At 67.6% G+C, this 112,344-nt stretch carries 107 protein-coding genes and 3 pseudogenes (1 of these 110 only partly in view); 58 read left to right on the top strand and 52 right to left on the bottom strand.

Going from position 1 to position 112,344, the window contains the following annotated elements; all coding sequences use genetic code 11:
• A protein-coding gene (dapA, locus tag OM960_RS02780) for a 4-hydroxy-tetrahydrodipicolinate synthase (RefSeq protein ID WP_264771018.1) crosses the window boundary here: on the top strand, positions 1–446 show its 3' portion. 430 nt of this gene lie to the left of the window's left edge; only the last 446 of its 876 coding nucleotides appear in the window; its start codon lies off the left edge, out of view; its stop codon occupies positions 444–446.
• A gap of 63 nt (positions 447–509) precedes the next feature.
• Here the strand turns inward: dapA and OM960_RS02775 are convergent, their stop codons facing one another.
• Positions 510–1,223, bottom strand: a complete 714-nt coding sequence (locus OM960_RS02775) for a hypothetical protein (RefSeq protein ID WP_264771017.1) — start codon at positions 1,221–1,223, stop codon at positions 510–512.
• A gap of 174 nt (positions 1,224–1,397) precedes the next feature.
• Between OM960_RS02775 and OM960_RS02770 the strand changes: the two genes are divergently transcribed.
• The 3 genes from OM960_RS02770 (at position 1,398) to OM960_RS02760 (ending at position 5,187) form a co-directional block, all read left to right on the top strand.
• A complete protein-coding gene (locus OM960_RS02770) occupies positions 1,398–1,814 on the top strand; it encodes a RidA family protein (RefSeq protein ID WP_264771016.1) in 417 nt (138 codons plus the stop codon).
• Positions 1,815–1,883: 69 nt separating this feature from the next.
• Positions 1,884–3,437 carry an AMP-binding protein gene (locus OM960_RS02765; protein WP_264771015.1) on the top strand — a complete coding sequence of 518 codons (1,554 nt, stop codon included), beginning with the start codon at positions 1,884–1,886 and terminating at the stop codon, positions 3,435–3,437.
• Between the two features lie 91 nt (positions 3,438–3,528).
• The gene (locus OM960_RS02760) at positions 3,529–5,187 is read left to right on the top strand and encodes an amidohydrolase (RefSeq protein WP_264771014.1); all 1,659 of its coding nucleotides are present in this window, start codon (positions 3,529–3,531) and stop codon (positions 5,185–5,187) included.
• A 6-nt stretch (positions 5,188–5,193) separates the two neighbouring features.
• Here the strand turns inward: OM960_RS02760 and OM960_RS02755 are convergent, their stop codons facing one another.
• From OM960_RS02755 to rbfA, 4 genes are all read right to left on the bottom strand, one after another.
• Positions 5,194–5,637, bottom strand: coding sequence for an ion channel (locus tag OM960_RS02755; RefSeq protein WP_263335931.1), 444 nt, complete (start codon positions 5,635–5,637; stop codon positions 5,194–5,196).
• Positions 5,638–5,859: 222 nt separating this feature from the next.
• Entirely contained in the window at positions 5,860–6,762 is a 903-nt protein-coding gene (gene truB / locus OM960_RS02750) for a tRNA pseudouridine(55) synthase TruB (protein ID WP_263335933.1), read from the bottom strand.
• A gap of 52 nt (positions 6,763–6,814) precedes the next feature.
• On the bottom strand, positions 6,815–7,573 hold the full coding sequence (locus tag OM960_RS02745; protein ID WP_264771013.1) for a phosphodiester glycosidase family protein: 759 nt from the start codon (positions 7,571–7,573) through the stop codon (positions 6,815–6,817).
• Positions 7,539–7,970 carry a 30S ribosome-binding factor RbfA gene (rbfA, locus tag OM960_RS02740; protein WP_263335938.1) on the bottom strand — a complete coding sequence of 144 codons (432 nt, stop codon included), beginning with the start codon at positions 7,968–7,970 and terminating at the stop codon, positions 7,539–7,541. The genes OM960_RS02745 and rbfA overlap by 35 nt, the downstream gene beginning before the upstream one ends.
• Before the next feature lie 96 nt (positions 7,971–8,066).
• On the opposite strand from rbfA, the gene dapB reads away from it, so the two are divergent.
• Complete coding sequence (gene dapB, locus OM960_RS02735; RefSeq protein WP_263335941.1) at positions 8,067–8,885, top strand: 4-hydroxy-tetrahydrodipicolinate reductase; 819 nt, start codon at positions 8,067–8,069, stop codon at positions 8,883–8,885.
• Between the two features lie 102 nt (positions 8,886–8,987).
• Here dapB and OM960_RS02730 read toward each other — a convergent pair whose 3' ends face one another.
• Complete coding sequence (locus tag OM960_RS02730; protein WP_264771012.1) at positions 8,988–9,167, bottom strand: DUF1674 domain-containing protein; 180 nt, start codon at positions 9,165–9,167, stop codon at positions 8,988–8,990.
• A 68-nt stretch (positions 9,168–9,235) separates the two neighbouring features.
• Here OM960_RS02730 and OM960_RS02725 point away from each other — a divergent pair, with 68 nt between their 5' ends.
• From OM960_RS02725 to OM960_RS02685, 9 genes are all read left to right on the top strand, one after another.
• Positions 9,236–10,516 carry an RsmB/NOP family class I SAM-dependent RNA methyltransferase gene (locus tag OM960_RS02725; RefSeq protein WP_264771011.1) on the top strand — a complete coding sequence of 427 codons (1,281 nt, stop codon included), beginning with the start codon at positions 9,236–9,238 and terminating at the stop codon, positions 10,514–10,516.
• 111 nt (positions 10,517–10,627) lie between these two features.
• Positions 10,628–12,373: a heparinase II/III family protein gene (locus OM960_RS02720; protein ID WP_264771010.1), complete on the top strand. Its 1,746-nt coding sequence runs from the start codon at positions 10,628–10,630 to the stop codon at positions 12,371–12,373.
• A gap of 15 nt (positions 12,374–12,388) precedes the next feature.
• Positions 12,389–13,990, top strand: a complete 1,602-nt coding sequence (purH, locus tag OM960_RS02715) for a bifunctional phosphoribosylaminoimidazolecarboxamide formyltransferase/IMP cyclohydrolase (RefSeq protein WP_264771009.1) — start codon at positions 12,389–12,391, stop codon at positions 13,988–13,990.
• Between the two features lie 6 nt (positions 13,991–13,996).
• Positions 13,997–14,467 (top strand): signal peptidase II, encoded by a 471-nt coding sequence (gene lspA, locus OM960_RS02710; RefSeq protein WP_263335952.1) that lies wholly within the window; start codon positions 13,997–13,999, stop codon positions 14,465–14,467.
• Positions 14,468–14,519: 52 nt separating this feature from the next.
• The gene (locus tag OM960_RS02705) at positions 14,520–15,116 is read left to right on the top strand and encodes a DUF3035 domain-containing protein (RefSeq protein WP_263335954.1); all 597 of its coding nucleotides are present in this window, start codon (positions 14,520–14,522) and stop codon (positions 15,114–15,116) included.
• Positions 15,117–15,165: 49 nt separating this feature from the next.
• Positions 15,166–16,506 (top strand): M16 family metallopeptidase, encoded by a 1,341-nt coding sequence (locus OM960_RS02700; RefSeq protein WP_263335956.1) that lies wholly within the window; start codon positions 15,166–15,168, stop codon positions 16,504–16,506.
• Positions 16,503–17,813: a M16 family metallopeptidase gene (locus tag OM960_RS02695; protein WP_264771008.1), complete on the top strand. Its 1,311-nt coding sequence runs from the start codon at positions 16,503–16,505 to the stop codon at positions 17,811–17,813. The genes OM960_RS02700 and OM960_RS02695 overlap by 4 nt, the downstream gene beginning before the upstream one ends.
• A 67-nt stretch (positions 17,814–17,880) precedes the next feature.
• Complete coding sequence (mutL, locus tag OM960_RS02690; protein ID WP_264771007.1) at positions 17,881–19,722, top strand: DNA mismatch repair endonuclease MutL; 1,842 nt, start codon at positions 17,881–17,883, stop codon at positions 19,720–19,722.
• Entirely contained in the window at positions 19,719–20,897 is a 1,179-nt protein-coding gene (locus OM960_RS02685; RefSeq protein ID WP_264771006.1) for a DNA recombination protein RmuC, read from the top strand. Before mutL ends, OM960_RS02685 begins: the two co-directional genes overlap by 4 nt.
• A gap of 15 nt (positions 20,898–20,912) precedes the next feature.
• On the opposite strand, the gene OM960_RS02680 is transcribed toward OM960_RS02685, so the two are convergent.
• A complete protein-coding gene (locus OM960_RS02680) occupies positions 20,913–21,512 on the bottom strand; it encodes a hypothetical protein (RefSeq protein ID WP_264771005.1) in 600 nt (199 codons plus the stop codon).
• Between the two features lie 183 nt (positions 21,513–21,695).
• On the opposite strand from OM960_RS02680, the gene OM960_RS02675 reads away from it, so the two are divergent.
• Entirely contained in the window at positions 21,696–22,088 is a 393-nt protein-coding gene (locus OM960_RS02675) for a DUF3775 domain-containing protein (RefSeq protein ID WP_263335964.1), read from the top strand.
• Between the two features lie 3 nt (positions 22,089–22,091).
• Here OM960_RS02675 and OM960_RS02670 read toward each other — a convergent pair whose 3' ends face one another.
• From OM960_RS02670 to OM960_RS02645, 6 genes are read right to left on the bottom strand one after another with little or no spacing between them, the layout of a single operon-like run.
• Positions 22,092–23,366 carry an aspartate aminotransferase family protein gene (locus OM960_RS02670; protein ID WP_264771004.1) on the bottom strand — a complete coding sequence of 425 codons (1,275 nt, stop codon included), beginning with the start codon at positions 23,364–23,366 and terminating at the stop codon, positions 22,092–22,094.
• A gap of 10 nt (positions 23,367–23,376) precedes the next feature.
• Positions 23,377–24,480 carry a mandelate racemase/muconate lactonizing enzyme family protein gene (locus OM960_RS02665; RefSeq protein WP_264771003.1) on the bottom strand — a complete coding sequence of 368 codons (1,104 nt, stop codon included), beginning with the start codon at positions 24,478–24,480 and terminating at the stop codon, positions 23,377–23,379.
• 3 nt (positions 24,481–24,483) lie between these two features.
• Positions 24,484–25,593: a mandelate racemase/muconate lactonizing enzyme family protein gene (locus OM960_RS02660; RefSeq protein ID WP_263335970.1), complete on the bottom strand. Its 1,110-nt coding sequence runs from the start codon at positions 25,591–25,593 to the stop codon at positions 24,484–24,486.
• Entirely contained in the window at positions 25,590–26,696 is a 1,107-nt protein-coding gene (locus OM960_RS02655) for a mandelate racemase/muconate lactonizing enzyme family protein (protein ID WP_264771002.1), read from the bottom strand. The genes OM960_RS02660 and OM960_RS02655 overlap by 4 nt, the downstream gene beginning before the upstream one ends.
• Positions 26,693–27,757 carry an alcohol dehydrogenase family protein gene (locus OM960_RS02650; protein WP_263336151.1) on the bottom strand — a complete coding sequence of 355 codons (1,065 nt, stop codon included), beginning with the start codon at positions 27,755–27,757 and terminating at the stop codon, positions 26,693–26,695. Before OM960_RS02650 ends, OM960_RS02655 begins: the two co-directional genes overlap by 4 nt.
• Before the next feature lie 5 nt (positions 27,758–27,762).
• The gene (locus OM960_RS02645; RefSeq protein ID WP_264771001.1) at positions 27,763–30,222 is read right to left on the bottom strand and encodes an FAD-dependent oxidoreductase; all 2,460 of its coding nucleotides are present in this window, start codon (positions 30,220–30,222) and stop codon (positions 27,763–27,765) included.
• A 69-nt stretch (positions 30,223–30,291) separates the two neighbouring features.
• Here OM960_RS02645 and OM960_RS02640 point away from each other — a divergent pair, with 69 nt between their 5' ends.
• From OM960_RS02640 to OM960_RS02620, 5 genes are read left to right on the top strand one after another with little or no spacing between them, the layout of a single operon-like run.
• Positions 30,292–31,179, top strand: a complete 888-nt coding sequence (locus tag OM960_RS02640) for a MurR/RpiR family transcriptional regulator (RefSeq protein ID WP_263335976.1) — start codon at positions 30,292–30,294, stop codon at positions 31,177–31,179.
• Entirely contained in the window at positions 31,176–32,264 is a 1,089-nt protein-coding gene (locus tag OM960_RS02635) for an aromatic ring-hydroxylating oxygenase subunit alpha (protein ID WP_264771000.1), read from the top strand. Before OM960_RS02640 ends, OM960_RS02635 begins: the two co-directional genes overlap by 4 nt.
• Positions 32,257–33,705 (top strand): aldehyde dehydrogenase family protein, encoded by a 1,449-nt coding sequence (locus OM960_RS02630; protein WP_264770999.1) that lies wholly within the window; start codon positions 32,257–32,259, stop codon positions 33,703–33,705. The genes OM960_RS02635 and OM960_RS02630 overlap by 8 nt, the downstream gene beginning before the upstream one ends.
• A 15-nt stretch (positions 33,706–33,720) precedes the next feature.
• The gene (gene gst / locus OM960_RS02625) at positions 33,721–34,437 is read left to right on the top strand and encodes a glutathione transferase, Atu5508 family (protein ID WP_264770998.1); all 717 of its coding nucleotides are present in this window, start codon (positions 33,721–33,723) and stop codon (positions 34,435–34,437) included.
• Positions 34,438–34,444: 7 nt separating this feature from the next.
• Positions 34,445–34,834 carry a carboxymuconolactone decarboxylase family protein gene (locus OM960_RS02620; RefSeq protein WP_263335986.1) on the top strand — a complete coding sequence of 130 codons (390 nt, stop codon included), beginning with the start codon at positions 34,445–34,447 and terminating at the stop codon, positions 34,832–34,834.
• Positions 34,835–34,856: 22 nt separating this feature from the next.
• Here OM960_RS02620 and cuyA read toward each other — a convergent pair whose 3' ends face one another.
• Entirely contained in the window at positions 34,857–35,876 is a 1,020-nt protein-coding gene (gene cuyA / locus OM960_RS02615; protein ID WP_264770997.1) for a D-cysteate sulfo-lyase, read from the bottom strand.
• 125 nt (positions 35,877–36,001) lie between these two features.
• Between cuyA and OM960_RS02610 the strand changes: the two genes are divergently transcribed.
• From OM960_RS02610 to uvrC, 5 genes are all read left to right on the top strand, one after another.
• A complete protein-coding gene (locus OM960_RS02610; RefSeq protein WP_264770996.1) occupies positions 36,002–36,886 on the top strand; it encodes a LysR family transcriptional regulator in 885 nt (294 codons plus the stop codon).
• Positions 36,887–37,012: 126 nt separating this feature from the next.
• Complete coding sequence (locus OM960_RS02605) at positions 37,013–37,816, top strand: S49 family peptidase (RefSeq protein ID WP_264770995.1); 804 nt, start codon at positions 37,013–37,015, stop codon at positions 37,814–37,816.
• Between the two features lies 1 nt (position 37,817).
• Complete coding sequence (locus OM960_RS02600; protein WP_263335994.1) at positions 37,818–37,982, top strand: hypothetical protein; 165 nt, start codon at positions 37,818–37,820, stop codon at positions 37,980–37,982.
• Positions 37,979–38,758 (top strand): SDR family oxidoreductase, encoded by a 780-nt coding sequence (locus OM960_RS02595; RefSeq protein ID WP_264770994.1) that lies wholly within the window; start codon positions 37,979–37,981, stop codon positions 38,756–38,758. The genes OM960_RS02600 and OM960_RS02595 overlap by 4 nt, the downstream gene beginning before the upstream one ends.
• Positions 38,759–39,081: 323 nt before the next feature.
• Positions 39,082–40,947 (top strand): excinuclease ABC subunit UvrC, encoded by a 1,866-nt coding sequence (gene uvrC, locus OM960_RS02590; protein WP_263335998.1) that lies wholly within the window; start codon positions 39,082–39,084, stop codon positions 40,945–40,947.
• Positions 40,948–40,991: 44 nt separating this feature from the next.
• Here the strand turns inward: uvrC and OM960_RS02585 are convergent, their stop codons facing one another.
• Positions 40,992–41,576 carry a hypothetical protein gene (locus tag OM960_RS02585; protein WP_263336002.1) on the bottom strand — a complete coding sequence of 195 codons (585 nt, stop codon included), beginning with the start codon at positions 41,574–41,576 and terminating at the stop codon, positions 40,992–40,994.
• Positions 41,577–41,926: 350 nt separating this feature from the next.
• Here OM960_RS02585 and pgsA point away from each other — a divergent pair, with 350 nt between their 5' ends.
• Genes pgsA through OM960_RS02570 form a run of 3 tightly spaced genes read left to right on the top strand, consistent with a single transcriptional unit; the run spans position 41,927 to position 43,280 of the window.
• Positions 41,927–42,592, top strand: a complete 666-nt coding sequence (gene pgsA, locus OM960_RS02580) for a CDP-diacylglycerol--glycerol-3-phosphate 3-phosphatidyltransferase (RefSeq protein ID WP_263336003.1) — start codon at positions 41,927–41,929, stop codon at positions 42,590–42,592.
• Positions 42,589–42,837, top strand: a complete 249-nt coding sequence (gene moaD / locus OM960_RS02575) for a molybdopterin converting factor subunit 1 (protein WP_263336005.1) — start codon at positions 42,589–42,591, stop codon at positions 42,835–42,837. Before pgsA ends, moaD begins: the two co-directional genes overlap by 4 nt.
• A gap of 2 nt (positions 42,838–42,839) precedes the next feature.
• Complete coding sequence (locus OM960_RS02570) at positions 42,840–43,280, top strand: molybdenum cofactor biosynthesis protein MoaE (protein WP_264770993.1); 441 nt, start codon at positions 42,840–42,842, stop codon at positions 43,278–43,280.
• Positions 43,281–43,305: 25 nt separating this feature from the next.
• On the opposite strand, the gene OM960_RS02565 is transcribed toward OM960_RS02570, so the two are convergent.
• The 3 genes from OM960_RS02565 to ubiA all read right to left on the bottom strand — a co-directional run bounded on the left by OM960_RS02565 (position 43,306) and on the right by ubiA (position 46,670).
• Positions 43,306–43,632: a hypothetical protein gene (locus OM960_RS02565; RefSeq protein WP_264770992.1), complete on the bottom strand. Its 327-nt coding sequence runs from the start codon at positions 43,630–43,632 to the stop codon at positions 43,306–43,308.
• Positions 43,633–43,680: 48 nt separating this feature from the next.
• On the bottom strand, positions 43,681–45,624 hold the full coding sequence (locus OM960_RS02560; RefSeq protein ID WP_264770991.1) for an OmpA family protein: 1,944 nt from the start codon (positions 45,622–45,624) through the stop codon (positions 43,681–43,683).
• An 80-nt stretch (positions 45,625–45,704) separates the two neighbouring features.
• Complete coding sequence (gene ubiA / locus OM960_RS02555; protein ID WP_264770990.1) at positions 45,705–46,670, bottom strand: 4-hydroxybenzoate octaprenyltransferase; 966 nt, start codon at positions 46,668–46,670, stop codon at positions 45,705–45,707.
• A gap of 12 nt (positions 46,671–46,682) precedes the next feature.
• Here ubiA and OM960_RS02550 point away from each other — a divergent pair, with 12 nt between their 5' ends.
• The 5 genes from OM960_RS02550 (at position 46,683) to OM960_RS02530 (ending at position 50,936) form a co-directional block, all read left to right on the top strand.
• Positions 46,683–47,408 carry a 16S rRNA (uracil(1498)-N(3))-methyltransferase gene (locus tag OM960_RS02550; protein ID WP_264770989.1) on the top strand — a complete coding sequence of 242 codons (726 nt, stop codon included), beginning with the start codon at positions 46,683–46,685 and terminating at the stop codon, positions 47,406–47,408.
• Positions 47,405–48,112 carry a hypothetical protein gene (locus OM960_RS02545; RefSeq protein WP_263336018.1) on the top strand — a complete coding sequence of 236 codons (708 nt, stop codon included), beginning with the start codon at positions 47,405–47,407 and terminating at the stop codon, positions 48,110–48,112. The genes OM960_RS02550 and OM960_RS02545 overlap by 4 nt, the downstream gene beginning before the upstream one ends.
• Positions 48,109–48,945 (top strand): GNAT family N-acetyltransferase, encoded by an 837-nt coding sequence (locus tag OM960_RS02540; protein WP_264770988.1) that lies wholly within the window; start codon positions 48,109–48,111, stop codon positions 48,943–48,945. Before OM960_RS02545 ends, OM960_RS02540 begins: the two co-directional genes overlap by 4 nt.
• Positions 48,942–49,451 carry a hypothetical protein gene (locus tag OM960_RS02535; protein WP_264770987.1) on the top strand — a complete coding sequence of 170 codons (510 nt, stop codon included), beginning with the start codon at positions 48,942–48,944 and terminating at the stop codon, positions 49,449–49,451. Before OM960_RS02540 ends, OM960_RS02535 begins: the two co-directional genes overlap by 4 nt.
• 114 nt (positions 49,452–49,565) lie before the next feature.
• Complete coding sequence (locus OM960_RS02530; protein ID WP_264770986.1) at positions 49,566–50,936, top strand: glutamate--cysteine ligase; 1,371 nt, start codon at positions 49,566–49,568, stop codon at positions 50,934–50,936.
• On the opposite strand, the gene OM960_RS02525 is transcribed toward OM960_RS02530, so the two are convergent.
• Together OM960_RS02525 and OM960_RS02515 are read right to left on the bottom strand one after the other, a co-directional pair.
• Positions 50,930–51,355 carry a DUF805 domain-containing protein gene (locus OM960_RS02525; RefSeq protein ID WP_263336030.1) on the bottom strand — a complete coding sequence of 142 codons (426 nt, stop codon included), beginning with the start codon at positions 51,353–51,355 and terminating at the stop codon, positions 50,930–50,932. The genes OM960_RS02530 and OM960_RS02525 overlap by 7 nt on opposite strands.
• 523 nt (positions 51,356–51,878) lie before the next feature.
• Entirely contained in the window at positions 51,879–52,742 is an 864-nt protein-coding gene (locus OM960_RS02515) for a DUF302 domain-containing protein (RefSeq protein WP_264770985.1), read from the bottom strand.
• A 193-nt stretch (positions 52,743–52,935) separates the two neighbouring features.
• Between OM960_RS02515 and OM960_RS02510 the strand changes: the two genes are divergently transcribed.
• Positions 52,936–53,790, top strand: coding sequence for a glycosyltransferase family 2 protein (locus OM960_RS02510; RefSeq protein ID WP_263336034.1), 855 nt, complete (start codon positions 52,936–52,938; stop codon positions 53,788–53,790).
• 2 nt (positions 53,791–53,792) lie between these two features.
• Here OM960_RS02510 and map read toward each other — a convergent pair whose 3' ends face one another.
• Entirely contained in the window at positions 53,793–54,623 is an 831-nt protein-coding gene (gene map / locus OM960_RS02505) for a type I methionyl aminopeptidase (protein WP_264770984.1), read from the bottom strand.
• A 97-nt stretch (positions 54,624–54,720) separates the two neighbouring features.
• Here map and OM960_RS02500 point away from each other — a divergent pair, with 97 nt between their 5' ends.
• Genes OM960_RS02500 through OM960_RS02485 form a run of 4 tightly spaced genes read left to right on the top strand, consistent with a single transcriptional unit; the run spans position 54,721 to position 57,666 of the window.
• Complete coding sequence (locus OM960_RS02500) at positions 54,721–55,452, top strand: competence/damage-inducible protein A (RefSeq protein ID WP_263336040.1); 732 nt, start codon at positions 54,721–54,723, stop codon at positions 55,450–55,452.
• A complete protein-coding gene (locus OM960_RS02495; RefSeq protein WP_264770983.1) occupies positions 55,449–56,156 on the top strand; it encodes a GNAT family N-acetyltransferase in 708 nt (235 codons plus the stop codon). Before OM960_RS02500 ends, OM960_RS02495 begins: the two co-directional genes overlap by 4 nt.
• 17 nt (positions 56,157–56,173) lie before the next feature.
• Positions 56,174–56,749: a peroxidase-related enzyme gene (locus tag OM960_RS02490; RefSeq protein ID WP_264770982.1), complete on the top strand. Its 576-nt coding sequence runs from the start codon at positions 56,174–56,176 to the stop codon at positions 56,747–56,749.
• Positions 56,746–57,666, top strand: coding sequence for an OmpA family protein (locus tag OM960_RS02485; protein WP_263336046.1), 921 nt, complete (start codon positions 56,746–56,748; stop codon positions 57,664–57,666). Before OM960_RS02490 ends, OM960_RS02485 begins: the two co-directional genes overlap by 4 nt.
• Before the next feature lie 37 nt (positions 57,667–57,703).
• On the opposite strand, the gene OM960_RS02480 is transcribed toward OM960_RS02485, so the two are convergent.
• The 3 genes from OM960_RS02480 to OM960_RS02470 all read right to left on the bottom strand — a co-directional run bounded on the left by OM960_RS02480 (position 57,704) and on the right by OM960_RS02470 (position 61,860).
• Positions 57,704–58,609: a LysR family transcriptional regulator gene (locus OM960_RS02480; protein WP_263336049.1), complete on the bottom strand. Its 906-nt coding sequence runs from the start codon at positions 58,607–58,609 to the stop codon at positions 57,704–57,706.
• A 150-nt stretch (positions 58,610–58,759) separates the two neighbouring features.
• A complete protein-coding gene (locus OM960_RS02475) occupies positions 58,760–60,778 on the bottom strand; it encodes an NADPH-dependent 2,4-dienoyl-CoA reductase (protein WP_264770981.1) in 2,019 nt (672 codons plus the stop codon).
• Between the two features lie 80 nt (positions 60,779–60,858).
• Positions 60,859–61,860 carry a polyprenyl synthetase family protein gene (locus OM960_RS02470; RefSeq protein ID WP_264771127.1) on the bottom strand — a complete coding sequence of 334 codons (1,002 nt, stop codon included), beginning with the start codon at positions 61,858–61,860 and terminating at the stop codon, positions 60,859–60,861.
• Between the two features lie 54 nt (positions 61,861–61,914).
• Between OM960_RS02470 and OM960_RS02465 the strand changes: the two genes are divergently transcribed.
• From OM960_RS02465 to OM960_RS02455, 3 genes are all read left to right on the top strand, one after another.
• Positions 61,915–62,124 (top strand): putative signal transducing protein, encoded by a 210-nt coding sequence (locus OM960_RS02465; protein WP_263336051.1) that lies wholly within the window; start codon positions 61,915–61,917, stop codon positions 62,122–62,124.
• Position 62,125: 1 nt separating this feature from the next.
• The gene (locus OM960_RS02460; RefSeq protein WP_264770980.1) at positions 62,126–62,881 is read left to right on the top strand and encodes a tRNA1(Val) (adenine(37)-N6)-methyltransferase; all 756 of its coding nucleotides are present in this window, start codon (positions 62,126–62,128) and stop codon (positions 62,879–62,881) included.
• A gap of 126 nt (positions 62,882–63,007) precedes the next feature.
• On the top strand, positions 63,008–63,175 hold the full coding sequence (locus OM960_RS02455) for a YdcH family protein (RefSeq protein ID WP_263336055.1): 168 nt from the start codon (positions 63,008–63,010) through the stop codon (positions 63,173–63,175).
• Between the two features lie 60 nt (positions 63,176–63,235).
• Here the strand turns inward: OM960_RS02455 and gcvA are convergent, their stop codons facing one another.
• The 4 genes from gcvA to OM960_RS02435 form a co-directional block, all read right to left on the bottom strand.
• Positions 63,236–64,168 (bottom strand): transcriptional regulator GcvA, encoded by a 933-nt coding sequence (gcvA, locus tag OM960_RS02450; RefSeq protein WP_263336056.1) that lies wholly within the window; start codon positions 64,166–64,168, stop codon positions 63,236–63,238.
• A gap of 302 nt (positions 64,169–64,470) precedes the next feature.
• Complete coding sequence (gene phbB, locus OM960_RS02445) at positions 64,471–65,193, bottom strand: acetoacetyl-CoA reductase (protein WP_264770979.1); 723 nt, start codon at positions 65,191–65,193, stop codon at positions 64,471–64,473.
• A 107-nt stretch (positions 65,194–65,300) separates the two neighbouring features.
• The gene (locus OM960_RS02440; protein ID WP_264771126.1) at positions 65,301–66,476 is read right to left on the bottom strand and encodes an acetyl-CoA C-acetyltransferase; all 1,176 of its coding nucleotides are present in this window, start codon (positions 66,474–66,476) and stop codon (positions 65,301–65,303) included.
• A 154-nt stretch (positions 66,477–66,630) separates the two neighbouring features.
• The gene (locus tag OM960_RS02435) at positions 66,631–67,470 is read right to left on the bottom strand and encodes an EAL domain-containing protein (protein WP_263336059.1); all 840 of its coding nucleotides are present in this window, start codon (positions 67,468–67,470) and stop codon (positions 66,631–66,633) included.
• Between the two features lie 101 nt (positions 67,471–67,571).
• Here OM960_RS02435 and OM960_RS02430 point away from each other — a divergent pair, with 101 nt between their 5' ends.
• A complete protein-coding gene (locus OM960_RS02430; protein WP_263336061.1) occupies positions 67,572–68,141 on the top strand; it encodes a DNA-3-methyladenine glycosylase I in 570 nt (189 codons plus the stop codon).
• A gap of 71 nt (positions 68,142–68,212) precedes the next feature.
• Here OM960_RS02430 and OM960_RS02425 read toward each other — a convergent pair whose 3' ends face one another.
• Positions 68,213–68,770 carry a TlpA family protein disulfide reductase gene (locus tag OM960_RS02425; RefSeq protein ID WP_264770978.1) on the bottom strand — a complete coding sequence of 186 codons (558 nt, stop codon included), beginning with the start codon at positions 68,768–68,770 and terminating at the stop codon, positions 68,213–68,215.
• Between the two features lie 21 nt (positions 68,771–68,791).
• Here OM960_RS02425 and argH point away from each other — a divergent pair, with 21 nt between their 5' ends.
• Together argH and OM960_RS02415 are read left to right on the top strand one after the other, a co-directional pair.
• Positions 68,792–70,183 carry an argininosuccinate lyase gene (gene argH, locus OM960_RS02420; RefSeq protein ID WP_264770977.1) on the top strand — a complete coding sequence of 464 codons (1,392 nt, stop codon included), beginning with the start codon at positions 68,792–68,794 and terminating at the stop codon, positions 70,181–70,183.
• Positions 70,180–70,323: an argininosuccinate lyase gene (locus OM960_RS02415; protein ID WP_263336068.1), complete on the top strand. Its 144-nt coding sequence runs from the start codon at positions 70,180–70,182 to the stop codon at positions 70,321–70,323. The genes argH and OM960_RS02415 overlap by 4 nt, the downstream gene beginning before the upstream one ends.
• A 2-nt stretch (positions 70,324–70,325) precedes the next feature.
• Here the strand turns inward: OM960_RS02415 and OM960_RS02410 are convergent, their stop codons facing one another.
• Entirely contained in the window at positions 70,326–70,880 is a 555-nt protein-coding gene (locus OM960_RS02410; protein WP_263336071.1) for a YqgE/AlgH family protein, read from the bottom strand.
• A 126-nt stretch (positions 70,881–71,006) separates the two neighbouring features.
• On the opposite strand from OM960_RS02410, the gene OM960_RS02405 reads away from it, so the two are divergent.
• Positions 71,007–71,822 (top strand): protein-disulfide reductase DsbD domain-containing protein, encoded by an 816-nt coding sequence (locus OM960_RS02405; protein ID WP_264770976.1) that lies wholly within the window; start codon positions 71,007–71,009, stop codon positions 71,820–71,822.
• Here OM960_RS02405 and OM960_RS02400 read toward each other — a convergent pair.
• The 5 genes from OM960_RS02400 to OM960_RS02380 form a co-directional block, all read right to left on the bottom strand.
• Entirely contained in the window at positions 71,819–75,166 is a 3,348-nt protein-coding gene (locus OM960_RS02400; RefSeq protein WP_264770975.1) for an efflux RND transporter permease subunit, read from the bottom strand. The genes OM960_RS02405 and OM960_RS02400 overlap by 4 nt on opposite strands.
• 4 nt (positions 75,167–75,170) lie before the next feature.
• Positions 75,171–76,628, bottom strand: a complete 1,458-nt coding sequence (locus OM960_RS02395) for an efflux RND transporter periplasmic adaptor subunit (RefSeq protein ID WP_264770974.1) — start codon at positions 76,626–76,628, stop codon at positions 75,171–75,173.
• Between the two features lie 88 nt (positions 76,629–76,716).
• The gene (gene moaB / locus OM960_RS02390; protein WP_264770973.1) at positions 76,717–77,259 is read right to left on the bottom strand and encodes a molybdenum cofactor biosynthesis protein B; all 543 of its coding nucleotides are present in this window, start codon (positions 77,257–77,259) and stop codon (positions 76,717–76,719) included.
• Between the two features lie 19 nt (positions 77,260–77,278).
• Positions 77,279–77,863 carry a hypothetical protein gene (locus OM960_RS02385; protein ID WP_263336083.1) on the bottom strand — a complete coding sequence of 195 codons (585 nt, stop codon included), beginning with the start codon at positions 77,861–77,863 and terminating at the stop codon, positions 77,279–77,281.
• Positions 77,860–78,651: a uracil-DNA glycosylase gene (locus tag OM960_RS02380; RefSeq protein ID WP_264770972.1), complete on the bottom strand. Its 792-nt coding sequence runs from the start codon at positions 78,649–78,651 to the stop codon at positions 77,860–77,862. The genes OM960_RS02385 and OM960_RS02380 overlap by 4 nt, the downstream gene beginning before the upstream one ends.
• A gap of 109 nt (positions 78,652–78,760) precedes the next feature.
• On the opposite strand from OM960_RS02380, the gene OM960_RS02375 reads away from it, so the two are divergent.
• The 6 genes from OM960_RS02375 to OM960_RS02350 are packed head-to-tail and all read left to right on the top strand — an operon-like array spanning position 78,761 to position 82,567.
• Positions 78,761–79,723, top strand: coding sequence for an aspartate carbamoyltransferase catalytic subunit (locus OM960_RS02375; RefSeq protein WP_264770971.1), 963 nt, complete (start codon positions 78,761–78,763; stop codon positions 79,721–79,723).
• Positions 79,720–80,292: a hypothetical protein gene (locus OM960_RS02370; protein WP_264770970.1), complete on the top strand. Its 573-nt coding sequence runs from the start codon at positions 79,720–79,722 to the stop codon at positions 80,290–80,292. The genes OM960_RS02375 and OM960_RS02370 overlap by 4 nt, the downstream gene beginning before the upstream one ends.
• Positions 80,289–81,590, top strand: coding sequence for a dihydroorotase (pyrC, locus tag OM960_RS02365; protein ID WP_263336095.1), 1,302 nt, complete (start codon positions 80,289–80,291; stop codon positions 81,588–81,590). Before OM960_RS02370 ends, pyrC begins: the two co-directional genes overlap by 4 nt.
• Positions 81,583–82,191 (top strand): glycerol-3-phosphate 1-O-acyltransferase PlsY, encoded by a 609-nt coding sequence (gene plsY, locus OM960_RS02360; RefSeq protein ID WP_264770969.1) that lies wholly within the window; start codon positions 81,583–81,585, stop codon positions 82,189–82,191. The genes pyrC and plsY overlap by 8 nt, the downstream gene beginning before the upstream one ends.
• Positions 82,188–82,439 (top strand): hypothetical protein, encoded by a 252-nt coding sequence (locus OM960_RS02355; protein WP_264770968.1) that lies wholly within the window; start codon positions 82,188–82,190, stop codon positions 82,437–82,439. Before plsY ends, OM960_RS02355 begins: the two co-directional genes overlap by 4 nt.
• Positions 82,436–82,567 carry a hypothetical protein gene (locus OM960_RS02350; protein WP_264770967.1) on the top strand — a complete coding sequence of 44 codons (132 nt, stop codon included), beginning with the start codon at positions 82,436–82,438 and terminating at the stop codon, positions 82,565–82,567. The genes OM960_RS02355 and OM960_RS02350 overlap by 4 nt, the downstream gene beginning before the upstream one ends.
• Before the next feature lie 396 nt (positions 82,568–82,963).
• Here OM960_RS02350 and OM960_RS02345 read toward each other — a convergent pair whose 3' ends face one another.
• Positions 82,964–86,116, bottom strand: a complete 3,153-nt coding sequence (locus OM960_RS02345) for an efflux RND transporter permease subunit (protein WP_264770966.1) — start codon at positions 86,114–86,116, stop codon at positions 82,964–82,966.
• Entirely contained in the window at positions 86,113–87,405 is a 1,293-nt protein-coding gene (locus OM960_RS02340) for an efflux RND transporter periplasmic adaptor subunit (RefSeq protein ID WP_264770965.1), read from the bottom strand. The genes OM960_RS02345 and OM960_RS02340 overlap by 4 nt, the downstream gene beginning before the upstream one ends.
• A 755-nt stretch (positions 87,406–88,160) precedes the next feature.
• On the opposite strand from OM960_RS02340, the gene OM960_RS02335 reads away from it, so the two are divergent.
• From OM960_RS02335 to OM960_RS02325, 4 genes and pseudogenes are all read left to right on the top strand, one after another.
• Positions 88,161–88,604 (top strand): YqaA family protein, encoded by a 444-nt coding sequence (locus tag OM960_RS02335; protein ID WP_263336109.1) that lies wholly within the window; start codon positions 88,161–88,163, stop codon positions 88,602–88,604.
• 188 nt (positions 88,605–88,792) lie between these two features.
• Positions 88,793–89,266 (top strand): annotated as a pseudogene (locus OM960_RS25515) (sensor histidine kinase); the annotation flags it as partial.
• Between the two features lie 335 nt (positions 89,267–89,601).
• Positions 89,602–89,709: pseudogene (locus OM960_RS25510) on the top strand (hypothetical protein); the annotation flags it as partial.
• 163 nt (positions 89,710–89,872) lie between these two features.
• Positions 89,873–90,025: a hypothetical protein gene (locus tag OM960_RS02325; RefSeq protein WP_264770964.1), complete on the top strand. Its 153-nt coding sequence runs from the start codon at positions 89,873–89,875 to the stop codon at positions 90,023–90,025.
• Positions 90,026–90,112: 87 nt separating this feature from the next.
• Here OM960_RS02325 and OM960_RS02320 read toward each other — a convergent pair whose 3' ends face one another.
• From OM960_RS02320 to OM960_RS02250, 14 genes are all read right to left on the bottom strand, one after another.
• Positions 90,113–91,606 (bottom strand): response regulator, encoded by a 1,494-nt coding sequence (locus OM960_RS02320; protein ID WP_264770963.1) that lies wholly within the window; start codon positions 91,604–91,606, stop codon positions 90,113–90,115.
• Positions 91,607–92,144: 538 nt separating this feature from the next.
• Entirely contained in the window at positions 92,145–93,080 is a 936-nt protein-coding gene (locus OM960_RS02315) for a DUF6635 family protein (RefSeq protein WP_263336115.1), read from the bottom strand.
• Entirely contained in the window at positions 93,077–93,376 is a 300-nt protein-coding gene (locus tag OM960_RS02310; protein WP_263336118.1) for a hypothetical protein, read from the bottom strand. Before OM960_RS02310 ends, OM960_RS02315 begins: the two co-directional genes overlap by 4 nt.
• 88 nt (positions 93,377–93,464) lie before the next feature.
• Positions 93,465–94,442 (bottom strand): calcium/sodium antiporter, encoded by a 978-nt coding sequence (locus OM960_RS02305; RefSeq protein ID WP_263336162.1) that lies wholly within the window; start codon positions 94,440–94,442, stop codon positions 93,465–93,467.
• 142 nt (positions 94,443–94,584) lie between these two features.
• Entirely contained in the window at positions 94,585–96,369 is a 1,785-nt protein-coding gene (locus tag OM960_RS02300) for an SLC13 family permease (protein WP_264770962.1), read from the bottom strand.
• A 69-nt stretch (positions 96,370–96,438) separates the two neighbouring features.
• Complete coding sequence (locus tag OM960_RS02295) at positions 96,439–97,149, bottom strand: hypothetical protein (protein ID WP_264770961.1); 711 nt, start codon at positions 97,147–97,149, stop codon at positions 96,439–96,441.
• 1,667 nt (positions 97,150–98,816) lie between these two features.
• Positions 98,817–99,548 (bottom strand): GNAT family N-acetyltransferase, encoded by a 732-nt coding sequence (locus OM960_RS02285; RefSeq protein WP_264770960.1) that lies wholly within the window; start codon positions 99,546–99,548, stop codon positions 98,817–98,819.
• Entirely contained in the window at positions 99,548–100,684 is a 1,137-nt protein-coding gene (gene menC / locus OM960_RS02280) for an o-succinylbenzoate synthase (RefSeq protein WP_264770959.1), read from the bottom strand. Before menC ends, OM960_RS02285 begins: the two co-directional genes overlap by 1 nt.
• 58 nt (positions 100,685–100,742) lie before the next feature.
• Positions 100,743–101,501 (bottom strand): ABC transporter ATP-binding protein, encoded by a 759-nt coding sequence (locus OM960_RS02275; RefSeq protein ID WP_263336128.1) that lies wholly within the window; start codon positions 101,499–101,501, stop codon positions 100,743–100,745.
• A complete protein-coding gene (locus OM960_RS02270; RefSeq protein ID WP_264770958.1) occupies positions 101,498–102,232 on the bottom strand; it encodes an ABC transporter permease in 735 nt (244 codons plus the stop codon). Before OM960_RS02270 ends, OM960_RS02275 begins: the two co-directional genes overlap by 4 nt.
• The gene (locus OM960_RS02265; RefSeq protein WP_263336133.1) at positions 102,232–102,942 is read right to left on the bottom strand and encodes an ABC transporter permease; all 711 of its coding nucleotides are present in this window, start codon (positions 102,940–102,942) and stop codon (positions 102,232–102,234) included. The genes OM960_RS02270 and OM960_RS02265 overlap by 1 nt, the downstream gene beginning before the upstream one ends.
• A 33-nt stretch (positions 102,943–102,975) precedes the next feature.
• Positions 102,976–103,761, bottom strand: a complete 786-nt coding sequence (locus tag OM960_RS02260) for an ABC transporter substrate-binding protein (protein ID WP_263336135.1) — start codon at positions 103,759–103,761, stop codon at positions 102,976–102,978.
• 31 nt (positions 103,762–103,792) lie between these two features.
• Positions 103,793–104,671 (bottom strand): MurR/RpiR family transcriptional regulator, encoded by an 879-nt coding sequence (locus OM960_RS02255; protein ID WP_264770957.1) that lies wholly within the window; start codon positions 104,669–104,671, stop codon positions 103,793–103,795.
• Positions 104,672–105,281: 610 nt separating this feature from the next.
• Complete coding sequence (locus OM960_RS02250) at positions 105,282–106,052, bottom strand: FadR/GntR family transcriptional regulator (RefSeq protein ID WP_263336139.1); 771 nt, start codon at positions 106,050–106,052, stop codon at positions 105,282–105,284.
• Positions 106,053–106,383: 331 nt separating this feature from the next.
• Here OM960_RS02250 and OM960_RS02245 point away from each other — a divergent pair, with 331 nt between their 5' ends.
• The 3 genes from OM960_RS02245 to dld all read left to right on the top strand — a co-directional run bounded on the left by OM960_RS02245 (position 106,384) and on the right by dld (position 111,321).
• Positions 106,384–107,436 (top strand): TRAP transporter substrate-binding protein, encoded by a 1,053-nt coding sequence (locus tag OM960_RS02245; RefSeq protein ID WP_263336141.1) that lies wholly within the window; start codon positions 106,384–106,386, stop codon positions 107,434–107,436.
• A 107-nt stretch (positions 107,437–107,543) separates the two neighbouring features.
• Entirely contained in the window at positions 107,544–109,619 is a 2,076-nt protein-coding gene (locus OM960_RS02235) for a TRAP transporter large permease subunit (RefSeq protein ID WP_354003538.1), read from the top strand.
• A 10-nt stretch (positions 109,620–109,629) separates the two neighbouring features.
• On the top strand, positions 109,630–111,321 hold the full coding sequence (dld, locus tag OM960_RS02230; protein ID WP_264770956.1) for a D-lactate dehydrogenase: 1,692 nt from the start codon (positions 109,630–109,632) through the stop codon (positions 111,319–111,321).
• A gap of 240 nt (positions 111,322–111,561) precedes the next feature.
• On the opposite strand, the pseudogene OM960_RS02225 reads toward dld, so the two are convergent.
• Positions 111,562–112,206 (bottom strand): annotated as a pseudogene (locus OM960_RS02225) (transposase family protein).
• Positions 112,207–112,344: the final 138 nt, after the last annotated feature.

Genomic DNA, 112,344 nt, shown 5'->3' with positions numbered 1-112,344 from the left:
CCGAGACGATGGGCGAGCTTGCCAGGCTGCCGCGCATCGTCGGCGTCAAGGACGCGACCGGCAAGATCGAGCGGGTGAGCCAGCAGCGCGCCTCCTGCGGGCGCGACTTCATCCAGCTCTCGGGCGAGGATGCGACCGCGCTCGGTTTCAACGCGCACGGCGGCGTCGGTTGCATCTCGGTGACCGCGAACGTGGCACCGCGGCTCTGCGCCGAGTTCCAGGAGGCGACGCTTGCGGGCGACTACGCCCGCGCGCTCGAATACCAGGACCGGCTGATGCCGCTGCATGAGGCGATCTTCATCGAGCCCGGCCTCGCGGGCGCGAAATACGGCCTCTCGCAGCTCGGCCTCTGCGCCGAGGAGGTGCGGATGCCGCTGACGACGCTCCTGCCCGAGACCAAGGCCCGGATCGATTCGGCGATGCGTCACGCCGGGCTGATCAACTGACCCCCTGAGGGTCCGCATGACCCGCCGCCCTCCGGGAAGCGGGTCATGCATAGCGCCTCAGCGTCAGCGTTGCAGTTCCACCACGATCTCGGGCGAGTCGAGGCGGCGTGACAGCTCCTCGTCGGCGCGGATCAAACCGATCCCGGGCGCGTAGTACTTGAATTCGCGCAGGCCGGGCTCGGCGGTGCTGCTTTCGTAGACCTTCAGCACGCTCGAGAACGTGCCCGCCGGTCCCTCGATCGACAGGTCGCGCGCCGCGATCTCGAACCAGTCCATCGCGCCTTCGGCGGGGGCATGTTCCTGGAACAGCGACAGGCCGGGCGAGGTCGCCGCCGGCATCGTGATCCCCGGCTTGGCGCCGTTCACGCCCGCCCGCCAGGCCGAGTGATTGTCCTTTCCGACCAGCATGCCGGTCTTGTCATAGCGGAAGTTCACGACATCCTCGCCGAAATACCAAACGTTGCCCTCGGCATCCGCGGCGAAATAATCCAGCGTCCGCTCCACCAGCCATTTCCCGACATAGGCCTCGTCGAGCTGGGTCGTCGTGGCCACGCCGAGGATCGTCGGCCCCGGCCCGACGATGCGCAGGACGAAGCTCTCCCGCTGGCCGGTCCTGCGATTGACACCCTCGAACCGCCGCTCGGGGCCGGGCTTGAGCGGCAGGTAGGGATTGGCCTTCGGCGTCGAAAAATCCGCGGCGTCGAACTTTGGCAGGCTCGGCTTGGCCTCGGCCGGGAGGGGATGCCACAGGGTAATGGCGAGTGCCAGGGACGCCATGACAACGGGTGTTCGGATCATTTCCTTGCTCCAGATCCAGCGGGATAACTGCGCCGAGCCTGCTCCTTCACCGGCTGTTGGCATATCCGACCGATGACGGATCGAGCCCGGATTCGTGTACTATTGCACCGACGAGTGGCGAAACCTTGCCGAGGGGCGCGACCGGGGGACAGCATGGCTGGATATGACCGCGAACTGATTTCGAACGGCAACCCGATGGAGGCGGTGGTGGGCTTTTCCCGCGCTGTCCGGGTCGGGCCCTACATCTCGGTCGGCGGCACCGCGCCGGTCGGGCCGGACGGCAAGACCGTCGGCATCGGCGATGTCGGCGCGCAGACGCGGCGCTGCATCGAGATCATCGAGGACGCGCTGGTCCGCGCCGGGTCGGGGCTTCACGACGTGGTCCGCACCCGCGTGATCCTCACCGATATCGACCGCTGGCGCGAGGCGATCGACGTGCGCAAGGAGTATTTCCGCGACGTCCGCCCGGTCGACACGATTATGGCGGTGACCCGGTTCGTGAACCCCGAATGGCTCGTCGAACTCGAAGTCGACGCGGTGATCGCGGACTGGCCGAAGAACCTCGGCTGACCGGCAGAAATCCCTTACCGATCAACGGCCCCGCCGTGGTATCCTCCTTTGCGGAAAGGGGGGCGCAGCATGACGGTATATCCAAGCCCGTTCGGCGGGATCGAACCCAGCGACATGACCATCACCCAGCGCGTGCTTTCCGGGATCGGCGCGCCCGAGCGCGTCGCGCTGGTCGACGGCGCCTCGGGGCGCAAGATGACGGTGGCGGAGCTGCGGACGGGGATCGAGGCGCTGGCCGGCGGTCTCGCCTTGCGCGGCATCGGGCCGGGTCATACCGTTGCGATCATGCTGCCGAACCAGCCGGAATTCGTGATCGCCTTCCACGGCACCGCATGGGCGGGCGCGACGATCACCACGATCAACCCGGCCCACACGGCGCCCGAAGTGACCCATCAGCTGACCGATTCCGGAGCCGAGCTCCTGATCACCGTCGCGGTCCTCGCCGACGTCGCGGCGGAGGCCGCAAAAGGCACCCGCCTGCGCGAGATCGTGACCCTCGACGGCGCGCCGGGCACGACGCCCCTCGCCGAACTGATGGGGCCGCCCCTCGCCGGGCAGGTGCCCGTCGACGTGGCAAGCGACGTGCTCGTCATGCCCTATTCCTCGGGCACGACCGGCCTGCCGAAAGGCGTGATGCTGACCCACCGAAACCTCGTCGCCAATATCGACCAGATCATGGCCTCGCGCCCGGTCGAACCGGGGGAATGGACAGTGGGCTTCCTGCCCTTCTTCCACATCTACGGCATGACCGTGCTCGCCAACCTTTATCTTGGCGCGGGGGGCGGCGTGATCACGATGCCGCGCTTCGATCTGGAACTGTTCCTCAGGCTCATCCAGGACCACCGCACCAGACAGGCCTTCTGCGTCCCGCCGGTCGTTCTCGCTCTCGCCAAGCATCCGCTGGTCGACCAGTTCGATCTTTCGGCGCTGAAAAGCGTCTTTTCCGGTGCGGCCCCCCTTGGCGCGCCGCTGTCGGACGCCGTCAGCCATCGGCTCGGCGTCCTGTGCGAACAGGGCTACGGGATGACGGAGATGAGCCCGGTCAGCCATATCTCCGGCTTCGGCAGGGGCCGCGCCGGGTCCGCCGGCCAGACCGCACCTGGCACAGAATGCCGAATTGTCGACTCGGTATCGGGCGAGGACGCCGCGCCGGGCGAGCAGGGCGAGCTGTGGGTCAGGGGGCCGCAGGTGATGAAGGGCTACCTCAACAACCCGACGGCCACGGCCGAAACGCTTCTGCCGGACGGCTGGCTCCGCACCGGCGACATCGCCTCCTACGACGCGGACGGCTACCTCTACATCCACGACCGGCTGAAGGAACTCATCAAGGTCAAGGGCTTCCAGGTCGCGCCCGCCGAGGTCGAGGCGGAACTGCTCGCCTGTCCCGATGTCCTCGATGCCGCGGTGGTCGGGCAGCCGGACGCCGAGGCCGGCGAAGTTCCCGTCGCCTTCATCGTCCGCAAGGCCGGGTCCACGGCCGGCAAGGAAGACATCATCGCCTTCCTCGAAGGCCGGCTCGCCCATTACAAACAGGTGCGCGACGTGACCTTCGTCGAGACCATCCCGAAATCCGCCTCGGGCAAGATTCTGCGGCGCGTCCTCAAGGCCGGACTGACGGCCTGAGACGCGCCACCGTCCACCTCAGGCGGGCGGTATCTGTCGAACCCTGCCCCGGTGGGACAGCAAACCGATCACGAGCCCGAGGAGCTCCGCCATGACCCCCGAGACGATCCTCACCAGTGCCCGCGTCCTGACCATGAACCCCACCCATCCGCGCGGCGAGGCGGTGGCGCTCGGGCAGGGCCGCGTGCTCGCCGTCGGCCGGCGGCGGGAGATCGAGGCGCTCGCCGTGTCCGAGACCGAGGTGATCGACTGTGACGGCGCGACCCTCCTGCCCGGCTTCGTCGAGAGCCACATGCACCTTCTCCTCGGCGGCGCCGAGCTCGGTCACCTGCATGTCGGCGGCATCGAGGGGCGCGAGGCGCTCGCCCGCGCCTTTCGCGGCTTCGCCGCGGCGCATCCCGACCGGCCCCTGCTGATGGCGCAGGGCGGCGACTACGCGATGCTCGGAGCGCCGATGACCCGCCACGACCTCGACGCGATCCTGCCGGACCGGCCGATCGCGATCACCGCGCACGACCTTCACACGGTCTGGGCCAACACCGCCGCGCTCACCGCTGCCGGGCTCCTGAAGGGCGCGGCAATGCCGCATGGCCACGAGGTGGTGGTGGGCGCCGACGGGCTCGCCACCGGCGAGCTGAGGGAGTTCGAGGCCTTCGCCGCGGTCATCGCGCTTTCGGGCGAGGCGCGGCTCAACCTCGGCATCGCCACCGGCGAGGAGCCCGATCCCTGGCCGGACGACGCCGCCCAGGCCTTCGACCGCGCCAAGGCCGCGGCCGGGCTCGCCCATGCCGCGCGGCATGGCGTCACATCGATCGTAAACATGGACGGCAATCGCTACACGCTCGACCTTCTCGCCGCGCTCCGGGCAGCGGGCGGGCTCACCGCACGGGTCAAGGTGCCGTTCCATTTCAAGCCCCACATGGACCTCGATGCGCTCGACCGCGCCGAGGCGATGGCGCGCGATTTCGCCGACGACTGGCTGTCGTCGGGCTTCGTCAAGCTCTTCATGGACGGTGTGATCGACAGCCGCACCGCGTTCCGGACCGACGCCTATCCCGACCGTCCCGGTCACCGCGGCACGCCGCTCTTCGCCGGTCCGCGCTTCAACGAAATCGCGAGCGAGATCGACCGGCGCGGCTTGCAGATCGCCGTCCATGCGGTGGGCTGCGGCGCGGTGCGTTCCGTGATCGACGGCTACGCGGCGGCGCGGGCGGCCAATGGCGTCCGCGACAGCCGTCACCGGATCGAGCATATCGAGCTGATCGATCCTGCCGACATCGCGCGGCTGGGGCCGCTCGGCATCACCGCCTCGCTGCAGCCGCCGCATGTGCCGGGCGCGATGGATTTCGGCCTCGAGCCGACCCTCGGCATGATCGGCAGGGCGCGGCTAAGGGATGCGTTCCTCTGCCGGAGCCTTGCGACGGCCGGGGCGCCGCTGGCCTTCGCCTCGGACTGGCCGGTCGCCGACATCTCGGTCCTGCGCGGCATCGGCGCGGCGCTGACCCGCACGGCCTTCGACGCACCCGGCGCCCGCGACGAGCGGGTCGGGCTGACGGACGTCCTGCGCGCCTATACCGCCGGCGGCGCCTGGGCCGCGCACCGCGAGCGGGTGACGGGGATGCTCCGCCCCGGCCTCGCCGCCGATCTCGTCCTCCTGTCGGGCGACATCGAGGCGACCCCGCCCGAGGCGATCGCAGGGATGTCGATCGCGCTCACGATCTGTGGTGGCAAGGTCACCCACCGCGCCTGATGCGCTTCAGTGCTTCCGCCGCCGGTCCTCGATCTGGCTGAGCCGGACATGGCGCAGCACCTCGATCAGCATCGCGGTCAGAAGACCCATGCTCAGAAGCCCGTTCGCCGCGGCCATGCCACCGAGCAGCCGCCACTCCAGCGGCAGGAGGATGTCGCCGAACCCGAGCGTCGTGAAGGCGACGAGCGAGAAATAGACCGAGGCTTCCATCGTCGCGAAGATCCCGAGCGCACGGAGCGTGAAGGCCCAGATCCAGACCCCCGCCGTCACCACTATGAGTACCCAGACCACCGAGACCGACAGCATCAGCGCGAGCTTCGGCCGGTGCGGCTCGCGCAGGAGCCAGGGGCGCAGCCGTGCGAGCAGCACCTCCATCGCCCAGAAGGCGAGCCCCGCGACAAGGATCGACAAGAAGATGAGCGCGGTTCCGAGGACGATCTGGATCAGCAATGTACGGCTCCTCCCTGCCCCTAAACCTGGAGCGTGACCGGTTCAGACGGGACCTTGCGAGGCCGGGTGGTTCCCTCCCCCTTCGTGGGGGAGGGAGAGGGGCTGCCCCCATCCCCTTCCCACGAGGAGGGAGGGGAGGCGCCTGACCCCGGCGCGTCTCCTTCTGAACCGATCCCGTTCTAGCCCGTCCCGCCACGATGTACAGCCGCGCGGCACGGGGAATCAGAGGTTGAACACCCGGCTCGGATGCAGCTCGCCCGACTTGTAGGTGCCGACCGCGACCGGGCGCCCCTCATAGCTCGCCCAGGCCTCCTCGCCCCAGTCGACGTCAGAGGCGAGAACCATGCCCGGATTGCCGTTCCTCAGGCGCGCCGCGCCCTCCGCCGTCGCCTTGAGTTCCGGCAGTTCGGCCAGCCCGACCTCGAGCGGCAGGAGGAGCGCGTCAAGCTCCGGCGACTTCGCGAGCGCGTCGATCCTTTCGATCGTCACCCCGTCCGCGGCTTCGAACGGCCCCGACCATTCGCGCCGCAGCCAGGCGACATGGCCGAAGCAGCCGAGCGCGCGGCCGAGGTCGCGGGCGATCGAGCGCACATAGCCGCCCTTGCCGCAGACCATTTCCAGCTCGACCGTGTCGGCGTCGGGGCGGGCGACGATCTCCAGGCTCTCGACCCACAAGGGGCGCGCCGCCAGCTCCATCTCCTCGCCGGCCCGGGCGAGGTCATAGGCGCGTTCGCCCTCGACCTTGACGGCGGAGAACTGCGGCGGCACCTGCATGATCTCGCCCCGGAACTGCGCCAGAGCAGCGCCGATCTCGTCGTCCGTCGGGCGCCTGTCCGAGGACTCGATCACCGCGCCCTCGGCGTCGTCGGTCGTGGTCGCGGCACCGAGCCGCACGGCGAAGCGGTAGCATTTCAGCGCGTCGGTCACGAAAGGCACCGTCTTGGTCGCCTCGCCGAGCGCCACCGCCAGCACCCCGGTCGCGTCGGGATCGAGCGTGCCGGCATGGCCCGCCTTCCTGGCGTCGAGCGCCCAGCGCACCTTGTTGACGACCGATGTCGAGGTCATCCCCGCCGGCTTGTCCACCACGAGCCAGCCCGAGATGTCGCGACCCTTCTTGCGTGCCATGCATCGCCCCCAAAGACAGAAGGCCGCCTGCTATCGAATGCGGGCGCGCCCGTCAACGCCCGGGCGCCGCGAGCCCCACGATCGGCCCCATCGGAAAGCCGATGTCGTCGCGCCCGATCTCGGGCGCATAAAGCCGCGAGACCTTGCCGTCGAAGTAAAGCGCGTTCGGCACCTTCAGCGCGTCGCGGAAGAGCCGGGCGAATTCGTCGAAATTGACCGGCTCGTCGGAGATCGCGAACCAGGCGGTCTTGCCGTCCGCACTCACCCCCACCCCGTTGCGGATGTAGCGCGAATCCGACTCTTTCAGGAATCTTGGATGCAGCGCGCCGTCGATCACCAGCATCGGCCCCGACTGGGTCGCATCGCGGCAGGCGGGCGGCGCCGCGGCGAAGGCCAGCGTCTCGACAACGGCGAAACCGTCCGTCTCGATGCAGAAGACGCCGTTCGGCTGCAGCCCGAAATTCCCCGGCCCGGCGGCGGTCACCAGCGACGCGACCTCCTGCCCGGCCTCGACGTAAAGCCCGACCGGGCGGCGGTCGGGATGGTACATGCCGCCATTCATGGCGAAGACGAGCCGGTGCCCCTCGGCCTCGACGCTGGTCTGCAACCGGTCGAAGGTCGCCATCGGCTTGCCGTCCGCGCCGGTGAGGAATAGCCGCAGATCGGCACCGGCCGAGACCTCGCATACCGCGTAGGAAAGCCCCTCGTGCTCGGTGTTACGGCACGTCGCGCCCCAGCCGACCGCGGGCCAGACGAGCGTGACCGCGAGGCAGGCCCTAGCCCAGATCGTCGTCGCCATTCTCGTCGTCATCCCGCCGCGCGATGTCGCGCTGCACCCGCTCGTCGGCCAGAAGCCGCCGCGTCGCATCCATCCGGTCGAAGGTCTCGTCGAGCCGGAACCGGAGCTCGGGCGCGAACTTCAGCGTCAACGCCTGCGCCACATGATGGCGCAGCTCGCCCTGCGACCGCGCGAGCGCCTTCAGCGCCACCTCGGCATCCTTGCCGCCCAGGGGCAGCACATAGCAGGTCGCGACGCGCAGATCGGCCGAGACCCGCACCTCGCCCACCGTGATCGACATGCCGCGCAGCGCGTCGTTGTGTACCTCGCCGCGCGAGAGCACCTCCGACAGCGTGCGGCGGATCAGCTCGCCGACGCGAAGCTGGCGGTTCGAGGGGCCCGAGGCCTTGGAAAAGCGGTTCTGTGCCATGCCTCCGCTTTAGGCCAAGCGCACGCGCCCCGCAACGGGGCTTTGCCAAGGCCGCCGCCGCGGGCTAAAGGAAACGGCAGGACAAGGGAGGCCCCGATGAGCGACACGAACGACACCCCCGGCATCGTCGTCACCGGCACCTCCGGCCGCATGGGCCAGATGCTGGTGCGGCTGATCCTCGCCTCCGACCGCGCCCGGCTCGTCGGCGCAGTCGAACGGCCGGGCCATGCCTGGATCGGCCGCGACCTCGGCGAGGCGATGGGCGGCGCGCCGGTCGGCGTCACCGTGACCGACGACGCACTCGCGGCCTTCGCCAGGGCGCAGGCGGTGATCGACTTCACCGCGCCTGCGGCAACGGTGGAGTTCGCCGCCCTCGCCGCCCAGGCCCGCGCGGTGCATGTGATTGGCACGACCGGGCTCGAGGCCGAGCATCTGGCAAAGATCAAGGCCGCTTCCCGCCATGCCGTGATCGTGCGCGCCGGCAACATGAGCCTCGGCGTGAACCTCCTGACCCGGATCACCCGCCAGGTCGCCCAAGCGCTCGACGCCGACTGGGACATCGAGATCGTCGAGGCCCATCACCGCATGAAGGTCGACGCGCCCTCGGGCACCGCGCTGATGCTCGGCGAAGCCGCCGCGGAGGGCCGCGGCATCGCGCTGGCCGACCACCGCGACAGTGGCCGCGACGGTATCACCGGCGCCCGCGAGCGCGGCGACATCGGGTTTTCGGCGATCCGCGGCGGCGACGTTGTGGGCGAACATGACGTGATCTTCGCTGCCGACGGCGAACGCATCGTGCTGCGCCACATCGCCACCGACCGCGCGATCTTCGCCCGCGGCGCGCTCCGCGCCGCGCTCTGGGGCCAGGACCAGAAGCCCGGCGAATACGACATGATCGACGTGCTCGGGCTCTGACCCACCTGCCCGTTCATCTTGCCCCAAGCATCCCGGAGGTCGTCCATTGGGGCGCCATTGGTTCGAGAACCAATGGACGACGAGCAGCGCCCCCGGCCGCTCTCAGAAATCGACCGCGATTCCCTTCTTTTCCCAGTCGCCGTAGCGCACCGGCTCCGGCCCGTCACGGCCGCCAAGCTCCGGCGGCAGATCGGATGCCAGCTCCTTGCGCCGGCGCTCCTCGGCCTCGGCCAGCGCGCGTTTCGCGGCCTCAGGCAGGTCGTCTCGGACATTCTCGCTCATGGCGGTTCCTTGTCTCGCTCCGGTCCATGATATACGGCGCCCCCAGCAGGACGGCAACCGGAGGCGAGATGGCGGAGGAGACGGCACGGGGCGGCGCGGCGCGGCTCGTCCTCGGCGTGACCGAAGATCGGCAGTCGCTCGGCGACCAGATCCAGTCCGGCGCGCTGTCGCGCCTCGCGCCTCCGGACCGGGCGCGGGCGCAGCGCCTTGCGCTCGCGACCTTGCGCAACCTCAACCGCGCCGACGCGGTGCTGAAGCCCTTCCTGCGCAAGGCGCCGCCGCCCGCGATCCGGGCCACCTTGCGCGTCGCGGTGACCGAGATCTTCGCCGAGGGCGCGGCCGCCCACGGCGTGGTGAGCGAGGCGGTCGACCTCGCCCGCCGCTCCGGCCGCAAGACCGAAGCCTTCGCGCCGATGGTCAACGCGGTCCTGCGCCGCGCCGCCGAGACCCCGGCCGAGGCCTGGGCCAAGCAGCCGCCCGCGCCGCTGCCGGGCTGGCTCCGCGGCCGCCTGATGTCGGCCTACGGCAAGGCCGCGACGCTGGCGATGGAGGCCGCCCATGCCCGGGGCGCCCCCCTCGACCTCACGCCGAAGGACGGCGACGCCGCGGCGCTCGCCGCCCGCCTTGGGGGCGAAAAGCTGCCCACGGGGTCGGTGCGGCTGACCGGCCCGGCGCAGGTCTCCGACCTGCCCGGTTACGCCGAGGGCGACTGGTGGGTGCAGGACGCCGCGGCGGCGCTGGCCGCGAAGGCGCTCGCGCCCCGGCCCGGCGAACGGGTGCTCGACCTCTGCGCCGCGCCCGGCGGCAAGACCCTGCAACTCGCCGCCGCCGGTGCCTGCGTCACCGCACTCGACCTCTCCGCCCCCCGCATGGCGCGGCTCGAGGAGAACCTCGCCCGCTGCCGGCTCGCCGCCGAAACCGTGGTCGCCGACGCGCTGACCTGGGAGGGCGCGGCGGATTTTGACGCGGTGCTCCTCGACGCGCCCTGTTCGGCCACCGGCACGATTCGCCGCCATCCCGACCTGCCGCACCTCCGCGACGCCTCGGGCCTGAAGGAGATTGCCGCGCTGCAGGCCGCGCTTCTCGACCGCGCGCTGACGCTCGTCCGCCCCGGTGGACGGGTGGTCTTCGCGACCTGCTCGCTGCTGCCCGAGGAGGGCGAGCGGCAGGTTTCCGCCGCGATCGAGCGCCATTCCGGGCTCGTGGCCGACCGCGACGCGCTCGCGCTGCCGGGGGTCGAACCGGGCTGGATCGGCGCCGGGGGCGGGCTGCGGCTCCGGCCGGACCACTGGTCCGACCGCGGCGGCATGGACGGCTTCTTCATCGCCTGCCTGCGCCGCCGGGACTGACCCGGCTTTAGCCGGGTGACACGGGCGGAGGCTGCCGGTAATCTCGGCCGGCGCAGATTCCCGGGACCCAACCCGGGGCAAGGCGCGGCAAGATCGTAAGGACGTCGAGGCGTGGCAGGAACGAAGAACGCAGGCAAGGCCGGGGTCGGGGCGGCGAACCGGCTCCATGCGCGGCTCGCGGCGCTCGCGCGGCCGGCGGGCGGATTCGTCAGCCAGCCGGAACCGAAAACGATCGGCTCCTTCGCCCGCGGCCGCCAGCTTACCGGCGGCAACTTCCTGTTCGCCGGTTTCCTGATCGAATCGAAGGCCGCCTCGATCTGGGACCTGCCGGTGCCCGACCCGCGCTTCGAGGAGGAGATCCACGGCTGCGCCTGGCTCGACGACCTCGCCGCGGTCGCGGACCTTCCGGCGCGCGAGCGGGCGCAGAAATGGGTGGTCGACTGGATCCGCCGCTACGGCCGCGGCGGCGGGCCGGGCTGGACCCCGGACCGCACCGGGCGGCGGCTGATCCGCTGGATCAACCACGCGATCCTGCTCCTCAACAACCAGGACCGCGCCGCCTCGGACGCCTATTTCCGCAGCCTTGGCCGCCAGACGATCTTCCTCTCCCGCCGCTGGCGCGCCGCCCGGCCCGGCCTGCCGCGGTTCGAGGCACTGACCGGTCTCATCTACGCCGGCCTCTCGCTGTCGGGCATGGAGCGTCACGTCGCCCGCGCCGCCGTCGCGCTTGGCCGCGAATGCGAGCGCGAGATCGACACCGAGGGCGGGATCCCGACCCGCAACCCCGAGGAACTGCTTGAGGTATTCACGCTCCTCACCTGGGCCGGGGCCGCGCTGAACGATGCCGGCCGTACCCCGCCGGCCGCCCATCTCGCGGCGATCGAGCGGATCGCGCCGACGCTCAGGGCGCTCCGCCATGCCGACGGCGGGCTCGCGCGGTTCCACGGTGGCGGCCGCGGGGCCGAAGGCCGGCTCGACCAGGCGCTTGCGACGGCGGGGGGGCGCGCGACGACCGCGCATGGCCTCGCGATGGGCTACGCGCGGATGAGCGCGGGCCGCACCACGATCATCGTCGATGCCGCGCCGCCGCCGACGGGCCGCGCCTCGGCCAATGCCCATGCCTCAACGCTCGCGATGGAGCTGACCTCCGGCCGCCGCCCGGTGATCGTCAATTGCGGCTCCGGCGCGAGCTTCGGCCCGGAATGGCGCCGCGCCGGCCGCGCCACGCCCTCGCATTCCACGCTCTGCGTGAAGGGCTATTCCTCGTCACGCTTCACGGCCAAGGGGCTCCTGACCGAGTCCGGCACCGGCCAGTTCACCGACGTGCCCGACATGGTCTGGGCCCAGCCCGAGGACGACAGCGACGGCCACCGGCTGATCGCCGGGCACAACGGCTACGTGCCGACCCACGGGCTCAGCCACATCCGCCAGCTCATGCTCTCGCGCGATGGCCGCTCGCTCACCGGCGAGGACACGCTCGGCGCGATGACGGTGGCCGACCGGCGCCGCTTCGACACGGTGATGGAACGGGCGAAGTTTCACGGCGTTCCCTTCGAGTTGCGGTTCCACCTGCACCCGGGTGTGGACGCCGCGCTCGACCTTGGCGGCACCGCGGTGTCGATGGCGCTGAAGTCGGGCGAGATCTGGATCTTCCGCCATGACGGCGTGGGCGAACTGACGCTCGAACCCTCGGTCTACCTCGAATCCGGGCGGCTGAAGCCGCGTGCGACCAAGCAGATCGTGCTTTCCGCGCATGTGATGGATTATGCCTGCCAGTTGGGCTGGACCTTGGCGAAGGCACAGGATACCCCAACGGCGATCCGCGACACGATGCGCGACGAAGACGTCACCGCCTAACAGAGGATGCCCCGCTTGACCGCCCAGACCGCCGACCTGGCCCCGCTTGCCCGCGCCCTGATCTCCGTCTCCGACAAGACCGGGCTTCTCGACTTCGCGAAGGGACTGGCCGAACGGGGGGTGGAGCTCCTGTCCACCGGCGGCACCGCGTCGATGCTGCGCGAGGCGGGGCTCAAGGTCCGTGACGTGGCCGAGGTGACGGGCTTCCCCGAGATGATGGATGGCCGCGTCAAGACGCTACATCCGAAGGTGCACGGCGGGCTCCTGGCGCTCAGGGACAATGCCGACCATGTCGCGGCGATGGAGACCCACGGGATCGAGCCGATCGACCTCCTCGTCGTCAACCTCTACCCGTTCGAAGCGACCGTGGCGAAGGGCGCCGACTACGACACCTGCATCGAGAACATCGACATCGGCGGCCCGGCGATGATCCGCGCGGCTGCTAAGAACCACGCCCATGTCGCGGTCGTCGTCGATCCCGAGGACTATGCCAAGGTTCTTGGCGACATGGACCAGCACGAAGGCCGGACCTGCCCGAGGTTCCGCCGCAAGCTCGCCCAACGCGCCTATGCCCGCACGGCGGCCTATGACGCCGCGGTCTCGACCTGGCTCGCCGCGGCCATCGGCGATGCCGCGCCGCGCCGCCGCGCCTTCGCAGGGACGCTGGCCCAGACTCTGCGCTACGGCGAAAACCCGCACCAGTCGGCGGCCTTCTACACCGACGGCTCGACCCGCGAGGGCGTCGCCACCGCCGCCCAGCACCAGGGCAAGTCCTTGTCCTACAACAACATCAACGACACCGACGCGGCGTTCGAGCTGGTCGCCGAGTTCGATCCCGCCGAAGCCCCGGCCTGCGCGATCATCAAGCACGCCAATCCCTGCGGCGTGGCGCGGGGTGCTACGCTCCTGGAGGCCTACAAGGCCGCCTATGACTGCGACCGCACCTCGGCCTTCGGCGGCATCGTCGCGCTGAACCGGCCGCTTGATGCGGCGACGGCCGAGGAGATCTGCCAGATCTTCACCGAGGTCGTGATCGCGCCGGGCGCCGACGACGCGGCCAAGGCGGTCTTCGCCGCCAAGAAGAACCTGCGGCTTCTGACCACCGCGGGCCTGCCCGATCCGAGATCGCCCGGCCTCGCCTTCCGCCAGGTCGCCGGCGGCTTCCTCGTCCAGGATCGCGACAACGGCGTGATCACCGCGGCCGACCTCAAGGTCGTGACCAGGCGCGCGCCGACCGAGGCGGAACTGAAGGACCTGCTCTTCGCCTGGAAGGTCGCCAAGCACGTCAAGTCGAACGCGATCGTCTACGTCAAGGCGGGCGCGACGGTCGGCGTCGGCGCGGGCCAGATGAGCCGGGTCGATTCGACCCGCATCGCCGCGCGCAAATCCGCCGACATGGCCGAGGCCCTCGGCCTCGCGGAGCCGACCGTGAAGGGCTCGGTCGTCGCCTCGGACGCGTTCTTCCCCTTCCCCGACGGGCTTCTGACCGCGGCCGAGGCCGGCGCCACGGCGGTGATCCAGCCCGGCGGCTCAATGCGCGACGACGAGGTGATCGCGGCCGCCGACGCGGCGGGGCTCGCGATGGTCTTCACCGGCCAGCGGCATTTCCGGCACTGAGGCATCATGCGGCAGGTCATCCAGGCGGCGGCAGCGACCTTCGCGCTCGATCAGGCGTCGAAGGTGCTCGTGGTCCATGTCCTCGATCTCTACGCGCGGCAGGAGATCGCGGTCCTCGCGCCCTGGCTCAACTTCCGCATGGCGTGGAACCGGGGCATCAACTTCGGCCTCTTCTCCAGCTCCGAGGACCTCGGCCGCTGGGTGCTGATCGGGCTCGCGCTGGCGATCGCCGCCTGGGTCTGGCTCTGGGTCCGGCGCGAGCGCCACAGCCGAATCGTTCAGCTTTCGGCGGGCCTGCTGATCGGCGGTGCGATGGGCAACGTGATCGACCGGCTGATCTACGGCGCGGTCGCGGATTTCCTCAACATGTCGGTGCCGGGGATCGACAATCCCTATTCGTTCAACGTCGCCGACATCGCGATCTTTGCCGGCGCCTTCGGGCTCGTCCTGTTCACCGGGCGGGAGAAGACCACGTGACGGGCGAAAAGACATGCGTTAAACCGGGCCCGGAACGGTGAAGGAGAGACCGATGGCGGCGAGACGTGGCATCTGCGGGATCGCATTGGCGAGCGTGGTCCTCGCGCTGTCGGCCTGCGGCGGCAGTGAAGATCCGAAGCTCCTGAACATCCGTTCGCAAAGCCGCAGCCCCGACGAGTTCACCGTCCTGCCGTCGAAGCCGCTGCAGATGCCCGAGGACCTCGCGAGCCTGCCCGAGCCGACGCCCGGCGGCAGCAATATCACCGATCCGACGCCGGAGGCCGACGCGGTCGCGGCCCTTGGCGGCAATCCGGCGGCGCTGGCGCCCGGCGGCTCCGTGCCGGCCTCGAATGGGGCGCTGGTTTCCTACGCCGGGCGCTACGGCACGGCGTCCGACATCCGCCGGGTGCTGGCGGCCGAGGATCTCGACTACCGCCGGCGTCACGACGGACGGCTTCTCGAGCGTGCCTTCAACGTCAACGTCTATTTCAAGGCCTACAGGCCGATGTCGCTCGACCAGCACGCCGAGCTCGCGCGCTGGCGCGCCGCCGGCGCCCGCACCGAGACCGCGCCGCCGACGGCGTCGCCCTCGGGGAGCACCACGACCTACCAGTACCAGGACTCCCAGCCGCTCGGCCGGCACCCTTGACGCTGCCCCCCATGCGCTTACCTGTCAGAGGGTAACGAGGGAGACCAAGATGTTCCGCACCCTGCGCTGGACGATCCTTGCCGCGACATTCGCCGCGCCGGCCCTGGCCGACGAGGTCACGACCTTCACGCTGCCGAACGGGCTCGAAGCCGTCGTGATCGAGGATCACCGCGCCCCGGTCGTGGTGCAGATGGTCTGGTATCGCGCCGGCGCCGCCGATGAAGAGCCCGGCGTCTCGGGCATCGCGCATTATCTCGAACACCTGATGTTCAAGGGCACCGACACGCTCGCGCCCGGCGAGTTCTCCAAGATCGTCGAGGCCAATGGCGGTGCCGACAACGCCTTCACCTCCTGGGATTTCACCGGCTACTACCAGCGCGTCGCCGCCGACCGGCTCGAACTGATGATGCAGATGGAGGCGGATCGGATGCGCCACCTCAAGCTCACCGAGGACGACTGGCAGACCGAGCGCGAGGTGGTGATCGAGGAGCGTAACCAGCGCATCGACAGCGACCCCGGCGCGATCTTCGGTGAACAGCGCCGCGCCGCGCTCTACCTCAACCATCCCTACGGCCGGCCGGTGATCGGCTGGCGCCACGAGATGGAGAAGCTCACCCGCCAGGACGCGCTCGACTGGTACGGGCGTTATTACGCGCCCAACAATGCGGTTCTCGTCGTTGCCGGCGATGTCGACCCGGAGGCCGTGCGCGCGTTGGCCGAGACATATTACGGCCCGCTCGACCCGAGCCCCGACATCGCCCCGCGCGTCCGGCCGCAGGAGCCGCCGCAGCTCGCCGAGCGACGGCTCAGCTTCTCAGACCCGCGGGTCTCGCGGCCTTACGTGACGCGCAGCTACCTCGCGCCGGAACGTGATCCGGGCGCGCAGGAAAAGGCGGCCGCGCTCACCGTGCTGGCCGCGATGCTCGGCGGCGACGGCCAGACCTCGATCCTCGCCCGCAAGCTTCAGTTCGAGAGCCGCCAGGCGATCTACACCTCGGCCCGCTACGACGGCAGTTCCTACGACGACACGAGCTTTGACCTTGCCGTGATCCCCGCCGACGGCGTGACCCTCGCGGAGGCCGAGGCGGCGCTCGACGCGGTTCTGGCCGATGTGCAGGAGAACGGCGTCGACCCGGCCCAGTTCGAGCGCGTAAAGGCGCGGCTGCGGGCCGGCCTGATCTACGCCAAGGACGACGTGGGCGGCCTCGCCCGCCGCTACGGCGAGGCGCTCACGACCGGTCTCACCGTCGCCGATGTCGAGGCCTGGCCCGATATCGTTGATGCGGTCAGCGAGGCGGATGTGAAGGCCGCCGCCGCGGAGGTCTTCGACCGCCGCCGTTCGGTCACCGGCTGGATGATGAAGACCGGCGAAGAAGAGGTGATGCAATGATCAGGCTTCTCGCGGCGGCATTCGTCGCCCTTCTCGCCGCCCTGCCCGCCAGCGCGGTCGAGATCAAGGAAATCACCTCGCCTGGAGGCATCAGGGCCTGGCTGGTGGAGGAGCATTCGATCCCCTTCACCGCGCTCGAGATCCGCTTCCGTGGCGGGTCGAGCCTGGATCTGCCGGAAAAGCGCGGCGCGACGCTACTGATGATGGCGACGCTCGAGGAGGGGGCGGGCGATCTCGATTCCCAGGGCTTCGCCGAGGCGCGCGAGGCGCTGGCGGCCGGGTTCGAGTTCGACGCGAACGACGACAGCGTCTCGGTGTCGGTGCGGATGCTGAGCGAGAACCGCGACGCGGCGGTGGCGCTCCTGAAGACGGCGCTGACCGCGCCGCGCTTCGATCAGGACGCGATCGACCGGGTGCGGGCGCAGGTCGTCTCGATCATCCAGTCCGACGAGAAGGATCCGAACACCATCGCCTGGCGGGAATTCGACCAGCAGGCGTTCGGCGCGCATCCCTATGCGTCCTCGCGCAACGGCACGCTTCTGTCGGTGGCCGCGCTCACCCGCGACGACCTCATCGCCGCCAAGGCCAACGTCATGGCCCGCGACCGGCTCTACGTCTCGGCGGTGGGCGACATCACCGAAGCCGAGCTGGGCGCGCTTCTCGACGACCTCCTCGGGGATCTGCCGGAGACCGGGGCGCCCCTGCCACCGAAGGCGGAGCTCGGGCTCAAGGGCGGGGTCACGGTGATCGACTTTGCCTCGCCGCAGTCGGTCGTGGCCTTCGGTCACGAGGGGATCGAGCGTCACGATCCCGATTTCTTTGCAGCCTACGTGCTGAACCAGGTCATCGGCGGCCACGGCTTCGGCGCACGGCTGATGGAGGAGGTGCGCGAGAAGCGCGGGCTGACCTACGGGATCTCGACCGATCTCGTGCCGATGGATCTCGGCTGGACCTGGAAGGGCGGCTTCGCCTCGGCCAACGAGAAGGTCTCAGAGGCGATCGGCGTGGTGCGCGACGAATGGGCGCGGATCGCCGCCGAGGGCGTGAGCGACGAGGAGCTGGAGGCGGCCAAGACCTATCTCACAGGCGCCTATCCCCTGCGCTTCGACGGCAACGGACGGATCGCCGGCATCCTCGTCGGGATGCAGATGGACGACCTGCCGACGACCTATCTGCGCGACCGCAACTCCTATATCGAGGCGGTGACCTCCGACGACATCAAGCGGGTCGCCAGGCGCCTGATGAAGCCCGACGCGCTGCGCTTCGTCGTGGTCGGCCAGCCGGCCGGTCTGGAGCCGTCGAACTAGCGTCCCGCAGGCATTCGCCCATCAGCCAACTGGTCGAATCGGCGCAAGCCATGCTAGTTCTGGTAGCATGACCGTCCCGAACCCCAAAATCCTGCCCGGACGCCCGGTAATCCGCCAGCTTGACGAGGCGGCAATCAACCGCATCGCGGCCGGCGAGGTGGTCGAGCGCCCGGCCTCGGCGGTCAAGGAACTGGTCGAGAACGCGCTCGACGCCGGGGCGCGGCGGATCGACATCGCCTATGGCGACGGCGGCAAGACCCTGATCCGCGTCGCCGACGACGGCTGCGGCATGACCGCCGATGAATTGCCGCTGGCGCTTTCCCGCCATGCCACCTCGAAGATCGACGGCTCGGACCTTCTGAACATCCGCAGCTTCGGTTTCCGTGGCGAGGCGCTGCCCTCGCTCGGCGCCGTCGGGCGGCTCAAGATCACCTCGCGCGCCGAGGGCGCCGAGGCGGCGGGCATCGCCGTCGCGGGCGGCCGCATCGCCCCGGTCCGGCCCGCCGCGCTGACCCGCGGCACGGTCGTGGAACTGCGCGACCTCTTCTACGCCACCCCGGCGCGGCTGAAGTTCCTGCGCTCCGACCGAGCCGAGGCGCAGGCGATCAGGGATGTCGTCCAGCGCCTCGCGATGGCCGAGCCGCATGTCGGCTTCACCCTGCGCGACGTGACCGGCGGCGGCGAGGGCAAGCTGATCCTGCGCGCCGATGCCGAGCAGGGCGAGCTTTTCGACGCGCTCGGCCAGCGGCTCCGCACCCTCATCGGCGCCGAGTTCGCCGACAACGCGCTTGCCATCGACGCCGAGCGCGAGGGCATCCGGCTCACGGGCTTCGCCGCGCTACCAACCTATTCGCGCGGCGCCGCGGTCGAGCAGTTCCTCTTCGTCAACGGCCGTCCGGTGCGCGACAAGCTCCTGATCGGTGCGCTCAGGGCCGCCTACATGGACGTGCTCTCGCGCGACCGCCATCCGGCGGCGGTTCTGAACCTCACCTGCGATCCCGAGCGGGTCGACGTCAACGTGCACCCCGCCAAGGCCGAGGTCCGCTTCCGCGAGCCGGGCGTGGCGCGCGGGCTCATCGTCTCGGGCCTGCGCCATGCGCTGGCCGAAGCCGGGCACCGTGCCTCCTCGACCGTCGCCGGTCTCACGCTCGGCGCGATGCGCGCCGAACCGTCCGCCACGCCCCGCATCTACCAGATGGACCGCCCCTCGCAGACCGCGCTGCGCATGGCCCACGCGGCGCAGGCGCCGCTCGCCCCGGAGTTCGCCGAGGCCACCGCCCGGTTCGAACGCCCCGCCGCCCCGCTGCCGGTGGAAGAGCCCGCCGAGCACCACCCGCTCGGCGCCGCCCGCGCGCAGCTGCACGAGAACTACATCATCGCCCAGACCGCCACCGGCCTCGTCATCGTCGATCAGCACGCCGCGCACGAACGGCTGGTCTACGAGCGCCTGAAACGCCAGCGCTCGGAGAACGGCGTCGCCGCGCAGGCGCTCCTCATCCCCGAGATCGTCGAGCTGTCGCCGGGCGATGCCCAGCTGCTCCTCGACCATGCCGCGACGCTCGCCGGGCTCGGCCTCACGATCGAGCCCTTCGGCGGCGGCGCGGTCGCGGTGCGCGAGACCCCGGCCCTTCTCGGCGAGGTCAATGCCACGGCGCTCCTGAAGGACATCCTCGACGAGCTTCACGACGCAGGCGACAGCCAGCGCCTGCAGGGCCGGATCGACGCGGTTCTGAGCCGCATGGCCTGCCACGGCTCGATCCGCTCGGGCCGGCGGATGCAGGCCGACGAGATGAACGCGCTCCTGCGGGAAATGGAGCGGACGCCGCTTTCCGGCCAGTGCAACCACGGCCGGCCGACCTATGTCGAGCTGAAGCTGACTGATATCGAAAGGCTTTTCGGGCGCACATGATCACGCTGAACGGACAGGACTACATGCTTGACGATCCGATGGTGCTCGCCGTCCTCGGCGGCGCGGCGCTGGTCCTCGCGCTGTTCGTGCTCCTCATCGTCACGCTCCGCGCTGCCTCGCGCTCGGCCCGGATGGCGGAGCCGATGTTCTACTCGCTCGACCGGCTCGGCAACCGCGTCGAGGCGCTGTCGGCCGGGCAGGAGCGGCTCTCGGGCGGGCTCACCCATGTGTCCGAGGCGCAGGCGGCCTCGCAGACCCGTGTGCTGCAGCTGATGGAGCGGCGGCTCGCCGAGGTCTCGCGCGGCATGACCGAGACGTTGCAGGGCAGCGCCACCCGCACCGCGCGCTCTCTCGGAGAATTGCAGCAGCGGCTCGAGACCATCGACAAGGCGCAGTCCAATATCGAGAAGCTCTCGGGCGACGTGCTCTCGCTGCAGGACATTCTCTCGAACAAGCAGACCCGCGGCGCCTTCGGCGAGATCCAGCTCAACGACATCGTGCGCAAGGCCCTGCCCGCGGATTCCTTCTCGATGCAGGCGACGCTCTCGAACGGCAAGCGCGCCGACTGCCTGATCCACCTGCCGAATCCTCCCGGCCCGATCGTCATCGACTCGAAGTTCCCGCTCGAGGCCTACGAGGCGCTGCGCCGGGCCGAGAACCAGTCGCAGCTGATCGAGGCACAGCGGATGCTGCGCATCGCGGTCCGCTCCCACATCAAGGCGATCGGCGAGAAATACATCCTCGACGGCGAGACCGCCGACGGCGCGCTGATGTTCCTGCCCTCCGAGGCAGTCTATGCCGAACTGCACGCGAATTTCCCCGAACTGGTGCGCGAGGGCTTCACGGCCAAGGTCTGGATCGTCTCGCCGACGACCTGCATGGCGACGCTGAACACGATGCGCGCGGTCCTGAAGGACGCGCGGATGCGTGAACAGGCGGGCGCGATCCGCACCACGCTGCGCCAGCTTCACCGCGACGTCGAACTGGTGGTGGAGCGGGTCGACAAGCTCTCGGTGCATTTCAACCAGGCGCGCAACGACCTCGACGGCATCTCGACGGCGGCCGAGCGCGCCGGCAAACGCGCCGCCCGGCTCGACAATTTCGACTTCGAGGAACTGGCGCCCGAGGCCGAGACGCCGCGGGTCGTGCCGCTCGCGAAGACCTCGGCCGACTGAGCGCCGCGGCGGCGGTCAGTGCACCGCGGGGACCGAGGCGGTGAAGCCGCAGTCTGGTTCGCTCAGGAAATGCACGTCCTTCGCGTGCCGCACCTGCCCGAAGCCGCCGATGGGCAGGCGCTCCAGCAGGTAGGTGGTGCGGACCCGGTCAACCCAGAATGACCCGTCGAACACCGCGCAGACGGCAAGGAACTGGACGCCGTTAAAGTCGCGGTGGCTGCTGTCGTCCAGAAGCAGTCCGACCAACGAGCTCCGCGCCGGGATCGTCATGGCCTTGGGCGCGAAATGGTGGTCGGCCAGATCGGCCTGATCCTCGGTTCCGTCACCGTTCTCGTCGAAGATGACCATCGCGCCGGACCGGTCGTAGAGCCGGAACGAGATGTCGGCATTCTCCATGACATGATCGGACTCGTTCAGCAGCGTGACCTCGAGCCCGTCGCCGTTCTCGAGCGAGGTCGGCATGACCGAGGGCGAGAACACCGCGTCGCGGCGCGCGAGGTCGACCGAGACGAAGGTGAATACGCCGGCGAGGGTGGCAGCGGCGGCGACCAGGCCGCGCAGGTAGCGCTGCCAGCGAAGACCGGACCGGCCCCCCAGCCCGAATGTGATCTGCATGATTGTTCTCGAAGAAACCGGATCGGGCACACAAGGCGCGCGCGGCGCGGCGGTGGCAAGAGCGGATCGCGCGAATGCGTCCTTCGGCCGCGCCGGTGTGCCGTACCCGCCACGGAGTGCCACTTTGCCCGATTGCCCCGAGACCCCGGTTTGGCGCACAATCGACGGCATCAAGGAGGAGCCATGCTTCAGATCGCCCCCGAGAAGGTCGCCCATGTCATCATCCGCGCGCGCGAGCTTGACGCAAAGGTCAGCCCCTGGGATTCCTCCGGCGACGTCCGCGATGCCGACACGATCCTCGAAGCCCGCGCCGGTGACGCCACAGAGGGCGAGCTGCGCGCCTTCATCTCCGCGCTCAACGAGGACGAGCAGACGAGCCTCGTCGCGCTGATGTGGGTCGGGCGCGAGACCTTCGGGCCGGACGAGCTTGAAGAGGCGATCGACACCGCCCGGCTCGAGGCGACCTCGCCGACCGCGACCTATCTTCTCGGCGAGCCCCTGCTCGCCGATTATCTCGAAGATGGGCTCGACGCGCTCGGCATCTCGGTCGAGGATGCCGAAGCGGGCATCCTCTGAGCCTCAGGCGATCGCGGCGGCGGCCTTTTCGATTGCGGCCTCGGTCAGCTCGAAATCGGCCTCGGTCAGCGCCAAGCTGGGATAGACCTTGCCGGGCGACTTGAAGACCCCGTTCGCGCGCAGGACCGCGTTGAAGGCGGCGTTCTTCTTCGCATCCGCCGCCAGCACGTCGCGGTAGGTCCGCACCTCCCGGTCGGTGAAGACCACGTCAAAGAGCGTCGGATGGCCGACGATCCGGTGCGCGATCCCGGCCGCGTCGAGATGGCGGGCGAGCATCGCCTGCAACCGCTCGCCATGAGCGCGGAGCGTGTCAAAGGCGCCGTCGCGGCGCAGGATCTCCATCGTCTTCAAGCCCGCCACGGCGGCGACCGGGTTGCCCGAGAGCGTGCCGAGCATCATCAGCCACTTGTCGGCGCCGACGATGGCCTTGTCGAAATGATCCATGATGTCCTTGCGGCCCGCCACCGCCGCCAGGGGGAAGCCGCCGCCGATGATCTTGCCGAGCGTGCAGAGGTCGGGCGTGACACCGTAAGCCTCCTGCGCGCCGCCATAGGCGAAGCGGAACCCGGTCACGACCTCGTCGAAGATGAGGACGATGCCGTAGCGGTCGCAAAGCTCGCGCACCGCCTGCAGGAACCCCGGCGCGGGCGGGATGATCCGCTGCAGCGGCTCGACGATGATGCCCGCCACGTCGCCCCCATGCTCCTTCAGCAGGCTTTCGAGATACTCGGGATCGTTGAACGGCGCGATCAGCATCTCGGCCCGGACCGCCTCGGGGATCCCGGCGCTGTCGGGCACGGCTTGCGGGAAGTTCACCAGCCGCGTCGGCGCGAGGCTCATCTGCGCCTCGGCGGACATGCCGTGATAGCCGCCCTCGAACTTCAGGATCTTGTCGCGCCCCGTATGGGCGCGGGCGAGCCGCATCGCGTACATGTCCGCCTCGCCGCCCGAGGACAGAAACCGCACCTGCTCGGCGCAGGGCACCGCGCGGCAGATCTCCTCGGCCAGTTCGACGCCGGGGGCGTTGTTGGCGAAGAAGGTCATGCCCTTCGGCAGCTGCTCCGCCACCACCTCCAGCACCTCGGGATGGCCGTGACCGAGAAGCATCGGGCCGGAACCGATCAGGTAGTCGACATATTCGCGCCCGTCCTCGTCCCAGACGCGGGAACCCTTGCCCTCGCGGATGAAGACCGAGGGGTCGAAATTGCCGAAACCGCCGGCCGGCAACACCGCGCGGGCACGGTCGGCGAGAGCCTGCATGGGGGTCTTGTCGAGCATCGGGACTCTCCTAGTCGATGACGGCCATGGGCTGGCCGAGAATGTCACTGTCCGGCGCGACGCCGAGCCCCGGCCCTTCCGGCGGCGCGATACGCCCTGCCTTGCGCACCGGCGCCTCGCGGTCGAGGCGCGGGCCGACATAGCCCGAGAGATCGCAGGTGTTCAGAAGCATCCGCTCGGGCGTCGCGGCGGCAAGATGGAGGAGTGCCGAGGTGGTGACGTCCGAACCCCAGGTATCCTCGACGCACATCTTCGCGCCGAGATGCAGGCAGAGGTCGCGCGCCCGCCGCATCGGGCTGAGCCCGCCGAATTTCGAGAGCTTCAGCGCGACGGCGTCCATGCAGCCGAGTTCATACGCCTTCAGGAGCGAGGCGGTGTCATGCCCGTTCTCGTCGATCTTCATCGGCAGACCCGTCGCGGCGCGCACGGCGGCGCATTCCTCCAGCGTCGCGCAGGGCTGCTCGAGCATCACGTCCATGCCGGCGACCGAGCGGCCCACCCGTGTCGCGTCGAGCCGTGTGGCGCCGCAGTTCCAGTCACCGTAAACGAGCGGCCCCTCGCCCACCGCCTCGCGCACCATCCTCAGCCGCGCCACATCGGCTTGCCAGTCGCCATCGGCGCCGAGCTTGACCTGGAACTGGGTGATCCCCTCCCGCTGCGCTTCCCTGGCGATCCGTGCCATCTCCTCCGGCGCGATGCAGGTGATCGAGTGATAAAGCGGCATGTCGGCCATCTGCCGCCCGCCGAGAAGCGCGTGAAGCGGCAGCCCGGCCACCTTGCCGGTGATGTCCCAGAGCGCGAGGTCGAGTGCGGACTTGGCATAGGGATGGCCCTGCAGCCAGGCATCGGCCCGGCTCATGACGGCCTCCGGTCCGACCGGATCGGCGCCGATCAGCACCGGCGCGAGGTATTCCAGCGCCGGGCGCACGCCCTCGGCATAGGCGGGCAGGTAGTGCGGGATCGGGCAGACCTCGCCCCAGCCCTCGACGCCGGCGTCGGTGTCGACGCGCAGCACGACCGAGGTGACGGTGTCGCAGGTCTTGCCGCCCGCCATGTGATAGGCGACGTGGCTCGTCAGCGGCACGTCCCAGAGTGTCAACCGGGTGATCTTCATGGTTCAGACCTCGTAAACCGCGACCGGGTCGCCCAGCCGCTCGACTTCGGGGGTGACGCCGAGCCCCGGCGCCGAAGGGGGTGTCGCGAAGCCGCCGTCGTTGCGCGCACCCTGCCCCGGCACCGGATCGACGGAGAGGTGATAGTGGCAAAGCCAGCTCGCGAGCCGGTTGGCCTCGGGCGTCGAGGCCGCCAGATGGATCGCGGCGGTGTCGGCCAAGGCCGAGCCGCCGAGGTCCTCGATATGCATCTGCCAGCCGACCGAGACCCCGAAATCGCGGATCTGCAGCGCCTTCGTCAGCCCGCCCACCCGGTTCGGCTTGACCTTCACGCCCTCGCAGGCGCCGCGCTTCCATGCCTCCAGATGGTCCTGGAACGTGTGCAGGCATTCGTCGAGCATGATCGGGTTGGCGACGCGGCCCGCCACATGGGCGCATTGGTCGAGCGTCTCGCAGGGCTGCTCCACCCAGTCGCGCGCGGTGACCGAGTTCAGCACCTGCACCGCGACGGCGGGCGTCCAGGCGCGGTTGATGTCGTAGGTGACCTTCTCAGCCCTCGGCAGGGCGGCGGAGATCGCCTCGATCCGGGCAATGTCGGCGCCGATGTCGTGGCCGCCAAGTTTGGCGGAATGGACCCGGTAGCCCTTCTGGCTGGCGCTGCGGATGAGCGCGATCATCTCTTCCGGTGTCCCTGTCGAGATCGATGAATTGACCGCGACCGGCTCGGCGCGATCGCCGCCGAAGAGCTGCCAGAGCGGCATTCCGGCGGTCTGTCCGAGAATGTCCCAGGCCGCCATGTCGATCGCCGACTTGACGTAGAGATGGCCGGGAAGCCGGGTGTCCATCGCCTCGTTGAGCGTGCGCAAGCTGCGCGGATCGCGGCCGAGGATCGCGGGGGCGAGCGTCGCGATGCCGGCGCGGATGCCGGGCCCATGCGCAGGCAGGTAGGTCGTGCCCCAGGGGCAGCCCTCGCCCCAGCCCGAAACGCCCTCGTCGGTGTCGAGTCGGACGAAGGTGGAATCGAGACGCTCGAACTTCAGCCGCCCGCCCGAGAGCCAGTAGGGCTGGACAAGCGGCAGGTCGAGCGACCAGACCATGATGCGCGTGATCTTCATCCCGCATACTCCGCGACCGGTGCGCCGAGGCTGGCGAAATCCGGCGTTACACCAAGCCCCGGCGCGTCCGGGGCGATAAGTCGGCCATCCCGCGTGGTCGGCCCGCCCCGCCCAGTCGAGCGGGTGTTGTAGTTCATCAGGTCGGTGGTGTTCTGGAGGTACTCCTCCGGCGTGGAGGCGGCAAAATGGGCGACCACGGCGCTCGTGATCTCGCCGCCCCAGGTGTCCTCGCTCACCACCGGAATACGGTTGTCGATGAGGAAATCGCGCACCCGCTTCGCCTTCGACAGACCGCCGAGGTTGGAGACCTTGAGACAGCAGATCTCCGCCCCCCGGTCGGCGACAATGCGCTGCGCCGCCGCCATCCCGGTCACGCATTCGTCGAGCTTCATCGGCTGTTCGGCCACGCGGCGAACCTGCTGGCATTCCTCGTAGGTCCGGCAGGGCTGTTCGAGGATGAAGTCGAGATCGCGGGTCGCGCGCGCCACCCGGATCGCATTGTCGACGCGCCAGCCCTGGTTGGCATCGGCCATCGCCTTCTCGCCCGGTTTCAGAAGCGGCACGGTCGCGCGGATGCGGTCGATGTCGGTGACCCAGTCGGCGCCCACCTTGATCTGGAACTGCCGATACCCTTGGGCGCGGTAGACCTCCATCTCGGCGACGGTCTCGTCCACCGCCTTCTGGGGCGCCACCCGGTACATCGGCGCGGCTTCAGTCAGCTTGCCGCCCATCAGCATCCAGACCGGCTGGCCGGTGGCCTGGCCGAGGATATCCCAGCACGCCGCGTCGAAGGGCGCCTTGGCATAGCCGTGGTCCTGGATCACATGGTCCATGATCCGCTCGATCCGCGCGACCTGCCTCGGGTCCTCGCCAAGGAGCGCCGGGGCCATCAGCCGCGCCGCCGCCTCGACGCCCTCGGAATGGGCGACCATGTAGTTCTCGCCGCAGGGCGTGAACTCGCCTGAGCCCTGAAGCCCCGCATCGGTGTCGATCACCACGACCGAGGCCCTGGCCACGGTGATCGCGTTGCCCGCACCCCAGGCATAGGTTCCGCCGACGTAAGGCAGATCGGTCTTGTAGACGCGGATGCGGGTGATCTTCACGGGGTGACCACGATGTTGCCGGTGTGCTTCTTGTCGATGAAGGCCTGCTGCGCCTCGCGGAGGTTCTTCAAGGGATAGGTCGCGGCGAGGACCGGCCTGATCTCGCCGCGCTCGATGTAGCCCACGACGTCGCGGAAGACATGCGGCGGGGTCACGGTCGAGCCGGTGAAGGTCAGGTCGCGCAGGTAGAAGGTGCGGAGGTCCAACGTCACCATCGGCCCGGCGATCGCGCCCGAACAGGTGTAGCGCCCGCCGCGTTCGAGGATGTCGATGAGCGTCGGCCAGTACGGCCCGCCGACGATATCGGCGACGACGGTAACCTTCTCGTCGCCCAAGGCCGCGCGCAGGTCCTCCGGTGCGCGGGGCAGGATCAGGTCGGGGCCGAGCTTCGCGACCTCTGCGTGCTTGGACTCCGAGGCCATCGCGATGACCCGCGCGCCGCGTCTCTTGGCGAGCTGGACCAGCGCGCCGCCGACCCCGCCCGAGGCGCCGGGGACGAGCACGGTATCACCTGCCGTCACATTGGCGCGCGCGAGCATCCCCTCGGCGGTGGTGTAGGAGCACGAGAAGGTCGCGAGTTCCGCATCGCTGAGGCCGCTATCGACGACAGCAACGTTGCGCATGTCCGTCACGGCGTACTCGGCGAAGCCGCCGTCGCGTTCCGAACCGAAATACCCGGCCTTGTCCATGTTCATCGGCTCGGACCAGTCGCGGAGCCAGCCGTCGGTCATGACCCTCTTGCCCACCAGCGCCGGGTCCGCGCCCTCTCCCACGGCGACGACTTCGCCCACCGCGTCGGCGCCCTGGATGCGCGGGAAGGTGATCGGCGAACCGCCCCAGGTCGGGTCCGCCTCGCCGACCGCCGCATAGGCGCCGCCGGTCGTCGCCTCGCTCACCGCCTTGGAATACCAGCCCGAGCGGGTGTTGACGTCGGTATTGTTGAGGCCGCAGGCGCCGACCCTGATCAGCACCTCCATCGGCCCCGGCTCCGGCCGCGGCCAGTCCTCGTGCCATTCGTACTTGTCGAGCCCGCCATGGCCCGTCAGCACCATCGCCTTCATCTTCGTCATGCTTCCGCCACCTCCCGGGCTTCGGTTCGGGGTTTCAGGTTTTCGGGATCGTAGACCGGCGCGCCGAGGACTTTCGCCGCGCGCGGCTCGCCCATGATCACGACCTCGAGCTCGGTGCCCGGCTTGGCATGGTCCGCCTTCACATAGGCGAAGGCGAGGAGCTTGCCGGTGCCGTGGCCGAAGGCGATGGAGCTGACGGTGCCGACCTGGCGGCCCTCCGAGAGCACCGCCTCGCCGCCATTGCCGTCCGAGCGGCCGTCATCGGCGAGTTCCAGATAGGCGCAGACCCAGCGGAGCGGCTTCGCCGCCGCGGCCTCGGTCGCCGCCTTGCCGCGGAACTCCTTGTCGAGCCGCACGAAGCGCATCACGTCGGCCTCGGGCAGCGTCACCTCGTTCGTGAGTTCCCCAGCCCCCTTGAAGCCCTTCTCCATCCGCATCGCGTTCATCGCGAAGGAGCCGTAGTTGACCATCCCATGCGCCTTGCCCGCCGCCTTCAGCGCCCGGAACGCGCCGAGGATCGCAGCGCGCTCCCCATGGAACTCCCAGCCGAGCTCGCCCGCATAGGACATGCGGAAAGCCCAGAGCCTGTGGCCGCCGACCGCGATCTCCTGCGCCGTCATCCACTTGAAGCCGGCATTGGCGAGGTCCGCCCCGGTGCAAGCCCCCAGGATATCGCGCGCTCTAGGGCCGTTCAGCGCCAGCGCGCCCCAGTCGGTCGAGCGGTTGGTGATGGTGACGTTCTCTCCGGCCGTCGCGAAGGTCAGGTAATCGACCAGCCGCTGTTCGAAGAAAGCCGCACAGACGAGGTAAAGCCGGTCTTCGGCCAGCCGCACGACGGTCGTCTCCAGCTCGATCCGGCCGTTGTCGTTCAGAAGATGGGTGAGGCCGATCCGCCCCACGGCGGGCAGCTTGTTCGGCACCAGCCGGTCGAGGAAGGCCGCCGCGTCCGGGCCCGAGACCTCGACCTTCGAGAAGGCCGAGATGTCCATGATCCCCGCCTTCTCCCGCACCGCGCGGACCTCGGCGCCGACGATGTCATGGAGCTTCGTACGGCGGAAGCCGTAGATGTCCTTCGCCTCGGTGCCTTCCGGCGCGAACCAGCGCGGGCGTTCGTGGCCGTAGACTTCTTCGAAGACCGCGCCTTCGGCCTTCAGGTCGTCATAGAGTGCGGAAGGCTTCACCGGCCGCGCGTCGAGACGGTTGAAGAACGGGAACGGGATCTCGTGGCGCAGGAGATAGTCCTCCTTGGCCTTTGTGATCTGGTAGCCCTGGTCGGCATAGGGACCGAACCGGCGCGGGTCGAACTCGCGCATGTTGATGTCGGCGGCACCATGGACCATCCAGCGCGCCAGTTCCCGCGTCAGCCCCGGGCCCCAGCCGATGCCGATCTGGGTGCCGCAGCAGCACCAGTAGTTCTTCAGGCCCGGCGCCGGACCGATCATCGGGTTGCCGTCGGGCGGATGCGAGATCGCGCCGTGAACTTCGCGGGTGATGCCAAGATCGGCGAGGATCGGCATCCGGTCCATCGCGTTCTCGAGCCACGGCATGATCCGGTCATAGTCCGGCTCGAAGAGCTCGTTCTCCGCCTCCCAGGGGCAGTGATCCTCCCAGACGGTGTTCGGATTGGCCTTCTCGTAGATGCCGATCAGGCCCTTCTTCTGCTCCATCCTTATATAGCCCGAGACGAGCCGGTCATCGCGGACAACGGGGAGCTCCTTGTCGAGCGCCTGGAAATCCGGCACCGTGTCGGTGATGAGGTAGTGGTGCGTCATCGAGGTCGCCGGCAGGTCGTAGCCCGACCAGAGCGCCACCTGCCGCGCATAGGTTCCGCCGGCGTTGACGACGTGCTCGCAGATGATGTTGCCCTCTTCGGTCTCGACCAGCCACTCGCCGTTTTCCTGCTTGGTCACGTTCGTCGCCCGGCAGCGGCGGATCACCTTCACGCCGAGCTGGCGCGCGCCCTTGGCGAGCGCGAAGGCGGCGCCTGCCGGGTCGACATGGCCGTCGTCGGGCGTGTGCAGCGCCGCCTTCACCCCGTCGAGATTGTAGAACGGATGCAGTTCGCGGATCCGCTCCGGCCCGACGATCTCCATCGGGAAGCCAAGCCCCTTGCCGACCGAGATCGTCTGGTGCAACCAGTCGAGCTCATCGTCGGTATAGGCAAGGCGCAGCGAGCCGCAGCCATGCCAGGTCACCGACTGCCCGGTCTCCGCCTCCAGAACCTTCGAATAGAGGTCGATGTTGTAGCCCACGCATTTGCCGAGTGCGAAGCTCGACGTCGAATGCGTGATCTGCCCCGCCGCATGCCAGGTGGAGCCCGAGGTCAGCTCCGCCTTTTCCAGGAGAACGACATCCGTCCAGCCCTCATGCGCGAGGTGATAGGCGAGGCCGCAGCCCATGATCCCGCCGCCAATGATGACGACGCGGGCAGTGGAGGGCAGAGCGCGTTCCGACATTGAAATTTTCCCGAGATGAGTCGCGTTTCCTCTCGACAGGCTAATGGGACAACTATACCATCGTCAATCATGAATGGCACAGATGTATCAACAATCGTCCTGAACCGCCTCTCCGAGGAGTTCGAGACGCTGACCCCTGAGGCGCAGAAGGCGGCGCGCTACGTACTTGAGAATCCGCATTGCGTGGGCGTCTCGACCGTGCGCGAGATCGCCGAATTCGCCAATGTGAAGCCCAACACCTTCGTGCGCATGGCCCGCCAGGTCGGCTTCGACGGCTACGAGGATTTCCGCGCCGCCTTCCGCGAGGCGATTCGCAGCGGGCCGGCGGGCTTTCCCGACCGGGCACGCTGGCTGCAAGACGTCTCGAAACAGGGCGCGCTCGGTGGGCTCTATGCCGAGATGGTGGGCGCAGCGATCCGCAACATCGAGGAAACCTTCGCCAAGATCGACTCCGATGCGCTCAAAGCGGCTGCCGAGGCGATCTGGGCCTCGCGCCGGGTCTATACGCTCGGTGTCGGCGTCAACAACGCGAACGCGCGCAACTTCACTTACCTCGCCTCGACCGGCATGGTGGAGTTCCACGCGATCCCGCAGGCGGGCTCGGATGCCGCCGACGACATCGCCTGGGCGGACAGTCGTGACGTTCTGATCGCGATGACCTGCCATCCCTACCGCCGCGAGGTCGTGGAGACGGTGAAGATCGCCCGCGAACAAGGGATGACTGTGATCGCCATCTCCGACAGCCCGGCGAGCCCGATCATCATGGCCGCCCAGCACCGCTTCACCGTGTCGGTCGACACGCCGCAGTTCTTCCCCTCGTCGGTCTCCACGATCGCGCTATTGGAGACGCTCCTGAGTTTCGTGATCGCGGTGGCGAGCCCCGAGATCGTCGAGCGGGTCGAGAAGTTTCACAAACGCCGCCATCAACTCGGTCTCTATCTGGAGGATCCCGAATGAACGCTCCACTCGTCCATTCGCTCGACGCCCGTTACTATACCGACCCCGCGATCTTCGAGAACGAGATGCGCGGCCTTCTCGCCCGCACATGGCAGTTCGCCGGGCATGAAAGCCAGGTCCGCAATCCCGGCGACTACTTAACCTTCGAGATTGCGGGCGAAAGCCTCTTCTGCATCCGCGGCCGCAACGGTGAGCTTCGGACCTTCTACAATGTCTGCCAGCACCGGGCGCACCAGATGGTCGAGGGCTCCGGCACGACCCGCGTCGTCGTTTGCCCCTACCACGCCTGGACCTACGAGCTGTCGGGCGAGCTCCGCGCCGGGCCGAACGTCAATTCGGTGCCGGGCTTCGACCGCAAGAAGATCTGCCTAACCTCGGTCAGGACCGAGACCTTCCACGGCTTCATCTTCGTCAACCTCGACGACAACGCGGCACCGATGGACGAATGGTATCCCGGCGTCCGCGAGGAGCTTGGCGACTATGTTCCGAACATCGCCGAACTCGAACCCCTGGAATGGGTCGAGATCCCCGAGAAGTGCAACTGGAAGGTCTCGGTCGAGAACTATTCCGAGTGCTACCACTGCTCGCTGAACCACCCGACCTTCGCGACCGGCGTGATCCGGCCCGAGACCTACGACATCCAGCCGATGAACAAGGGCTATGTCCTCCGGCACACGACCGAGTGCCAGGACCTTTCCAAGATGACCTATGCGATCGACACCTCGGTGCCGCACGGCGGCGAGTACCGGTCGTTCTTCTTCTGGCCTATGTTCTCGTTCCAGGTCTATCCGGGCAACGTTCTGAATACCTACCACTGGCGGGCCCATGACGTGGACCACTGCACCGTCTGGCGCGGCTGGTACACGCCCGGCGGCGTCGACAGCGACGTGATCCGGCGGCTCGCGATCCAGGACCGGGCGACGACGGTCGAGGAGGATATCCGGCTCGTGGAGAGCGTTTCGAAGGGGCTCAAGAGCCGCGGCTACCGGCCGGGGCCGCTGGTGCTCGATCCCGATTGCGGTCTCAACTCGGAACACTCCATCCAGACCCTCCAGCAGTGGATGCGCGAGGCCGTCGATGCGTGACGTCGCGGCCTACTGGCAGAACTGGATCGACGGTGGCTGGGTGGACGGCGGCGCGGGACGCATCAGCGTCACCGACCCCGGCACCGGCGCGCCCCTCGCCGAACAGGCGCTGGCCGACGTCGCGGATGTCGACCGTGCCGTGGCGGCGGCGCGGGCCTGCCATGAGAGCGGCGCGCTCTCCGACCTCCGGCCCGTCGAACGCGGGCGGATGGTGCAGGCGATGGGGCGCTACCTCCTCGACCATATCAGCGAAATTGCCCGGCTCCTGACGCTCGAACAGGGCAAGCCGCTATGGGAGGCGGAGATCGAGGTTCGCGGTGCGGCGCGCTACTTCGAGTATTACGGCAACCAGGCCGAGACGGTGGAGGGCCGCTCGGTCCCGCTCGGCGCGGGCTATTTCGACTTCACCACCCATGAGCCCTACGGCGTCTCGGCGCAGATCATCCCGTGGAACTATCCCCTGGAGATGACCGCGCGGTCGCTCTCGGCAGCACTCGCCACCGGTAATGCCTGCGTGATCAAGACGCCCGAACTTACGCCCCTGACGAACGCCTTTATCGCCCGCGCCGCCGAGGCGGCGGGCCTGCCGAAAGGCGCCGTCAACGTCCTCTGCGGCCTCGGGGCCGAGGCGGGCGCGGCACTTTCGGCCCATCCCGGCGTCAACCAGATCGTCTTCACCGGCTCGGTCCCGACCGGCATCGCCATCGCCACCGCCGCGGCGAAGAACGTCGTGCCTTGCGTTCTCGAGCTCGGCGGCAAGTCCGCCGCCATCGTCCATGACGACGCCGACCTCGATGCCTTCCTGTCGGATGTCCGCTGGGGCATCTTCTACAATGCCGGCCAGGTCTGCTCGGCGATGAGCCGGGTGATCGCCTCCGAGCGCATCCATGACGAACTCGTCGACCGCATCGCCGGGCTCGCGGCCTCGCTGAAGGTGGGCCCCGGCATCGACCAGCCCGAGTTCGGCCCCACGATGGGCGCGATGGTCTCCGAGGCCCAGCGCGACCGCGCCGAGGGCATGGTCCGCGCCGCCGAGGCCGAGGGCGCGACCGTCGTCACCGGCGGCCGCAAGCTCAACCGCCCCGGCGCCTTCCTCGAACCGACGGTGCTGCAGGTCACCCCCGACATGGCCATCGCGCGGAACGAGGTCTTCGGCCCGGTGCTCTCGGTGCTGAAGTTCCGCAGCGACGAGGAGGCGATCGCCATCGCCAACGCCACCGATTACGGCCTCGTCGGCGGCGTCTTCACCCGCGACCTCGACCGCGCCACACGCGCAGCGCGGAAGCTCCGCGCCGGCCAGGTCTTCGTCAACGAATGGTACGCGGGCGGCGTGGAAACCCCCTTCGGCGGCTACGGCAAGTCCGGCTACGGTCGCGAAAAGGGGCGCGAGGCCTTGTGGAACTACGTCCAGACCAAGAACATCGCGATCAGGCTGCGGTAACGCCGGGAGGCGGCGATGGACTACACGCTCTATTACTGGCCGCTCCCCTTTCGGGGCCATTTCGTGCGCTACGTGCTGGCCCACGCCGGCGCGTCGTGGGACGAGGGCGACACGGCGGAGTTGATCCGGCTCAAGGCGCTCCCGGTCGGGGAGCAGCCGACGCCGTTTATGGCCCCGCCACTCCTCAACGATCATGCGGCCGGTCTCTGGCTGTCGCAGTTGCCGGCGATCCTCCTCTATCTCGGGCGCAAGCACGATCTTCTGCCCGAAGACTCCGCCCGCGCGGCCTTGGCCCACAAGCTCGTCTGCGACGCCAACGACGTGCTGGAGGAGATCACCTGCAACTGCGGCAGGACGATGTGGGCAAAGGCTGACTGGGACGACTTCGCCGCGACCCGCCTGCCGCGCTGGATGGCGATCTTCGAGGACACCGGCCGCCGCCACGGGCTGACCGCCGAGGCGGGCACGATGCTCGGAACCGGCGCGCCGGGCCTCGCGGACCTCGCAGCGGCCGCGCTTTGGCACACAATGGGCGCGAAGCTGCCCTTGCTGGGCGGGATGCTGCGCCGGAACGCGCCCCGCGTCGCCGCGCTTTCCCAGCGGATCGCGGCCTTGCCGGAGATCGCCGCGATGATCGCGCGCGAGGATGCTCGGACGGGCCGGGACTATTGCGGCGGACAGATCGAGCGGTCGCTGCGCGCCATGCTCGAAGAAACGGACCACAAGACATGAGGACGAGATGAGCACATTCGACGACGACCTGTTCGAAAAGGGCCTCGCCCAGCGCAAGGCGACGCTCGGCGCGGACTACGTCGAGAAAAACCTCGCCGCCGCCGACGACTTCACGCGGCCGTTCCAGGAGGCGATGACCGCATGGTGCTGGGGCTTCGGCTGGGGCGACGATGTGATCGAGCCGAAGACGCGCTCGATGATGAACCTCGCGATGATCGGCGCGCTCGGCAAGATGCACGAATGGGAAGTGCATTGCCGCGGCGCCATCAACAACGGCGTCACTAGGGACGAGATCCGCGCCATCATCCATGTCGTCGGCATCTATTGCGGCGTGCCGCAGGCGCTCGAATGCTTCCGCGTGGCGCGGAAGGTGCTGGAGGAAACGGGGGCGGCCTGAGGCCGCCCGCCCCAAGCGGTGATCAGGCGGCCTGCCAACGGTTCTTGAAATCGAAGGCGAAGTCGTAGCCGAAAAGCCCCGCCGCGCCGCCGGTGTGGAGGAAGACCACCCGCTCGCCCTTCTTGAAATGGCCCCTGCGGATCAGGTCGATGAAGCCCGCCGCGCCCTTCGAGGAATAGACCGGGTCAAGCAGGATCGCCTCCAGTTCGGCGAACATCCGGATCGCCTCCAGCCCGCTTTCGGTCGGGATGCCGTAGCCCGCGCCGACATAGTCGGTGTTCGCGACCACGTCCTCGCGCTTCACGACCCCGGCGCAGCCGAGCTTCTCGGCGGTGGCGCAGGCGAGGTTGAAGACATTCTCCTCCTGCTTCGGCTTCGGCGCGCGCACGCCGATCCCGAGAAGCGGGATCTGCGCGTTCATCGCCTTGAGGCCGGTGATGAGCCCGGCCTGCGTCCCGGCCGAGCCGGTGGCATGGACGATATGGTCGATCTTCAGCCCGCCGGCATTGGCCTGTTGCAGGATCTCGAAGGCGCAGTTGACATAGCCGAGCGCGCCGGTCGCGTTCGAGCCGCCGCCGGGGATCGTGTAGACCTTCTTGCCCTCGGCGCGGAGCCGGTCGGCCACCGCCTCCATCTCGGCATTCATGTCGCCGCCGCCGGGCCGCCTCTCGGTCGTCGCACCGTGCAGGTGGTCGAGAAGCACGTTGCCGTTGTTGTTGTAGTTGGCGTCGTTCGAGCCTGTCCGGTCCTCGAGCAGGATATGGCACTTCATCCCGAGCTTGGCCGCGAAGGCGGCGGTCTGGCGGGCGTGGTTCGACTGCGTCGCACCTTGTGTCATCACCAGCTCGGCGCCCTGCGCCTCGGCCTCGGCCATCAGGAATTCGAGCTTGCGGGTCTTGTTGCCGCCGGTCGAAAGACCGGTGCAATCGTCGCGCTTGATCCAGATTTCGGGGCCGCCGAGTTCCTTCGTCAGCCGGTCGAGCCGTTCGAGCGGCGTCGGCAGATGGGCGAGGAAATGGCGCGGGAAGCGGGCGAGATGCATGGGCCGGGCTCCTTCAAATTGACCTGTTCGACACATACAGGGCGCACGATCCGCCATCAAATGCGTTCTTCGCGTCACAACTTTCCCGAATTGCAAGTTACACCTGCAACGCCTAGACTTGACCGATGCGGCTCGACTGGCTCGACGACCTTCTCGCGGTGCTCGACACCGGCTCCTTCGCCCGCGCGGCGGAGGCGCGCCACCTCACGCAATCGGCCTTCACCCGGCGCATCCGCGCGATCGAGGACAGCATCGGCGCCGAGCTCTTCGACCGCAACCGAAAGCCGGTGGCGCTCTTGCCCTCGGTACGGGCGCAGGAACCCGAGATGCGGGCGCTGGCCGCAGGCCTGAGGCGGCTCCGCGACACGCTCCGGCGCTCGGGCGCCGGCGGGGCCGGCGCGATCTCGCTCGCCTGCCAGCATGCGATCACCACCACGGTCTCGCCGCGGCTGGTGGCGCTTCTCACCGCGCAGGGCGGCCATTCGGTGCGGGTTCGTTCGGGCAACCGCGACGAATGCCTGCTGAAGCTGCTCGCGGGCGAGGTCGATTTCGCGGTGATGTACGCGCTGCCCGGAGAGCCCGCCCTGCCCGAGGAGCGCGGCTTCGACGCGGTGACGCTCGGGGCCGATACGTTCCTGCCGGTCGCGGCACCGGGCGTCGCCGGGGCCGCGGGCGACTGGCCGCTCATCGCCTATCCCGCCGACGTGTTCCTCGGCCAGATCATGGACCGCGCGATCCTGCCACGGGTCCCGGAGCGGATCCGCTTCGCGCGCCGGGCCGAGACAGCGCTCACGCTCGCCGCCTGCGAATACGCGCTCGCCGGGATCGGCATCGCCTGGCTGCCGCGCTCGATGGTCTCCGGGGCGCTCACCGACGGAAGGCTCGTCGCGCTTGACGACCGGCTGCCGGACCAGCGGCTCGACATCCGCATGATCCGGCTCGCGGGCGCCGCCGCCCCGGCGCTCGACACCGCGTGGGAGCGGATCGCGAAAGGCTGGGGCGGCGCGTGACGCGTTGACAGGGTGGCACCGCGAGCGGTTTGCCGAAGCGCGGCGGCGACGCTCTCGGCCTCGGGGCAAGTACCGGGCGAGCATCCTCTATTGTTCCCCGGCCCCGCGCGGATTACATCGGAACCCATGAAACGCTTCCTCCCCTTCCTCAAGTCGCCGCCGAAGGTCGCGGTGATCCGCCTGCAGGGCATCATCGGCGGCGCCGGACGGATGGCAGCCGGGCTCAACGACGCCACGCTCGCGCCGGTGATCGAGAAAGCTTTCCGGCGCGGCAAGCCCGCCGCCGTGGCGCTGGCGATCAATTCGCCGGGCGGCTCGCCGGTGCAATCGGCGCTGATCGCCGCCCGCATCCGCCGGCTGGCGGAGGAGAAGAAGGTCCCGGTCCATGCCTTCGTCGAGGATGTGGCGGCCTCGGGCGGCTACTGGCTGGCGACGGCGGGGGACGACATCTGGGTCGATGCCAGCTCGGTCCTCGGCTCGATCGGCGTGATCTCGGCCAGCTTCGGCTTTCCGGAGTTCCTCGCCCGCCACGGGATCGAGCGGCGCGTCCACACTGCGGGCGAGTCGAAGAGCTTCCTCGACCCGTTCCGCCCGGAAAAGCCCGAGGACGTGGCGCGGCTGCACGCGATCCTCTCCCCGATCCACGATGCCTTCAAGGCCCAGGTCGGCGGCCGGCGCGGTGCGCGGCTGGCCGGTGAGAAGGACCTCTTCACCGGCGACGTTTGGGTCGGTCAGGCAGCGGTCGACGAGGGGCTCGCCGACGGCGTCGCCCATCTCGTGCCGAAGCTGAAGGCGCTTTACGGCGAGAAGGTGAAGCTCGTGCCCTACGGCATGAAGCGGTCGATCTTCCAGCGCATCAGCGGCCGGATCCTCGGCGAGGCGCTCGACCAGATCGAGGAGCGTGCGCTCTGGGCGCGCTACGGGCTCTGAGATGGTCAAGGTCGTCACGTTCTTCCTGATCGGCATGGCAATCCTCGCCATCTTCGGCCGGCTGCGGTTCCCCCGCATCGGCACGGGACGCGGCGCGGCGCGCTGCCCGTCCTGCGGCCGGCCGCTGATCGGCCGCGGCCCCTGCGACTGTGGAGGCAAGGCATGAAACGCGCACTCGTCACCGGCGCCGCGCACCGGCTTGGCCGGGCCATGGCGCTCTACCTCGCCGGACGCGGCCACGACCTGGCAATCCATTACGCAAGCTCGGCAGAGTCCGCCGAGGCGCTGGCGGACGAAGCCCGCGCCTTGGGCGTGAAGGCCGTCCCGCTCCGGGCCGATCTTCTCATCGAGGCCGAGACGCGGGCGCTTGTGGGCCGCGCCGCCGAGGCGCTCGGCGGGCCGCTCACCGTGCTCGTCAACAACGCCTCGATCTTCGAATACGACAACATCCGCACCGCGACCCGGCAAAGCTGGGACCGCCACATCGAGTCGAACCTGCGCGCGCCGGTGGCGCTGACCCAGGACTTCGCGGCCCAGGCGCCGAAGGCGCTGCGCGACGCCGACGGTGAGCTTCGCGCGCAGGCGATGGTGATCAACATGCTCGACCAGCGGGTGCGCAAGCTCACGCCCGAGTTCATGTCCTACACGATCGCCAAGATGGGGCTCTGGGCCTTCACCCAGACCGCCGCGCGGGCGCTTGCCCCCGATATCCGGGTCAATGCGATCGGCCCCGGCTCGACCCTGCAGGGCGCCAAGCAGACCGAGGCCCAGTTCCGCGCCCAGCGCGCCGGATCGATCCTCGCGCGGGGCGCGAACCCCGAGGATATCTGTGCCGCGCTTGGATATTTCCTCGACGCGCCCGCGGTCACCGGCCAGTTACTCTGCGCGGACGGCGGCCAGCATCTCGGTTGGAAGACGCCCGATATTCTGGGTGTAGACTAGCAACTCTCAGCAGAAAATCGTAGCGCGCGGGCTTGACTTGTCCACCTGTAACGGCCGGGTAACGGGGGCGTTACGATTCTCCTAATGCTATCAGCGATTTGCCGCGATCACGAAAAAATCTGTTTATTTTCAGTTTCTTGAAGAGCGCCTAAAAATTAGGCAATCCGATGAAGCCTGCCGAAAACAAGGAAAATTTCCGAGCGCCCAAAACTTTTCACCAGAGTTATCCACAAAATCAGTGGACAGGTTTTCTCTTGATCCCGCGCCGTTAAGATTGCAGCCCGGCGGAGGGAATCGGAGCCGGAAGGGAAAGGCGCACGCGCATGACTGAAGTGACGTTGGGGCAACTTTCAGGCCATGCCCTGATCCAGTCCCACCTCAAGTCCCTGACCGCCCAGCCGGGGGTCTACCGGATGCTCGATGCCGAGGGGCGGGTGCTCTATGTCGGCAAGGCGCGCAACCTGAAGGCGCGGGTTTCGAACTATGCCCGCCCCACGGGCCATTCCGCGCGGATCCAGCGCATGATCCACGCGACCCATGCGATGATGTTCCTGACCACACGTACCGAGACCGAGGCGCTGCTGCTCGAACAGAACCTGATCAAACAGCTCAAGCCCTATTTCAACGTGCTCCTGCGCGACGACAAGTCGTTCCCGAACATCCTCGTCTCGAAGGAACATCCCTTTCCCCAGATCAAGAAGCACCGCGGCGCGAAGAAGGAGAAGGGCGACTATTACGGCCCCTTCGCGAGCGCGGGCGCGGTGAACCGGACGCTGAACCAGCTGCAGAAGGTGTTCCTGCTCCGGAACTGCTCGGACGCGATGTTCTCCAGCCGCACCCGGCCCTGCCTCCTTTACCAGATCAAGCGCTGCGCCGCGCCCTGCGTAGGGTACGTCGACGAGGCCGAATACGGCGCGCTCGTCGCCGATGCCGAACGCTTCCTGCAGGGCCGCTCGACCCAGGTCCAGGCTAAGCTCGCCCAGGAGATGGCGGCGGCCTCCGAGGCGCTGGAGTTCGAGCGCGCCGCAGCTTTGCGCGACCGGATCAAGGCGCTGACCCAGGTCCAGCAGGTGCAGGGGATCAACCCGCGCGGCGTCACCGAGGCAGATGTGGTTGCGCTGCACATGGAAGGCGGCCAGGCCTGCGTGCAGGTCTTCTTCATCCGCGCCAACCAGAGCTGGGGCAACCGCGACTTCTACCCAAAGACCGGCTCGGGCGCCGAGGAGGCCGAGGTGCTGGAGGCCTTCCTCGGCCAGTTCTACGCCGACAAGGCGCCGCCGCGCCTCATCCTCCTCAGCCATCCGATCGAGGATGCCGACCTGATGACCGAGCTTCTCTCCGACCGCGCCGGCCGCAAGGTCGAGATCGCGGTGCCGCAGCGGGGCGAGAAGGCGGAGCTTGTGGAGAACGCCGCCCGCAATGCCCGCGAGAGCCTCGGCCGCCGGATGAGCGAGAGCGCGGCGCAGTCGAAGCTCCTTGAAGGCCTCGCCGAGGCCTTCGACCTCGACGCACCCCCGCGCCGGATCGAGGTCTACGACAACTCCCATATCCAGGGCACGAACGCGGTCGGCGGCATGATCGTGGCGGGGCCGGAAGGCTTCGTGAAGGGCCAGTATCGCAAGTTCAACATCAAGGGCACCGACCTCACCCCCGGCGACGATTTCGGCATGATGAAGGAGGTGCTGACTCGGCGCTTCGCCCGGCTCCTGAAAGAGGATCCGGACCGCGAGGGCGAGGCCTGGCCCGACCTCCTGCTGATCGACGGCGGTGCCGGGCAGGTCTCGGCCGTGGCCGGGATCATGGCGGAGATGGGGGTCGAGGACATCGCCATGATCGGCGTCGCCAAGGGCATCGACCGCGACGCCGGCAAGGAGGAGTTCCACCGCCCCGGCAAGCGCCCCTTCGCGCTGCCGCACAATTCGCCGGTGCTCTACTTCGTCCAGCGGCTGCGCGACGAGGCGCATCGCTGGGCGATCGGCGCCCACCGCGCGAAGCGCGCCAAATCGGTGGGCGCGACGCCTTTGGACGAAGTGCCGGGGATCGGCGCCGCGCGCAAACGCGCCCTGCTTCAGCATTTCGGCTCGGCGAAGGCGGTGAGCCGAGCCGGTTTGGAGGATCTGAAGGCCGTCGACGGCATTTCCGAGACCATCGCCCAGACGGTCTACGATTTCTTCCACGCGCAGGGATAGGGTGTGGCCGGGCGGTGCATCGCCGCCGCCCGGACGTCGCAATCTTACCCGGAATGATGCTCGCAAGTCACGTTCGGGTTGAACGGATTCAGCTCGCCGCTCGGGTTGTCGCGGAACAGCCAGACATGCTGGTCGAAATGCGGCATGAAGCCGTGGGCCTCGTCGCCCTCGGTCGCCGGATCATCGACCATGTGATCCCAGGGCCGGCCGTTCAGCACTGGCCCCTCGGTGTTGCCGGCTTCCATCCAGGACTTCTCGAACACGAGGTTCTCGATTCCGACGAGTTCCATCGACCCGTCGGCCTGCGGTTCGTAGAGCAGGACCGCGGGTTGATTGAAGTCGGTATGGGTGCCGGTGCCGTCCACGCGCTCGGTTCCCTGCACGATCCCGAGCAGGTCCGGACGCAGGTAATGGATCCCCATCGCGCCCCATTCCGCCGGCAGCCCCTCGTGCGCGGCCGAGACGCAATGGCCGCTCGGATCGGGAATGTAGCCCTCTCCGAGAGCGACGTTGACGTCCTTGTATTTCTCCGTCGCGGCACGGAGTGCGTCGAGGTCGTAATCGTCGCCGAAGGCGACTGACGGCAGGCTCACGGCCAGTGCGGCGGCGGCCAAAATCGTATGTTTCATACTGGTCCCTCCAAATCTGTCCGTCCCGGCCGTAACGACTCGGGGAACGGACTCCAGCAATCTACCACAGCACCATTCCGGGGAGCAGGGCGTTGTCGCGTTCCGCGACAGCGATGCCTGTGGCGCCGCGCCAGCCTCGGACCCGGTCACGGCGCGGTTCGCGCGCGGTGACGCATATCCGTTCACTCCGCCCATAGGGCACGGCGCGGCAGGTGGCGAACCGATCCTTTAATCCCCACACATATTCACCTAATTCAAATGGTTATGCACAACCTCGCGACTGACGCGCGAAAGCCATGGCCTGCGTTATCCCTCTTTTCCCCCGACGCGCCTGCGGCTAGGGTGCCGCCATGAATTTGACGATCCCGAACACCCTGACGGTGCTCCGTCTTCTCGCCGCGCCCGGCGTCGCGGTGATGTTCCTCTATTTCCATCGCCCCTGGGCGGATTGGTTTGCGCTTGCCCTGTTCATCACCGCCGCGATCACCGATTTCTTCGACGGCTACCTCGCCCGCGCCTGGGGCCAGGAATCGCGGCTCGGCGCGATGCTCGATCCGATTGCCGACAAGGCGATGGTTGTGATCGCGATCATGGTGCTCACCGGCTATTCGGGCATGAATCCCTGGCTGATCCTGCCCGCCGCGCTGATCCTTTTCCGCGAGGTCTTCGTCTCGGGCCTGCGCGAGTATCTCGGCTCCTCGGCAGGACTTCTCAAGGTCACCAAGCTCGCCAAGTGGAAGACGCTGGCGCAGATGGTGGCAATCGCGGTGCTGTTCCTCGGCACCGGGCTCGAGCATCTCGAGGGCATCGCCCGGCGCGGCCTGACGCCGGAGGAATATGCCGAGCTGGTGACCGCCGGCCTCGCCGATCCGATCCGCTCCTGCGGGGTGCGCGGCTGTTCGTCCTATGCGACGATGGCGGGCCTGACCTTGATCTGGATCGCCGCGGTACTCACATTCCTCACCGGATGGGACTATTTCCGCAAGGCGCTGCCGTTCCTGAAGGACGACGCATGATCGACGTGCTCTATTTCGCCTGGGTCCGGGAACGGATCGGCTGCCCGCGCGAACGGGTCGACACCGATGCCGCGACCGTCGCCGAGCTCGTCGAGGAGCTGAAAGCGCGCGAGGACCGCTACGCGGCGGCCTTCGCCGATGTCTCGGCGCTCCGCGTCGCACTCGACCAGGAACTGTCGGAGTTCTCCGCGCCGCTCGACGGCGTGCGCGAGGTCGCGTTCTTCCCGCCGATGACCGGGGGCTGAGGGTGCGTGTCCGGGTCCAGGCCGAGCCCTTCGACTACGGTGCGGAATGCGCGGGCTTCGGACAGGGCGGGCGCGATGTCGGCGCCGTGGTCACCTTCCTCGGCGTCGTGCGCGACGACAAGGGCACGCTCGCGCGGATGGAGATCGAGCATTATCCGGGCATGACCGAGAAGGCGATCGCCGCGATCGCCGAAGAGGCGCGGACGCGCTGGAACCTCGCCGACGTCCTCGTGATCCACCGCCACGGCGCCCTCGTGCCGGGCGAGGCGATCATGATGGTCGCGACCGCGGCGCGCCACCGCGTCGCCGCCTTCGCCGCGGCGGAGTTCCTGATGGACTACCTGAAGTCCCGCGCCCCCTTCTGGAAGAAGGAGTTCGGCCCGGACGGAGCCGAATGGGTCGCCGCGAAGGACGACGACGAGGACGCGCTGCGGCGCTGGTGAAGCGCCGCGACCGCGGTCCGACCGGTTATCCCGCGTTCAGCTTCTCGATATAGGTGCGCAGCTCCTCGGCTTCGTGGCGGGCGTCGCGCAGCCCGTCCATCGCCGCCTTCAACTCCGCCTGACTCTGGTGGAGCTGGTTGACTAGCTCGGCTTCCCGCTCCTCGAGCGTGACAACTGCGCTGTCGCGGGCTTCCTCGGCGTCGTGCAGGTCGCGCGCCATCTTCTCCAGTTCACCCATGTCGGCCTGCGTGACCCGGCTCAGCCGGTGCAGAAGCCAGCAGGCGAACCAGCCGAGCGCGAAGGCCACGAACAAGATGATGGCGGTCGCTATGATGAATTCGGTTCTGTTCATGTCTGCCCTTTGCCGCGCCCGAAACTGTCGGTCAAGTCTACGTCGTGCCTACTGCTCCGGCCGCGGCTTCGGCCGCACGGTCTTGTCGTCGGGGGTCTGGATCGCGACCGCGACCTCCTCCGCCGTCCCCTCGCCGGCTCCGTCGACGGCAGTATCCGCCGCGGCGCCGATCAGCCGGAACTCGATCCGCCGGTTCGCCTCGCGGCCCGCCTCGGTGCCGTTGTCGCCGATCGGCACCGTCTCGCCAAAGCCCACCGCCGTCAGGTTGCCGGTCAGCACCCGGCGCGACTGCAGCGCCGCGACCACCGCCTGGGCGCGGTCCTGGCTGAGGTCGAGGTTCATCTCCTCACGCCCCTGGCTGTCGGTATGGCCGCCGATCTCGATCGGGAAATCGGCGCAGTCCTTCATCCGCTCGGCGATCTGGTCGAGCGTCTTGGCCGCGTCGGGCGCGAACTGAGCCGAGCCCGGCTCGAAGTTGATCTTGTGCGCGGCGAGCATCGCGTTGATCTCGGCCACGCATTCCTCGGCCGTGGGCAGGCCCAGAAGCGGGTCCAGCGCCTCGTCGTAGCGGATGTCGAGGTCGTATTGCTGGGTCTCGCCGAGCTTGTCCGACAGGATCCGCGCGACGGTATCGCTCGCCGTGGTGGAGCCGGTGACGCCGGTCAGGCGAATGATCTCGGGCCGGACCGTGACGCTGCCGCTGTCGAGCTCGCCCAGCGCCTCGAGCGCGGAGAGGGTGCGCAGCGGCCAGCCCGCGGGCACGCCCGGGTCGAGCCGGGTCGCGACATGCACATCCGCCGCGCCGAACCGGGCGTTGGCGTAGCTGACGACGGCGTCGCGGGCGCGCTGGTCGCCAAGCCGGCCCCGCAGCTCCAGCCGGCCCTCGGGCGAGAGCACTGCGCTGAACTCCATCGCGCCGCCGGCGGCCTCGGCCTGGGGTTTCGGCGTCAGCACCGCATGGAGCGAAAACACCTCGGGCAGGTTCGACTCGAGCTCGCCGAGGACGCGGTCGAAGGCCTCCGGGCTGACCGTTTCGGAGGCAATGAGCGAAACGTCGGCATCCGAATAGGTGATCGAACCGGCACCGAGCTGACCCAACGCGGCAATGCCCATCGTGACGGCATCGCCCCAAGCCGGCGTCGGCACGCCAAGGCCGATCGTGCAGGCGATCTTGCCGGTCGCCCCGGCCTCGGTCGCGGCGGCAAGGATACGGTCGCGCGTGTGCTCGCTGTCGGCCGAGCAGGCGTCGAACCGCGCGCCGTCGCCGTCGACGAGGAAGCGCAGCGTGAAGGGTGTGATCACCGGCCGTGGCGCCGAGATGTCGAGCACGAGCTTCACACCGCGCGGCGCCTTGCGGGCCAGTTCCGCCTCGAGCCGCGCCTTTTGTGCGGCGCTGTCGCCGATCGCGGTGATCGAAATGCGCTCGGCGCTGATAGAAACCTTGGCGCGCGGCAGCCTGGCGAGCGCCTCGATGCCGAAACGGACGGCCTCGTTCCAGCCCTCGGGCACCGGGTGATCGGCGCTTTCGAGCATGTCGGTCACCGCCCCCGCCCCGGCCAGTTCGCCGAGATCGGTAACTATCGCCTCCCGGTCCTCGGTTTCGGGTACGAGACCAATGAGCGAGATCCCGTCGCCGTTGCGCAGGATCTCGATGGTGAAGTCGGGCGCCTCCAGCTCGGCGGCGAGGGTCACGTCCATCGCGTCGGTCAGGCGGTCCGCATCGACGATCGTGCCGGCGACCGAGAGCGCGCGGAACCGGGCGGCCTCGGTCGGCGCGGTGCCGGAGAGGATCACCTGCAACCCGTCGGTGGCGACGGCAGCCCAGTTGTGGCCCGCGGTGGTGAGCGCCTCGCCCACGCCCTCGGCCGAACGCCGCTCGATCACCGCGGCGGTCCAGCTCGCCGTCGCGATGCTCAGCGCGGCGGCCAAGAGGAAGGCCGATGCCGCGAGCGCGTTCGGCGTGGCTTCGGCCGGGTTCAGATGGCGCGTCAACGGCGAAAGGCGCATGGGATCGGACCAGGGTGACCGCGGAGGAACGCGCCTTCCTTAAGCGCCGCCTCCCGCGGGATCAATCACAGGAACGCGGCCACGGCAAGAAACAGCGCAGCGATCAGGCCGGTGTCGCGATTGGCGCGGAAAATCGTCAGGCAGTTCGCGGGATCGTCGATATCGAGCCGGCGCATCTGCCAGAGAAGATGCCAGCCCACCGCCCAGGGTCCGGCGAGCGCGACGGCAAGCTTCACCGGGCCGGCCGCCGGCAAGATCGCCGCGAGAATCGCCGTCGTCATCAGCGCCACGGTGGACATCAGGAACAGCCCGAGCCACTTGCCGGTCGCCGCGCCGAAGAGCCGCGCGGTGGACTTCACGCCGATCAGCACGTCGTCCTCCTTGTCCTGATGGGCATAGATCGTGTCGTAGAAGAGCGTCCAGGCGATGCCCGCGGCATAAAGCAGGACCGCGGCCCAGGTGACAGTGCCGGAATGGGCAGCGTAGGCGAGGACGGCGCCCCAGTTGAAGGCGAGGCCGAGGAAGAGCTGCGGCCACCAAGTGAAGCGCTTGGCGAAGGGATAGATCCCGACGAGGCCGAGCGAGGAGAGGCCGAGCAGGATCGCGACCCAGTTGAAGGAAAAGAGCACGAGCGCGGCGAGCCCCATCTGCGCGAACATCCAGACCAGCGCCTGTTTCACACTGACCTGCCCCGAGGGGATCGGCCGCGACCGCGTGCGCGCCACGGCGGCATCGAAGTCGCGGTCGGTGATGTCGTTCCAGGTGCAGCCCGCCCCGCGCATCAGCCAGGCGCCGAGCGCACAGCCGAGGATGATCCAGAGATCCCAGAGCCGCCAGCCATCCTGCGCCGCCGCGAGCGCCACGCCCCACCAGCAGGGCAGCAGCAGGAGCCAGGTGCCGATCGGACGGTCGGCGCGCGCGAGCCTCAGATAGGGGCGGGCGAATTCCGGCGCGTGGCGGTCGACCCAGTTGCCCTTCACCGCGTCGGCGACCTGTCCGGCGGGCTCTGGCGTTTCGTCGGGCGCACTCATAAGGTCGGCCTCATGGCATTGGCGAAGATCAGGCTCTGTGTAGACCAGCCGCTCGGGGCGGGGCAATCGGTTCTCCTGACCGAGGCGCAGGCGCACTACCTTTTCGGGGTGATGCGCGAGGGCGTCGGGACGCAGGTGCTGCTCTTCAACGGACAGGACGGCGAATGGCTGGCCGAGGTCAGCGAGGCCGCGAAGAAGCGCGGGACACTGCTCTGCGTTGAGGCGACGCGGGCACAGACCGTGCTTCCCGATCTCTGGCTCCTCTTCGCGCCGGTGAAAAAGGCGCGGACCGATTTCATCGTCGAGAAGGCGGTGGAGCTGGGCGTCGCGCGGCTCCAGCCGGTGCTGACCGAGTTCACCAATTCCGAACGCTTCCGCCGCGACAAGGCCGAGGCGCATGTCCGCGAGGCGGCCGAGCAATGCGGCGCGCTCGCTCTGCCTGCGGTCGAGGACGCGGCACCGCTCTCCCGCGTGCTGGCCGGCTGGGATCCGGCGCGGCGCATCCTCTGGGCCGACGAATCCGAGGCCGGCGCCGCGACGACGTTCGCGGGCCTCGCCCCCGGCCCCTGGGCGATCCTCATCGGGCCGGAGGGCGGCTTCTCGGAGACCGAGCGCACAAGGCTCCGGGCCTTGCCCTACATCCGCCCGGTCGCGCTCGGCCCGCGCATCCTGCGCGCCGAGACCGCCGCGCTGGCGGCGATCACGCTCTGGCAGACACATCTGGGGGACTGGCGGTGACCCAGGATCCGGTCGTCCGGCTGCACCTCTACTTTGCCCGCGACAACGACCGCGCGGTGATCCTGCGGCAGGGGCCGTCGAAGCAGTTCCGGCTGATCCTCTGGCACCGCGACACCGACACTTTCGAGGACGGCCAGTGGCTGAAGCACAAGGTCTATCCCGAACGCTGCGACCTCTCGCCGGACGGGCGGCATTTCCTCTACTTCGCGCTGAACGGTGACTGGTCCGGCGTGTCCGAGGGCGCCTATTCCGCGCTGTCGCGGCCGCCCTATTTCACCGCGCTGGCGCTCTTTCCCGAAGGCAGCACCTGGGGCGGCGGCGGGCGGTTTCTCGACAATGTGCACTATGTCGCCGTCGGAGGCGCCGACGTGATCGGCCGCGACGACGGGCTCGTGCGGCTCTACCAGCGCACACCCGACAAGGACTGCCCGACCGGGCTTCGCACGGTGGACGGGCGCCCCGCGAAGATCGGCAAGGCCAAGGCCGAACGCGCCTTCCTGCGCGAACTGCCGCCCGATCCTGCGCTGTCGCTCTACGACACGCTCGGCGGCCGACTCCACCGGCGGCGCGGGAATGACCTGGAACTGATCCGCGATTTCACCGAGATGACATTCGAGCCGATCCGCGCGCCCTATGACTGGCGCGAGCCGCACGCGGAGGGGACGGCAGAGCCGTGGCATCCCCTTGGAAGAGAGGAGGGATGAGACGTGCAGGCCCGACAGACCTTCCAGCGATCCGCGCCTTCCTCGGTGCGCGGGTGGAGAGGGCGATGTTTCCCCTGTCGAATCTCGACCGGTTCGGCCTTGACGGCGAGGCTGACTATGCGCCCTCGATGTGGGTCGCCGAACAGGACGGCGCGGTGGGCGGCGTCCTGACCGTCGGACGCGGGGGAATGGTGATGCCGAACCTGGCGGGAAACGATCCCGCCGCTGCGATCGACATTCTTCGTGGACGCGCGGTTTCCGGCCTGATCGGCCCAATGGAGGAGGTGCGTCCCCTGTTGGCAGCCCTCGGCATTGCAGGATATCCGGCCACGCTCGACCGCGATGAAACGCATTTCGCGCTCGACCTCGACGACCTGACGGTGCCGGAGGGCGAAGGCAGCCTGGCTACGCTTGCGGCCGCCGATCCCGAGGAGATGATCCGCTGGCGCGCCGACTACAATGTAGAGGCGAATGGTTTGCCGCACGTGAAGGCTGAGAAGGAAGCCCGGGCTTCATACCAGAGTTATATCGCTGCGGGGTCTCACCGGGTCCTCATGGCGGGTGGCCGTCCGCTCGCCACCTCCGGTTTCAACGCCTTCCTGCCCGATATCGTCCAGATCGGCGGCGTCTATACCCCTCCTTCCCTTCGCGGGCGCGGTCATGCCCGGCGGGTCGTGGCGCTGCACCTGGCCGAGGCGCGGGCGCGGGGGGTGACACGGGCGACGCTCTTCTCCGGCTCCGATATGGCGTCACGGGCCTATCGGGCCATTGGTTTCCGGCGGATCGGGCAGTGGACGCTTGTGATCTTCGACGTCAAACCGGTGGTGTCATGATCCGGCCCGAGGTCAAGGCGCATCTTCATCGCTGGCGCGAGGTGATCGCGGCCGCCGCCACCTGGCTATTCGCGCTCTGGCTCTTCTGGCTCGGCGGCTGGTTCCTGCAGGGGCTCGGGGTGATCGGCGCAATACTCGCCCTTGGCTGGGGGGTGATCGCGCTCCGTCGGCTGCGCTTCCTGCGCTCCGTTGCCGCCCCGGGCGTGGTCGAGGTCGACGAGGGGCAGGTCGGCTACTGGGGCCCAAGCTTCGGCGGCTTCGTGGCGCTGGCCGATCTGGTCGAGGTCCGGCTCACCGAGTTCCACGGCACGAGGCAATGGCGGCTCCGCACCGCCTCGGGCGAGGTTCTGACGGTGCCGGTGGACGCGGCCGGAGCGGAGAAGCTCTACGACGCCTTCGCGGCCCTTCCCGGCATCGACATGGCCGCGCTCACCGCCGCGCTCGACCGGGGAGTCGCGACCCTGCCCCTGTGGAAACGCGCCGACCGATCGCTGCCGGGTCGGTAAGCGATCACGAAGTGTCATGTTTTCGCACAGACAATCCGCGCGTGGTGGGCTTGACTCGGCGCGCATGGCACTTCAGGTCTATGCGTCCCTGTCAGCCAGAAGATCGAGGCCCCCATGTCCATACCCCAATCAGGCGGAGGCCCGGTCGAACGGTTCGAACAGCTTGCCGAATACCTCGAAGCCGGTTGCAAGCCCAAGGACGACTGGCGCATCGGCACCGAGCACGAGAAGTTCGGCTATTGCAAGGACACGCTGAAGCCCCTGCCCTATGACGGGCCGCGCTCGATCAAGGCGATGCTGGAAGGCATCCGCGACCGCTTCGGCTGGGACCCGATCGAGGAGCAGGGCAACATCATCGGCCTGACCAAGGACGGCGCGAACATCAGCCTCGAACCCGGCGGCCAGTTCGAGCTTTCGGGCGCGCCGCTGGAGACGATCCACCAGACCTGCGACGAGGTGAACGCGCATCTGCGCGACGTCCAGAGCGTCGCCGACGAGATCGGCGCGCGGTTCATCGGCCTCGGCGCCGCGCCCGAATGGACCCATGACCAGATGCCGATGATGCCCAAGGGGCGCTATCGGCTGATGACCGACTACATGGGCCGCGTCGGTACGCATGGCACACAGATGATGTACCGCACCTGCACCGTGCAGGTGAATCTCGACTTCGGCTCCGAGGCCGACATGGTCAAGAAGCTGCGGGTGGCGCTGGCGCTGCAACCCGTCGCCACCGCCTTGTTCGCCAACTCGCCCTTCTTCGAGGGCAAGGTGAACGGCCACAAGTCCTGGCGGAGCCGGATCTGGCGCGACCTCGATCCGGCGCGCACCGGCACGCTGCCCTTCGTCTTCGAGGACGGCATGGGCTTCCAGCGCTATGTCGACTACGCGCTCGATGTGCCGATGTATTTCGTCTATCGCGACGGCAGGTACATCAACGCGCTCGGCCAGTCGTTCCGCGACTTCCTGAACGGCGAGCTGCCGGCGCTGCCGGGCGAGAAGCCGACGCTTTCGGACTGGGCCGACCACCTCACCACGATCTTCCCCGAGGCGCGGCTGAAGAAGTTCATCGAGATGCGCGGCGCCGACGGCGGCCCGTGGCGCCGGCTCTGCGCCCTGCCCGCGCTCTGGGTCGGGATGCTCTACGACGGAACCGCACTCGATGCAGCCTGGGATCTCGCCAAGGGCTGGGACACGCAGACGCGCGAGGCTCTGCGCGTCGCGGCTTCGGTCGACGGGCTGCAGGCGGAAACCCACGGCGTGCGGATGCACGACCTCGCCCGCGAGGTGGTGGCGATCGCCGAGGCCGGGCTCAAGGCCCGCGCCCGGCCCGGCGCCGGCGGCATGGTGCCGGACGAGACCCATTTCCTCAACGCGCTGCAGGAGAGCATCGAGACCGGCAAGGTGCCGGCCGACGAGCTCCTGGAGAAGTATCACGGCGAATGGGGCGGCGATCTCAACCGCATCTACGCCGAATACAGCTACTGACGCCGCACCTGCGGCATCGAGGACGGGCCGTAGCCGCCGCCCAGGGGATCGGCGCCGTGATCGTTCGGCCCCTCGTCGCCCTGGGTCGCGAACCACCAGATCAGGATGATCCAGCCGATGATCGGGATCAGCCAGATCAGGAGCCACCAGCCCGACCGGCCGGTGTCATGCAGTCGGCGCACGCTGACGGCGAGCGACGGCAGGATCACCGCGAGCCCGTATAGCGAAGAGAGTGGCTGAATCGGGCCTGCATCCATCATGCCGTGGCCGAAGCCGAACAGGATGCCGTCGACCACGCTCAGCACGATGTTGGCGAGGAAGTTAAAGAGCGTGAACCACCAGAATTCCGCGCGCCGCGCACGTCCCGAAAAAGTCGCGTATTTCGAAAAGCATGTGCGAACGGCGGTCTGAAAATCCATGATCGGGCACCCTTCCTGACGCGCGCAGCCTCCCCCGAGAGGGGCGGCTTGTAAAGGGGGGCATGGCCTGTTCCTGCGCGATGGTGCGGACTCCGTTCAGGTGTGGGGTGAGCCTTACCGCTGCGACTGGCGTGGCCGGCGAAGCCGCACCGGATGGCGAAGCCGACAACCGCACGGCCTCGGATACCGGCGGTCGGGTTCGTCACGCGACGACCTGGCGCACGTTTCCCGGGTCGCCGACAAGCTTCTGCAGATCCGGACGAGGTGCTCGAGGAGGGCGGTGAAGTGAAGGTCAAGCTCCTCGACATCGACAAGCACGGCAAGGTCCGGCTCGGCATGAGATGGTCGACCAGGAGATCGGCGACGAGCTCGCGCCCGGGGCGAAGGAAAAGTCCGGCACCGCCGAGGCATGAGGTCTGGCTCAAGCGAACCGAAGGCCCGGGCATCCGCCCGGGCCATTTCGTTTTGCGCTATGCCGGTTCCGTGCCCGTCCGCTTCGGGTTCAAGGCCGTGCGGACGCTGCTCACTCGATGGCGGCCAAGAATGTCGCGGTCAGACGTTCATTCAATGCGGCATGGGGGGGAGCGGATGTGCCGTAATGCAGTTCCGCCAGTGCCGCGATGTCGTTGAAGATGACGACTGATCCGCCATCGGGCGAAGCATAGACCAGTATCTTCTGGCAGAAGGCATCAATGCCAATTGACGGGAAATTCGCCATCGCTACCCCACCGGGCGCGGGACCGCCAAAGAGCAGGAGTACCGCCGGCACGAGTTCGGAACCGAGTTGTTGGGCCTGTGCGGCGTAATCCACTTCCCCGAACCATACCGTATCTGCCTGCGCGGTGATCGCCTCCTTCAGTTTCGCGACCGTCTCCGGGACGCCGTGGGAGGATGCAAGCTCAATGATCCCGTAGTCGAGGGTCAGAGCGGAGGTTTGCACCGGGCGCGGACCGCTTTCGGACATGGCTTGGAGGACGGGCGCGAGGCGGTCATCGAAATCTTCGAGCGCGTTGGTATCGGCGATGCCATGCCGAATCTTCAGAAACTCCGACGAGGTGAAGACGGCGCTGGCTTTTCCGTTATCGTCGAAGGACAGAACTCTGAAGGGCAAGTCCAGGCCGGCGCGGATGTTCGAAGACAGAAGCTGAGTGTTGATCTTGGGGTCGGATAACAATGCCACTCGGGAAGACGGCATTTCGACGCCTGCGGCGGCGGCAAGTCTCGCATGGTCGATCTCGACTACCGGCTCCAGCTGTTCTTCCGCCGCAGCGGTTTTCGCGGCTTCGATCACTGAATCCACGGCTTGCTGAACGGACTGGCCCAGGCTCGCTGTTGCGAGGAAAATCGATGTGCCTGCAGCGAAGGCAATTTGCAAAAACCGCGTCATGAACAATCCCTTTTTGTCAACCAACACGTCGGCTTCCGATCCGCCGTGCTACAATTGATCCTTTAGCCCCGGCACGAGTCAACATTCGCTTCATCCGCCAGGTGAAGCGGTGCGGTCGTGTAGTTGTGCAGTTCCGTCCAGACAGCCCGGATGCGCGCGTGACAGTGCCCAGCGGTTTCGCTATTGCGCCTCCATGAGCGATCTGCCCGCCTCCGCCCGCGTCACCGTCGTCAGCGTCTGCTTCAACAGCATGGCGGTGCTGCCGGACATGCTCGCCTCGGTCCCGGCGGGGACGCCGGTCGTGCTGGTCGACAATGCCTCGACCGATGCGGCCGCCGTCGCGGAACTCGCCGGTGCGCGGGGCGCGCGCCTCGTGCGCAATGCCGAGAACCGCGGCTTCGGTGTCGCCTGCAACCAGGGTGCGGCGCAGGCGGAAACCGAGTTCGTGCTCTTTCTCAATCCCGACGCCCAGCTGATGCCGGACACGCTCGACGAGCTGGTCGCGGCGGCAGAGCGCCATCCGCACGCCTCGGCGATGAACCCGCGCATCGCGGAGGCGGATGGTTCCGCCTATTTCAAGCGCCACAGCCACCTGATGCCGCGCGCCGAGAAGATGCCGCGCGGCTGGCCCGAGGCGGACCGCGAGGTCACGGTCCTGTCCGGCGCCGCGCTCTTCGTGCGGCGGGCGGATTTCGAGGCGGTGGGCGGCTTCGATCCGGAGATATTCCTCTACCACGAGGATGACGACCTCAGCCGCCGGCTGCGTTCCGAGCGTGGGCCGTTGATGTTCGTCCGCGCCGCCTTGGTGCAGCATCTCGGCGGGCGTTCCTCGGTGCGCAGCCCCGAAGTGGCGGCCTTGAAGGCCTGGCACATGGGCCGCTCGCGGGTCTATGCGGCGCGCAAGCATGGCCAGAAGTTCGCCTTCGGCCGGGCGCTGCTTCAGGCGGCGGCGCAGCTCCTGTCGCCGGCGGTCCTTCTGTCGAAGCGCAAGCGCGCCAAGCAATGGGCGTTCTTCCGCGCGGTGCTCGCGAGCCGGAAGCCCGGCTGAGTTCAGCCCTGTGTCGGGTGGAAGCGGCCGGCGGGCGAGAGGGTGAAGATATCGCAGCCATCGGCGGTCACGCCCACCGAATGCTCGAACTGCGCCGAGAGCGACTTGTCGCGCGTTACCGCGGTCCAGTCGTCGGCGAGCACCTTTGTCTCGGGCCGGCCGAGATTGACCATCGGCTCGATGGTGAAGAACATGCCGTCTTCGAGCCGCGGCCCCGTGCCGGCGCGGCCGTAATGCAGGACATTCGGCGGCGCATGGAACACCCGGCCGAGCCCGTGGCCGCAGAAATCGCGCACGACGCTCATCCGCTGCGCCTCGACGTAAGCCTGGATCGCGTAGCCGATGTCGCCGAAGGTGTTGCCGGGGCGCACGGCCTCGATCCCCTTCATCAAAGCATCATGGGTCACTTCGATCAGCCGCTCGGCCTTGCGGCTGAGATTGCCCGCGACATACATCCGGCTGGTGTCGCCGTACCAGCCGTCGACGATTACGGTGACGTCGATGTTGAGGATGTCGCCGTCCTTCAGCACCTTCGGCCCCGGAATCCCGTGGCAGACGACATGGTTGACCGAGATGCAGGAGGCGTGCTGGTAGCCGCGGTAGCCGATCGTCGCGGATTTCGCGCCCGCCGCCTCGACCCGCTCCTCTATGAAGGCATCGAGCGCGCCGGTGGTCACACCGGGCTCAACGAGCGCCGCCACATCGTCGAGAATCTCCGCCGCGAGCCGGCCGGCGCGGTGCATGCCCTCATAGTCAGAAGGCTCATAGATTCTGATCCCGTCCTTGGTCAGACGGCCGCGCGGGTCATCCACGAGCTGCTCCTTCCGCTCCATATCACGCCTAGATAATCAAGGATCGCGGCTTTGGCCAGAGCCGGGGCTTTCCCCGCGCCGCGCGCTTGCCTATAGATTCGATGCGAGAGGTACGATCATGCCCAATCCCACCGCCGCCATCCTGATCATCGGGGACGAGATCCTGTCGGGTCGCACCCGCGACGCCAACATGCACCATCTCGCCGGAGAGCTGACCCGTATCGGGATCACCCTGAAAGAGGTGCGGATGGTCGCCGACGAGAAGCCGGCGATCGTTGCCGCCGTGAACGCGCTGCGCGCCAGCCACGACCATCTCTTCACCTCCGGCGGCATTGGTCCGACCCATGACGACATCACCGCCGATGCGGTGGCGGAGGCCTTCGGTTTGACGCTCGGCATTCGCGAGGACGCCCGCGCGCTCCTCGCCGCGCATTACGACCGCGCCGGGCTTGAATTCAACGCCGCGCGCCAGCGCATGGCGCGGATCCCCGAGGGCGCCAGCCTGATCGAGAACCCGATCTCGATCGCGCCGGGCTTCTCGCTCGGCAATGTCCATGTGCTCGCCGGGGTGCCGAACATCTTCCAGGCGATGGTCGCCTCGCTTCTGCCGCGACTGGCCGGGGGCAAGCCGCTCCTCAGCCAGACGCTCCGGATCGACCAGGGTGAGGGCGTGATCGCCGGGCCGCTCGGGATGCTCGCGGCCGAGTTCGCCGATCTTTCCATCGGCTCCTACCCGTTCATCCAGAACGGCGCCTATGGCGCGAACATCGTGATCCGCGGCAGCGATCCAGCGCGGATCGATCTGGCCATGTCCAAGCTCGCGGCGCTCTTTCCCAAAGGCGGCGCATGAGCGACATTTTTGCGGCGTCGGACGCGACCTGGCCGGCCGCGGCGGTCCATCGCGCGGGCGCCTTTCTCGTGCGCGAGGGGCAGGGCGGCGGCCAGCGCGTCAGTTCCGCAACCGCCGAGGCGGTCTGGGACGCGGCCGATCTCGACGCCGCCGAGGCCATGCAGCGGGACCTCGGCCAGCGGCTCCTGTTCATGGTCCGCCCGGGCGATGAGGCGCTTGACGCCGCGCTGGAGGCGCGCGGCTACCGCGTCGTCGATCCCGTGAACATCTATGCCGCGCCGGTGGCCGAGCTTCTGGCCGAGGTGCCGCCGCTTTCGGCCTTCACGATCTGGCCGCCGCTGGCGATCATGCGCGACCTCTGGGCGGAGGGCGGGATCGGCCCCGGCCGGCTCGCCGTGATGGCGCGTGCCGAGGGGCCGAAGACCACGGTTCTCGGCCGCGTGAACGACCGCGCGGCAGGGACCGCCTTCGTCGCGATCCACCGTGAGACGGCGATGATGCACGCCTTGCAGGTCGTTCCCGAGCAGCGTCGGCAAGGATCCGCCGTCAAGATGATGCGAAAAGCCGCAGCATGGGCGCAAGATCATGGTGCAGAACGGTTTTTGGTGCTTGTTACGGCGGCCAACGCGGAGGCCAACGCGCTCTATTCTTCCCTGGGAATGCGGATTGTGGGACAGTATCACTATCGGTCGAAAGAACCCTGAACAGGCAAGGGGAGCAGTTGACAGACAGAGGCGAACGCCCCACGGCGCTTGATCTACCCATGATCGAGCCACTTCCGGATGCGACCCGGAAGTATTTTGATGTCTGCACCGAAAAGCTCGGCCTCGTTTCCAATGTCCTCAAGGCATATGCTTTCGACGTCGACAAGCTCAACGCTTTTACCGCCATCTACAACGACCTGATGTTGGCCGAGAGCGGGCTGACGAAGCTCGAACGCGAGATGTTCGCGGTCGCGGTCTCGTCGCTCAACCGGTGCTGGTACTGCCAGGTGGCGCACGGTGCCGCCGTCCGCGAGCTGTCGGGCGATCCGGTGCTGGGCGAGGCGCTGGTGATGAACTGGCGCGTCGCGCCGCTGTCGGATCGACAGCGGGCGATGCTGGAGTTTGCCGAAAAGTTGACACATTCATCATCCAGGATCGGCGAGGCAGATCGCCGGATGTTGCGGGATGCGGGCTTTTCCGACCGCGACATCTGGGACATCGCCTCGGTCACGGGGTTTTTCAACATGACCAACCGCATCGCTTCGGCCACTTCGATGGAACCCAACCCTGAGTATCACGGGGCGCATCGATGAAACGGCTCGCGCTCACGCTGCTCCTGCTCGCCCCCGCGGCCCAGGCCGCGCCGACCCTGGCGCTGCCGCCGCAGGCCGCGCGCACGGCCGAGGAGGCGCGCTCCGTCGGCAGCTACGCGCTGCCAGTCGGACCGTGGTCCGCGGGGCGGATCGAAACCCTCGCGACCGAGGGCGAGGTTTCCCGCACCGCCTGGCGCGTTCCCGACCCGGACCTGACCACGATGGGGCTGCTCGCCACCTTGCGCGATCAGCTGCGCGAAGAGGGGTTCGAGGTGCTCTTCGAATGCGACACCGACCGTTGCGGCGGCTTCGACTTCCGCTTCGGCACCCCGGTCCTGGCCGAGCCCGAGATGCATGTCGACCTCGGCGACTTCCGGTTCCTGTCGGCGCGCCGCGGCGCCGAGCCCACGGCCGACTATGTCAGCCTGCTGGTAAGCCGTTCGACCAACGGCGGATATGTCCAGATGACGCGCGTCGGCCCGGCGCTGCCCAAGCCTGCCGAACTGGTGAAGGCGGCCGCGCCCGCCCAACCCGAGGTCGTGCGGCTGCCCGGTGAACTCGACGGCATGGGGCGCATGGTGCTCGACGGTCTGGCCTTCCCGCCCGGAACCGCCAACCTCGCCGACGATCGGTTCGCCTCGATCGAGACCCTCGCTGGCTGGTTGAAGGCGCATCCCGACACCCGCGTCGCGCTGCTTGGTCACACCGATGCGGTCGGCCCGCTCGCGACCAATATCACGCTGTCGCGCGCCCGCGCCGAAGCGGTCATGGAGCGGCTCGTCGCGGTCTATGGCGTTGACAGGGCGCAGCTTTCCGCGGATGGCCTCGGCTATCTCAGCCCCCGCGCCTCGAACCTGACGCCGGAGGGCCGCGCCGAGAACAGACGGGTCGAGGCGATGATCACCTCGACCCGCTGAGAACGTGAAGGCCGTACTCTTTAAGGCACTGCTCGATTTACCAGTTGTCCGGTCCCTTGTCCGAAAAGGACTGGCCCAGGAAATCGATAAAGGCGCGCACCTTCGGCTGCGTGAAGCGCCCAGGCGGATAGACTGCATAGATGCCGAGCGTCTCGACCGGCAGGTCGGGGATCGCATCCTCGACGAGCCCCTTCTTCATCGCGTCGGCGTAGAGGAAGGAGGGAAGGTAGGCGATGCCGAGGCCCGAGATCGCGGCGTTGAGCAGCGACTGGCCGTCGTTGACCGTCAGCCATCCCGCGGTACGGACCTGGCGCTTCTCGCCCGAGGGCGCAGTGATCTTCCAGACGTTGCCGGCGGCCTGGTTGGAATAGTGCAGCAGCTTGTGTTCGTTGAGATCGTCGATCTTATGCGGCCGCCCGTATTTGGCGAAGTAACTCGGCGAGCCGACCATGCGCTTGGCGGTGTCGGTCAGCTTGCGCGCGCGCAGCGTCGAATCCTCAAGCTCGCCGACCCGGATCGCCATGTCGAAGCCTTCCGAGATCAGCTCCACATAGCGGTTGTTCAGAACCATGTTGACGGTGATCTCGGGATATTCGAGCAGGAAGTCCCCGAGGATCGGAGAGAGCAGATTCACCCCGAAATCGGTGGCCACGGAAATCCTCAGCAGGCCGGACGGATCCGATTGCATCGAGGTCACGAGCGCGTCGGCCTCACCCGCGTCGTTGAGCACGCGGCGGGCACGATCGTAATAGGCAAGACCGATCTCGGTGGGCGAGACCCGGCGCGTCGTTCGGTTCAGAAGCCGCGCCCCGAGCCGCGCCTCGAGCGACGAGACGTGTTTCGAGACCGCCGACTTGGAAATTCCCATCTTCTTCGCAGCGTCCGTAAATCCCCCCTGATCAACAACGGTGGCAAATGCCTCCATTTCCGTCAGTCGGTCCATTGTGCACCCGTATTCTACATTGACCACCGCAGCCGACTATCTGGGTCAATTCGGGCAAGAATGCGGAGGCGTGCGGTCAAGACTTAGATTTTGTCGAGACGCGAATGGGCGGCATCTTGCCGATCATCGGCAAGCTTTTGCTGGCGCGCGTCAAATCACCGTTGCGAGACGGGTGCCCTGATCGATCGCACGCTTGGCGTCGAGTTCCGCCGCGACGTCGGCGCCGCCGATGACATGGACCGTGACGCCGGCGCGCGAGAGCGAATCGGCGAGGCGATTCTCGCTTTCCTGCCCGGCGCAAAGGACGACCGTGTCGGCCTCGATCAGGGTCGGATCATGGCGGTCGGGGCCGAAGGTGACGTGAAGCCCCTCGGCATCGATGCGTTCATAGTTCACGCCGCCGAGCATCTTCACGCTCTTGGCCAGGAGCGTGGCGCGGTGGATCCAGCCCGTGGTCTTGCCGAGTGTGCGCCCCGGCTTGCCCGGCTTGCGCTGCATCAGCGTCACTTTCCGCGCGGGTGGGTGCGGGCGCGCCTTGGTGAGACCTCCGCGGACAAGTTCGGGATCGGTCACGCCCCATTCCGACATCCATTCGCGCAGGTCCACGGCCGGGCTTTGCCCCGCCTCGACGAGGAACTCGGCGACATCGAACCCGATTCCGCCGGCGCCGATGACCGCCACTCGCTCCCCGACCGGCGCGCCGGACAGAACGTCGATATAGGAAAGCGTGTTGGCGCCGCCCTGGCCCGCAATCCCCGGATCGCGCGGCCGCACGCCTGTCGCGACGACCACCTCGTCGAAGCCGTCCAGCATGGCCGGCGTCGCCTCGGCCCCTAGCCTCGTCGCGATCCGGCTCTTGCCGAGCATCGTCTCGAACCAGGCGACGAGCCCGTGAAACTCCTCCTTGCCCGGCACCATCTTGGCGAGGTTGAGCTGCCCGCCGATCCGCTCCGCCCTGTCGAAAAGCGTCACCTCATGCCCGCGCTCGTCGAGCGCCAGCGCCGCCGACAGCCCCGCCGGGCCGGCGCCGACGACCGCGATGCGCTTGGTCCGTGCCGCGGGCGCCAGAACCAGCTCGGTTTCGTGGCAGGCCCTGGGATTGACGAGGCAGGACGAGATCCGGCCGGCGAAGGTGTGGTCGAGGCAGGCCTGGTTGCAGGCGATGCAGGGCGCGATCTCTGCCGCGCGCCCGGTCTCGGCCTTCCGCACGAAGTCCGGATCGGCGAGGAAGGGCCGCGCCATCGACACCATGTCGGCGCATCCTTCGGCCAGAACCGCCTCGGCGACCTCGGGCATGTTGATGCGGTTCGAGGTGACGATGGGAATGGCGACCTCGCCCATCAGCTTCTTCGTCACCCAGGCGAAGGCGCGGCGCGGCACGCTGGTGGCGATGGTCGGCACCCGCGCCTCGTGCCAGCCGATGCCGGTATTGAGGATCGACGCCCCGGCGGCCTCGATCGCCTTCGCCAGCGCCACGACCTCATCCCAGCTCTGTCCGTCGGGCACCAGATCCATCAACGAGATCCGGTAGATGAGGATGAAATCCGGTCCCACCGCTGCGCGCACGCGCCGCACCGTCTCGACTGGCAGCCGCATCCGGTTCGCGTGGCTGCCGCCCCAGCAGTCGCTGCGCCGATTGGTGTGCGTGACGAGGAACTGGTTGAGGAAATAGCCCTCCGAGCCCATCACCTCGACGCCATCGTACCCGGCCTCGCGGGCGCGGGCCGCGGCGGTCGCGATATCGGCGATCTGCTTCTCGATCCCGGCCTCGTCGAGCTCGATCGGCGGAAAGGGCGAGATCGGCGACTTGATCGCCGAGGGCGCGACGCAGTTGGGCCCGTAGGCATAGCGGCCGGCATGAAGGATCTGCATCGCGATCCGCCCGCCCTCGGCGTGGACGCGTTCGGTGACCAGCCGGTGATTGGCGATGTCCTCGGGCGTGAAAAGGCCCGCGGCGCCGGGAAACACCCCGCCCTCGCGGTTCGGCGCCATGCCGCCGGTGACCATCAGCGCCACCCCGCCGCGGGCGCGGGCGGCATAGAACTCCGCCACCCGGTTCCAATCCTTCGTCTCCTCCAGATTGGTGTGCATCGACCCCATCAGGACGCGGTTCGGCAGCGTCACATGGCCGAGATCCAGCGGCGCGAGCATATGGGGGTAGAGTGACATGAGGGCTCCTTGCGATGGGGCCACCATGTCCAATGCGCCGGATGCTGTCACGCGGGACGCCGCGTCACGCAGGCGAGGTTTTAATTGACGCGCGCCACCACGTAATCGGCCAGATCGGCAAGCATCGACCGCAGCGCATGATCCGGCAGCACCGCGAGCGCCGCCTTTGCTGTCTGCGCCCAGCCGAGCGCCTCGGCCCGGGTTTCTTCCATCGCGCCGTGGCTGGCGAGAAGCGCCATCGCGTGCTCGAGATCACCCTCGCGCTGGTCGCCCTTCTCGATCACCCGCTTCCAGAACTCTCGCTCCTCGGGCGTGGCCTTCGCCACCGCCTTGATCACCGGCAGCGTCAGCTTGCGTTCGCGGAAATCGTCACCGACATTCTTGCCGATCGTCGTGGTCGAGCCGCCGTAGTCCAGAAGGTCGTCGACGATCTGGAACGCGATGCCGAGCGCGTCGCCATAGGTGAAGAGCGCCCCGACCTGCTCCTCCGGCGCCCCGGCGATCACCCCGCCGACCTCGGTCGCAGCGGAGAAGAGCGCCGCGGTCTTGCCGCGGATCACCTTCATGTAGATCGCCTCGTCGGTCCTGAGATCCTGCGCCGCCGACAGCTGCAGCACCTCGCCCTCGGCGATCGTCGCCGAGGCGTTCGACAGGATGTCGAGCACCCGGAGCGAGCCGGTCTCCACCATGAGCTGGAACGAGCGCGAGAAGAGATAATCCCCGACCAGAACCGAAGACTTGTTGTCCCACAGAAGGTTGGCGGTCGGCCGGCCGCGCCTTTGCGCGCTTTCGTCGACGACGTCGTCATGAAGCAGCGTCGCGGTATGGATGAACTCCACCGTCGCGGCGAGGCGGATGTGGTGGTCGCCCTCGTAGCCACAGAGCCGCGCGGCGGCGAGCGTCAGCATCGGCCGCAGCCGCTTGCCGCCGGCTTCGACGAGATGCGCGGTGACCTCGGGAATGCGCGGCGCGTGCTCGGAGGCCATGCGGCGCCGGATCAGCGCGTTCACGCGCTCCATATCCGCCGCGAGATGGGCGCTCAGCCGGTCGTGAGGTTTCTGCGCGGTCTCGTCCAAACCCATCGTCATCCCGTGGCCACTCGACAAAGCCGTGGCTCTGTTCTTAAGTCTTGGAATATGAAAGAGCTTCTTCGCACCACCGACCCGACCCGGATCGCCTTCGCGACAGCCCTGCTTGAGGCAGAGGGTATAACGGCGTTTCAGATGGACGTCCACATGAGCGTGCTGGAAGGATCCATCGGCATTTTGCCGCGCCGGCTGATGGTGCGGGACGCCGATCACTTCATGGCGACGGCGATCCTGAAGGACAACGGGATCGAGACCTGAGATGTTCGCCGAGGCAGAGCTGACCGACGACGGGTTCCTGAACGGCCGGCTGCGCATCGCCCAGCCGAAGGGTGGCTACCGCGCGGCGATGGACCCGGTCCTCCTAGCCGCCGCCGTGCCGGCGAAGCCCGGCGAGAGCGTGCTGGAGCTTGGCTGCGGCGCGGGCGTGGCGAGTCTTTGCCTCGGCGCCCGTGTGGCCGGGCTTCGCCTGACCGGGCTTGAGCTGCAGGCCGCCTATGCGGCACTGGCACGGCGGAACGCGGACCGCAACGGGCTTTCCTTCGAAGTGGTCGAGGGCGATCTTCAGGCGGTGCCGGCCGCGCTCCGGGCGCAGAGCTTCGATCATGTGATCGCCAATCCGCCCTATTACCCGGCCGGCGGCGGCACCGCCGCCGCCGATCCCGGACGCGAGACCGCGCTACGCGAGGCGACTCCGCTCGCGGTCTGGATGGCTGCGGGTCTCAGGCGACTCAGGCCCGGCGGCTGGCTGACGGTCATCCAGTCGGCGGACCGCCTTCCCGACCTCATCGGCGCGCTCGGTCCCGGTGCCGGCAGCCTCACCCTCCTGCCGATCGCGGCGCGGGCGGGGCGGCCGGCGGGGCGGATCATCCTGCGCGCCCGCAAGGGCGGCCGCGCCCCGTTCCGGCTGCTCGCACCGCTGATTCTGCACGAGGGCGCCGGACACCTCGCCGATGGCGACGATCACACCGCCGCCGCGCGCGCGATCCTTCGCGACGGAGCGGCCATTCAGCTATAGGCCGTTAGCCGCGAGGCAAGGTTTCGCCGTCACAGTCGAAAGGCATGCGATGCGGCATTGTTCCGCGTGACATGGCAAAAGGAATGTGATGGGATTGTGACAAGGTTCACAGGAGAGGAGACAATAATGTCGCTGGGTTCGCACCTGCAGGAACTTCGCAAGAAACACCAAAACCTGTCCGAAGCCGTCGAGGAGGCGCAGCGCCATCCCGGCTATGACGATCTCGCGATCGCCGATATGAAAAAGCAGAAACTGCGGATCAAGGAGGAAATCGCCCGCCTCACCGAGGCCTGATTTCTACGAGTTGCAGCAAGGCGCCGCCCCCGAGCGGCGCCTTTTCTATGTCCAGGCCCATCACGCCGAGGGCACCAGCCGCTTTCCCGCCTCGCAGGCGGACATCGCCGCGGCTTCCTGCAACAGCCAGTCGCGGAAGAGCCTGACATGCGGCCGCTCCTCGGTGCCGGGCAGGCAGAGGAAGCGGTACTGCGCCGCGGTGGTCAGGGCGATCTCGAACGGCGCCACGAGTTGGCCGGACCGGAGCGCGTGATGCGCGAGCGAGAACCGGCCGAGAATCACGCCGGCCCCGCTCAGCGCCGCGTCGATCGCGTGATCGGCCTGCGAAAAGCGCGGACCGCCCGACGGCGGCTCCCCGAGCCCCGCCGCGGCAAACCAGGCCGCCCAGTCGACCGGCGGGCGGATGAAGCTCACATCGTCCTGATGCAGCAGCACGACCTCGCCGAGGTCCTCCGGCCGCGTCATGCGCCGGGCGAGTTCCGGCACCATCATCGGGCTCAGCCATTCGCGGATCAGCGGCACCGAACAGAGCCCGTCATCGGGGCTGGTGCCGAAGCGGATCGCGACATCGACCTCGTCACGGCGCAGATCCATGAGCCGCAGGCTGGCGGCGAAGCGCAGCTCGATCCCGGGATGGGCGCGGGCGAAGTCGAAGAGCCGCGGCGCCAGCCATTTCGCGGTGAAGGCGGGGCCGGCGGTGACGGTCAGGCTCTGGCCCTCGCCGAGCCGCCGCGCGGCCCGCCAGGCGGCGGAGAGCGCCGCGAAGCCCTCGGCGAGCCCCGGCTGCAGGGCGCGGCCGGCCTCGGTCAGCTCCACCGCCCGGTTGAGCCGCCGGAACACCGGCTGGCCGAGATGCTCCTCGAGCGTGCGGATCTGGAACGACAGCGCCGCCGGCGTGACGTTGAGCTCCGCCGCCGCCTTGGCGAAGCTCAGATGCCGGGCCGCCGCCTCGAAGGCGCGGAGCGCGGTCAGCGGGGGCGTGCGGTCGCTCATTCCGGTCAAGTAATACTTGTCTGAAACCCGAAAAACTCTCGTTTGTAGGCAACATTGCAGCGCCTTACATCATGTTCAGTCAAGAAATTTTTGGGAATGGAGGCCGCGATGATCGAAACCGTCCCGACAGCCGAGCACGCCAGGGTCTACGCGGCGGCGCACCGGGCCCGCGCGAGGGCGCTCTCCGACATGGTGCGCGCCCTCTTTTCGGAACCTTCTGCCGCTCGTCCCTTCCGGGTCGTTACGACAGAAGAAGGGGCCGGTCGCACGCAACCGGCCCCTTGCAAACCCTGTGGCTGAGATCAGCCGAAGAACTGCGCCCCGTTGGCCGAGATCGTGGAGCCGTTGATGAACTGCGCGTCATCCGAGGCAAGGAAGGCCACGCAGCGCGCGATTTCCTCGGGTTCGCCCAGTCGGCCGGCAGGGATCTGCGCGATGATCGATTCCCGCACCTTCTCCGGCACCGCCATCACCATCTCGGTGGCGATGTAGCCCGGGCAGACGGCGTTGGCGGTGATCCCGGCGCGGGCGCCCTCCTGCGCGAGGCTGCGCACGATGCCGATGTCGCCCGCCTTGGTGGCGGCATAGTTGACCTGCGCGAACTGGCCCTTCTGGCCGTTCACCGACGAAATCACGATGACGCGGCCGAACTTGCGGTCACGCATACCCGGCCAGACCGGGTGCACGGTGTTGAAGACGCCGGTCAGGTTGGTGTCGATGACCTGCTGCCACTGCTCCGGGCTCATCTTGTGGAACGGCACGTCGCGGGTGATGCCGGCGTTGGCGACCACCACATCGACCGGGCCGAGGTCGGCCTCGACCTTGGCGATGCCCGCCTTAGAAGCTTCGTAGTCGGCGACGTTCCACTTGTAGACCGGAATGCCGGTTTCCTTGTTGAAAGCGGCCGCCGCCTCGTCGTTGCCGGCGTAGTTCGCCGCAACCTTGTAGCCGGCAGCCTTCAGCGCGACGGAGATCGCGGCGCCAATGCCGCGCGAACCGCCAGTGACCAGTGCAACCCTCGACATGATTCCTCCTATTGAGCGAGCCTTCTTGAAATCCTGTTACCGAAACGATTTCGCGGGCGCAACATTATTGCGCCCGCGTTTTTCGCATTTGCAGAAAAAAGTGGGCGTCAGGCGCGTTCGAGGCACATGGCGACACCCATGCCGCCGCCGATGCAGAGCGTGGCGAGGCCCTTCCTGGCACCCGACCGCTTCATCTCGAACAGGAGCGTGTTGAGGATCCGCGCGCCGGAGGCGCCGATCGGGTGGCCGATGGCGATGGCGCCGCCGTTCACGTTGACCTTTGCCGGATCCCAGCCCATGTCCTTGTTGACCGCGCAGGCCTGCGCCGCGAACGCCTCGTTGGCCTCGACGAGGTCGAGGTCGGCCGCCTTCCAGCCGGCCTTCTCGAGCGCCTTGCGGCTCGCGTGGATCGGGCCGACGCCCATGATCGCCGGATCGAGGCCCGCGGTCGCATAGGAAGCGATCCGCGCCAGCGGCGTGAGACCGCGTTTCGCGGCCTCCTCGGCGGACATCAAGAGAACCGCCGCGGCACCGTCATTGATGCCCGAGGCGTTGGCGGCCGTCACCGTGCCGTCCTTGGAGAAGGCGGGGCGCAGCTTCGTCATCGCGTCGATGGTCGCGCCGTGGCGGATGTATTCGTCCTGATCCACCACGATGTCGCCCTTGCGCGTCTTCACGGTGAAGGCCGCGATCTCGTCGGCGAACTTGCCGGCCTTCTGCGCGGCCTCGGCCTTGTTCTGGCTGGCCACCGCGAACTCGTCCTGCATCTCGCGGCTGATCTGCCACTTGGTCGCGACGTTCTCGGCCGTGGTGCCCATGTGGTAGCCGTTGAACGCGTCCCAGAGCCCGTCCTTGATCATCGAATCGATGAACGACATGTCGCCCATCTTCTGGCCCGCGCGCAGATGCGCGACATGGGGGGAAAGCGACATGTTCTCCTGCCCGCCCGCCGCGACGATCGCGGCGTCGCCAAGCTGGATATGCTGGGCCGCGAGCGCCACCGAGCGCAGGCCCGAGCCGCAGACCTGGTTGATCGACCAGGCCGCGCTTTCCTGCGGCAGGCCGGCCTTGATATGGGCCTGCCGGGCCGGGTTCTGGCCCTGGCCCGCGGTCAGGACCTGACCGAGGATCGTCTCGCTGACCTCCGCCTTGTCGATGCCCGCCCGGGCCACGACGGCCTCGAGCACGGCGGCCCCGAGATCATGGGCGGGCGTATTGGCGAAAGAGCCGTTGAAGCTGCCCACGGCGGTGCGGGCGGCGGAGACGATCACGACATTGGTCATAGTCCGGGTCCTCATTCTGGCGCGATTTCCGCGCGAAGACAGGTGAGGCCCTCGCGCCGCTCCGCAGCATGATCAATGGAACGGGCGCGTCAAGCTTAACCGAAAGATTACGTCTCTCAGCCCGCGAAATTCGCAGCATTCGGCCTCTCTCGGATCAGGCGCGCTGCGCAGGTGTCGGGAGCTTCCAGGGAGGCGTCATCGACGGCGCGCCGAAGTAGTAGCCCTGCAGGCAATCCATGCCGATTCCCGTGAGCCAGGCGGCGTCCCGCGCCGTCTCGACGGATTCGGCCACGGCGAACATGTCGAAGTGCCGCGCGAGCGACAGCATGGCCTGAGTGAGAACCTGGTTGTCGGGACTGTCGGCGACTCCCCGGATGAACTGGCCGTCGATCTTCAGGATGTCGAAGTAGAAATCCCGCAGATACCGGAACGAGGTGAACCCCGCCCCGAAATCGTCGAGCGCGAAGGAGATCCCCTCCGACTGCAGGTCGGCCATGAAGACGGCGACCGTGTCCGGCACCAGCATCGCCGACGACTCGGTGATCTCGAGAATCAACCGCTCCGCGACGGTCCGGTCCTCCGACAACCCCTTCCTGAGGATCCGGGTCCAGCGCGGATAGGCGATCGAGCGCGCCGACATGTTGATGGCCAGCCGCAGCGTCGGATCCCGCTTCAGCGCGTTCAAACCCATCTCCAGCGCCAGGCAGTCGAGAATCCGGCCAAGCTCCATGGTCTCGACCCGGTCCATGAACTCCCGCGCCGGAATGATCCGGCCGGTCTCGTCGAGGATCCGGATCAGGCCCTCGTAGAAGGCCGGCGCTCCCGGCAGAGCGGACTGGACGACAGGCTGAAACGCGAGCCGGACATCGCGCCGCTCAACCGCGTCGCGGACCATCGTCAGAACATTCCGGTCGCGCTGGTTGACGGCCGCGCTGAGCGGGCTGTCCTGGGCCGGGTCGGGTGGCGTCTGTCTGAACTTGCCGCGGTCTTGCATCCACAATCTCCTCGCCGTCAGCGCCCAGATTGGGCAAAAGGGGATAACAAGCCGTAAACCGGGACCAAAATTGCCTCGGCACGGCGAAGCCGGAGGGGCCAATGGCAGAACGCTGCGCCTGGTGCGGAACCGAACCGATCTATGTCGACTATCACGATACCGAATGGGGCGCCCCGGAACGCGACCCGCGGGCGCTGTGGGAAAAGCTCGTTCTCGACGGCTTCCAGGCCGGGTTGAGCTGGCTCACGATCCTGAAGAAGCGCGACAATTTCCGCGCCGCGTTCGAAGGCTTCCATCCCGAGACCGTGGCGCTCTGGGGCGAGGCCGATGTCGCCCGGCTCCTCACCGATTCGGGGATCGTGCGCTCGCGCGCCAAGATCGAGGCGACGATCGGCAACGCGCGCGCCTATCTCGCGATCGCCGAGCGCGAGGGCTTCGACCACTTTCTGTGGCGTTATGTCGAGGGCGCGCCGCTCCAGAACCGGTTCCGCGCCATGGCCGAGGTGCCCGCCTCGACCCCGCTGTCCGAACGGATCTCGAAAGACCTGAAGAGGGCCGGCTTCCGCTTCTGCGGCCCGACGATCACCTATGCCTTCATGCAGGCCGTCGGCATGGTCAACGACCACATCGTCACCTGCCCGGCCCATGACCGGGTGGCGCGGCTCGCCTGATCTTCTTCATTGCCTCAATACCCCACGGGGGTCCGGGGGTGTGAAACCCCCGGCGCCCTGTCCGAGGCGCCTCAGCCCCCCGCGAGGAGCGCCGCGACGATGGCTCGCGCGCTCTCGCCGTTCCAGTCCGCGTCGCCCGCCATCCGCGCGATCTCGCGGCCGTCGCGGTCGAGAAGCACGCTGACCGGCAGACCGAAAACGCCCATGTCGCGGGCAAGGTCCTGCTTCGGGTCGAGCAAGACCGGCAGCCCCTCGACCCCGACCTCGCCGAAGAGCCGGGTGATCGCCGGAACCGGGTTGCGGCCGGTGGCGATCGTCACCACCGCGAAGTCCGCGCCGCCGAAATCGCGGTTCAGCGCGTCGAGCGCCGGCAGCTCCGCGCGGCAGGGCGCGCACCAGGTCGCCCAGAAGTTTACCAGCACATACTTGCCGCGCCAGTCGGCCAGCCGGTGCGCGCCGCCCTCGGGATCGGTGAAGGCCACGTCCGGGACCTCGGCCGGCTCGGCATGGAACATCAGCTTCTTCATCGCCCCCTCGCGCAAGGCCTCGAGCTCGGCGGTGCCGGCCAAGGCCGCATTTGCACCGAACGCGAGGGCCGTGTAGAGGACGGCGGACAGAAACCAGCGCATGTGAGCCTCCGGGGGCGAGATATGACCGACAGAAACCAGAACGCGATGTGGGGCGGGCGCTTCGCCGCCGGGCCGGACGCGATCATGGAGGCGATCAACGCCTCGATCGGCTTCGACAAGCGGCTCTTCGCCCAGGACATCGCCGGGTCCCGCGCCCATGCCGCGATGCTCGCGGCGACGGGCATTCTCAGCGATAAAGATGTCGAGGCGATCCGGGAAGGCCTGCTCACGGTCTTGTCAGAGATCGAGACCGGAAAGCTCGCCTTTTCGACCGCGCTCGAGGACATCCACATGAACGTGGAGGCGCGGCTGAAGGAGGTGATCGGCGAACCGGCCGGCCGGCTCCATACCGCGCGGAGCCGCAACGACCAGGTCGCGACCGACTTCCGGCTCTGGGTCCGCGACCAGGCCGACGCCGCGATCGAGGGGCTCACCGCGCTGCAGAAGGCGCTTCTCGCACAGGCCGAGGCGAGGGCCGACTGGGTGATGCCGGGCTTCACCCATCTCCAGACAGCGCAGCCGGTGACCTGGGGCCACCACATGATGGCCTATGTCGAGATGTTCGGCCGTGACGTCACCCGCTTCCGCGACGCGCGCGCCCGGATGAACGAATGCCCCCTTGGTGCCGCCGCGCTCGCCGGCACCTCGTTCCCGATCGACCGCCACATGACCGCCGCGGCGCTCGGCTTCGACCGGCCGATGGCCAATTCGCTCGACGCCGTCTCCGACCGCGATTTCGCGCTGGAGTTTCTCGCCACCGCCTCGATCACCGCGATGCATCTGTCGCGTTTCGCCGAGGAACTGGTGATCTGGTCCTCGGCGCAGTTCCGCTTCGTCGCCCTCTCGGACCGCTTCTCCACCGGCTCCTCGATCATGCCGCAGAAGAAGAACCCCGACGCGGCCGAGCTCATTCGCGCCAAGATCGGCCGGATCATGGGTGCCAATGTCGCGCTGATGATGGTGATGAAGGGGCTGCCCTTGGCCTATTCCAAGGACATGCAGGAGGACAAGGAGCAGGTCTTCGACGCCGCCGACAACCTGATGCTCGCGCTCGCCGCGATGGAGGGGATGGTGCGCGACATGACCGCGAACCGCGCCAACCTCGAGCGCGCCGCCGCCTCGGGTTTCTCGACCGCGACCGACCTCGCCGATTGGCTCGTGCGCGCGCTCGGCCTGCCGTTCCGCGACGCCCATCACGTCACCGGCAGCCTCGTCGCGCTGGCCGAGAAGCAGGGCTGCGACCTGCCGGACCTGAGCCTCGCCGACATGCGGTCGGCCCATGCCGGCATCACCGAGGAAGTCTATACCGTCCTCGGCGTCCACAACTCGGTGGCGAGCCGGCAGAGCTACGGCGGCACCGCGCCGGATCAGGTGCGCGCCCAGATCGCCCGCTGGAAGGAGGCGCTGGCATGAGGGCCCTCATCGCGTCCTTGATCCTGCTCGCGCTGCCCGCCGGCTGCGGCGCCGACGGCCCGCCGAAGCCGCCGGCGGACGAGCCCGCGCCGGGCCTCAGCGTCAGCGGCATGGTCAAGGTCGGGGTTTCGGGCAGCTGACCTCAGGCGTGGCCCGCGGCCGAGGAAAGCGTGAGCGGGTCGACCCCGAGCGTCTTCAGCGCGCGGGTCCACTTGCGCTCGTCCTGGTCGGAGAAGACAAGGTCGGGATTGGCGTCGCAGGTCAGCCAGCCGTTCGAGAGGATCTCGCCTTCGAGCTGCCCCGGCCCCCAGCCCGCATAGCCGAGCGCGAGGATCGATTCCGACGGTCCGCGGCCCTGGGCGATCGCCTCGAGAATGTCGAGCGTCGCGGTCATCCCGAAATGGTCGTCGACCTGAAGCGTCGTGCCCTCGCCGCCGTAATCGGCCGAATGCAGCACGAAGCCGCGGGCATGTTCGACCGGGCCGCCGAAATGCACCCGAATCGCCTTCGAACGGTCTGTGCGGGTGATGCCGAGCTGTTCCTGGAGCTGGTCGAATGACAGGTCGCGCGCGGGTTTGTTGACGATGAGCCCCATCGCGCCATCGCCGGAATGGGCGCAGATGAAGACGACGCTGTGATCGAACCGTGGATCGCCCATTCCGGGCATTGCGATCAGTAACTTGCCACTGAGGTTCATATCGGGACCTCCCGTCTCCAAGATCGCGCCAGTCGGGGCCGGATACAAGGGCGATTGCCGACAAAACTCTTCGTGAGGGACGCGGTTGTGACTTCCAATCGCCGGCAAACGGCATAGCTTCACCTTATGATCAAAGCCCGCTCCCTTGCCCTGGCGCTGCCCGCCGTCCTTGCCCTCCTGCCCGCGACGGTTGCCGCCCAGGACCTGCCCGCGAACCTCGTCGCGGCCGAGATCCGCGGCGGCTGGCGAACCGAGAGCGGCACCCAGATGGCGGCGCTGCACCTGACTCTGGCGCCGGGCTGGAAGACCTACTGGCGCGCGCCCGGCGAAGCCGGATTCCCGCCGCAGTTCGACTGGAGCGGTTCGGCCAACATCGCCGATGCGACGATCCACTGGCCGACACCGGAGCTTTTTGACCTCAACGGCCTGCGCTTCGCCGGCTATCGTGACGAACTGGTCCTGCCGATCGAGTTCCGCCCCGCCGTCGCCGACCGGCCGATGTCGGTCAGCGGACGGATCGACCTCGGCGTCTGCGAAACGGTCTGCGTTCCGGTCTCGTTCGACGTGGCGGCCGATCTCGACCCCGCGGGGGGGCCCGACCCGATGATCCGCTCGGCGCTCGCCAATCAGCCCGAACCCGCCGCGACGGCCGGCCTGTCCCGGGCGCGCTGCTCGGTCGAGCCGATCCGCGACGGGCTGCGGCTGACCTCGGAACTGACCATGCCGCAGATCGGCCCGGAGGAATTCGCGGTGGTCGAACTTGCCGACCGCAGCATCTGGGTCTCGCAGGCCGAGACGGTGCGCGCGGGCGGCGACCTCGTGGCCGTGGCCGACCTGGTGCCATCGAACGCCGCGCCCTTCGCGCTCGACCGCTCGTCGGTGCATATCACGGTCTTCGGCGGCTCCGGCCGGGCCGTCGACCTTCAGGGCTGCACCGGCTAGACCCGTCCTCGCCGCCGCATCAGCGACCAGATCCCGAACCCTGTCGCCGCCAGCGTCACCGCCGCGGCGGCGAGCGTGAACCGCCCGAGTGCCGGCGCCATCGCCTCCCCGCCGAGAAGCGCGGGCGCCAGAAGCACGCCGAACGCCCCCAAAAGCGCCAGGGCGACGCCGGCCATGAGCGGGCGCAGCGCCCGGTTCCGCGCTGCGCGGCGGGTGGCGCGCAGCATGGCCGCGATGTCCTGCTGCACGGCGAGCAGCGCCGGCACCGCGAGGAGCACGAGGAACATTCCGAAGCCGAGCCCGTAGCAGAGCGTGATCACCGTCGGCTTCAGGAACTGCGCCTGCCGCGAGCCCTCGTAGAGCAGCGGCGCGAGACCGAGCACCGTCGTCGCCGTGGTCAGCATCACCGGCCGGAGCCGGTCGGCCACCGCGTCGACCACCGCCTCGGCGAAGGCGCGGCGGCGGGCATAGTCGTCGACCGTGGTGATCAGCACGATCGCGTCGTTGATGATGATCCCCGACATGCCGATCAGCCCCACGACCGAGAACATCGACAGCGGCAGTTCCCAGGCCGCATGACCGTGGATCGCGCCGATGAGGCCGAAGGGGATTACCGCCATGACGACGAGCGGCCGGGTCCAGCTCGAGAAGATCCAGGCCAGCACCGCGTAGATCCCCGTGAGCGCCGCGATCAGCCCGAAGAACGCGTCCGAAAGGAACGTGTCCTCCTCCGCGCGCAACCCCGACAGGCGGTAGGCGACGCCGTAATCCTCGGCGAGCCGCGGCAGGATCTCGGTCTCGAGCGCGTCGGCGATCTCGGTGGCGCGTTCCGGCGAATCCTCCGAAAGATCGCCGGTCACCGAGACCACCCTTTGCCCCATCTCGCGCCGGATCGTCGAGAAGCCGCTGCGGGCCGTCACCGTGACGATGTCCGAAAGCGGCACATAGGCCCCGGCCGCGCTGCGCAGGAGCGTGCGGTCAAGGAAGTCCGCGCTGAGTTCGCGTTCCGGCAGCTCCACCCGGATCTTCGCGGTGCGGGTGCCGGCGGGGAAGGTCGCGGACTCGATCCCGCTCAGCCGGTTGCGGAGCTCGCGCCCCAGGGCCTCGACCGTGAAGCCGAGCGCGCGGCCCTGCGGCGTCAGCTCGAGCACCAGCTCGTCCTTGTCATAGGGCAGGCTGTCCTCGAGCGCCGAGACCTCGGGGAACGGGGCAAGCGCCCGCTTCAGCGCCTCGGCGGCGGCCTTCAGCGTGTCGGCGTCCGCCCCGCTCAACTGGACGTCGAGCGCCGCACCGCCGGGCCCGTGGCGCCAGCTGCGGTAGGACAGCTCCTCCAGCATCGGATGGCCGGGCGCGGCCTCCTGCAGGTCGGCGGTGAACTCGAAGGCCGACCAGCTCCTGAGGTCGGGATCGACGAGGTCGATCGAGATCGAGCCGAGATGGTCCGGGTCCTTGGTCTCGGCGCTGGCGAGCCGCGGCCAGGAATTGGCGCCGACCTCGGCGATGACGTAGTCGAGCGGCTCGACCCCGAACTCGTCGCGGTATTTCGCGGCGACCGTCTCGACGCTTTCCTGGAGCGCGCGCATCACCTCGACGCTGTCCTCGCGGGTGGCGCCCGGCAGCATCGCGAAATTGCCGGTGATCGAGGCGCGTTCCGGCCGGTCGAAGAACCGCCAGTAGACATCGCCGCGAATGAACTGCCCGACTTCGAAGGCGAGAAGCGCCAGCGCCGCCGCGAGCACCGGGTAGCGCGCGGCGATCACGGCGCGGGTGAGCGGGCGGAACAGGCGTTCGCGGACCCAGCCAAGGCCGCGGTTCATCACCCGGCTCGGCGCGTCATACCAATGCCCGCGCGCCGCTTTCGACAGCGAATGGGCCATGTGGTTCGGCAGGATCAGGAAGGCTTCGAGCAGCGAGGCGATGAGGACGACACTGATGGTGAAGGGAATGTCGGCGATCAGATCGCCGAAACGGCCCGAGATCGCGGTCAGCCCGAGAAACGCGATGACCGTGGTCACGGTCGAGGAGAAGACCGGCGCCGCCATCCGCCGGACCGCGGTCTCGGCCGCGGTGAACGGCGCCTCGCCCAGTTGCCGGACGCGGAAGTCGGTGTGCTCGCCCACCACGATCGCGTCGTCGACGACGATGCCGAGCGTCAGGATCAGCGCGAAGAGCGAGATCATGTTGAGGGTCAGGCCGGAAGCATGCATCAGCGCCACCGCCGCGAGCATCGCCACCGGGATCCCGGCCGCCACCCAGAACGCCGTCCGCGCATTGAGGAACAGGAACAGCAGCGAGACCACCAGCGCGAGCCCCATCGCGCCATTGTCGAGCAGGATGTCGAGCCGGGCGCTGATGTCGTCGGACCGCACCCGGATCAGGTCGATCGTCACGCCCGCGGGCAGCGACGGCCGCATCGCCTCGGCCACCGCTTCAACACTGCGCTGGATCGCGATCGCGTCGCCCTCGGCCGAGCGGTCGACCCGCAGCACGACTGCGGGCGCGTCGCCGACGTAATAGGCGTGGACGTCATTGCCGCCCGCCACGGTGATCCGCGCCACATCGCCAAGTGTCAGCGCGGTGCCGTCGGGCTCGGAGCGCAGCACGATGGCCCGAAGCGTGTCGGGGCTCCGCCGCTCGGTCCCGGTCCTGAGCCGCGCCGCGCCGCCGCCTAGCTCGCCCGCCGGATCGGCCTCGGCCTCGGCGCCGACCCGCTCGGCGATCCCGGCGAGCGTCAGGTCGTGGCGCATCAGTTCGAGCGTCGCCACCTCGATCACCACCTCGGGCGCCGCGAGCCCCTCGACCGAGGCGCGCGTAACCCCGGCCTCGAAAAGCCGTGCCAGCAGCTCGTCGGCGAGCCGGGTCAGCTGGTCGGGCGCCACCGGCCCGGTGAGCACGAGGTTCGTGACCCGGTCGCGCCAGGCGCTGCGCCGGACCTCGGGCCGCTCGGCGTCGTCGGGCAGGCCGGTCACGGCGGCGACCGCCGCCTCGACCTCGTCCACCGCGCGGCCAAGATCCCAGTCGGGCTCGAATTCCAGCGTCACCGCGGCCGAGCCCTCGCGCGCGACCGAGGAGACCTCGGCCACGCCCTCGACCGCGATCAGCGCCGGTTCCAGAAGCTGGACGATGCCACGGTCGACATCCTCGGCCCCGGCCCCCTCCCATTCGGTCGTGACGGTGACCTCCTGGATCACCACGTCGGGGAAATACTGCGCCCGCATCCGCGGCAGCGCCGCGAGCCCGGCGGCGATGAAGAGCACGAGGACGAGGTTCGCCGCCGTCGCGTGGCGGGTGAAATAGGACAGGATCCCGCCCGCGGCGCCCAGCCTGTCGCGCGGCGCGGCCACCGCCTCAGCCCCCCATCCGCGATTCGAGGCGCTCGACGATCTCGGCCGGCACCCGGTCCTCGCGGAGCTTGGCGAGCACCCGCGCCTTGGCCTCCTCGGCCATCGCGGCCGAGTTCTCGACGAAGGCGATGAGGGCCGCGCGGCGTTCGGGCGTGAGGTCGATAAGCGCCTCGCCCGCCACCCCGGTCGCCGCCCCGCCGCGCACCGGCCGGACCCTGATGCCCGCGCCGAGGAGCGCGGTGCGCTCGACCACGATCTCGCGGCCCTGAAGCGCGTCGACGGCGAGGATCACGTCATCGCCCTGGCGCCGGAGCAACTCGACCGGCACCGCTTCGAGCCGGTCGTCGGGACCGAGCGCCAGCACCGTGCCGTCGGAGCCGACCGCGACGGCGGGCACCAGCGCCACGCCGTCGAGCGGCGGCTCGGCGATCCTTATCGTCACGAAATCGCCCGGCCGGAAGCCCGGCGCGTCGCCGAGCGTGGCGAAGACCAGCCGCCCGCTGGCACCCTCCCCGACCGCCGCATCGACCCGCGCCAGCCGCCCCCCGGCGGCGAGATCGGCGCCGAAGACGTCGAGCGCGGCCCGGACCGGCAACGGCCGCAGCCGCCCCGCCTCGTCGATCAACCGCGCATATTGCGCGGTGGAGACCCGGAAGGCGACCTCGAGAGTCGTGGGGTCGATCAACTCGCCGAGCTTCTCTGTCTTGGCCACGAGCCCGCCCGCGACCACCGTCACCCCGGAGAGAACCCCCGAGAAACCGGCCCTGAGCTCGGTTTCCGCGAGCCGCCGCTCGGCCTCGGCCAGCGCGAGATGCTGGCGGTCGAGCGAGGTCGCCGCCCGGTCGACGCGGCCCTCGGCCTCTGCGAGCGCCTGGCGGCGCGAGACGATGGCCTGTCGGGCGTTCGACATCGCAAGCTCCGCCGTTTCGAGATCGGCCGCCGTGCCGATGCCACGCCCGGCCAGCCCGGTCTGCCGCTCAAGCGCCTTGGCCCGGAGCGCCGCCTGCGCCTTGGCGGCGTCGAGATCGGCCTGCGCAAGCTCCAGCGCACGAGCCGCGTCGCGCACCTCGGCCTCGGCCTCGCGCAGGCCGGTCCGCGCGAGATCACGCGCCGACTGAGCATCGGCGGGGTCGATCCGCACCAGGAGCTGGCCCGCCGCGACCACCGCGCCGTCGGCGAAATCGGGGGCGAGCTCGACGATCTGCCCGGCGGCGGCGGCCCGGAGCTCCAGCTTGCGGCGGCTCCTGACCTCTCCGAACACGGTCATCTCCGGGGCGATTCGGCTGGGCTCCAGCGTGATCACCCGCGCGGTGAAGACCCGCTCCTCCGCCGGGCGGCTATTGCCCTTGTCGGCATTGCGCGCCTCGAACGCCGATCTGAGCGTGGCCCCGGCCACCGCCAGAAGCGCGATTGTCAGCGCAAGAAGGAACAGCCCGGCAAGGCTGCGCAGGAGAAATCGCATCGGTTCCCGTTTCGTTGCCCCGCAGCGCAGAAATCCTAGACCCGGAGCGCAAATCCTCCAAGTCCAAAGGGTTGAACGCGCGAAGCCGTTACTTCCGTCGCAGATGCTCGTCGAGGCGCGGCATGATCTCGACGAAGTTGCAGGGCCGGTGGCGGTAGTCGAACTGCCACTTCAGGATCTCGTCCCAAGCGTCCTTGCAGGCGCCGGGGCTGCCCGGCAGCGCGAAGAGGTAGGTGCCGCCCGCGACCCCGCCGCAGGCACGGCTCTGCACCGCAGAGGTGCCGATCTTCTGCATCGAGACGATGGTGAAGACGGTGCCGAAGGCCTCGATCTCCTTCTCGTAGACGTCGCGGTGCGCCTCGACCGTGACGTCGCGCCCGGTGAGCCCGGTGCCCCCGGTCGTGAGGATCACGTCGACCTCCGGATCGGCGATCCAGTCGCGAAGCCGCGCGGCGATCCGGTCCCGCTCATCCTGCACGATGTCGCGGTGGGCGAGGCGGTGCCCGGCCTCGGTCAGCCGCGCCACCAGAGTGTCGCCGGAGCGGTCCTCGGCCATCGACCGCGTATCCGAGACGGTGAGGACGGCGATGCGGACCGGGATGAAGTCCTTGGTGTCGTCGATGCGGCTCATGTGCGACCTTTGACTGGTTTCACAGACACGGGGTGTCTGCCGGAAGACGAGGAACGGCCAGAATGCCGTCGAGCCAGGCATCGGTGCCCGAAGCGATAAAACTCCTGGCGAACCCGATCGCGTCCGCGTTTTCTTCCATCCCGGACTCGCAGGATGAAGTGCGCGAAATCGGATCGGACGCGACGGACGCGCGAAACGCCATATCGACAGCATCATAGGGCTGCGGCGGATAGATGTTTTCCGCGTAATGCCTGAGTGCTCTTGCTCTCATGACACCAAGCCGCCCCTTTTCGTCCTCCGTGAACAACAGGGGGCATGCCGTGTCCATAGCAGAGATGGATCTCAGGATCGTGACGAAACAACCGACGGCGTTGCCATCGGTTGCCATGGTGGTGATTTGCCCGTTCGCCCGCCGCGAGACGACGGTTCCGCCTTCGAGCTTCAAGACCTCGACCGCCGATCCGTCACCCGCCGTCTGCGTCTCGACCAACCTGGCATTAACGGCAAACAGCGCGTCGTAATCCGTGCCGATCCACGGCTCGGCCGACGCACCGTGTCCGGTGAAGGCAATGAGAAAGCAGGCATGGACCCAAAGCGCCCTCATGGAAGTTCTCCCAACCGTGCCTTGATGTCGAGAAGATCGGCCCAGGCCTCGCGCTTGGCCGCCGGGGTGCGCAAGAGATAGGCCGGATGGGTCATCGGCATCGCCGGGCGTCCGAAGGCCTCGGTCCAGCTGCCGCGCAGCCTGAGAATACCGCGCTTGCCGAGCGCGGCAGCGCAGGGCGTGTTGCCCATCAGGACGAGGATATCGGGGTTCACGAGCTCCACATGGCGCTTCACGAAGGGCAGCATCATCGCGATCTCGGCCGGGTCCGGGTCGCGGTTCTGCGGCGGCCGCCAGGGCATGACATTGGTGATGTAGAGCGCCTCGTCGGCGTGATGCGCGGTCCGGGCAAGCCCGATCGCCGCGAACATCCGGTCGAGGAGCTGGCCGGCGCGGCCGACGAAGGGCCGCCCCTCCATGTCCTCGTCGCGCCCCGGCGCCTCGCCGAGGATCATCACCCGCGCCTCGGGGTTGCCGTCGGCGAAGACGAAGTTGCGCGCCCCCTTCTTCAGCTCGCAAAGCTCGAACGCCGCCTGGGCCGCGGCGAGCTCCTCAAGGCTCCCGGCGCGCGCCGCGGCCTCGGTCGCGGCGGCGACCGGATCGGCCTCCGGCTCCGCCGCCACGGGGGCTTCGGGTGCGGCCGGGGCGGAAGGCTTCGGCGCCTCGGCCGCGATCTCGTAGCGGTTGACCGGGGCCTCGCCGATCGGCTCGTCCGCGCCAAGCTCGATCTGCCAGTCGAGCAGCGCCTTGGCGGCGTGGAAATCCATATGGGCGAGGGCGGTCTGCATGGCCGCCAAGCTAGGGCCGCGGCACGACGGGGGCAAGCGCCCGCTTTGACCGTTGCCCCGCCCGCGTCCATTTGCCATAAGCTGGCGCGAAACGGGACCGGAGCACCACATGACTTTCCGCGCGCGTCACCTCCTAGGCATCGAACACCTGGCCCCGGAGGAGATTCGCACCGTCCTCGACCTCGCTGAAAAATACGTCGAGCTGAACCAGCGCACGGTGAAACAGGCCGACTCGCTGAAGGGCATGACCCAGATCAACATGTTCTTCGAGGCCTCGACGCGGACGCAGGCGTCGTTCGAGCTCGCGGGAAAGCGGCTCGGCGCCGATGTGATGAACATGGCGATGCAGCACTCCTCGGTGAAGAAGGGCGAGACGCTGATCGACACCGCGCTGACCCTGAACGCGATGCATCCCGATCTGCTCGTCGTCCGCCACCCCGCCTCGGGTGCTGTCGATCTCCTCGCCCAGAAGGTCAACTGCGCGGTCCTGAACGCGGGCGACGGACGCCACGAGCACCCGACGCAGGCGCTTCTGGACGCGCTGACGATCCGCCGCGCCAAGGGCCGGATCCAGCGCCTCACGGTCGCGATCTGCGGCGACATTGCCCACAGCCGGGTGGCCCGCTCGAACCTGATCCTTCTTGGCAAGATGGAGAACCGCATCCGCCTGATCGGCCCGCCGACGCTGATGCCCTCCGGCGTCCGCGACCTAGGCTGCGAGGTCTACGAGGACATGCGCGAGGGGCTGAAGGATTGCGACGTGGTGATGATGCTGCGCCTCCAGAAAGAACGCATGGACGGCGGCTTCATCCCCTCCGAGCGCGAATACTACCACCGCTACGGGCTCGATGCGGAAAAGCTGGCTTATGCCAAGGAGGACGCCATCGTCATGCATCCGGGGCCGATGAACCGGGGGGTGGAGATCGACGGCGAGCTCGCCGACGACATCAACCGCTCGGTGATCCAGGACCAGGTCGAGATGGGTGTCGCGGTGCGGATGGCCTGCATGGACCTCCTGGCGCGAAACCTGAGGGCCGAACGCGGCCGGCAGGCGGCGGGGGTGATGGTGTGAGTGATGTGCCACCTAGTTTCGTCACGCATGAGTTGCATGATGGCGAAGAGATGATCTCGTTCGTTCCAGAGCCCGATCAGGGCACACGTCTCCGCATCCTTCGAGCTTTCGTTCCCCTCGCCCTCGTCTTGATCTTCGGTCTCGCGCTGAGCTTCGATGACAGAAGGAGCCCTGCGGATGCTCTCGGGATGCTCGGGGTGGTCGGCAGCGTCGTCTACATTTTCGTACACGTGATTCGTCTCTGCCGGACCAGCTACGCCATCACGTCAAAGCGCCTGATGCGCTTCGTCGCCGGACGAAAGATTGAGGATCTGGAGCTTGCTGCATGCGCCAAGCCCTTCGTGCTTGATCTTAGTAAGAGCGACTCCCTCATCGCGCGCGGATCAGCGCGCTTCATGTCCCTTCAACCGATAGTGCGATTTGACCGCACGCAGGTCGCATCATTGACGCTTGGGGCATTCCTAACCAGTCGTGATCGAACGGGTATGCAGATCGGGTATCCCGCGCACGACATTCCCACCCCGCAGATACTTGGGGATGCAACACGCGCTTGGGAGGCCGCTCAGTGACCACTCTCCTCACCAACGCCCGCCTGATCGACCCCGAGGCCGGAACCGACGCGCTCGGCGCGGTGCTGATCGAGGACGGCGTCATCGCCCGTGTCTTCGACACGCCCGACGGGATGCCCGACAAGAGCCCGACACTTCGCCGACTGGATGCCGACGGCAAATGCCTCGCCCCCGGCATCGTCGATCTCGGCGTCAAGATCGGCGAGCCGGGGGAGCGTCACAAGGAGTCGTTCCGCTCCGCCGGCCTCGCGGCGGCGGCGGGGGGCGTCACCACGATCATCGCCCGGCCCGACACCCATCCCGCCATCGACAACCCCGAGACGCTCGAATTCGTCACCCGCCGCGCCGCCGAGGCCTCGCCGGTCCGCATCCGCCACATGGCGGCGCTGACCAAGGGTCGCGAGGGACGGGAGATGACCGAGATCGGCTTCCTCCTCGACGCCGGCGCAATCGCTTTTACCGATTGCGATCATGTGGTTACCGACACCAAGGTGCTGTCCCGCGCGCTGACCTACGCGAAGTCCTTGGGCGCGCTCGTCATGGGCCACCCGCAGGAGCCGATCCTGTCAGCGGGGGCCGCCACGACCAGCGGCAAGTTCGCCTCCCTGCGCGGCCTGCCCGGCGTCTCGCCGATGGCCGAGCGGATCGGCTTTGACCGCGACATGGGCATGGTCGAGATGACCGGGGTGAAGTACCACTTCGACCAGATCACCACCGCCCGCGCCCTGCCGCCCCTCGAACGCGCCAAGAAGAACGGTTTCGACGTGACGGCGGGGACCTCGATCCACCACCTCACATTGAACGAGTTCGACGTCGGCGACTACCGCACCTTCTTCAAGGTCAAGCCGCCCTTGCGCAGCGAGGACGACCGGCTCGCGGTGGTGGAGGCCGTCGCCTCGGGCCTCATCGACATCATCTCGTCGATGCACACGCCGCAGGACGAGGAGAGTAAGCGCCTGCCCTACGAGGACGCGGCCTCCGGCGCGGTGGCGCTGGAGACCTTCCTGCCGGCGGCGATGCGGCTCCACCATGCCGGGCAGCTGACCCTGCCGCAGCTCTTCCGGGCGATGGCACTCAATCCGGCGAAACGGCTCGGCCTGCCGCAGGGGCGGCTGGCGGAGGGCGCGCCGGCCGACCTAGTGCTCTTCGATCCCGACACGCCCTTCGTCCTCGACCGCGCCAAGCTGCGCTCGAAGTCGAAGAACACGCCGTTCGACGGGCAGCGGATGGAAGGAAGGGTGCTCGCGACCTTCGTCGCCGGACGGCAGGTCTTCGGGGCGGAGGCGCGCGATGCCTGAGATTACCAGCGGCGCGGCGGCGCTGATCCTCGCCGGGGTTCTCGGCTACCTCCTCGGTTCGATCCCCTTTGGGGTGGTGCTGACCCGGATCATGGGGCTCGGCGATCTGAGGAAGATCGGTTCGGGCAATATCGGCGCCACCAACGTGCTCCGGACCGGCAACAAGGGGGCGGCCTTCGCGACGCTCGTCCTCGACGGCGGCAAGGGCGCGGCGGCGGTCCTCGCGGCGCGGGCTTGGGCCGGCGAGGATGCAGCACAGCTCGCCGGTCTCGCGGCCTTTCTCGGCCATCTCTTCCCGGTCTGGCTCGGCTTCAAGGGCGGCAAGGGCGTCGCGACCTTCCTCGGCACGCTTCTGGCACTCGCCTTCCCGGTCGGCCTTGCCGCCTGCGCGACCTGGCTCGTCACCGCGATCGTCAGCCGCATCTCCTCGCTCTCCGCGCTCGTCGCGGCGGCGCTCGCGGCGGTTTGGGCGGCGCTTCTCGGTCACGGCGAGATGGTGGTGCTGATCCTTCTCCTCGCCGCCCTCGTCTTTGTCCGCCACGCGCCCAACATCGCACGGCTGAGGGCCGGGACCGAGCCGAGGATCGGCGGCAAGAAGTGACCGGAGACCGGTTCCGGGCGGCGCTCGACGCGATCCCCGAGGGCAGCCGCAAGGGCCGGTCCAAGGCCGACGCCACCAGATCGAGAGGCTCGTTCCTGCGGGGAGCCGCGGCGCGAAGCTGGTGGCGCGGGGTCCGGGCGGGCGGCCCGATCGCGGAGGATATCTCGGCCGGCGAGCGGCTCCAAGCCGAGAACCACGCTACCCGTCATGGCGCCGATGTGGAGGGACAGGCCGACTGGCGCGCGTGAGGGAACTGGCCCATGAGGCGATCCGGGAAAGCCCCGACATCGTGATGGAGGCTCCCGCGGCCCTTCAAGAGCGGCAGGTCAAAGCCGAGACCGCCGCGAAAACCGATGTTCAGGCGAACGCGCACTGATCGCGGCCCGCGCCGGCGACCCCCGGCCCGACTGCCCGTTCCTGTCCGGCCTCGCCACCGGCGGATACGGACGCCAGCCAACAGAAACGTCTAGCCGCGAACGGAGCCCTGTCCAGACCGTGTTCAACACCCGGGAAATGCCGGCCGCGTCACGGGCGGACAAACGCGTCGTTGACCCGCGGCCCGTCGGGCACTCAGGCGTGACGGCGGCCGGATCGGCGCCTGACCGGCCGACCAGCATGTGCCTCAAGATATCGGAAACGCGACTGCCGCGTTCCCGAGCCACCTCCGGCCTGGCCCCGCGCCAAGGTCGGGTGTAGCCCGACCCCGGACCTTCAAACGCCCGAAAGCGTCGGTTGCCCGGGATCGAGCCCTCTCACCGGTGCGCCGGAAAGATCAGGCCGCCATTCGCTCCGGCGCGTCCTTGCGAAGCGGGCCGCGCCCCATGCTCCATCCCTTGATGCTCCCGTAGACGGCTGGAATGACGATCAGCGTCAGGAGCGTCGAAGAGACCATGCCGCCGATCATCGGCACCGCGATGCGCTGCATGACCTCTGAGCCCGTGCCATCGGCCCAGAGGATCGGCATCAGACCGGCCGTGATCGCCACCACCGTCATCATCTTCGGCCGCACCCGCTCCACCGCCCCGACCATGATCGCCGAATGGAGGTCCGCACGGGTCAGGGACCGCCCGCTTTCCCGCACCGCGGTGCGTGCCTCCTCCAGGGCATGATCGAGGTAGATCAGCATGATCACTCCCGTCTCGGCGGCGACCCCGGCGAGCGCGATGAACCCGACCGCGACCGCCACCGACAAGTTGAAGCCCATGAACCACATCAGCCAGATGCCCCCCACCATGGCGAACGGGAGCGAGAGCATCACGATCAGCGTCTCGGTCAGCCGGCGGAAGTTGAGATAGAGCAGCAGAAAGATCAGCGCGAGCGTCAGCGGCACGACCAGAGCGAGCCGCTGCTTGGCGCGCTCCAGATACTCGAACTGACCGCTCCAGCCGAGCCAGTAGCCCTTGGGCAGGGTCACCGACGCCGCGACCGCGGCCTGCGCCTCGGCGACATAGCCGCCGAGGTCGCGCCCGGCGATGTCGACGAAGACATAGACCGTGAGCCGGCCGTTTTCGGTGCGGATCGCGGTCGCACCCCGGTTGCGCTCGATCGTCGCGACCTCGCCGAGGGGCACGGTGCCGCCGCCGGGCAGGTCCACCTGCACCTCGCGCTCGATGACCTCAGGGTCGGAGCGGAAGGCGGCCGGATAGCGCAGCGCGACATTGTAGCGCTCGCGCCCCTCCACGGTCTGGGTGATCGCCTCGGCGCCGAGCGCCATCGCGATGACCTCCTGAACATCCGCGACCGACAGGCCATAGCGGCCGAGCGCGATGCGGTCCGGCACGATGTCGAGGTAGTAGCCGCCGATCACCCGTTCGGCATAGGCGCTGGTGGTGCCGGGCACGGTGCGCAGCACCGCCTCGACCTCGCGCGCGATGCGCTCCAGTTCGGCTAGGTCATCGCCGTAGACCTTGACGCCGACCGGCGTGCGGATCCCGGTCGAGAGCATGTCGATCCGCGCCCGGATCGGCATTGTCCAGGCATTGGAAACGCCGGGGAACTGCAGCGCCGCATCCATTTCGTGCCGCAGGCTCTCGACGGTGACGCCGGGGCGCCACGCCTCGCGCGGCTTGAGCTGGATGATCGTCTCGAACATCTCGGTCGGCGCGGGATCGGTCGCGGTCAGCGCCCGGCCCGCCTTGCCGAAGACGCTTTCAACCTCGGGGAAGGAGCGGATGATGCGGTCCTGCGTCTGCATCAGCTCCGCGGCCTTGGCGACCGAGAGGCCAGGCAGCGTCGTGGGCATGTACATCAGCGTGCCCTCGTCGAGCGTCGGCATGAATTCGGAGCCGAGTTGCCGCGCCGGCCAGACCGTTGCCAGAAGCGCCGCGAGGGCGGCGAGGATGGTCAGGGTCCTGGCCTTCAGGACCGCCGCGATCACCGGCCGATAGAGCGCGATCAGGAACCGGTTGATCGGGTTACGGTGCTCGGGGATGATCCGGCCGCGCACGAAGACGACCATGAGCGCCGGCACCAGCGTCACCGACAGAAGCGCCGCCGCCGCCATGGCGAAGGTCTTGGTATAGGCGAGCGGGCCGAACATCCGCCCCTCCTGACCTTCCAGCGTGAAGATCGGCAGGAACGACACGGTGATGATCAGCAGGCTGAAGAACAGCGCCGGGCCGACCTCGGACGCCGCCTCGATCAGCACCTCGATCCGGGGCTTGTCCGGTGCGGCGCGTTCGAGGTGCTTGTGGGCGTTCTCGATCATCACGATCGCCGCGTCGATCATCGCGCCGATGGCGATGGCGATGCCGCCGAGGCTCATGATGTTGGCGCCGATGCCGAGCGCCCGCATCGCCGCGAAGGCCATCAGGAGGCCCACCGGCAGCATCAGGATCGCCACCAGCGACGAACGGACATGCAGGAGGAACAGTATCGTGACCGCCGCCACGATCAGGCTTTCCTCGATCAGCGTCGTCTTCAGCGTCGCGATGGCCGAGCGGATCAGGCCGGAGCGGTCGTAGACCGGAACGATCTCGACCCCCTCGGGCAGGGCGGCCGAGACCGTCGCGAGCTCCGCCTTGGCATTGTCGATCACGTCGAGCGCATTGGCGCCCACCCGTTGCAGCACGATGCCGCTCGCGACCTCGCCCTCGCCATCGAGCTCGGCGATCCCGCGCCGCTCGTCGGGGACGACCTCGACCCGCGCGACATCGCGCAGGAGGATCGGCACCCCTCCGACGCTGCGCAGCGCGATCGTCTCGATATCCTCGATCCCGCGCAGGTAGCCCCGGCCGCGCACCATGAACTCGAACTCCGACAGCTCGACGGTCCGCCCGCCGGTGTCCTGGTTGCTGGCGCGGATCGCGGCCTTCAGGTCGGCAAGCGTGATGCCTTGGGCCCGCATCCGCACCGGATCGGCCGTGACCGAATACTGCTTGACGAAACCGCCGACGCTCGCGACCTCCGAGACGCCCTCGGCGCGGCTCGCGGCGTAGCGGACGACCCAGTCCTGCAGGGACCGCAACTCGACCAGGGACAGGTTCTCGCCCTTCAGCGCATATTGATAGACCCAGCCGACGCCGGTCGCGTCGGGCCCGAGCGCCGGCGTCACCCCCTCGGGCAGCCGGGCAGCGGCGGCGTTGAGGTATTCAAGAACGCGGCTGCGCGCCCAGTAAGGGTCCACGCTGTCCTCGAAGAGGATGTAGACGAAGGAGATGCCGAAGAACGAGAAGCCGCGCACGACGCGCGAACGCGGCACCGTCAGCATGGCCGACGTCAAGGGATAGGTGATCTGGTCCTCGACCACCTGCGGCGCCTGGCCCGGGTGCTCGGTCAGGACGATCACCTGCACGTCCGACAGGTCCGGAATGGCGTCGATCGGCAGGCTACGCAGCGACCAGATGCCGGCGGCGACGCTCAGCGCGGCGGCGAAGAACACGAGGACCAGGTTGCGCGCGGACCAGGCGATGATGTTGGCGATCATTGCCCTGCCTCCGCGCCCGACAGCGCCGCGAGGGCCGCGTTCAGGTTGCTGTCGGCGTCGAGAAGAAAGGTCGCGGTCGTCACGACGCGCGTCCCCTCGGCAAGACCGTCGCGGATCTCCACCATGCCGTTGCCGCGGCGCCCCGGCACGACCTCCTGCGCGGCGAAGCGCCCCTCGCCCATATCGCGGATCACGACCTGCCGGTCGCCGGTGTCGATAACCGCGCTGTCGGGCACCTGCACGACGGCCGCGCGGTCGCCTGCGGCGATCTCGACCTCCGCATACATGTTGATCAGGAAGCGCCCGTCCGGGTTCGGCAGGTCGATGCGCACCCTCGCAGTCCGGGTCTGGAGGTCGACCTCGGGATAGATCTCGCTCACCCGTGCGGTGAGCGCCTCGCCTGGCAGCCCGCGCAGGCTGACCAGCGCCTCGGCGCCGCGCGCGACGCCACTCAGCGCCGCTTCGGGCACGTCGGCCATGACCCAGACCTGCGACGTGTCGGCGATGCGGAACAGAGGTTCGCCCGCCTTCGCCATCATTCCCTCGACCGCGAGACGCTCCAGAACCACGCCGGACCGCGGCGCCGTCAGGGCGATGCTCACCTGGGCGCGCCGATCCGCCGCGATGGCGTCGATCTGCCCGACCGGCACACCGAGATTCTCCAGCCGCCGCCGGCTGCCTTCGGCCCGCCCTCCGCCGTCGCGAAGGTCCGACACGAAGAGCGCCGCCGCCGCCGTTACCTCGGGCGAATAGAGCATCGCGAGCGGCGTGCCCCGCCGGACCGTTGCCCCGGTGGTCACGTCCGCAACGGTCTCGAGGAAGGCATCGGCGCGCAGCGCGACGACGGTGAGGCGGCGCTCGTCGAGCCGGACAATGCCCGGCGCACGCACCGTCATCGCCAAGGGCCCGCGTATCGCCTGCGTCGTCCGCACGCCGGTCCGTTGCAGCTTGCCCGGCGAGACCCGGATGGTGCCGGCATCGTCGACCTCGCCTTCGTAGACGGGGATGTAGTCCATCCCCATCGGGTCCTTCTTCGGAACCGGCGAGGTGTCGGGCAACCCCATCGGATTGCGGTAGTAGAGAATGCGCCGGGTGTCGCTGGCCGCCGTCCCGGCGGCAACAGGCATCGCCATCGCGTCCTGCCCGTCAAGCCCGCCGGCCGCTTCCGCGCCGGAATGGGCGTGAGGAGTCGAGGCGGCCGGAGCCGCCTGCTGGCCGGCGGTGATCCCGGCCCAGCCGGTCGCGCCGGCAAGGACCGACGCCAGAAGGACATTCCGTGCCGCCTTCATGACCGCACCCCGCGCCGGGCCAGTCCCGGGCAATGATCCTCAGCGACCGCGTTGCAATTGGCGGCCGCCGTCGGGCCGAGGCCCGTGACGCGCGCGACGTCGCGCCGAAGGCACGATCTGTGCATGTCGATACTCCCACATGTTCCGTATTGGCCGCGTCGCCCCGGTAGCCGGCGCGACGCATCATGCGGCCACATGGCGGCGCCATGCGGCCGGACGGCGCTCTCGCGCCGCGACCGTCAGGACTTGGGGGGGCGCCTTGGGCCGTCGCCCGGCGTGGAAGCCGCAAGGTGGTGGTCGGTGGCGAAGATCGCCGGCGCCGCTTGCCCTAGCGGGGCCGCGAGCAGCGCATGAGACTCCAGATCGACCGCGCTGGTCGGGGCACACATCAGCGGTTGAGCGCATTCGGCCATCGACGGGGCGCCTTCATGCGGCGTGCAGGGCTCGTTTTCGGGCATGTGCATCGCGGCGTCGCACCCGGCCGCAGCCAACGCCCCCTGCGGCGCGGCAAGAGCCGCCCCAGCGAGCACGAGAATCAGTGCGAAAATGGTGCCAAGCAATCGCATGCCGGTAATCTGCGTCGCACGCGGAGGGCGCGCAAGACGGGTCGATGCGCCGCGGCCTGAGGCGGAATGACGCGCCGGTGCGCGCCGGAGAGGTTGCGCTCCCCCATGCGCCATGACAGGAGGAGGTCGCCTCCGTCGGGACGCGACGCCACGGGCGAGCCGCCCGGTTTCACTGCAGGAAAGGCCACAGTGGACGAGCTTTCCGCCTACGCGCTGATCGCCCTCTCGGCCTTTCTGTCGGCAACGCTCCTGCCGGGATCGTCCGAAGCGGTCCTGATCGGCCTGCTGGCGGCTGGAAACGGCGAGCCAGCGGCGCTTGTGCTGGTCGCCTCGATCGGCAACGTGACGGGGGCGGCGGTGAATTGGACCATCGGCCGGTTCCTGGCGCAGTACGAGGGCCGTCGCTGGTTCCCGGTCGATCCCGACCGCGCACGCAAGGCCCGCCAATGGTTCGACCGCTACGGTGTCTGGTCGCTTCTCGTATCCTGGCTCCCCGTCGTCGGCGATCCCCTGACCGTGATCGCCGGACTGGCGCGGGTGGGGTTCTGGCGCTTCCTTCTGCTCGTATCGGCCGGAAAGGCGGGACGCTACGTCATGATCGCCTCGGCCTGGCTGCATTGGCCCTTTCCCTGAGCGGCGCCGGGCTGGAAAGCGAGGCCACGGCCCACGCCTCAGCCGAGCGTGAGAATGCGTTCGTCGGCCAGCTCTGACTTGGGGCATATAGGTTCTCCGGTGCCGGACGCGATCGTCGCCAGGGTCAAACCCGAGACGGCGCGCGCCAACCGCGGGACCACACTGGCTCACGCCCGCAGGGTGCCACGCTGCCCGTCGGCACTGCGCTTGCCGATATCGTCAGGCAGGCCGCTGTCGCGGGACGATACCCCAATGCCGGCCCTGATCCCGACGAGTGGATCAAACGCCAGCTTGCGCGGCATCGCGCGGCGGGGCCGCCCTACATCCAGGAGATGACGGAGAGCGTCTGGCAGCAGATCAGCAACCACCTGACGGATCAGGGCGGCACCGTCGCCGTCCATTCGGACATCACTGACATCAAGCGCATATCGGACGAGCTGAAGCGCGCGAAGGATGCCGCCGAAGCGGCCAACGAGGCCAAGAGCGCCTTTCTCGCAACGATGAGCCACGAGATCCGCACCCCGCTGAACGGCATCATCGGCATGAGCACGCTTCTCAATGGCACGCAGTTGACGGACGAACAGCGCGGTTTCAGCGACACCATCGCGACGGCGGCCGATGCGCTCCTGACGATCATCAACGACATCCTGGATTTCTCCAAGGTCGAGGCCGGCGCGCTGGAACTGGAACGCGTGCTGATGGACCTGACCGAGACGATCGAAAGCTCGGCCGAGCTTGTAGCTGCGAAGGCCGCCGAGAAGGGCATCGAGCTTGCCTGCCAGATCAATCCCGACGTGCCTGCGGCAATCTTCGGTGATCCGGTACGGCCGAAGCATATCCTGATGAATCTCCTCAACAACGCAGTCAAGTTCACCGGGATCGGCGAGGTCGTGCTGACCGTCTCGACGAACTTCCCGGATGCGGGCCGGTCGCCTGGGGAGATCACGCTTCTGACTTTTCCGTCCGCGATACCGGAATCGGCATCCCGGAGGACCGGATGGATCGCCTGTTCAAGTCGTTCAGCCAGGTCGATGCATCCACGACACGACGATACGGCGGTACCGGGCTGGGGCTGGTGATCACGAAGCGGCTGGTCGATCTCATGGGCGGCACCATCGGCCTCGATAGCAAATCGGGGGCGGGGACCGCCTTCACGTTTACCTTGCTGGGCGAGGTGGTCGATCTTCCCGGTCGCCGGAACCAGGCTGAAAAGCTGTCAGCGATCAAGGGCGGGCGCCGTCTTCTACAACCAGAGTGCCTATGCGATGATGATCGCAGGTGTCTTCTGGGGCCTGCTGCTTTTCAACGCGGAACTGTCGGTCTTCGCCTGGGTCGCTTTCGGCGTGATCATCGTCGGTATGTACCTCGTCGAATCCAAGTCCTGGAACGAGGAGCCGGTGATACAGCGATCGTTCCTGTGACCCGGGGGCGGCCCGAGTGGACCCGACACGCTTGCGGTCACTTCGCCTTGCCATGCGGAAGCGTCGCCCGTGCATTCCGGTCGCGGCCTATGCCTGGGCCGGCCGCGCGATCAGCTTCGCGGCGTCGGCCCGTTTCGCAACGAAGTACAGGCCCAGGAGTATGAGAACGAGGGCGGTGAAACTCGTCAGCGATACCACTTCGTTCAAGAGCAGAACGCTCCACAGAACCCCGCCGATCGAGACGGTGTAGGCCTTCTGGCCGCTGAATACCGGTCCGGCATAGTCGATCAGCTTGGCCAGAGCGATCATGGCGACGGAATCGGCGAGCGAGAACGCGATGAGCGACAGTTCGAACTTGCCCGGAACGGCGTGAAGCGGGACGAAGCCGGAGTTCAGCGCGGAGGCGACGAAGAGAACCGAGGTCGACAGGCCGAAGGTGACCGCGACCACCGCGATCAGGTCGGCGTCGATGGCTTTCGACATCGACATCATGATCGTCTCGCTCGCAAAACAGGCAGGGATCAGCATCGTGATGAAGAGCCAGTGGATCTGCACGGTGCTATTGGCGATGTCGAAGAACGGAAGCAGCAGGACACCGACACCCGCGACCCCGAGGAGCAGGCCCATGAACCGCCGGACGCTGAGTCTTTCAAGCCCGATCCCCGCCGCGATGAAGAAGACCAGAAACGATTCCAGCGAAACCAGGATCGCGATCATGACGCCGGGAACGGACTCGGCCACCCAGAACAGGAGAACCTGTGGCAGGAACGTCAGAAAAGCGAGGAGGGCGAAGAACCTGGCCGAACGCCGGGAGACCCGAGGCGCGCGGGCCTTGGACCAGACTGCATAGAGCGTCGTGAAAACCGTCGAAAGCCCCATCGTGTAGAACGCAACGGAAATGGGGTTCTGCACCTCGGCAAGGCTGAGCTTGGCGATGGCGGGCTTCAGCCCGAAACAGGCACCAATGAAAAGCAGCAGCAGAATGCCGTTCAGTGTCCGGATCTGGTATGCATGACTCAGCCGACGATTGTACACCATGATCGACTTGTTCAGAAGGACGCGGGAAAGCACCGCGATCGCACCTTCCCCCTCCGCGAGATCGTCGATGGCGAGATCCCTGGGATTCCTCTCGTCGGCATCGAGAGCTTCGGCGGCGGCCGTGAGCCGCCTTATCTGTTGCAGAGTGCGCCTGTCGTCCTCCTGGCGCCGGGCCTCCCGCAGGCTGGCATTGATCCTGGCCCTGAGAATGACCGCGTTGAACGCCTTGGGCAGGAAATCCACGGCTCCCAGTTCGATGGCGCGGGCGATTTCCTCCGGATCATCCAGGCTGGAGATGACGATGACCGGCGGCCGCCGATCCTCGGGGAACGAGCCCAGCGCGGAGAGAACATCGTATCCGCTTTTGCCGGGCATCTCGATGTCAAGGAGGACGATGTCGACACCGGGGTTCCGCAGTCTGTCCAACGCCGCATCGCCACTGTCGACATCTTCGACCGTGTGTCCAAGGGAGTTGACGGCAAGAACCAGCTTGCGCCGCGCCAAGCTGTCGTCGTCCACCACCAGAACACGGGCGCTCGCCATCATGGCGCTCCGGCGCCCATGTATCGCGGCAGTAACCGCTTGCGCACCACAGAAACTGCCCCGCGAAACCATTGCCCAGCTCCAATATCCTACGAAGCAGAAGGCGATCTGCCAACGGGAATGATTGTGTGGCTCGGGTCGCTCCGGCGCCACCGATCACGCGACGCCATGTGGCCCGGAGAATTGCCATCCGCCGCCCAGGCATTCGGGTCGGAGGCGGGATGCCTCCCCGATCACACGCCTCGAGAATCGTAAAGAAGGGTCGAGGATACGTCGCCGCGACGCGACGCGTGGTTGCGGGCAATGCTGCCCTCCCGCGAGCCGCCGGTCCAATGTGCCGCGCGCACGCTGGATCGGCGCGCCGTGAACGACCCCGAGCGCAGAGCGCGAATTGGAGCCGGTCGAACACATGCTTTGCGTTGCATCGCGGCATCTTCAAGGCAGCGGTTCGGTCAGGGTGCAGCGCGGCTTCGCGTAGAGGCATTCCTGTTCGCGCCGTGCGTGCATCGCTGTTTCCCTCGGCACACTGAATCGCCTGTCATCCCCGGAATATCCGCAGCAGCGACAGTGCGGCATCCGAGAGGTCGAAGACCCGCGCGAGAAGATGTTCGCTGGCGGCAAAGGGTTTGCCGGGCGATGCAGCAGTTTCGGCCTCCACCGTGTCGAGCAGGCGTAGCAACCTGCGCCGATGCATGCCGAGCCATGCCTGAACGACGTCGGCAAACGCTCCGGCGAATGCTGTGATGACCGACCCCAGGAGCATGAGGCCGGCAGCGACGGCTGCGACCAGCCGCGGCGAGAGGCCGGCGGGGAAGATCCCGTACCAGACCCCGCCCAAAGTCTGACCGAGCGGAAAATCCGCGACGGCCCTCTTTAGGGAAACCGACTCCGCGACGCCCGCGGCCATCGAGATCATCCCGGGCGTCACGGCCTGAAGCACGATGGCGCCCGCAACCAGAGTCATGAGGGCCGTTGTGAACTCGGCCATCGCGGAGCGGGCGCCGGAGTACTCGGTGATCGCAGCTGCGATCCGGTCCGCCATGGCTTGCGCCGCCGCGATGCTGCCGCGGCTCCGGGCCGCCTCACGAAAGCGTGGGGCGGACAGGATGGCCCGCGCCAATGCGGTGCGGTCTCCGAGGGCCTCGCCCTCGGCAGGCGGCGCCGCCAATAGCTCGGTCAGGATCGCGGCTTCCACCCTCGCCGAGACGGCCGTGCGCAACAGGATCTGCCGGCGGAGCAGAAAATCCGCCGTCCGGCGCAGGCGCAGTCCTCGACAGATCCACCCCGTGAGCCGCACGGTAACGTGGGCCGGTGACAGCAGCACGTTCACCGGAGCCCGCAGGATATCGGCGCCGAGCGCCGCGCGGTGCAGGCGCAGGGTTCCCCGCCATGTGAAATGACGCTGGACGAAGGCATCGACCTGCCTTCGCCGCGCGAGGTCCGTCTCGCCGTCAGTCGTTGGCCCTCGGGTCATGTCAGGCTCAGGATGGTCATGAGGATCACGGTGGCCACCCGCGCAAGGTCCGCATGTAGGCCCGGCCCGTCATACCGCGCCGCCGACCTCCAGACGCCGACCAGAGCGACAAGGTTGTAGGGGAGCGAAAACCCGTATCCGACCAGGAGCGCCGGCAAGGGCTGATCGAGCGTCATGAGCGCCAGGAACAGGATGCTGGTCGTGACATTGACCAACAGGCCGCCAAGCACGGCCCAGGTCCAGAACGCCGCGTCAAGGCCCAACTCGCCACGCCACAAGGCCCTCAGGTTTTTCATAGGGTATTATCTGGTCTGAAGTTCGCCATTCTACCAGTCCCCTCGTTGCGAGCGCCGGTGCGGCGGACGCGCGCCGGCCGAGACGGGCTCATGGCCATATCATCAGGACGTAGGCAACATAGGCGGCCAGCAGCACGCCGCCTTCCCAACGCGCGATGCGCAGCCCCGTGGCCGCGAAAACGACGAGCAGGAGCGTGGCCCCCACCATGAGGAGATTGTCGAACAAGACGATCTCGGCCGGTACGGCCGAGGGGGAGATGAGGGCGGTCGCACCGCCGATGCCAAGGATGTTGTAGATGTTCGAGCCGACGATATTGCCGAAGGCGACGTCGCTTTGCCGCTTCACGGCGGCCACCACTGACGTGACGAGTTCCGGCATCGAGGTTCCGACGGCCACGATCGTCAGCCCGATCACGGTCTCCGGAATGCCGAACGACTGCGCGAGAGTTACCGCACCATCGACCAGGAATTTGCCACCCCCGACGACCAGGACGAGGCCAGCCAGGGCGATCAACAGCGGCCCGACGATCCCGTTTGCGGCCGGCACGCCGGGTTTGAGGCCCGGATCAACGCCCTCGAGAGCAGCTTCCTTGGCAAATACGGCGCCATGCCCTGCCGCGGCCTTCTCCTGCCTGAAGGCAAGGTAGATGTAGGCGACGAGCCCGACGACGAAAACCACACCGATGGCACGCCCCATCGGGACGACGAAGCCGAGGCCCGCGAAGGCGACGGCAACACCCAGCATCACGACGGCATCGCGCCGCAGTGCAGACGCTGCCACCGCGATCGGAAACAGGATGGACGACAGGCCGACGATGAGCAGGATATTGGCAATGTTCGAGCCGACGATGTTGCCGAAGGCAATGCCGGGCGATCCGATGAGCGCGGCCTGAACCGACGTCACCAGCTCCGGCGTGGATGTCCCGAAGCCGACCAGCGTCAGACCGATAACCAGCGGCGAAACGCCAAGGCGCTCCGCCACCCGGACCGCTCCCCTCACCAGAAGCTCGCCGCCGAAGATCAGCATAACCAAGCCTGCCGTCAGGGGCAGCCATATTTCCGTCAATTGCGCCACTCCGCGATCATTGCTGTCGGGGGAATTGGCGTACCGCCCCATCCGTTTCAAGGCGGCCACTCATGGGCGAGCGCGAAAAAATCGGGTTCGTCCGACCGATCGGCAGACGCTGACGAACGCCGAAACGGAAGCATCACAGCGGCCAAAAGAGTGGTATCGCGGCGACGGTCAGGCTCCCCACGATGATATTCATCGGCAGGCCGATCTTCAGGAAATCGGTGAAGCGGTAGCCGCCGGCGTTGTAGACGAGGGTATTGGTCTGGTAGCCGATGGGAGTGGCGAAGCTGGCAGACGCGCCGAACATGACCGCGACAAGGAACGGGCGCGGATCGACGCCGAGGCTGGTGGCAATGCCCGCCGCAATCGGCACCATCAGCACTGCCACGGCATTGTTCGTCACAAGCTCGGTCAGGATGGATGTGAAGGCATAGACGATCGCCAGGGCAACGAACGGACCGGCAGCGCCAAGCATCGGCGAAACGGCGCCGACGACCAGTTCGACCGCGCCCGACCGGTCCAGCGCGGTGCCGAGCACCAGCATCGATACGATCAACAGGAGAAGCCGCCCGTCCATCGCCGCCAACCCTTCATCCGCCTCGATGCAGTTCGTCGCCAGAACCACGCCGACACCAAGCAGCGCGAGCGTCAGGATCGGAGCGACGTCGAGCGCCGCAAGCGTGACGACGCCCAGCAGTACCGCCACCGCGATGGGCGCCTTGCCGTGACGGAAGGCGCGCACCTTGTTCGGCCCAAGCTCCGTCAGGCGCTGGTCCTCGGCCAGCCGCGCCATGTCCTCGGGCGCACCCTCGACCAAGAGCGTGTCGCCGACGGCAAGGGGCGTATCCTCGAACCTGGCCCCGAGCGTCTCGCCCTTGCGGTGAAGTGCCAGCGGGTAGACCCCGAAACGCCGCCGCCAGCGGAGCCGCGCGAGGCTGCGGCCTTCTGCCTTGGACCCCGGACCGACCAGAAGCTCGACAGCCTGAGCACTGCGGATCTGGGCGGTCTCAAGCCCGGGAATGACGGCCCCGCGAGTCACGCCTTCGCGAAAACCCATCAGCTCCACGTCTCGCGTCTTGACGACCAGGATATCGCCCGCGGCGAGCCGGACATCCTGCACCATGCGACGCAGCGAAACGTCTCCGCGGATCACATCAACGACCCGACCGCCGCCGCGGGCCAGGGACGCGATCTCGGTCGGGACTGCGCCGATCAGGGGGGAGCCGTCCGGGATGAACAGATCCGCCAGCCATGTTTTTCGGTCCTGTCGCGACAGCGTGTCAATGACGGCGCCCCGGTCGGGCAACAGCCGGGGCGCCGCGACAGCAAGAAACAGGCCGCCGCCGATCGCTGCGAGGATACCGAGGGGCGCGATCTCGAACAGGCTGAACCTGACAAGCCCGAGATCCTGCGCCATGCCGTCGACGAGCAGGTTGGTCGATGTACCGATCAGCGTCACGGTGCCGCCGAGTATCACCATGTAAGACAACGGCATGAGCAGCCTGGACGGAGCCGTTCCGATCTGCCGGGCGAGACCAATCGCAACCGGGATCAGCACGATGACGACAGGGGTGTTGTTGATAAGGGCGGATGCGCCCGCGGCACCGGCGAAGAACACGACCAGCGCAAGGCGCGGACGCGTGCCGGAAATCCGGCCGAGCACGTCCATCAACGCTTCCAGCGCACCGGTACGGACCAGCGCGGCGCTCAGCACGAACATCGCGCCGATCGTTGCGGGCGCGGGATTGCTGATCGCCGCCATGACATCATCCGTCGTGACGAGGCCGAGCGCCAACGCAACCGTCGCTCCGAGGAAGGCGATCACGTCGGCGGGGCGGCGCTCCGCGATGAAGGCAGCGAAAACCGCCGTCAGTAGAGCAAGGGCGAGCAACGGGGTGAGTTGGTCGAAATTGAGAGGCATAGCCAGGGAATCCTGATCAGAGGTGTCGGACATGACACCCGCAAAAGGGGATGTGTTCGGCAGGCGCGATCAATTGGCCAGTATGTGGCCCAGACCGAAGATCGCGCTCATGATGCCCAACAGGAGGAGCCAATCGACAAACACACGCCGCCCCGCGGCCGGTCGGTGATTCTGACGTCGCTCACAGATCGCGCAGATCGTCGCTTGCGAATGGATCTCGGTGCCGCAATCCACGCATCGGCTTGGCGGACGCCCGGGCTTCGTTTGCGACCCGGACAAGTCGAGGGGCCGTGGGTGGCAATGGGGAATGTGCGGTCGCGCTCCGGCAGCCGCGTTCTCGGAGTTCATCGGTGAGGAAATCTGCATGGTGGATCCTGTGGGTGCCGGCTTGGGGCCGGATTGAATTGGGCGTTCTTGCGCAACGGCGCGGGCTGAGGTTGCTCTGCGCGGTACCGAATGGCCCTCGATCGGTTTCAGGTCCGCTGTCGGAAATCCGGCCCGAAGCCGGGATCTCAGGAAGATCGCGAGGACAGGCGCCAGACGTGTTATCGCACCGGGCGAAGGATTCAGTTCTGCAAGCGTGTCGAGCGGCCTGAAGAATGTGGCAACCAGCGCGCCCGTTCCGAGCGAAAGCAAGATGATCCAGCGGAGGACAGCGGTCATCGACGCGCCCCGCAGCCGGGTCCACTTCGCCGGGACGGAACGACGATGGGCCGAATGGGTCCAGGCCCAGAAGATCCATGTAGTGGAAAGCGCGCAGGAAGCGAGAGTGAGATACATGATTGGGTTTCCTGAAGAACGCCGCTTCGGCCTTCGGGATAAGACTGAGGTGTCGAACGCCCGTCGCGGCCCTTTCCGCATCGCAAGAGGATCGGCGTCTCCGCGACGATGAAAGGCAGCCAGATAATGCCGCCCTAGCCGGGCATGATGGCATTCCCGATGAGATGCTGTCGCCGCATGGTGCGACACCCCGGGGCAATCGCGGCAGGCTGTCAGTGTTGCTTCAAGGGCCGCAGGCCGAGATTACCTCGAACTTAAGCCGCGGCGCTGTCGCGCGGAAACACTGCCAGGCTGGATGTCGGCGGCCCTTGGGAATACGGACGCGAGGCGATGGTACGGACGGCACGCACAGCGTGCCACGACCGGATCCTGGCCCCGCCGGGTGTCACGGGCCACCGGAGACCCCACGCCAGCCCAACTGCGCTACCCACAGCGTCCGTAACGATTTCGGGTTTGACGGCCACATTGCGCCCGACGGTCAGCCGGGTCGGAGTGGTATTGATCGCCAATCCAGCAGTCACGTCGGCCGGTCCGGCGGCCATGCGTGGATGCCCGCCCAAGGTGGCAAGTGCGAGGATTACCGCAAGGAGAATGGAAACGAGAGCCCCGCCGAATCGCGTCGCGGGCTTCTCCGAATGCGCGGTTCCCTCACTCTTCATGACGAGAAGATCCTGCAGATCCGGTTATTGTGCAAGATAGCTCAAGTTGCCGGAACTTGGCCGGATAAGATGCGGTGATCCCGCACGGCGCTCGACTGCCTCTGGGCAACTCCTGCATGAATGACGTCATTGCGCCTCGTCCCGCAGAAGGAGATCTATGAGGCACGGTGGATCTCCGGCTGGCGAACACCAGGCCGTTGTCGGGTCTCAGCAGGAATTCCCGTGGCACCGTGCCGAGCGCGCAACCTATGGATGAGGGCGTGCTCCTGTGCGCCGGCAGCGGTCGTGGCCCTGCCGCCACGGCCCGTCCAGACCCGGCACTGGCCCGTCGACCGGCGTTCGTTCGGCGCGGTTGACGCTGCAACACCGCCCCGATGCCGGGCCGCATGCCAATCGGGCGCTTGCGCGTCTGCCAGCTCTTGATCTGGCGTACCCTCAGGACCGTGTTCTTGTTGAAACCCGAAAGCCGGGACAGGGCTCTCACCTCAGCCTCACGACGCCACCTGTCAGATCACGTCTTAACTCTTGCAAGGCAGCCCACCAGCGGCAACGGCGTGCGGCGCCGGAACGCCACCACCATTGCTTCCTCGGTTTCGCGAAGAACGGACGAGCGCTTCTCCTTCGGCCGATCTTTCGACCCTCGACCGTCTCGCGCTTCCCCGCGCAGAGACCGTCTTCGGGTTCGTCAGGGAAACGATCCACCGGATCGTTTCCTGATTGTCCTCATCGCCGACGTCACGGCCCCGCGCCGCGGCCGAAGCTTGCGATCGCTGTCTTGCAGCTCTGACGGCGTGCCCTCGCCAGCGGGCTCGAACCGATGGCGCCGCGCTGGCTCGATCGTGGCGCTGGCGCGACGTACCTGTCCCATAGTGCTTCCTTCGATTCCAACGAATGGATCGCATCCTCAATCGCCGGGATCAAACACCTCAGGCCCGCGCGGGTTGACGCGCGGCGGTGCGGTGCGGACCCCGAGACTGGGTCGGCAGTATCGCGACGCGGCGCGCGGCTTTATTGCCTTGACAGAAGATAGCGGGATGTACCGCTTTCAAAGCCGGTGATCCGGTAACCTTGGGCGAACGCCGAAGTCAGCGCCTCGCGCACGCGCAGCCGCTCGGAAAGCGCCGTGTCCAGGTCGGTCGACAAGAGCTTGTCCAGGTCCTTCGGAATCTCCACCGTCACCAGATCGTCATCTGATGCAGGCGGGGCGGGTTCTGCGCCATGTGCCAGCGCGTCGACGTGAGGAGCGGAAAGATCCCAGTCGGCAACCAGCCGATCCGAGGGGATGCCGGCGTTGATCCCCTCCATCGGGCCGTAGTAGCTCTCGTGATAGGTGCCGGCCGTAGCGCCGAGCCTGGCGATGTTCAAGGCCGCATTGATGCGGCGCAGGGGGTCATAGGTCCACCGCACCAGCGTGATACCGCACGCAAGGCACCAGTCGCGCTGAAACCACTTGAGCCGCGCGCCTAGCCCAAGGCCGCGGCTGTCTTGGTGAACGGCGAGGCGGTGCGAATGCTGCACATGGGGCCGGGCCGTTGGAAAACCGAAGAGGAACCCGAGCATCCGCCCATCCCTGAAGGCGCCTGCCACAAGCCCGCCCTCGTGCTGGATCGCCAGCATGATATCGGAATTGTCGGGCGGGTCGTCCTTGCCCCAGACCTCTTTCTGGAATGTTTCGGCCTGCTTGAGCTCGGCCACGCCGTTCAGTTCTCGCAGCACGAGCCCGGGGACCTGCATGTTCATCAGCGGATCTCCTCGGCATGCATGGTGACGGTGTCGAGGTAGTCCCGGTCGAGCGTTACGCCGATGCCGGGGCCGTTTGCGGGAACCGGCATCCTGCCGTTCTTGGCTTCGAGCCGTTCGTTGATGATGTCGTGCTTGAAATAGCGGCTGGCGCTCGACGTGTCGCCGGGCTTCGTGAAGTTGGCCATCGTGGCGAGGTGGATGTTGTGGGCGCGGCCGATGCCGCTTTCGAGCATGCCGCCGCACCAGACCGGGGCGCCGAAGGCCGCGCTCACGTCATGGATTGCGCGGGCCGCCATGAAGCCGCCAACACGGCCGACCTTGATGTTGATGACCCGCGCGGCGCCGAGTTCGAGCGCCTTGCGCGCATCCGACGCGCTGCGGATGCTTTCGTCGAGGCAGATCGCCGTCTTCAGGGCCGCCTGCACCTTGGCGTGATCGTGGATGTCGTCATAGGCCAGCGGCTGTTCGATGTAATCCAGCGCGAAGTCGTCGAGAGCCTGCAGAACCGGCAGGTCGGCCAGACCGTAATCGGTATTGGCATCGACGGTCAGCTTGATGCCGGGATGAAGCGCGCGCACGGCCTCGACGATCTTCACATCGTGGCCCCGCGCGATCTTGAGCTTGGTCCGCTTGTAGCCATTGGCGACGGCCTCTTCGACCCGCTCCAGCGTCGTCTCGACCGGGGCGATGCCGAGGCTGACGCCGACATCGACGTTGTCGCCCACACCGCCGAGCGCCGCCTTGAGCGGCAGGCCGAGGCTCTTGGCCCAGAGGTCCCAGAACGCCATCTCAACCACCGCCTTGGCCATCCGGTTGCCGCGCCAGGGGTCGAGGATCGAGGCAAGCTCGTAAGGCGAGGTGAACCGCTTCCCGATGATCGCGGGCAACAGTTGTTCCCTAAGGAACGCCATGGCGCCCGGAACGGTCTCCTCAAGATAATCCGGCTGGGGGTCCATCACGCCCTCGGCGACACCCTCCAGCCCCTCGCCCTTGAGGACGAGAAGCGGGAAGGTCTTGCCGGTCATCGTGCCGGTCGAGATCACGAAGGGCGTGACGAGCGGAAGGTTGACGATGCGGAGCTCGGCGGCTTCGATCCGGACCCCGTCGCGGATCGCAGGCACGGTCTGTGTCATTTCAAGCATTCAGGGCACTTCACTTGGCTTTGGGATGTGGCATCGGCGGCAGGTCGGATCACTTCACCTTCGAGATGAAGCGTTCGAAAACCTCGGTCTTCGGGTTGGCGAACATCTCGTCCGGCGGTCCCTGTTCGGCGATGCGGCCTTCGTGCAGGAACACGACCTCCGAGGAGACCTCGCGCGCGAAGCCCATCTCGTGGGTCACGACGATCATCGTCCGCCCCTCGGCGGCGAGCGACTGCATGACTTTCAGCACCTCGCCGACCAGTTCAGGATCGAGCGCCGAAGTGGGCTCGTCGAACAGGATCGCGTCGGGCTCCATCGCCAATGCCCGCGCGATCGCTACCCGCTGCTGCTGACCGCCCGACAGCTGCGAGGGATACATGTGCATCCGATCCTCCAGCCCCACCCGCTTCAAGAGCGCCTCCGCCTTGTCACGGGCTTCGGCATTGGGTTCGCGCTTAACCTGGACCGGACCCTCCATGACGTTTTCCAGCGCCGTCCGGTGCGTCCAAAGGTTGAACTGCTGAAAGACCATGCCGAGCCGGCTGCGGATGTCCTCGATATGGCGGACATTCTGCGGCTTGCCGTTCTTCACGAGGATTTCCTCGCCATGCACCGTCACCTTGCCGGAGGTCGGTATCTCGAGAAAATTCAGGCAGCGCAGGAACGTCGACTTGCCCGAGCCAGACGAGCCGAGGATCGAGATGACGTCATGGTTGCGCGCCTCGAGCGAGATGCCTTTCAGGACCTCGAGCCTGCCGAAGGACTTGTGGATGTCCTCGGCCTTCAGGATGGTTTCCGGCTTGGTCATGCTTGGGATTCCTTGAAGGGCTGCGCGGACGCGCGGGGTGTTCCGGGGGCGTGAATGTGGCGGCTGAGGCGCCGCTCCGCCTGCCGCCAGAGCAGGACGAAAGCCGCCGTGATGCAGAGATAGATCAGGGCCGCCCAGAGATAGACCGAGAAATCGAAGGTGCGCGAGAAGATCTGGCGCGTGCGGCCCATCACGTCGAAGACGGTGACGACACTCGCAAGCGCGCTGGCCTTCATCAAGAGGATCACCTCGTTGCCGAGTGCGGGCCAGGCGATGCGGTAGGCGTGCGGGAACACTACCCGGCGCAGGATCTTCGACCTGCTCATGCCGATCGCCTTCGCGGCCTCGATCTCCCGCTGCGGTACACTCATGATGCCGCCGCGCAGGATCTCGGTCTGGTAGGCGGTGGAGTTCAGCGCGAAGGCGAGGAGCGCGCAGTTGAACGGGTCGCGGAAGAAGGTCCAGAGGCCCCATTCCTCCAGTGCCGGGCGGAACTGGCCGGAGCCGTAGAAGATCAGGAAGAGCTGCGCGAGGATCGGGGTGCCACGTATGAACGAGACATAGAGGCGCAGGGGCGCCTGCGCCATCGGCGCGGCCTGGACCCGGATCAGGGCGAGGCCCGGCGAAACCAGCCCCGCGATGAGCGCGCCCAGGAAGGTCAACTTGAGCGTCATCAGCGCGCCGTCGAGAAGCCGGGGCCAATACTCGAAAAGGATCTCGATCGGGTTCATCAGACGGCCCTCCGGATTCCGCGATTGGCGCGGCGCTCCATCTGCGCCAGGACGACTTCGGACAGCACGCACATGGCCCAGTAGATCAGGCAGGCCAGAAGGTAGAAGGTGAAGGGCTGCTTGGTCACACCCACGGCCACCTTGGTCATGCGCATCAGGTCGTCGAGCGCGATCACCGAGACGAGCGCGGTATCCTTCAGCATGTTGATCCAGAGATTGCCAAGGCCGGGCAGCGCGAAGCGCCAGAGCTGAGGCAGCTGGATGCGGCGGAAGATCTGTCGGTCGGTCATGCCGATCGCACGGCCGGCCTCCACCTGTCCCTTGTCGAGCGACTGGAAGGCACCGCGCAACACCTCGCCGGCGAAGGCGCCGAACACCATGCCAAGCGCGATGACGCCGGCGGCGAAGGGGCTGAAGTCGCTTGGCGGGGCGTCTGGATTCCACCACCGCAGCCCCTTGTTCAGGAGCAGCCCGGCGCCGTTATAGACGACGAAGAGCGTGAGGATTTCCGGCAGGCCCCGCATGATGGTCGTATAGCCGAAACCCAGCGCCCGCAGGGGCCGGAGGCCGGACAGGGAGGCGAATGCGGCCAGGAACCCGAGGAAAAGCCCGACGGGAAGCGTGACGATCGCGAGCTGGACCGTGATCGCCAGCCCGCGAAGGATTTCGTCCCCCCAGCCTGCGTCGCCATATGCGAAGAGTTCAAACATGGGTCAGTCCTTCGGGCGGGGGGACGAGGGTCGTCATTTCATCGTGTAGACGTCGACGTCGAAATACTTGTCGTTGATCGACTTGTAGGTGCCGTCGGCGCGGATCTCCGCCAGCGCGGCATTCAGCTTTTCGCGCAGCTCGTCGTCCTCCTGGCGCACCGCGATGCCGACGCCCTCGCCGACGAAAGCCGGGTCGGTGATCGGCTCGCCCGCCAGTTCGCAGCAGGCACCGTCGTCGCTTTTCCTGGTCCAGTCGAGCATCGGGAGCATGTCGCCGACCTGAAGGTCGATCCGGCCGCTTGCCATGTCGAGGTTGACCTCGTCCTGCGTCGGATAGAGGCGGATGTCGGCATCGGGATAAGTCGCCTCGACGTAGTCCGCCTGCGTGGTGCCGGATTGCGCGCCGATCACTTTGCCGGCCAGCGCCTCGTTGGTGAACTCGGTGATGCCGGCCCCCTTCGGCGCGACATGGGTCATCGCGGCGAGGTAGTAGGGGTTGGTGAAATCGACCTGCTTCTTGCGGTCCTCGGTGATGAACATCGAGGCAATGATGAAGTCGTACTTGTTCGCCAGAAGTCCCGGGATAATTCCGTCCCAGTCCTGCGCGACGACTTCGCATTCCACGCCGATCCGCTTGCAAAGTTCGAGGCCGATCTCGACGTCGAAACCGGCGATCTCTCCATTCGACTCGATGAAGTTGAACGGGGGGTATGCGCCCTCCGTCCCGAGCCGCAGCGATTGCGCGGACGCGGGAGCGGCCATCGCGGTGGCAATGGCGGTCGCGCACAGTGCCGCGGCCAGTCTGTTCTTCGTGTTCATGCGTTCTCCTCCTCGTGGAACCCGATCGTTGTCATTTCGCCACTTGGGCGACGGGGTCGCCGACATGGCCGGTAAAGCGTCCGTAGAGTTCGGCTGTCCTGCGCAAACGGGCCTCGACGGCGGGGCCAAGCTCCATGAACACGCCGTTGATCAAGAGGTTGCCGAGGCTCGCCATCACGGCGGTCGAGTCCCAGAACTGGTTGACCTGGGTCGTGACGGCGAAGACCTCATCGGCGACCGCGTGGCCCCAGTCGCAGAAGACGTCGGTGACGAGTGTCACCGGAATGCCCGCACCCCGCGCCTCAGCCGCCAATACCTTAGCGAGGCGCGAGTAGCGGCGCGCCTCGAAGATCACGAGGCAGGCGGGAGTCTCGGAAACCAGCAGCTCCGAGAAGTTGCCACCCGCGAGATCCATCAGCGTGACACCGTCGCGCAGGTATTGCAGTTGGTTGGCGAAGTACTGGGCGATGCCGCGTTCGGTCTGGAAGCCGGCGACATGGACCCGATCGGTCTTGGCCAGGCGCCGGACCACCCGCCGCCACTCCGCCGTCGTGGTCATCTCGTAGACCTTCACCAGCGCCGCGATCTCGAGCTCCATCCCGCGCGCAAGGTGGGACGCGTCGTGTTCGGCGTTCCGGCGCAGTTCGTTCAACCGGTCGCTCATGAGCCATGGGTGATCGCCGATATCGTCCTTCAGATGGTCCTTGAGGTCCTTGAAGCTCGCATAGCCGATCGACCGGCAGAACCGTCCTACGGTGGCTTCGCTGACCTCGACTTTTGCGGCAATGCTCGCGGCCGTCTCGAAAGGCAGATCCTCGAGCGCGCCGCTCATGTAGTTGGCAATCGCCTTGTCCGCCTTGGATCCCTCACTCATCGCGTTCGCGAGGCGGGTTTTCAACGGGACGGACATTTGCAGGCCTCACATGACGGAATCGAACCATATCAATTTGTGCAAGTTTTCTGTCATTCAGTCAACAATACAATAATTCTGTCATTTCAAACTGCCATGCACCGGGCTCCAGGCCGGATAAACCGGCGGAAGTGCTGTGTTCCGCGCGCAAAGCCGGCTGCGAATGTGGAGGCGCCGATCCGCCCGATGCGATCTTGAATACCCTCGACCCGGTTTCAGACGGCCGAAGGCAGGTAGCGCGATTGACGGACCCGCCCATGCCTCCTGGTTCAGAAGCTGCTGCAGCGGCACCGGCGCGCTGATCGTCCAACTGTCCACCACGGCGGTTTGTGGTCGGAGATCTCGACAATCTGCATCTCGGCGGAGTTCTGATGATGCAGCTCGTTGCGGAAGCTGCGCGCAGCGGACGCGGTCGCCTCACCGAGGTCGAAATGTCGACAATGAGATCATCCGGGCGATCCCAGATGGCGGCATTGACGGCGATCTCCCCCGGGATTGAGCGATCGAAATCTGGCAAGGCAACCCGGAAGCCAGGTCTCGGCCTGGCTCGTCGGGCAGGCGGTGACCGATCGAAGACATCTCGTCACGCTGAAAGTCTTTCGAGCGAGAATTACGCCATCATCCGCCGCTTCGCCGCCAAGGCTTCCCTGCGGTCGCGTTCCTGCCCCAGCCGGAACGACTGCTCGACGAAGTCCATATGGTCCCGCGCCGCCTTTTCGGCCCGGGCGGGATCGCCGTCGATGATCGCCGTGCCGAGCTCGACATGCTGTTCCAGCAACCGTTCGCCGGTGCCGTCGATGGTCCGAAGATAGTCCCGGTTGTAGAAGACGCCCTGCCGGGTCAGGTCGTAGATCGACGCCATGATGTGAATCAGGGTCGCATTGTTGCTCGCATCGACGATGGCCGAATGCAGCGCGAAATCGGCTTTCTGCGACAGTTCGTAGTCGTTCTTCTCCCAAGCCGTCTTCATGTCGTCGAGGATCGCGGCGATCCGCTCCTTGTCGTCCGTCGTCGCGCGCTGCGCCGCGAGGCGGGCGGCGAAAGCCTCCTGCTCGCGCCGGTATTCGAGATAGTCGTAGAAGGCGTCCGAATGCCGGCCGTAGAGCGACAGCAGCGCCGGCGACATCGCCTTGCCGGTCAGCGGCGCGATGAACGAGCCTTCGCCATGCCGCACGACCAGCAGGCCGCGATCCTCCAGCGTCTTCAGCGCCTCGCGCAGCTTCGGGCGCGACACGTTCAAGGTCTCCGCAAGTTCACGTTCCGACGGCAGCTTGCGGCCTTCCTGCAGGACGCCGGACACGATCATCGCCTCGATCTGCCGGACGACCGCCTCGGCGATGGATTCGTGGTCGACGGGCTCGAAAGGGCTGTTCCGGTCCATGTCCTGCTCCTGGTGGCGCCGCGCTCCGATCATGATCGGATTGAAGATGCATATTATTGACCATAACGGCGGCCACTTCAAGCGCCGGGCGCCGGCGCGGCCTCTGTCGCCACAAGCGACATAATATCAAAGAATTAACCTGCTACTTCGAATACGCATGCGGCCTCGACGACTTGAAGGTAACCGATTGCTCAAGAGATCTTGGGGTGCAAGTGGTAAATAAAATTGTTGACCCACATCATTGGTAAAGTTTATTGTCCACTCGGCATCACCGCATTCCGATGCCGCGACCGGGCCAGGAGGGGCCCGTCCGGAAACCGTGGAGGAGAACATGAAACACACGCTCACATCACTTGCCGTTGCCGCCTCGGTCCTGGCGGCGGGCGCGGCGCATGCAGCGGAAAAGCTGCTCTTGAAAACCCCGATCGCGTTTTCGACCGCGCTGCCCGGACTGGGCTCACCGATTCCGCGCGTGGCCGAACAGCTTGACCTGATGTCTGGCGGCACCCTTCAGATGAAGATCTACGAGCCCGACAAGCTCGTTCCCGCCTTCGAGATTCTCGGCGCGGTTTCTTCGGGCAAGATCAACTCTGGATACGCCACCGCCGGTTATTGGGCGGGCAAGATCCCGGCCGCGCCGCTGTTCTCGGCGGTGCCGTTCGGACCGGAGGCCGGCGAATACATGGCCTGGCTCTACTACGGCAACGGGATGTCGTTGTATCAGGAGATGTACGACCAGGCGGGCTACAATGTCCACGTCATCCCCTGCGCGATCATCGCCCCGGAGACCTCGGGCTGGTTCGCCAAGGAGATCAACTCCCCGGCCGATCTTCAGGGCCTGAAGATGCGCTTCTTCGGCCTTGGCGGCGAAGTCATGCAGAAACTCGGCGTGGCGACCTCGCTGCTGCCCGGCGGCGAGATCTTCCCGGCGCTCGAGAACGGCGCGATCGACGCGACGGAATTCTCGATGCCGGCGGTCGATGCCCGCCTCGCCTTCCACAAGCTCGTGAAGTTCAACTACTTCCCCGGCTGGCATCAGCAGGCGACCGTGTTCGAGCTTCTGGTCAACAAGGACGTCTGGAACGAAGCCACGGATCAGCACAAGGCGATCATCGAGACGGCCTGCAAGGCCTCGATGACGGACAGCTTCGCGGAGGGCGAAGCCGGCCAGTTCGCCGCGCTGAAGGACAATGTCGACAACAACGGCGTCACCATCAAGACCTGGTCGGACGAAATGCTCTCGACCTTCCGCACCACCTGGGAAGAAGTTGCCAAGGAAGAGGCGGCGGCAGATCCGTTCTTTGCCAAGGTCCTGGCCGACATGGACGAATTCCGCGCGGGCTACCGGATCTGGAAGGAAAACGCTTTCCTTCCTCGCAAGTAATGGTGCCCGGGGCGGCGCATCCCGCCGCCCCACCGCCAACCGTTGCACATAGATCGCCCTGCCGCAGCGCCGACCAATGCACGCGGCCGCATCCTTAGGAGGGGGCCATGGCCCAGGACAATCAACTCACGCCACTGTCGACCGATCCGATCGAGACCTACGAGCAGTTCCTCGAACACTCCGAGGCGGACCGGCAACCAGTCGCAACAGGTCTCGACCGCATCGTCAAGGGGATTGGCCACGTCGTGATGTGGGCCAATCTCCTGCTCGTTGCCGCGATCGTGTCGCAGGTCTCGCTGCGTTACCTTTTCAGTCAGAACTACCCCAAGCTCGACGAGATCCAGTGGCACCTCTATGGATTCGCCACGATGATTGGCCTGTCGTACGCGATGGTCACGGACAGCCATGTCCGGGTCGACGTGTTCCGGATGCAGCTTTCGCGCCATGCGCAGCGGATCGTGGATGTGATCGGCCTCCTTGCGCTCCTGTCGCCCTTCATCTTCCTGATGATCGATCAGGGCTACGACTATTTCTATGAGAGTTTCCGCATCAACGAGAGCTCCGACAGCCCGACCGGCCTGCCCTACCGCTGGATCTTCAAGGCGGTCATGCCGATCAGCTTCGTCCTGCTTGCGCTCGCGGCGCTCGCGCGCCTGATCCACGACCTGCACGCGCTGACCACCGGCCCCGCGCAGGAGCGCGAGGGCAGGAAGCTCAGGACGTTCCTCTGGGGCGCGATCGGTTTTGCCGTCGCGACGCTCGCGCTGAGCACGCTGGTCGAGCCGACCGAAGAGAAACTGGTCATCGCGATGTTCATGAGCTTCATCGGGCTTCTCTTCACCGGGTTTCCGGTGGCGTGGACCCTGGCGGGCGTGGGCGTCGGCTTTTGCGGTGTCGCCTTTCTCTTCGACAACGACCTGATGCTCTGGACCGGTCTGGACAGCACGCTGACCGGGCTCGACTACCTCACGCTCGGCGCGGTGGTGAACCGCATCTACGCGACGATGTCGAACGCCGTTCTCGTGGCGCTGCCAATGTTCATCTTCATGGGGCTGATGCTTGACGAGAGTGGCGTCGCCGAAAAGCTCATGACCTCGATGCAGCGGCTCTTCGGGACCGTGCGCGGTGGCCTTGCAATCACCGTGACGATGATCGGCATCATTCTCGCCGCCTCGACCGGGATCATCGGCGCGTCCGTGGTGCTGCTGGGCGTCCTGTCGCTGCCCTCGATGATGAAGCAGCGCTATGCGCCGACACTTGCGGCCGGGGTGGTCGCCGCTTCGGGCACGCTCGGCATCCTGATCCCGCCGTCGATCATGCTGGTGATCATGGCCGACCAGATGGCGCTGTCGGTGGGCGATCTCTTCATGGGCGCGGTGTTCCCGGGCGTCATCATCGGAGCGCTCTACCTTGTCTATATCTTCGTCCTCGCCCAGATGAACAAGGATGCGGCGCCGGTGCCGGAGGGCGCCACGCGACCCGACTGGAACGCTGTCAAAGACGTGATGGTCGCTGTTCTGCCGACGCTCGCGCTGATTCTGGCCGTGCTCGGTTCGATCTTCATGGGCATCACCACGCCAACCGAGGCCTCGGGCGTCGGCGCGCTCGGCGCCACGCTTCTGGCGCTCTTCAACCGCAAGCTGACCTTCCCGAAGCTCAAGGCGGTGCTTGTCTCGACCTTCAACACCACGGCCTACATCTTCGCCATCTTCCTCGGCGCGACGGTCTTTTCCTACGTGCTGCGGGAACTCGGCGGCGACGAGTTGATCGAGAGTGTCGTGACCGGTACCGGTTTCGGCCCGAACGGAACGATCTTCTTCATCCTCTTCATCGTGTTCGTTCTGGGCTTCTTCCTCGACTGGATCGAGATCACGCTGATCGTGCTGCCACTGATGCGGCCGATCGTGAACGGGCTTGGCATCGACATCGACGGCTATGGCGTCATCGACGAGCCCGCCCTGGTGTGGTTCGTGATCCTCGTGGCGGTGACGCTGCAGACCTCGTTCCTGACGCCGCCCGTGGGCTTCGCGCTCTTCTATCTCAAGGGCGTCTGCCCGCCCGAGGTGAGCCTCGTCCACATCTATCGCGGCATCATTCCCTTCGTGCTCCTGCAACTCACCGGCCTGCTCCTGGTCTTCCTCTGGCCGTCGCTCGCGACCTGGCTGCCCTCGGTTGCGTATTGAGGGCGGGGCAATGGATGACGCGACCCTACTCAAGACCCTGCGCGACGTCGTCGGGCGCCGCCACGTCCTGACCGGCGCCCGCGCGACCGAGCGCTTCCGCCGCGGCTTCCGCTCCGGCGAGGGCGAGGCGCTGGCGGTGGTGCGGCCGGGCACGCTCATCGAGCAGTGGCGAGTGCTTCAGGCCTGCGTGGCGGCGGACAAGATCGTCATCATGCAGGCCGCGAATACCGGACTGACGGAAGGCTCGACGCCAAGCGGCAGCTACGACCGCGACGTGGTGCTGATCAATACCCGCCGGATGGACCGGCTCCTGACGCTCGACGGCGGCAGGCAGATCATCGCCTTTCCGGGCGCCACGCTCTTCGCACTCGAGAAGCTTCTCGCGCCCTCGGGCCGAGAGCCCCATTCCGTGATCGGGTCGTCCTGCATCGGCGCCTCGGTGGTCGGCGGGGTCTGCAACAATTCCGGCGGCTCGCTCGTGGAGCGCGGGCCGTCCTACACCGAGCTTTCGCTCTACGCCCATCTCGGCGCGGACGGAGAACTGAGCCTCGTCAATCATCTCGGCCTCGATCTCGGCGACACGCCCGATGAGATCCTCGGCCGGCTCGAGGCGGGCGACTTCGACCCCAAGGCACCGGCCACGAACCGCAAGGCCTCGGCCACCGACTACGCCGCCCAGGTCCGCAACGTGGAGGCCGACACCCCGGCCCGGTTCAACGCCGACAAGCGCCGGCTCTACGAGGCGTCGGGATGCGCCGGCAAGCTCGGCGTCTTCGCCGTGCGGCTCGACACCTATCCCAAACCGGACGCGCAGAGGACCTTCTATATCGGCACCGATGATGTCGGCGATCTCGCGGAGCTTCGCCGCCACATCCTGAGCACGTTCGAGACGCTGCCGGTCTCGGCCGAATACATGGAGCGTGAGGTCTTCGACATCACCGCGAGATACGGCAAGGACACGGTGATGATGATCGACTGGCTCGGCACCGACCGGCTGCCGGCCTTCTTCGCGCTGAAGGGTGCCGTCGATGCGCGGCTGAGGAACGTGCCGGGCCTCGCGAACTTCACCGACCGCTTCATGCAGATTGTCGCGCGGCTCACGCCCTCGGTGCTGCCGCGTCGGATGAAGGCGTTCCGCGACCGCTACCGCCACCACCTGATCCTGAAGATGCGCGACGGCGGGATCGACGAGGCCGGGAACTATCTCGCCCGCTTCTTCGCCGGCCGCGAGGGCGACTACTTCGAATGCAGCGACCGCGAGGCCAAGATCGCGGGCCTGCACCGCTTCGCCGCCGCCGGGGCGGCCGTGCGCTACATGGCGATCCACCGCAGCGAGGTCGAGGACATCATCCCCCTCGACATCGCGCTCCGCCGCAACGATCGTGACTGGTACGAGCGCCTGCCCGCCGAGATCGAGGACAAGCTCGTCCACAAGCTCTACTATGGTCACTTCATGTGCCACGTCCTGCACCAGGACTATATCGTCAGGAAGGGCGCGGACCCCGCCGAGCTGAAAGCGCGGATGCTGGAGTTGCTCGACGCGCGCGGCGCGGAATATCCCGCCGAGCACAATGTCGGACACCTCTACGCCGCCAAGCCGGATCTCGCGGAGTTCTACAGGACCTGCGATCCGACCAATTCGTTCAATCCGGGGATCGGCAAGATGTCGAAGGCCCGAAACTATGCCGAGGGATTGGCATGATGATGAGCGGCGTCTCCGGCGCGCCGCCGGTGGCGGGATGCGGGCGATCTCCTATGGCGCGGGCAAACGTCGGGCTGTTCGTCACCTGCGTCGTCGACGCGATGGGACCCGATGCCGGATATGAGGAAAGTCGCCGACATTCGAACAAGATTCGACATCGGTCGATTTAGGGTCCAGACACATGGACCCTCAAAGCCTGAACATGGCGCCCGCGGCGAGGGCGACAGCGGAGAGGAAGACCTACGGGCCGCTGCCGTATCGGGTTGCGACGCGGCGCCAGTCCTTCAATTGCGCGAAGATGATCTCGATCCGGTTGCGCCGCTTGTCGGAGCGGACGGCTTTTACGTTGGACTCCCGGCCGGGGAGACAGGGGCGTATCCCCTTGTCTTTCAGTGCTTCCCGGATCCAGTCGGTGTCATTGCCCGATCCGTGATCAACTGCTCGGCTGCAGGCGGGCTGCCCAGCAGGGCCGCCGCTCCGTTATAGCCGCGGACCCGGCCCGCCGTCGTGAATAACCGCGGCGAGCGGCCCTTCAAGTCTCGTTTCCGCATGCAGCGTGGCGTTCTGTCCGCTCATCGTGCGCCCAATCAGGCGCCCGTATCCCCTTTTCGCCAGCAGGCTCGAGGTCGCACGGCGCGCCTTCAGACAGGTCGCGTTGATCACGACGGCCTTCTGCTCCGTGCCTTCGGAGGCAGGCCCCTCCATCATCAAAGCGCAGCCCCCCGCCGCCATATCGCTTCCAGCGGTCGTAGAGGGTCTTGGGCGGTCCATACCCCCTTGGCGCATCGCACAGCGCCCCCCGTGGCAATCTATCAAGTCAATGCCACTCACCACGCGCTGGTCACCCACTCGCCTCTTGCCACGGCTCTTTGGGCATGCAGTCAATCCGTGCGATCGAACTGTTCTGTGAAGTCCCGGCGCGAGATGGCGCGGGCGAAGGTCTTGTACTTGTGGTCGTCCGTCATGTTGGTCTCCCTTTGCTTCTTCGGTTGCACAGGGGGCTCCTCCCCCCTGCCAATGGCG

Origin of the sequence: Defluviimonas salinarum, from assembly GCF_026013545.1 — a bacterium.
GTDB lineage: Bacteria > Pseudomonadota > Alphaproteobacteria > Rhodobacterales > Rhodobacteraceae > Albidovulum > Albidovulum salinarum.
Note: the sequence above shows the minus strand (reverse complement) of the source record. Positions and strands in the feature narration are given on the sequence as shown.

Excerpts from the sequence above, each read along its gene's own strand:
- OM960_RS02730 (WP_264771012.1), bottom strand. The coding sequence starts at position 9,167 with ATGAGCGAGAATGTCCGAGACGACCTGCCTGAGGCCGCGAAACGCGCG.
- OM960_RS02530 (WP_264770986.1), top strand. The coding sequence starts at position 49,566 with ATGTCCATACCCCAATCAGGCGGAGGCCCGGTCGAACGGTTCGAACAG.
- dld (WP_264770956.1), top strand. The coding sequence starts at position 109,630 with ATGGATGACGCGACCCTACTCAAGACCCTGCGCGACGTCGTCGGGCGC.
- OM960_RS02265 (WP_263336133.1), bottom strand. The coding sequence starts at position 102,942 with ATGTTTGAACTCTTCGCATATGGCGACGCAGGCTGGGGGGACGAAATC.
- OM960_RS02500 (WP_263336040.1), top strand. The coding sequence starts at position 54,721 with ATGCCCAATCCCACCGCCGCCATCCTGATCATCGGGGACGAGATCCTG.
- OM960_RS02705 (WP_263335954.1), top strand. The coding sequence starts at position 14,520 with ATGGCGGCGAGACGTGGCATCTGCGGGATCGCATTGGCGAGCGTGGTC.
- OM960_RS02600 (WP_263335994.1), top strand. The coding sequence starts at position 37,818 with ATGGTCAAGGTCGTCACGTTCTTCCTGATCGGCATGGCAATCCTCGCC.
- OM960_RS02685 (WP_264771006.1), top strand. The coding sequence starts at position 19,719 with ATGATCACGCTGAACGGACAGGACTACATGCTTGACGATCCGATGGTG.
- OM960_RS02660 (WP_263335970.1), bottom strand. The coding sequence starts at position 25,593 with ATGAAGATCACGCGCATCATGGTCTGGTCGCTCGACCTGCCGCTTGTC.
- OM960_RS02635 (WP_264771000.1), top strand. The coding sequence starts at position 31,176 with ATGAACGCTCCACTCGTCCATTCGCTCGACGCCCGTTACTATACCGAC.
- OM960_RS02550 (WP_264770989.1), top strand. The coding sequence starts at position 46,683 with ATGGCATTGGCGAAGATCAGGCTCTGTGTAGACCAGCCGCTCGGGGCG.
- pgsA (WP_263336003.1), top strand. The coding sequence starts at position 41,927 with ATGAATTTGACGATCCCGAACACCCTGACGGTGCTCCGTCTTCTCGCC.
- OM960_RS02775 (WP_264771017.1), bottom strand. The coding sequence starts at position 1,223 with ATGGCGTCCCTGGCACTCGCCATTACCCTGTGGCATCCCCTCCCGGCC.
- OM960_RS02535 (WP_264770987.1), top strand. The coding sequence starts at position 48,942 with ATGATCCGGCCCGAGGTCAAGGCGCATCTTCATCGCTGGCGCGAGGTG.
- OM960_RS02630 (WP_264770999.1), top strand. The coding sequence starts at position 32,257 with ATGCGTGACGTCGCGGCCTACTGGCAGAACTGGATCGACGGTGGCTGG.
- OM960_RS02770 (WP_264771016.1), top strand. The coding sequence starts at position 1,398 with ATGGCTGGATATGACCGCGAACTGATTTCGAACGGCAACCCGATGGAG.
- OM960_RS02620 (WP_263335986.1), top strand. The coding sequence starts at position 34,445 with ATGAGCACATTCGACGACGACCTGTTCGAAAAGGGCCTCGCCCAGCGC.
- OM960_RS02320 (WP_264770963.1), bottom strand. The coding sequence starts at position 91,606 with ATGGCGAGCGCCCGTGTTCTGGTGGTGGACGACGACAGCTTGGCGCGG.
- OM960_RS02510 (WP_263336034.1), top strand. The coding sequence starts at position 52,936 with ATGAGCGATCTGCCCGCCTCCGCCCGCGTCACCGTCGTCAGCGTCTGC.
- mutL (WP_264771007.1), top strand. The coding sequence starts at position 17,881 with ATGACCGTCCCGAACCCCAAAATCCTGCCCGGACGCCCGGTAATCCGC.
- map (WP_264770984.1), bottom strand. The coding sequence starts at position 54,623 with ATGGAGCGGAAGGAGCAGCTCGTGGATGACCCGCGCGGCCGTCTGACC.
- truB (WP_263335933.1), bottom strand. The coding sequence starts at position 6,762 with ATGGCACGCAAGAAGGGTCGCGACATCTCGGGCTGGCTCGTGGTGGAC.
- OM960_RS02605 (WP_264770995.1), top strand. The coding sequence starts at position 37,013 with ATGAAACGCTTCCTCCCCTTCCTCAAGTCGCCGCCGAAGGTCGCGGTG.
- OM960_RS02640 (WP_263335976.1), top strand. The coding sequence starts at position 30,292 with ATGAATGGCACAGATGTATCAACAATCGTCCTGAACCGCCTCTCCGAG.
- OM960_RS02440 (WP_264771126.1), bottom strand. The coding sequence starts at position 66,476 with ATGACCAATGTCGTGATCGTCTCCGCCGCCCGCACCGCCGTGGGCAGC.
- OM960_RS02495 (WP_264770983.1), top strand. The coding sequence starts at position 55,449 with ATGAGCGACATTTTTGCGGCGTCGGACGCGACCTGGCCGGCCGCGGCG.
- OM960_RS02670 (WP_264771004.1), bottom strand. The coding sequence starts at position 23,366 with ATGCTCGACAAGACCCCCATGCAGGCTCTCGCCGACCGTGCCCGCGCG.
- OM960_RS02415 (WP_263336068.1), top strand. The coding sequence starts at position 70,180 with ATGAGGGCCCTCATCGCGTCCTTGATCCTGCTCGCGCTGCCCGCCGGC.
- OM960_RS02405 (WP_264770976.1), top strand. The coding sequence starts at position 71,007 with ATGATCAAAGCCCGCTCCCTTGCCCTGGCGCTGCCCGCCGTCCTTGCC.
- ubiA (WP_264770990.1), bottom strand. The coding sequence starts at position 46,670 with ATGAGTGCGCCCGACGAAACGCCAGAGCCCGCCGGACAGGTCGCCGAC.
- menC (WP_264770959.1), bottom strand. The coding sequence starts at position 100,684 with ATGACACAGACCGTGCCTGCGATCCGCGACGGGGTCCGGATCGAAGCC.
- OM960_RS02540 (WP_264770988.1), top strand. The coding sequence starts at position 48,109 with ATGAGACGTGCAGGCCCGACAGACCTTCCAGCGATCCGCGCCTTCCTC.
- OM960_RS02470 (WP_264771127.1), bottom strand. The coding sequence starts at position 61,860 with ATGGGTTTGGACGAGACCGCGCAGAAACCTCACGACCGGCTGAGCGCC.
- OM960_RS02260 (WP_263336135.1), bottom strand. The coding sequence starts at position 103,761 with ATGAACACGAAGAACAGACTGGCCGCGGCACTGTGCGCGACCGCCATT.
- OM960_RS02595 (WP_264770994.1), top strand. The coding sequence starts at position 37,979 with ATGAAACGCGCACTCGTCACCGGCGCCGCGCACCGGCTTGGCCGGGCC.
- OM960_RS02340 (WP_264770965.1), bottom strand. The coding sequence starts at position 87,405 with ATGAAGGCGGCACGGAATGTCCTTCTGGCGTCGGTCCTTGCCGGCGCG.
- OM960_RS02410 (WP_263336071.1), bottom strand. The coding sequence starts at position 70,880 with ATGAACCTCAGTGGCAAGTTACTGATCGCAATGCCCGGAATGGGCGAT.
- OM960_RS02765 (WP_264771015.1), top strand. The coding sequence starts at position 1,884 with ATGACGGTATATCCAAGCCCGTTCGGCGGGATCGAACCCAGCGACATG.
- plsY (WP_264770969.1), top strand. The coding sequence starts at position 81,583 with ATGCCTGAGATTACCAGCGGCGCGGCGGCGCTGATCCTCGCCGGGGTT.
- OM960_RS02255 (WP_264770957.1), bottom strand. The coding sequence starts at position 104,671 with ATGTCCGTCCCGTTGAAAACCCGCCTCGCGAACGCGATGAGTGAGGGA.
- moaD (WP_263336005.1), top strand. The coding sequence starts at position 42,589 with ATGATCGACGTGCTCTATTTCGCCTGGGTCCGGGAACGGATCGGCTGC.
- cuyA (WP_264770997.1), bottom strand. The coding sequence starts at position 35,876 with ATGCATCTCGCCCGCTTCCCGCGCCATTTCCTCGCCCATCTGCCGACG.
- OM960_RS02700 (WP_263335956.1), top strand. The coding sequence starts at position 15,166 with ATGTTCCGCACCCTGCGCTGGACGATCCTTGCCGCGACATTCGCCGCG.
- moaB (WP_264770973.1), bottom strand. The coding sequence starts at position 77,259 with ATGAGCCGCATCGACGACACCAAGGACTTCATCCCGGTCCGCATCGCC.
- OM960_RS02425 (WP_264770978.1), bottom strand. The coding sequence starts at position 68,770 with ATGCGCTGGTTTCTGTCCGCCGTCCTCTACACGGCCCTCGCGTTCGGT.
- OM960_RS02430 (WP_263336061.1), top strand. The coding sequence starts at position 67,572 with ATGGCAGAACGCTGCGCCTGGTGCGGAACCGAACCGATCTATGTCGAC.
- OM960_RS02375 (WP_264770971.1), top strand. The coding sequence starts at position 78,761 with ATGACTTTCCGCGCGCGTCACCTCCTAGGCATCGAACACCTGGCCCCG.
- OM960_RS02725 (WP_264771011.1), top strand. The coding sequence starts at position 9,236 with ATGGCGGAGGAGACGGCACGGGGCGGCGCGGCGCGGCTCGTCCTCGGC.
- OM960_RS02455 (WP_263336055.1), top strand. The coding sequence starts at position 63,008 with ATGTCGCTGGGTTCGCACCTGCAGGAACTTCGCAAGAAACACCAAAAC.
- gcvA (WP_263336056.1), bottom strand. The coding sequence starts at position 64,168 with ATGAGCGACCGCACGCCCCCGCTGACCGCGCTCCGCGCCTTCGAGGCG.
- OM960_RS02610 (WP_264770996.1), top strand. The coding sequence starts at position 36,002 with ATGCGGCTCGACTGGCTCGACGACCTTCTCGCGGTGCTCGACACCGGC.
- OM960_RS02325 (WP_264770964.1), top strand. The coding sequence starts at position 89,873 with ATGATCGCAGGTGTCTTCTGGGGCCTGCTGCTTTTCAACGCGGAACTG.
- OM960_RS02745 (WP_264771013.1), bottom strand. The coding sequence starts at position 7,573 with ATGACGACGAGAATGGCGACGACGATCTGGGCTAGGGCCTGCCTCGCG.
- OM960_RS02270 (WP_264770958.1), bottom strand. The coding sequence starts at position 102,232 with ATGAACCCGATCGAGATCCTTTTCGAGTATTGGCCCCGGCTTCTCGAC.
- OM960_RS02480 (WP_263336049.1), bottom strand. The coding sequence starts at position 58,609 with ATGGACCGACTGACGGAAATGGAGGCATTTGCCACCGTTGTTGATCAG.
- OM960_RS02435 (WP_263336059.1), bottom strand. The coding sequence starts at position 67,470 with ATGCAAGACCGCGGCAAGTTCAGACAGACGCCACCCGACCCGGCCCAG.
- OM960_RS02300 (WP_264770962.1), bottom strand. The coding sequence starts at position 96,369 with ATGCCTCTCAATTTCGACCAACTCACCCCGTTGCTCGCCCTTGCTCTA.
- uvrC (WP_263335998.1), top strand. The coding sequence starts at position 39,082 with ATGACTGAAGTGACGTTGGGGCAACTTTCAGGCCATGCCCTGATCCAG.
- OM960_RS02315 (WP_263336115.1), bottom strand. The coding sequence starts at position 93,080 with ATGACCCGAGGGCCAACGACTGACGGCGAGACGGACCTCGCGCGGCGA.
- dapB (WP_263335941.1), top strand. The coding sequence starts at position 8,067 with ATGAGCGACACGAACGACACCCCCGGCATCGTCGTCACCGGCACCTCC.
- OM960_RS02485 (WP_263336046.1), top strand. The coding sequence starts at position 56,746 with ATGAAACGGCTCGCGCTCACGCTGCTCCTGCTCGCCCCCGCGGCCCAG.
- OM960_RS02645 (WP_264771001.1), bottom strand. The coding sequence starts at position 30,222 with ATGTCGGAACGCGCTCTGCCCTCCACTGCCCGCGTCGTCATCATTGGC.
- OM960_RS02285 (WP_264770960.1), bottom strand. The coding sequence starts at position 99,548 with ATGAACATGCAGGTCCCCGGGCTCGTGCTGCGAGAACTGAACGGCGTG.
- OM960_RS02460 (WP_264770980.1), top strand. The coding sequence starts at position 62,126 with ATGTTCGCCGAGGCAGAGCTGACCGACGACGGGTTCCTGAACGGCCGG.
- OM960_RS02525 (WP_263336030.1), bottom strand. The coding sequence starts at position 51,355 with ATGGATTTTCAGACCGCCGTTCGCACATGCTTTTCGAAATACGCGACT.
- OM960_RS02250 (WP_263336139.1), bottom strand. The coding sequence starts at position 106,052 with ATGGACCGGAACAGCCCTTTCGAGCCCGTCGACCACGAATCCATCGCC.
- lspA (WP_263335952.1), top strand. The coding sequence starts at position 13,997 with ATGCGGCAGGTCATCCAGGCGGCGGCAGCGACCTTCGCGCTCGATCAG.
- rbfA (WP_263335938.1), bottom strand. The coding sequence starts at position 7,970 with ATGGCACAGAACCGCTTTTCCAAGGCCTCGGGCCCCTCGAACCGCCAG.
- phbB (WP_264770979.1), bottom strand. The coding sequence starts at position 65,193 with ATGTCGAGGGTTGCACTGGTCACTGGCGGTTCGCGCGGCATTGGCGCC.
- OM960_RS02275 (WP_263336128.1), bottom strand. The coding sequence starts at position 101,501 with ATGACCAAGCCGGAAACCATCCTGAAGGCCGAGGACATCCACAAGTCC.
- OM960_RS02235 (WP_354003538.1), top strand. The coding sequence starts at position 107,544 with ATGGCCCAGGACAATCAACTCACGCCACTGTCGACCGATCCGATCGAG.
- OM960_RS02515 (WP_264770985.1), bottom strand. The coding sequence starts at position 52,742 with ATGACGCGGTTTTTGCAAATTGCCTTCGCTGCAGGCACATCGATTTTC.
- OM960_RS02295 (WP_264770961.1), bottom strand. The coding sequence starts at position 97,149 with ATGTATCTCACTCTCGCTTCCTGCGCGCTTTCCACTACATGGATCTTC.
- OM960_RS02380 (WP_264770972.1), bottom strand. The coding sequence starts at position 78,651 with ATGCAGACCGCCCTCGCCCATATGGATTTCCACGCCGCCAAGGCGCTG.
- OM960_RS02585 (WP_263336002.1), bottom strand. The coding sequence starts at position 41,576 with ATGAAACATACGATTTTGGCCGCCGCCGCACTGGCCGTGAGCCTGCCG.
- OM960_RS02665 (WP_264771003.1), bottom strand. The coding sequence starts at position 24,480 with ATGAAGATCACCCGGTTGACACTCTGGGACGTGCCGCTGACGAGCCAC.
- OM960_RS02245 (WP_263336141.1), top strand. The coding sequence starts at position 106,384 with ATGAAACACACGCTCACATCACTTGCCGTTGCCGCCTCGGTCCTGGCG.
- OM960_RS02395 (WP_264770974.1), bottom strand. The coding sequence starts at position 76,628 with ATGCGATTTCTCCTGCGCAGCCTTGCCGGGCTGTTCCTTCTTGCGCTG.
- OM960_RS02465 (WP_263336051.1), top strand. The coding sequence starts at position 61,915 with ATGAAAGAGCTTCTTCGCACCACCGACCCGACCCGGATCGCCTTCGCG.
- OM960_RS02760 (WP_264771014.1), top strand. The coding sequence starts at position 3,529 with ATGACCCCCGAGACGATCCTCACCAGTGCCCGCGTCCTGACCATGAAC.
- OM960_RS02385 (WP_263336083.1), bottom strand. The coding sequence starts at position 77,863 with ATGAGGGCGCTTTGGGTCCATGCCTGCTTTCTCATTGCCTTCACCGGA.
- OM960_RS02680 (WP_264771005.1), bottom strand. The coding sequence starts at position 21,512 with ATGCAGATCACATTCGGGCTGGGGGGCCGGTCCGGTCTTCGCTGGCAG.
- OM960_RS02475 (WP_264770981.1), bottom strand. The coding sequence starts at position 60,778 with ATGTCACTCTACCCCCATATGCTCGCGCCGCTGGATCTCGGCCATGTG.
- OM960_RS02675 (WP_263335964.1), top strand. The coding sequence starts at position 21,696 with ATGCTTCAGATCGCCCCCGAGAAGGTCGCCCATGTCATCATCCGCGCG.
- OM960_RS02650 (WP_263336151.1), bottom strand. The coding sequence starts at position 27,757 with ATGAAGGCGATGGTGCTGACGGGCCATGGCGGGCTCGACAAGTACGAA.
- OM960_RS02565 (WP_264770992.1), bottom strand. The coding sequence starts at position 43,632 with ATGAACAGAACCGAATTCATCATAGCGACCGCCATCATCTTGTTCGTG.
- OM960_RS02695 (WP_264771008.1), top strand. The coding sequence starts at position 16,503 with ATGATCAGGCTTCTCGCGGCGGCATTCGTCGCCCTTCTCGCCGCCCTG.
- OM960_RS02310 (WP_263336118.1), bottom strand. The coding sequence starts at position 93,376 with ATGAAAAACCTGAGGGCCTTGTGGCGTGGCGAGTTGGGCCTTGACGCG.
- OM960_RS02345 (WP_264770966.1), bottom strand. The coding sequence starts at position 86,116 with ATGATCGCCAACATCATCGCCTGGTCCGCGCGCAACCTGGTCCTCGTG.
- gst (WP_264770998.1), top strand. The coding sequence starts at position 33,721 with ATGGACTACACGCTCTATTACTGGCCGCTCCCCTTTCGGGGCCATTTC.
- argH (WP_264770977.1), top strand. The coding sequence starts at position 68,792 with ATGACCGACAGAAACCAGAACGCGATGTGGGGCGGGCGCTTCGCCGCC.